81 protein-coding genes and 1 tRNA gene are annotated in these 112,645 nt (G+C 41.0%); 38 read left to right on the top strand and 44 right to left on the bottom strand.

What is annotated here, in order from left to right; genetic code table 11:
- Positions 1-261: 261 nt before the first annotated feature.
- The 3 genes from AAEU28_RS16850 to pyrC form a co-directional block, all read right to left on the bottom strand.
- Positions 262-2,001 (bottom strand): DEAD/DEAH box helicase family protein, encoded by a 1,740-nt coding sequence (locus AAEU28_RS16850; protein ID WP_421965167.1) that lies wholly within the window; start codon positions 1,999-2,001, stop codon positions 262-264.
- A gap of 56 nt (positions 2,002-2,057) precedes the next feature.
- Positions 2,058-2,366 (bottom strand): H-NS family nucleoid-associated regulatory protein, encoded by a 309-nt coding sequence (locus AAEU28_RS16845; protein ID WP_130255726.1) that lies wholly within the window; start codon positions 2,364-2,366, stop codon positions 2,058-2,060.
- Between the two features lie 185 nt (positions 2,367-2,551).
- Positions 2,552-3,592 carry a dihydroorotase gene (gene pyrC / locus AAEU28_RS16840; RefSeq protein WP_421965162.1) on the bottom strand — a complete coding sequence of 347 codons (1,041 nt, stop codon included), beginning with the start codon at positions 3,590-3,592 and terminating at the stop codon, positions 2,552-2,554.
- Between the two features lie 189 nt (positions 3,593-3,781).
- On the opposite strand from pyrC, the gene AAEU28_RS16835 reads away from it, so the two are divergent.
- Positions 3,782-6,160, top strand: coding sequence for a bifunctional diguanylate cyclase/phosphodiesterase (locus AAEU28_RS16835; protein ID WP_421965161.1), 2,379 nt, complete (start codon positions 3,782-3,784; stop codon positions 6,158-6,160).
- A 94-nt stretch (positions 6,161-6,254) separates the two neighbouring features.
- Here the strand turns inward: AAEU28_RS16835 and metE are convergent, their stop codons facing one another.
- Complete coding sequence (gene metE / locus AAEU28_RS16830) at positions 6,255-8,528, bottom strand: 5-methyltetrahydropteroyltriglutamate--homocysteine S-methyltransferase (protein ID WP_421965160.1); 2,274 nt, start codon at positions 8,526-8,528, stop codon at positions 6,255-6,257.
- A gap of 295 nt (positions 8,529-8,823) precedes the next feature.
- Here metE and AAEU28_RS16825 point away from each other — a divergent pair, with 295 nt between their 5' ends.
- The 3 genes from AAEU28_RS16825 to AAEU28_RS16815 all read left to right on the top strand — a co-directional run bounded on the left by AAEU28_RS16825 (position 8,824) and on the right by AAEU28_RS16815 (position 11,078).
- Entirely contained in the window at positions 8,824-9,711 is an 888-nt protein-coding gene (locus tag AAEU28_RS16825) for a LysR substrate-binding domain-containing protein (RefSeq protein ID WP_058029305.1), read from the top strand.
- Positions 9,712-9,780: 69 nt separating this feature from the next.
- Positions 9,781-10,545, top strand: coding sequence for a YdcF family protein (locus tag AAEU28_RS16820; protein WP_421965159.1), 765 nt, complete (start codon positions 9,781-9,783; stop codon positions 10,543-10,545).
- 170 nt (positions 10,546-10,715) lie between these two features.
- On the top strand, positions 10,716-11,078 hold the full coding sequence (locus AAEU28_RS16815) for a hypothetical protein (protein WP_058029303.1): 363 nt from the start codon (positions 10,716-10,718) through the stop codon (positions 11,076-11,078).
- Between the two features lie 118 nt (positions 11,079-11,196).
- Here the strand turns inward: AAEU28_RS16815 and AAEU28_RS16810 are convergent, their stop codons facing one another.
- Positions 11,197-14,370, bottom strand: coding sequence for an amidohydrolase family protein (locus tag AAEU28_RS16810; RefSeq protein ID WP_421965158.1), 3,174 nt, complete (start codon positions 14,368-14,370; stop codon positions 11,197-11,199).
- A gap of 82 nt (positions 14,371-14,452) precedes the next feature.
- A complete protein-coding gene (locus tag AAEU28_RS16805; RefSeq protein WP_421965157.1) occupies positions 14,453-15,283 on the bottom strand; it encodes a M90 family metallopeptidase in 831 nt (276 codons plus the stop codon).
- Between the two features lie 111 nt (positions 15,284-15,394).
- Between AAEU28_RS16805 and AAEU28_RS16800 the strand changes: the two genes are divergently transcribed.
- Positions 15,395-17,722: a helicase-related protein gene (locus AAEU28_RS16800; RefSeq protein ID WP_421965156.1), complete on the top strand. Its 2,328-nt coding sequence runs from the start codon at positions 15,395-15,397 to the stop codon at positions 17,720-17,722.
- A gap of 51 nt (positions 17,723-17,773) precedes the next feature.
- Here the strand turns inward: AAEU28_RS16800 and AAEU28_RS16795 are convergent, their stop codons facing one another.
- The 4 genes from AAEU28_RS16795 to AAEU28_RS16780 form a co-directional block, all read right to left on the bottom strand.
- Positions 17,774-20,665 carry a TonB-dependent receptor domain-containing protein gene (locus AAEU28_RS16795; RefSeq protein ID WP_421965155.1) on the bottom strand — a complete coding sequence of 964 codons (2,892 nt, stop codon included), beginning with the start codon at positions 20,663-20,665 and terminating at the stop codon, positions 17,774-17,776.
- A 348-nt stretch (positions 20,666-21,013) separates the two neighbouring features.
- Entirely contained in the window at positions 21,014-21,898 is an 885-nt protein-coding gene (locus AAEU28_RS16790) for a class I SAM-dependent methyltransferase (RefSeq protein WP_421965154.1), read from the bottom strand.
- Between the two features lie 76 nt (positions 21,899-21,974).
- Positions 21,975-24,623 carry a TonB-dependent receptor domain-containing protein gene (locus AAEU28_RS16785; protein ID WP_421965153.1) on the bottom strand — a complete coding sequence of 883 codons (2,649 nt, stop codon included), beginning with the start codon at positions 24,621-24,623 and terminating at the stop codon, positions 21,975-21,977.
- A 312-nt stretch (positions 24,624-24,935) separates the two neighbouring features.
- The gene (locus tag AAEU28_RS16780; protein WP_421965152.1) at positions 24,936-27,272 is read right to left on the bottom strand and encodes a DNA polymerase II; all 2,337 of its coding nucleotides are present in this window, start codon (positions 27,270-27,272) and stop codon (positions 24,936-24,938) included.
- 67 nt (positions 27,273-27,339) lie between these two features.
- Here AAEU28_RS16780 and dinG point away from each other — a divergent pair, with 67 nt between their 5' ends.
- Genes dinG through rsmS form a run of 6 tightly spaced genes read left to right on the top strand, consistent with a single transcriptional unit; the run spans position 27,340 to position 32,169 of the window.
- Complete coding sequence (gene dinG, locus AAEU28_RS16775; protein ID WP_421965151.1) at positions 27,340-29,412, top strand: ATP-dependent DNA helicase DinG; 2,073 nt, start codon at positions 27,340-27,342, stop codon at positions 29,410-29,412.
- Positions 29,412-30,191, top strand: a complete 780-nt coding sequence (locus tag AAEU28_RS16770; RefSeq protein WP_421965150.1) for a TSUP family transporter — start codon at positions 29,412-29,414, stop codon at positions 30,189-30,191. Before dinG ends, AAEU28_RS16770 begins: the two co-directional genes overlap by 1 nt.
- Positions 30,188-30,787 carry a primosomal replication protein gene (locus AAEU28_RS16765; RefSeq protein WP_421965149.1) on the top strand — a complete coding sequence of 200 codons (600 nt, stop codon included), beginning with the start codon at positions 30,188-30,190 and terminating at the stop codon, positions 30,785-30,787. The genes AAEU28_RS16770 and AAEU28_RS16765 overlap by 4 nt, the downstream gene beginning before the upstream one ends.
- Positions 30,787-31,677, top strand: a complete 891-nt coding sequence (locus AAEU28_RS16760) for a histone deacetylase (protein WP_421965148.1) — start codon at positions 30,787-30,789, stop codon at positions 31,675-31,677. Before AAEU28_RS16765 ends, AAEU28_RS16760 begins: the two co-directional genes overlap by 1 nt.
- A 43-nt stretch (positions 31,678-31,720) precedes the next feature.
- On the top strand, positions 31,721-31,996 hold the full coding sequence (locus tag AAEU28_RS16755; RefSeq protein WP_421965147.1) for a late competence development ComFB family protein: 276 nt from the start codon (positions 31,721-31,723) through the stop codon (positions 31,994-31,996).
- An 8-nt stretch (positions 31,997-32,004) separates the two neighbouring features.
- A complete protein-coding gene (gene rsmS, locus AAEU28_RS16750; RefSeq protein WP_421965146.1) occupies positions 32,005-32,169 on the top strand; it encodes a pleiotropic regulatory protein RsmS in 165 nt (54 codons plus the stop codon).
- A gap of 22 nt (positions 32,170-32,191) precedes the next feature.
- Here rsmS and AAEU28_RS16745 read toward each other — a convergent pair whose 3' ends face one another.
- Complete coding sequence (locus AAEU28_RS16745; RefSeq protein WP_421965145.1) at positions 32,192-32,656, bottom strand: hypothetical protein; 465 nt, start codon at positions 32,654-32,656, stop codon at positions 32,192-32,194.
- A 269-nt stretch (positions 32,657-32,925) separates the two neighbouring features.
- On the opposite strand from AAEU28_RS16745, the gene AAEU28_RS16740 reads away from it, so the two are divergent.
- Both AAEU28_RS16740 and AAEU28_RS16735 read left to right on the top strand, forming a co-directional pair.
- Positions 32,926-36,045, top strand: coding sequence for an efflux RND transporter permease subunit (locus tag AAEU28_RS16740; RefSeq protein WP_421965144.1), 3,120 nt, complete (start codon positions 32,926-32,928; stop codon positions 36,043-36,045).
- Positions 36,046-36,054: 9 nt separating this feature from the next.
- Entirely contained in the window at positions 36,055-37,161 is a 1,107-nt protein-coding gene (locus tag AAEU28_RS16735; RefSeq protein ID WP_421965143.1) for an efflux RND transporter periplasmic adaptor subunit, read from the top strand.
- A gap of 129 nt (positions 37,162-37,290) precedes the next feature.
- Here AAEU28_RS16735 and AAEU28_RS16730 read toward each other — a convergent pair whose 3' ends face one another.
- From AAEU28_RS16730 to AAEU28_RS16655, 16 genes are all read right to left on the bottom strand, one after another.
- Entirely contained in the window at positions 37,291-37,623 is a 333-nt protein-coding gene (locus AAEU28_RS16730; RefSeq protein ID WP_058029289.1) for a Na+/H+ antiporter subunit G, read from the bottom strand.
- Positions 37,624-37,630: 7 nt separating this feature from the next.
- Entirely contained in the window at positions 37,631-37,900 is a 270-nt protein-coding gene (locus tag AAEU28_RS16725) for a K+/H+ antiporter subunit F (protein WP_058029288.1), read from the bottom strand.
- Complete coding sequence (locus AAEU28_RS16720) at positions 37,894-38,430, bottom strand: Na+/H+ antiporter subunit E (protein WP_421965142.1); 537 nt, start codon at positions 38,428-38,430, stop codon at positions 37,894-37,896. The genes AAEU28_RS16725 and AAEU28_RS16720 overlap by 7 nt, the downstream gene beginning before the upstream one ends.
- Positions 38,430-39,947: a monovalent cation/H+ antiporter subunit D gene (locus tag AAEU28_RS16715; protein ID WP_421965141.1), complete on the bottom strand. Its 1,518-nt coding sequence runs from the start codon at positions 39,945-39,947 to the stop codon at positions 38,430-38,432. The genes AAEU28_RS16720 and AAEU28_RS16715 overlap by 1 nt, the downstream gene beginning before the upstream one ends.
- On the bottom strand, positions 39,944-40,291 hold the full coding sequence (locus AAEU28_RS16710) for a Na+/H+ antiporter subunit C (protein WP_058029285.1): 348 nt from the start codon (positions 40,289-40,291) through the stop codon (positions 39,944-39,946). The genes AAEU28_RS16715 and AAEU28_RS16710 overlap by 4 nt, the downstream gene beginning before the upstream one ends.
- Positions 40,291-43,083 (bottom strand): monovalent cation/H+ antiporter subunit A, encoded by a 2,793-nt coding sequence (locus AAEU28_RS16705; RefSeq protein WP_421965140.1) that lies wholly within the window; start codon positions 43,081-43,083, stop codon positions 40,291-40,293. The genes AAEU28_RS16710 and AAEU28_RS16705 overlap by 1 nt, the downstream gene beginning before the upstream one ends.
- 230 nt (positions 43,084-43,313) lie before the next feature.
- Complete coding sequence (locus AAEU28_RS16700) at positions 43,314-44,372, bottom strand: hypothetical protein (protein ID WP_421965139.1); 1,059 nt, start codon at positions 44,370-44,372, stop codon at positions 43,314-43,316.
- A gap of 55 nt (positions 44,373-44,427) precedes the next feature.
- Positions 44,428-45,309, bottom strand: coding sequence for a lipoprotein NlpI (gene nlpI, locus AAEU28_RS16695; RefSeq protein WP_421965138.1), 882 nt, complete (start codon positions 45,307-45,309; stop codon positions 44,428-44,430).
- Between the two features lie 134 nt (positions 45,310-45,443).
- The gene (pnp, locus tag AAEU28_RS16690) at positions 45,444-47,570 is read right to left on the bottom strand and encodes a polyribonucleotide nucleotidyltransferase (RefSeq protein ID WP_421965137.1); all 2,127 of its coding nucleotides are present in this window, start codon (positions 47,568-47,570) and stop codon (positions 45,444-45,446) included.
- Between the two features lie 223 nt (positions 47,571-47,793).
- Positions 47,794-48,063 (bottom strand): 30S ribosomal protein S15, encoded by a 270-nt coding sequence (gene rpsO, locus AAEU28_RS16685; protein ID WP_010385052.1) that lies wholly within the window; start codon positions 48,061-48,063, stop codon positions 47,794-47,796.
- Positions 48,064-48,167: 104 nt separating this feature from the next.
- Positions 48,168-49,106 (bottom strand): tRNA pseudouridine(55) synthase TruB, encoded by a 939-nt coding sequence (gene truB / locus AAEU28_RS16680; protein ID WP_421965136.1) that lies wholly within the window; start codon positions 49,104-49,106, stop codon positions 48,168-48,170.
- Positions 49,107-49,111: 5 nt separating this feature from the next.
- Positions 49,112-49,504 carry a 30S ribosome-binding factor RbfA gene (gene rbfA / locus AAEU28_RS16675; RefSeq protein WP_404390596.1) on the bottom strand — a complete coding sequence of 131 codons (393 nt, stop codon included), beginning with the start codon at positions 49,502-49,504 and terminating at the stop codon, positions 49,112-49,114.
- Positions 49,505-49,619: 115 nt separating this feature from the next.
- Positions 49,620-52,271 (bottom strand): translation initiation factor IF-2, encoded by a 2,652-nt coding sequence (gene infB / locus AAEU28_RS16670; RefSeq protein ID WP_421965135.1) that lies wholly within the window; start codon positions 52,269-52,271, stop codon positions 49,620-49,622.
- Between the two features lie 27 nt (positions 52,272-52,298).
- A complete protein-coding gene (gene nusA / locus AAEU28_RS16665; RefSeq protein ID WP_421965134.1) occupies positions 52,299-53,801 on the bottom strand; it encodes a transcription termination factor NusA in 1,503 nt (500 codons plus the stop codon).
- A gap of 38 nt (positions 53,802-53,839) precedes the next feature.
- Positions 53,840-54,295, bottom strand: coding sequence for a ribosome maturation factor RimP (gene rimP, locus AAEU28_RS16660; protein ID WP_390447777.1), 456 nt, complete (start codon positions 54,293-54,295; stop codon positions 53,840-53,842).
- A 240-nt stretch (positions 54,296-54,535) separates the two neighbouring features.
- Positions 54,536-54,612 (bottom strand) — tRNA-Met (locus AAEU28_RS16655).
- Positions 54,613-54,868: 256 nt separating this feature from the next.
- On the opposite strand from AAEU28_RS16655, the gene AAEU28_RS16650 reads away from it, so the two are divergent.
- Positions 54,869-55,348: a hypothetical protein gene (locus AAEU28_RS16650; RefSeq protein WP_421965133.1), complete on the top strand. Its 480-nt coding sequence runs from the start codon at positions 54,869-54,871 to the stop codon at positions 55,346-55,348.
- 31 nt (positions 55,349-55,379) lie between these two features.
- Positions 55,380-55,886 (top strand): hypothetical protein, encoded by a 507-nt coding sequence (locus AAEU28_RS16645; protein ID WP_421965132.1) that lies wholly within the window; start codon positions 55,380-55,382, stop codon positions 55,884-55,886.
- An 80-nt stretch (positions 55,887-55,966) separates the two neighbouring features.
- Here AAEU28_RS16645 and AAEU28_RS16640 read toward each other — a convergent pair whose 3' ends face one another.
- From AAEU28_RS16640 to dapE, 3 genes are all read right to left on the bottom strand, one after another.
- The gene (locus AAEU28_RS16640) at positions 55,967-56,359 is read right to left on the bottom strand and encodes a DUF3019 domain-containing protein (RefSeq protein WP_421965131.1); all 393 of its coding nucleotides are present in this window, start codon (positions 56,357-56,359) and stop codon (positions 55,967-55,969) included.
- The gene (locus AAEU28_RS16635; RefSeq protein ID WP_421965130.1) at positions 56,349-57,167 is read right to left on the bottom strand and encodes a MipA/OmpV family protein; all 819 of its coding nucleotides are present in this window, start codon (positions 57,165-57,167) and stop codon (positions 56,349-56,351) included. The genes AAEU28_RS16640 and AAEU28_RS16635 overlap by 11 nt, the downstream gene beginning before the upstream one ends.
- Positions 57,168-57,334: 167 nt before the next feature.
- Positions 57,335-58,504 (bottom strand): succinyl-diaminopimelate desuccinylase, encoded by a 1,170-nt coding sequence (gene dapE, locus AAEU28_RS16630; protein ID WP_421965129.1) that lies wholly within the window; start codon positions 58,502-58,504, stop codon positions 57,335-57,337.
- A 263-nt stretch (positions 58,505-58,767) separates the two neighbouring features.
- Between dapE and AAEU28_RS16625 the strand changes: the two genes are divergently transcribed.
- Positions 58,768-59,418: an OmpW/AlkL family protein gene (locus AAEU28_RS16625; protein ID WP_421965128.1), complete on the top strand. Its 651-nt coding sequence runs from the start codon at positions 58,768-58,770 to the stop codon at positions 59,416-59,418.
- A gap of 40 nt (positions 59,419-59,458) precedes the next feature.
- Here AAEU28_RS16625 and AAEU28_RS16620 read toward each other — a convergent pair whose 3' ends face one another.
- Positions 59,459-59,998 carry a thioesterase family protein gene (locus AAEU28_RS16620; RefSeq protein WP_138483235.1) on the bottom strand — a complete coding sequence of 180 codons (540 nt, stop codon included), beginning with the start codon at positions 59,996-59,998 and terminating at the stop codon, positions 59,459-59,461.
- A 125-nt stretch (positions 59,999-60,123) separates the two neighbouring features.
- Here AAEU28_RS16620 and AAEU28_RS16615 point away from each other — a divergent pair, with 125 nt between their 5' ends.
- Positions 60,124-60,609, top strand: a complete 486-nt coding sequence (locus AAEU28_RS16615; RefSeq protein ID WP_421965127.1) for a hypothetical protein — start codon at positions 60,124-60,126, stop codon at positions 60,607-60,609.
- 35 nt (positions 60,610-60,644) lie between these two features.
- Here the strand turns inward: AAEU28_RS16615 and tyrR are convergent, their stop codons facing one another.
- Positions 60,645-62,201 carry a transcriptional regulator TyrR gene (gene tyrR / locus AAEU28_RS16610; RefSeq protein WP_421965126.1) on the bottom strand — a complete coding sequence of 519 codons (1,557 nt, stop codon included), beginning with the start codon at positions 62,199-62,201 and terminating at the stop codon, positions 60,645-60,647.
- Positions 62,202-62,422: 221 nt separating this feature from the next.
- Here tyrR and AAEU28_RS16605 point away from each other — a divergent pair, with 221 nt between their 5' ends.
- From AAEU28_RS16605 to AAEU28_RS16550, 12 genes are all read left to right on the top strand, one after another.
- Positions 62,423-64,657 (top strand): CapA family protein, encoded by a 2,235-nt coding sequence (locus tag AAEU28_RS16605; RefSeq protein ID WP_421965125.1) that lies wholly within the window; start codon positions 62,423-62,425, stop codon positions 64,655-64,657.
- 21 nt (positions 64,658-64,678) lie between these two features.
- On the top strand, positions 64,679-66,649 hold the full coding sequence (locus AAEU28_RS16600; protein ID WP_421965124.1) for a hypothetical protein: 1,971 nt from the start codon (positions 64,679-64,681) through the stop codon (positions 66,647-66,649).
- Positions 66,649-69,759: a poly-gamma-glutamate biosynthesis protein PgsC/CapC gene (locus AAEU28_RS16595; RefSeq protein WP_421965123.1), complete on the top strand. Its 3,111-nt coding sequence runs from the start codon at positions 66,649-66,651 to the stop codon at positions 69,757-69,759. The genes AAEU28_RS16600 and AAEU28_RS16595 overlap by 1 nt, the downstream gene beginning before the upstream one ends.
- Positions 69,746-72,040 carry a hypothetical protein gene (locus tag AAEU28_RS16590; RefSeq protein WP_421965122.1) on the top strand — a complete coding sequence of 765 codons (2,295 nt, stop codon included), beginning with the start codon at positions 69,746-69,748 and terminating at the stop codon, positions 72,038-72,040. Before AAEU28_RS16595 ends, AAEU28_RS16590 begins: the two co-directional genes overlap by 14 nt.
- Complete coding sequence (locus AAEU28_RS16585; RefSeq protein ID WP_421965121.1) at positions 72,027-72,800, top strand: hypothetical protein; 774 nt, start codon at positions 72,027-72,029, stop codon at positions 72,798-72,800. The genes AAEU28_RS16590 and AAEU28_RS16585 overlap by 14 nt, the downstream gene beginning before the upstream one ends.
- On the top strand, positions 72,779-77,032 hold the full coding sequence (locus AAEU28_RS16580; RefSeq protein WP_421965120.1) for a hypothetical protein: 4,254 nt from the start codon (positions 72,779-72,781) through the stop codon (positions 77,030-77,032). The genes AAEU28_RS16585 and AAEU28_RS16580 overlap by 22 nt, the downstream gene beginning before the upstream one ends.
- Positions 77,022-81,107, top strand: coding sequence for a poly-gamma-glutamate synthase PgsB (locus AAEU28_RS16575; protein WP_421965119.1), 4,086 nt, complete (start codon positions 77,022-77,024; stop codon positions 81,105-81,107). Before AAEU28_RS16580 ends, AAEU28_RS16575 begins: the two co-directional genes overlap by 11 nt.
- 293 nt (positions 81,108-81,400) lie before the next feature.
- On the top strand, positions 81,401-82,834 hold the full coding sequence (locus AAEU28_RS16570; RefSeq protein WP_421965118.1) for a peptide MFS transporter: 1,434 nt from the start codon (positions 81,401-81,403) through the stop codon (positions 82,832-82,834).
- Positions 82,835-83,261: 427 nt separating this feature from the next.
- Positions 83,262-84,308, top strand: a complete 1,047-nt coding sequence (gene hppD / locus AAEU28_RS16565) for a 4-hydroxyphenylpyruvate dioxygenase (protein WP_421965117.1) — start codon at positions 83,262-83,264, stop codon at positions 84,306-84,308.
- A 148-nt stretch (positions 84,309-84,456) separates the two neighbouring features.
- Positions 84,457-85,770 carry a fumarylacetoacetase gene (fahA, locus tag AAEU28_RS16560; RefSeq protein ID WP_421965116.1) on the top strand — a complete coding sequence of 438 codons (1,314 nt, stop codon included), beginning with the start codon at positions 84,457-84,459 and terminating at the stop codon, positions 85,768-85,770.
- A 133-nt stretch (positions 85,771-85,903) separates the two neighbouring features.
- Entirely contained in the window at positions 85,904-86,965 is a 1,062-nt protein-coding gene (locus AAEU28_RS16555) for a M23 family metallopeptidase (RefSeq protein WP_421965115.1), read from the top strand.
- Positions 86,955-87,341 carry a bactofilin family protein gene (locus AAEU28_RS16550; RefSeq protein ID WP_138483262.1) on the top strand — a complete coding sequence of 129 codons (387 nt, stop codon included), beginning with the start codon at positions 86,955-86,957 and terminating at the stop codon, positions 87,339-87,341. The genes AAEU28_RS16555 and AAEU28_RS16550 overlap by 11 nt, the downstream gene beginning before the upstream one ends.
- Here AAEU28_RS16550 and AAEU28_RS16545 read toward each other — a convergent pair.
- Positions 87,328-87,792, bottom strand: a complete 465-nt coding sequence (locus tag AAEU28_RS16545) for a hotdog fold domain-containing protein (RefSeq protein ID WP_421965114.1) — start codon at positions 87,790-87,792, stop codon at positions 87,328-87,330. The genes AAEU28_RS16550 and AAEU28_RS16545 overlap by 14 nt on opposite strands.
- Before the next feature lie 189 nt (positions 87,793-87,981).
- Between AAEU28_RS16545 and AAEU28_RS16540 the strand changes: the two genes are divergently transcribed.
- The 4 genes from AAEU28_RS16540 (at position 87,982) to AAEU28_RS16525 (ending at position 92,485) form a co-directional block, all read left to right on the top strand.
- Complete coding sequence (locus AAEU28_RS16540; protein ID WP_421965113.1) at positions 87,982-89,169, top strand: multidrug effflux MFS transporter; 1,188 nt, start codon at positions 87,982-87,984, stop codon at positions 89,167-89,169.
- Positions 89,170-89,415: 246 nt separating this feature from the next.
- The gene (locus AAEU28_RS16535) at positions 89,416-91,263 is read left to right on the top strand and encodes a S8 family serine peptidase (RefSeq protein WP_421965112.1); all 1,848 of its coding nucleotides are present in this window, start codon (positions 89,416-89,418) and stop codon (positions 91,261-91,263) included.
- A gap of 108 nt (positions 91,264-91,371) precedes the next feature.
- Positions 91,372-92,001 (top strand): LysE family translocator, encoded by a 630-nt coding sequence (locus tag AAEU28_RS16530; protein WP_421965111.1) that lies wholly within the window; start codon positions 91,372-91,374, stop codon positions 91,999-92,001.
- A 22-nt stretch (positions 92,002-92,023) separates the two neighbouring features.
- A complete protein-coding gene (locus AAEU28_RS16525) occupies positions 92,024-92,485 on the top strand; it encodes a methylglyoxal synthase (protein WP_421965110.1) in 462 nt (153 codons plus the stop codon).
- A 24-nt stretch (positions 92,486-92,509) separates the two neighbouring features.
- Here AAEU28_RS16525 and yegD read toward each other — a convergent pair whose 3' ends face one another.
- The 6 genes from yegD to sixA all read right to left on the bottom strand — a co-directional run bounded on the left by yegD (position 92,510) and on the right by sixA (position 99,350).
- Entirely contained in the window at positions 92,510-93,871 is a 1,362-nt protein-coding gene (gene yegD, locus AAEU28_RS16520; protein ID WP_421965109.1) for a molecular chaperone, read from the bottom strand.
- 54 nt (positions 93,872-93,925) lie between these two features.
- Entirely contained in the window at positions 93,926-94,762 is an 837-nt protein-coding gene (locus AAEU28_RS16515; protein ID WP_421965108.1) for a DNA ligase, read from the bottom strand.
- Positions 94,763-94,841: 79 nt separating this feature from the next.
- Positions 94,842-95,510 (bottom strand): HAD family hydrolase, encoded by a 669-nt coding sequence (locus tag AAEU28_RS16510; protein WP_421965107.1) that lies wholly within the window; start codon positions 95,508-95,510, stop codon positions 94,842-94,844.
- Positions 95,511-95,540: 30 nt separating this feature from the next.
- Complete coding sequence (locus AAEU28_RS16505; protein WP_058029251.1) at positions 95,541-95,840, bottom strand: hypothetical protein; 300 nt, start codon at positions 95,838-95,840, stop codon at positions 95,541-95,543.
- A 388-nt stretch (positions 95,841-96,228) separates the two neighbouring features.
- A complete protein-coding gene (locus AAEU28_RS16500; protein ID WP_421965106.1) occupies positions 96,229-98,508 on the bottom strand; it encodes a TonB-dependent receptor in 2,280 nt (759 codons plus the stop codon).
- Positions 98,509-98,882: 374 nt separating this feature from the next.
- Positions 98,883-99,350 carry a phosphohistidine phosphatase SixA gene (sixA, locus tag AAEU28_RS16495; protein WP_421965105.1) on the bottom strand — a complete coding sequence of 156 codons (468 nt, stop codon included), beginning with the start codon at positions 99,348-99,350 and terminating at the stop codon, positions 98,883-98,885.
- A gap of 162 nt (positions 99,351-99,512) precedes the next feature.
- Here sixA and AAEU28_RS16490 point away from each other — a divergent pair, with 162 nt between their 5' ends.
- From AAEU28_RS16490 to AAEU28_RS16475, 4 genes are all read left to right on the top strand, one after another.
- The gene (locus tag AAEU28_RS16490; RefSeq protein WP_421965104.1) at positions 99,513-102,185 is read left to right on the top strand and encodes an insulinase family protein; all 2,673 of its coding nucleotides are present in this window, start codon (positions 99,513-99,515) and stop codon (positions 102,183-102,185) included.
- Positions 102,186-102,259: 74 nt separating this feature from the next.
- Positions 102,260-104,521 carry a putative bifunctional diguanylate cyclase/phosphodiesterase gene (locus AAEU28_RS16485; RefSeq protein WP_421965103.1) on the top strand — a complete coding sequence of 754 codons (2,262 nt, stop codon included), beginning with the start codon at positions 102,260-102,262 and terminating at the stop codon, positions 104,519-104,521.
- A 633-nt stretch (positions 104,522-105,154) separates the two neighbouring features.
- On the top strand, positions 105,155-105,541 hold the full coding sequence (locus AAEU28_RS16480) for an MmcQ/YjbR family DNA-binding protein (protein ID WP_421965102.1): 387 nt from the start codon (positions 105,155-105,157) through the stop codon (positions 105,539-105,541).
- An 81-nt stretch (positions 105,542-105,622) separates the two neighbouring features.
- On the top strand, positions 105,623-106,621 hold the full coding sequence (locus AAEU28_RS16475; protein WP_421965101.1) for an ATP-dependent 6-phosphofructokinase: 999 nt from the start codon (positions 105,623-105,625) through the stop codon (positions 106,619-106,621).
- On the opposite strand, the gene nhaD is transcribed toward AAEU28_RS16475, so the two are convergent.
- Both nhaD and AAEU28_RS16465 read right to left on the bottom strand, forming a co-directional pair.
- Entirely contained in the window at positions 106,613-108,049 is a 1,437-nt protein-coding gene (gene nhaD, locus AAEU28_RS16470; RefSeq protein WP_421965100.1) for a sodium:proton antiporter NhaD, read from the bottom strand. The genes AAEU28_RS16475 and nhaD overlap by 9 nt on opposite strands.
- A gap of 96 nt (positions 108,050-108,145) precedes the next feature.
- Entirely contained in the window at positions 108,146-109,081 is a 936-nt protein-coding gene (locus AAEU28_RS16465) for a DUF368 domain-containing protein (protein WP_390447679.1), read from the bottom strand.
- Between the two features lie 152 nt (positions 109,082-109,233).
- On the opposite strand from AAEU28_RS16465, the gene AAEU28_RS16460 reads away from it, so the two are divergent.
- Positions 109,234-110,082: a DUF3530 family protein gene (locus AAEU28_RS16460; RefSeq protein ID WP_421965099.1), complete on the top strand. Its 849-nt coding sequence runs from the start codon at positions 109,234-109,236 to the stop codon at positions 110,080-110,082.
- Positions 110,083-110,085: 3 nt separating this feature from the next.
- On the opposite strand, the gene djlA is transcribed toward AAEU28_RS16460, so the two are convergent.
- From djlA to AAEU28_RS16445, 3 genes are read right to left on the bottom strand one after another with little or no spacing between them, the layout of a single operon-like run.
- The gene (gene djlA, locus AAEU28_RS16455) at positions 110,086-110,940 is read right to left on the bottom strand and encodes a co-chaperone DjlA (RefSeq protein ID WP_421965098.1); all 855 of its coding nucleotides are present in this window, start codon (positions 110,938-110,940) and stop codon (positions 110,086-110,088) included.
- Positions 110,930-111,604 (bottom strand): N-acetylmuramate alpha-1-phosphate uridylyltransferase MurU, encoded by a 675-nt coding sequence (murU, locus tag AAEU28_RS16450; RefSeq protein ID WP_421965097.1) that lies wholly within the window; start codon positions 111,602-111,604, stop codon positions 110,930-110,932. Before murU ends, djlA begins: the two co-directional genes overlap by 11 nt.
- Entirely contained in the window at positions 111,601-112,611 is a 1,011-nt protein-coding gene (locus tag AAEU28_RS16445) for an aminoglycoside phosphotransferase family protein (protein WP_421965096.1), read from the bottom strand. The genes murU and AAEU28_RS16445 overlap by 4 nt, the downstream gene beginning before the upstream one ends.
- Positions 112,612-112,645 lie beyond the last annotated feature (34 nt).

The following is a 112,645-nucleotide window of genomic DNA, read 5'->3' as shown; positions in this document are numbered from 1 at the left end:
TTCACTTTTTATGTCAACACTTAATTTCAAAAAGTTTTTTAAGATTAAGTTTTATTTGACTCGACATCGTTTTGATTTGCTTTTCAGCGTCTCGCCCCGTGTCAGTGGGTGCGCATTATAGGGCGAAATTAAAAGTGCGCAACCCATTTTTAAAATAAAAATATAAAAAATAGTTCGTTCGCGCACTTTTTAAACGAAACGCTTGTTTTCGCATGTTTTTAGATTAAAAAGCATACAACCGCTAACGTTCTGATGCCCAGTTTAAGACTTATCCGCGACTCTATAACTGCCTTCATAATCAAATAGCTTCTCTTTAACTTGCCAACCGTACTTCTTATGTTGGTTTGCAATTACAAAGTCAGGTGCTTTTAATTGGTACGCATATTGTTGAACTACCGATGCCTCCTTAAAGTTAATTGGAGAAGAGACTCCCGATACACGTTTTGCGTATTGATTATTAAAAACGTACACACTTTTACTATTATTAAAATCGTACACCTCACTACAAGATGCGCCGTCTTCATCAAAGTAAGTTACTTTTATCTTTTCATCGGCCAGAGTTGTAATAGACAAACCACTACAACGTAACACCATGGCGTTTTTGAGATTCAGTGCCGCTCTCAATTTATCGTCAGGATCAGCCATAATAGACTGGCATTGATGACATTGCCTTGCGGCTATGTCATTTTCAGCGCCACATTCATCGCATTCTTTAAATTTAAAGCGGTAGTCGCATTGTTGCTCTTCTTCGCCATTATCTAGTAATCCCTGACAACGGCGGCCAAAATGTTCTATGACTTTGCCTTGCTCATCTGTTTTTCCCCAGAATATATTGGCAAAGCCACAACCAGGACAAAGTACTTGAACAGGTTCATTATCTGAATTAGGTTTTTTAGCCCCCACTTCAGGTTGGAACAAATCAAACTGATTACCTGCAAAGTCCATAACGAGACAATCTTTTTTGTCATCTGCAAGCCGTAAACCTCGTCCAACTATTTGCTGATACAAACTGACGGATTCGGTTGGTCTCAATATAGCGATGAAGTCAACATGGGGGGCATCGAAACCCGTCGTAAGAACGGATACATTTATAAGGTACTTTATTTGTTTGTTTTTGAAGTGCTTAATAATGGCATCACGCTCTGCCTGATGGGTATCACCAATCACCAATGCAGCTTCACTTTGCGGCAAGTACGAAAAAATTTCTTTCGCATGCATAACCGTGGCAGCGAAGATCATTACACCTTTTCTTAAAGTGCTTTGCTCTATCACATGGTCAATGATACTTTTTGTCGCTCGGGTTTGGCTATCTAACAAACTATTCATTTCTGTTTCAGAAAACCTGCCAAAATTATCTGTTGTCAAACTCGAGAAATCATAATGTTTTATCGCCGGATCAACTTGTTTAGGCGGCGTAAGGTATTTATTGCTTATCATATACCTTAAAGGTAGCTCGAAAATACACTTCTTAAATGGAGAGTCGCTATTACCTCTGGCAAAACCATGATAATGATGTTGATAAATCCAACCCATGCCTAAACGATATGGTGTCGCGGTTAGACCAAGCACCTTTAAACTCGCGTTATGTTCTTTCAAAGCCGAAATGACTTTGCCGTACTGACTTTTATCATCCCCATTTACGCGGTGGCATTCATCTATAATGACCAAAGAGTATTCTTCATTTAACTGGTCGATATTTCTGGAAAGCGATTGAACACTGGCAAAGGTGACTTGATGAATAAGTGACTTTTGTTTTAAACCTGCAGAGAAAATACTCGCTTGTAGCCCAAAACTTTTATATTTTTCACTGTTTTGCTCTACCAACTCTTTTACATGAGCTAAAACAAGAATTTTTTTTCGGGCAAGTCTAGCCAACTCTGCAATTACAAGACTTTTGCCTGCACCTGTTGGTAAGACGATTACTGCTGGGTCGTTAGTTTTCTTAAAATGAGAAATGGTATTTTGAACAGCTTCTTGCTGATAAGGTCTGAGCGTGTAAATAACTAACCTCTAAAACAAATGAGCAGGCTATAAGCCTGCTCACCTAAAGACTAAACTTAAATTACTGCGTATTGTTGCAGGTCAACATCAACAAATACTTTAGGACGTTTTCCACGACCACTCCATTCAAAGATCTCACCGTCTTTCTCCATGCGATATTTAATGGCTACTTTACTGCGTTTGTCAGTCGGAGCACTTTCAAGCAAATCCTCAACAGTCAGTCCTTTATCTTTAATTAAAGCTAATACTTCTGCTTTTGCAGCTTCCTGCGCTTTTTGTGAGGCAATTGCGTCGTTTATTAATCCAAGCGCTTTTTCTAACTCACTAACACTTGCAGACTTAATAAATGATTTTATTTCTTTCATTGCCTTCTCTCAAATATTTAATTTCTATTTAGCTTAGTTGTGTATTTTAAATCAATTCCACACTCATATTAATAGTATAAATATATTAAAAACTTGCAAATATTATATTTGTTACGAAATATAATTGCACAAAAAAACGCGCTTAATGCGCGTTTTAGAAATTACAAAAAATAGTTAAGTTATATTTAAACTACTTTCCAGTCGATTTCTGCACCCGCTTTAATAGGCACAACATCTGCATCACCTAGTGGGTAACTGTCAGGCACCTGCCAAGGTGACTTCTCTAGCGTGATAGTATCGCTGTTTCTAGGCAAACCATAAAAATCAGCACCAAAGTGGCTAGCAAAGCCTTCTAGCTTATCTAATGCATCTACTTCTTCAAATGCTTCAGCATATAACTCAATTGCAGCATGAGCTGTATAAGCACCCGCACAACCGCATGCTGCTTCTTTCTTATCTTTGGCATGAGGCGCAGAATCAGTACCTAAGAAAAACTTAGGATTACCGCTTGTAGCAGCTTTTATTAGTGCCTGTTGATGTGTATTACGCTTAAGAATTGGTAAGCAATAATAATGAGGGCGAATACCACCAGCTAACATATGATTACGGTTATAAAGTAAGTGGTGGGCAGTAATAGTAGCAGCTACATTGTCAGAGGCTGCTTCAACAAACTCGACCGCATCTTTTGTTGTGATGTGCTCTAGTACAATTTTAAGTCCAGGGAAAGCATCAACAACTTTAGCTAGTTTTGTTTCTAAAAACACTCTTTCTCTGTCGAAGATATCGATTGAAGAGTCAGTTACTTCACCATGTACTAATAGCAACATGCCCACTTCTTGCATTGCTTCTAATGCAGGAAATACATTTTCAATGTCAGTTACGCCTGAGTCTGAGTTGGTCGTTGCACCAGCAGGGTAAAGTTTTGCAGCGAAAATTTTACCTGTAGCTTTTGCTTTTCTGATTTCTTCAGGGGTAGTTTTATCTGTTAGGTATAAAACCATGAGAGGTTCAAAATTGCCTTGCGGCTCTGCAGCCATAATACGATCACGATAAGATAATGCTGTATCTGTACAAGTCGCAGGTGGCACAAGGTTTGGCATGATAATGGCGCGACCCATATAACGGCTCACATCTCGAACCGTATCTTTTAGCTGCACACCATCACGTAAATGAATATGCCAATCATCAGGTCGAGTAATAGTTAAAGTGGTTACTTTACTTGTCATTGCTTATTTCCGCTGCTGAATTTGCTCGATCATAGGCACTTAGCCTTATCTAGTAAAGTTTTTAGGACGAAATACTCCTGATTTCTATACACTCATTTACAATCAAATTTGTTAATAACCCTATTTTATTATGTCGTTTTAACGACAAGTAGGTTAACGTATAGCCATGGACCAGAATGAATATTGTGCATGCTTTCGAATAACAACAAATTAGAATCAAAAACCGAACAGCTCAGCATTATAAATCAATTTTCATCTTCGCTTTTGCAAATCACACAGCTAGATGAACTTTTTGATTATGTAACTTCTCAAGTAGTAAGTCGTTTAGGCTTTGTAGACTGTGTTATTTATCTTGCAGATGAACAGGCTGAATTCTTAGAAGAAGTTGCATCTATGGGTGTCGCGCATCAAAGTATCGATTACCAAGTTGCCCAGACTCGTATACCAATTGGTCAAGGTATTACCGGGCATGTGGCCCGGACGCAAGTCCCTTTTGTGTCTGGGGATGTTAGAAAAGAAGCAATGTATATTGCCGATTCTCGCCCTGCCCTTTCAGAAATTTGTGTGCCTTTAGTTTATGAAAATACCCTACTCGGGGTAATTGATTGTGAACACCCTGAGTTAAATTATTTTACCGATGCGCATCTACAAATACTTTCTACCGTTGCTCATTTATTAAGCGCAAAAATATATCAGGTTCGTACACTTGATAATTTAACAACGACAGTAAAACAATTAAATCAAGCACAACAACTTGAACAATGTTTATTAAAAATTGCCAACATCGCATATAAATCAGCCGATCTAAATGCATTTTATGATGATTTATATCAAATCATTAATACTCAGTTACCCGCGGAAAACTTTTTTATTGCGCTTTATAACCGCAAATCAGATGTCTTAGAAATTAAATACCTTATCGAAAGTGAATTAAAATGTTTAGCAACGCCAAAAATTTCAAAAGACCAATTAAAAGATTCTGCGTCGTATTATTTGCTGAAAAGTAATAAACCTCTGCTATGTGATCAAATACAGTTTAAACAACACATTGAAGACGGGCATTTTAAAATGCTCGGTCGTTCGCCACTTTCATGGTTAGGTGTGCCGTTTACAGTTAATGAACAGTATCAAGGTGTTATTGTGTTACAAAGCTATCAAAAACATAAAAGCTTTGAAGCGCATGATCTTGAGATCCTTACTTATATAAGCCGCCAAGTAAGTATGGCCATAGATCGTCAAATCTCTCGTCAAGCACTAGAGCATAGAGCATTACACGATGAGTTAACCGGATTAGCGAACCGCTACTTATTGTTTGAGCGCGTGAAACACGCGATTTTGGCTTTAGGCCGTGCCAAGCAAAAAAACCTACACTGTTTGCTCTATTTAGATCTGGATAGGTTTAAAAGTATTAATGATTCTCTCGGTCACGATGTAGGTGACCACTTTCTTATTGCAATTGTTAATATGGTAAAAAGCTGTATTCGTAAAACCGATACTTTTGCCCGACTCGGCGGTGATGAGTTTGCGATCTTTATGGAAAATGTTCAGGACAAACATCAAGTAGAATTGGCGCTTGAACGTATCACTAATGCAATCGCAAAGCCATTACACATTGATGGTCATGTTTTACAAGCATCCAGTAGTATCGGTGTAGCCTTTACAGAAAGTGCCAAAGACAATGCGATTTCGTTGCTACAACAGGCAGACGCTGCCATGTATGAAGCCAAGTCTCGTGGTAGAGGCCAAGTGTGTTACTTCAATAATGCCATGCGCCGAAAGCTAAAGCGCCAAGCAGATATTGAAAACGACTTACAACATGGCATCAAAAACAATGAGTTCGAGCTGTTCTTTCAGCCTATTTTTGCATTGCAAGACCCCCATATTGTCAGTTTTGAAGCCTTGGTAAGATGGCATCACCCAAAAACTGGCTTAGTGCCGCCTAATGACTTTATTCCTATTGCTGAGCAAACAGGCCAGATCATCGACCTAGACCTGCACTTATTAGAGCTTGCGGGTGCACAGTTACAAAAATGGCGTCGCGCAGGTATGCCGACAATTCGAGTAACAGTCAATGTCTCGTCTCGTCACTTTGCCAGTCTTGAGTTTGTGGACTTTATGAAAAAGATCTACACCAAGTACCAGTTACCCAATGGGACATTGTGTTTAGAAATAACTGAGTCAGGCTTAATTGAAAACCTCAGCCTTGCAACGCGAATTATTGAAGGATTAGAACCTCTCGGTGTAAAACTTTATCTAGATGATTTTGGTACGGGCTATTCGGCGCTAGGTTATCTTCATCAGTTACCCATTCATGTACTGAAAATAGATAAGAGCTTTGTGGATCAATTAACACAAAAAGAGAACCCCTTGGTAGATGCTATTTTATCTCTAGCCCACTCTTTAAAGTTAACTGTGGTTGCTGAAGGTATTGAAAACCCAAAACAATGGGCGCTACTAAAACGTAAAGGTTGCCAATTTGGTCAAGGCTATATTGTGTCAAAGCCACTGCCAGCAGATAAAGCCATGGAGTTATTACTCAAACATACAGAGATGGTACTACCTATTTAAAAGTGACCTTCTACTTAAATTAATAAAACAAAACCTGCCTTACGCAGGTTTTGTTTTATCTTCTAGCTAAATTTATTTTTAGTTCAAGCTAATTTTATCCTAGTTCCTTTCTGAGCTCTTTGGTCGCTTTCACCATGTTATCAAGCGCAACTCTAGTTTCTTCCCATCCACGAGTTTTTAGACCGCAATCAGGGTTTACCCATAAACGTTCAACTGGGATCTTCTCGGCGGCTTTATGAATAAGCGATTTGATCCAAGCAATATCTGGCACATTCGGACTATGAATATCATACACACCTGGACCAATCTCATTTGGATAAGCAAAATCTTCAAAAGCATTTAGTAGTTCCATGTTCGAGCGAGATGTTTCTATGGTGATCACATCAGCATCCATATCGGCGATTGCACCAATAATGTCGTTGAACTCTGCATAACACATGTGCGTATGAATTTGCGTTTCATCTTTGACCCCCGATGCCGACACTCTAAATGCATATGCCGCCCAATCAAGGTAACTTTGCCATTCACTTGCCTTTAAAGGCATGCCTTCTCGAAATGCTGGTTCGTCAATTTGTATGATATCAATTCCCGCGTTTTGTAAATCGACGACTTCATCTCGAAGTGCTAATGCGATTTGATTTGCAATGCTTGGCTTGTCGAGATCATCTCTAACAAATGACCAAAATAAAATGGTGACAGGCCCTGTGAGCATACCTTTCATTTTCTTAGCGGTTTGCGCTTGCGCATATTGCGTCCAGTTCACAGTCATTGGCTTTTCTCGAGATACATCGCCCCAGATAATAGGCGGTTTAACACAGCGAGAGCCATAGCTTTGCACCCAACCAAATTGCGTAAATGCAAACCCTTCGAGCTGTTCACCAAAATATTCGACCATGTCATTTCGCTCAGCCTCACCATGCACTAGCACATCAATATCTAACGCTTCTTGCTCTTCAACCGCATAACGGATCTCCGCCTGCATTTGGTTTTCATACTCTGCGGCTGAAATAATACCCGCTTTAAACTCTTTTCGTGCTTGGCGAATTGCTTGTGTCTGTGGAAAAGATCCTATGGTTGTGGTCGGTAATAAAGGTAACCCTAATGCGGCTTGCTGCTTTTTAACTCGTTTGGCAAATTCACTTTGTCGCTTTGCGTGCTCGGCAGTAAGTGATGCCACTTTTTCTTGAACCACAATGTTATTTACGCGCTTAGAACTCGCTCTGGCTTTTACGGGCGCAGAATATAAATCTAAAGTTGTTAGTGCTTTATTCTCAATGGCTGTTTTAAGTAGCTTAAGTTCTTGTGCCTTTTGTTTTGCGAACGCCAACCAAGAACGTAATTCAGCATCAAGCTTTTCTTCTTGATCTAAATCTACCGGGGTATGGAGTAATGAACATGACGGTGCTAACCATAAATTATCACCACGACTTTGTGCTATGGGCTCGATTTGAGCATAAATAGAAGACAGATCTGCTCGCCAAATATTACGGCCATTAATAACCCCCAAAGATAAAACTTGGTCATCATTTAAAAGCTGGTTTAACTTTGCAAGATCTTGCTCACCTGCGACACAATCAAAATGCACACCTTCTACTGCATATTGCTGAATATCTTGATAGTAATCTTTTACTGAATCAAAGTAGCTTGCCAGTAAAACCTTCACACCTTGTCCATTTAATGTAGCAAAAGAAGTGCGCAATGCACTGCGATACTCATCTGATAACTCTAAGGCAAGAATTGGCTCATCAATCTGCACCCATTCAACGCCAAGTTCAGCCAACTTTTGTAACACTTGCTGATAAACTGGTAACAATCTCTCCAGAAGCAAAAATTTATTAAACTGCTCATCTACACACTTGGCTAAATGCAAATAAGTGACAGGCCCTACCAAAACAGGTTTAACTTTATAACCCAGACTGTGTGCTTCAGAGACTTCCTCAAACAGTGCTTGCCAGCTAAGTTCAAAGGTTTGCTCTTTAGAAAGCTCGGGTACTATATAGTGGTAGTTGGTATTAAACCACTTAGTCATTTCACTCGCAGCACAGGCACAACCACTTGGCGCTTTACCTCGGCCTATTCTGAATAATGTATCTAGGTCAACAATGCCATCGGTATTTACATGGCGCTTTGGTATAGCGCCTACCAATAAGCTGGTATTGAGTACATGGTCATACCATGCAAAATCGCCAACCGGAAGTAATTCTATGCCAGCTTCAGCCTGTATCGCCCAATTCTCGGCTCTGATCACTCTGCCTTTCTCTAGTAACTCGGCCTGAGTGAGCTCGCCTCGCCAATACGCTTCGACTGCAAATTTGAGTTCACGTTTTTTGCCAACTCGAGGAAAACCTAAATTATGAATATGTGCCATGCTCTTTCCTTAAAATTATACGGATGTTTAGATGGCTAAAAGTATTAACATGAGATAGGATGAAGACAATTGATGGTTTTTCAGTTTTAACATGAACAAAATTAATCAAATAAAATTGTAAAAAATATGATCAAAACATGACAACGCTGTCAAAAATAGTGTTATAGTGATTTTGCTAATTAAACACAGTTTTATGCTGTTTTTATAAACTAGCAAACACGGAAATTTAAGTTATGCAGTTCAGGAATAGGTGAACTCTGAATTTTGCTCACTCTAAGAATGAGATTTATTAAAGATGATAGATATTAAACATTTAAAAACCATTTCAACGCTTAAAGAAACCGGCTCGCTTGTCAATACAGCCCGTGAACTGTTTTTAACTCAATCAGCTTTATCTCATCAAATTAAAGACTTAGAGAACAAATTAGACTGTCAGTTGTTCGAAAGAAAAACACAGCCCGTGCGTTTTACCCCACAGGGGATGCTATTACTAGAATTGGCCAACGAAGTGTTACCGAGAGTAGAAGCTACAAAGTGTCGATTAAAAGAAAGCCTCAATCAGCCAATTTCGCAACTGCGCTTAAGTGTTGAATGCCATGCATGTTTTCATTGGCTATTGCCGACAATCAAAGAGTTTAACAATTTCTGGCCTGACATCCATGTAGATTATGAGCGCGGGTTTAGCTACGACGCCATTCCTGAGCTATTAAACGATGACTTAGATTTAGTATTAACTTCTGACATTCGTGAAGCAGACAAGCTTGAATACGCACACCTTTTTGATTTTAAGTTGAAGCTGATTGTATCACCCGATCATGAACTGGCTAAAAAAGCTTATGTCACGGCCCTCGACTTAAAAGACGAAACCATTATTTCGTACCCTATTCCAAAAGAACGCCAAGATATTTTTAAGCATTTTATTCAAAATGCACGCTTTGACGGTACATTAAAAACGGTGGATCAAGGGTTGCTTATTTTCCAATTAGTCAGTGCCGGTATGGGTGTTGCCGCTCTACCTGATTGGTTAGTAACACCTTATGAAAGCCAAGGGTTAATTAAGTCTATCCCGCTGGGCGCACTGGGTTTAAACCGTCCAATGTATTTAGCCATGAAGAAAAATATGAAAGACAACCCTGTCTATCGTCACTTCTTAAATACGTGTAAGCAAAGTAACGGACGATAACCACTGAAATCATCTGGTTGTCTTACTGATTCTATTTTAAACTAGCCCAAATTCTCTTTGGGCTTTTTTATGTTTGAAATCAAAAAGATCATCGGCGGCCTCTTGATGCCCTTGCCACTCACCTTAATTATCTTGTCACTGTGTTTATTGTTTATCGCAAAGCAAAATAAAAAGTCATACTTAATTGCTTGGCTTTGTGTTCTTGCCACTTGGTTTATAAGCACACCTTACGGCGCAAACTTATTGATTGAACCTGTCGAGAAGACACAAGCGCCTTTTGATATTAAAAAGCACAAAAAGCTCGACTATATTGTTGTACTTGGTTGTGATGTCTATGCCAACAGCCGTTTGCCAGCAAATGGCCAACTTGGTGGCTGTGCGTTATCACGCCTAGTTGAAGGGCTTCGTCTGGCAAACGCATACCCACAAGCCAAACTGATTGTCTCCGGGTATGGTTTTGGCAAAACCACAGGCGCTGATTTAATGGCTGAGACCGCTAAAAGTTTAGGTATTGCAAAACACCGAGTTTCGACAAATCCAACAGCCAAAGACACCGCCGATGAAGCAAAGCTACTTGCACCAAAATTAGTCGATAGGCAAGTTGCATTGGTAACATCAGCAAGTCACATGGCCAGAGCCAGTGATTTATTTTATGTGCAAGGCGTTGATGTGATTAAAGCACCCGTGCAATTTTACACTTATACAAATACCCCTACACATAAGCTTTTTATTCCAGATTCGGGGGTATTAAGAGCGGTTACGAGTCACTGGCATGAAGTTATAGGTAAAACATGGATTGCATTAAGACGATTCATTAACCCTGAAGCTTTATGAATCAGTGCTTAAAAATACGTTAAAATGATTACTTTTACAGCGCTTTATCGCATTTTAGATGGCTAAAAGTAGAGAAATGGCGCAAAAAATTGAAAATTAGCCCAATTTTCGGTATAAATGCGCCTTTAAATTAAACCCGCGTATCCGCGTATTAACGACTAGGATCTACGATGAGTAAACTTGATAAAACTGAAGTATTAAGCGCTTTTGAAGCTGCATATGAAGCTGCCCATGGTAAAAAGCCAGAGATCACAACTAAACCTGGCTGGTACAGCATTGATGGTGGCAAAAACATGCGTCTTGCAGATGTAGCAGCACTAACAGAAGAGCTTACTTCTGGTTCTGCGGCTCCTAGCCAAGAAGCGGCTCCTGCTAAAAAAGAAGCAAAAAAACCAGCAGCGCCTGCGAAAACTAAAAAAGCAGCATTTACTGTTGTTAAAGCTAACGAAGAAGGTTACACACCAGAAGAGTTCTGGATCATCCGTCTTGCTGAAAAAGAGCATGACTGTCGCCTTCCACGTGGTGTGGTTTAATTCCCACTCACAGTTAGACATAAAAAAACCGCGTTTACCGCGGTTTTTTTATGTCTGGATTTTATATTAATTAAAACCAACAGGAGTGAGACCTAAGCCTCACTCACCTGTGAAAAAGTTACTCTTCGAAGAATAACTTCTCACGTTTTTTCGCATCGACTTCTTGCATCGTTGACGCATCAAATAGACGGCCATTGATCATTGTATGACTGATCTTGTCCGTATCTCTGATGTTATCTAGCGGGTTTTTATCAAGCACGATTAAGTCAGCTAATTTGCCCGCCTCAATTGAACCAATATGTTCATCAAGACCGATATGCTTAGCCGGATCAATCGTGGCCGCACGCAATGCTTCATGTGGCGTCATGCCACCTTGTGCAAACATCCAGATTTCCCAGTGTGCCGCTAGGCCTTCACGCTGACCATGTGCACCAAGGTTCACAAGTGCACCTAAATCTTGTAATTCAGCAGACACGCGCGCATTGTTGAAGTGATTATAATGATGATCTGGTGATTTAATACGGCGCATTGAACGGGGTAGTAATTGGTTCTTAGGCACAAACTTACTTAATCTTGGGTGTGCCCACACATCGGTTTTATCGTACCAGTAGTTTTCACCCCAAATACCGCCATAAGCCACACCTAGCGTTGGTGTATAACCTACATCAGTCTGCGACCATAACTGCTTAATGTCATCATAGATATGCGAGACAGGTAACGAGTGCTCAATACCAGTATGTCCATCAACGACCATAGTGAGGTTGTGTTGTAACAATGAACCACCCTCAGGCACAACCATCATGCCTAACTGACGACCCGCTTCAACTACTTGCTGACGCTGTTCACGGCGCGGTTGGTTATAAGACTTCACACTAAAGGCACCGACTTTTTGTAAACGCTCTAAGTGGAACTTAGCATCGTCTAATGAATCTACGTGTGATGTATAACCCGGCATATTCGCACCGTACAAAATTGTGCCGGTTGAGAAAATACGAGGTCCAACAATTTTACCTGCTTTTTGCATTTCGCTGGCTGCAAAGATCTCTGTGGTATCGTTTGATGGATCGTGAATGGTTGTTACACCTAAAGATAAGCCCGCAAAGTTCTTCCAGTTTTGTTCTGGAATGATCTCGTTACTGCCTTGCGCACCGTGCGCGTGTACATCCACCAGCCCAGGTAAAATAGTCTTACCTGTTACATCAATCACTTTTGCGCCTTTTGGAATACGCACATCAGCTTGTGAACCCACGGCTTTGATGTGTTTGCCATCAGTCAGCACCACACCATTTTCGATAACTTGCTCGCCTTTCATGGTAACAATGGTTGCGCCAGTTAACGCTATCATGCCTTTTGGCTCGGCCATTTTCTGTTTAAAACCAATGTTTGTGCCACTTGCCACTTTAAAGTCAGCATCTTCTGCTTTATTGATATCAAACATGCCTGCAAGTGATGCGTGATAAAGCTCAGGTCCTAGACTCCAATATAGTTTATCGCCTTTAGCACTCCATGAAATGCCCTCACCCGCTCTGACAGATAACTGCTCAACAGGGAACTGTTTGTCGCTCGGAGAGATATTAATGGTTTTGCCACTTTCTACAAATGGCGTCACAAATACTTTAAAACGCTCAGCAAATGCGAGGTATTTACCATCCGGAGATACACGGTATTCAGTCGCATGTTTTGATTCGTATAAAACCTGTGTTTTCTTCGTCTCTAAGTTTACTGCGCGCAATTGCGGTTTAGGCCACCCCGCCATTACAAAGATACGGTCGTTTCTGTCAGCAAACTGAGGTTGGAACCCAGACTCTGTGATGAGCTCTGATTCACCGCCTTTACTTGAAACTTTGTAAATCCCCGACTTTAACGACCACTCAGGTGTTAAAATTGAACTGCCTGAAGTTCTACGGTAAACCACAGTATCACCATCAGGGCTAAATGTTGGCTCTACATATTTGCCTGGCTGTTTAGTAACTGCTTTACCTTTGCCTGAACGTGCAGATACAACACGTACCGAGCCCTGCTCTTTGTCATCCCAAGTGACATAAACAATCTTTTTGCCATCACGCGAAAATTGTGGGAAGAATTCAAAATGATCTTTTTGCTTAGTCAAACGCTTAATTTTGCCCGACTCAAGATCTCTTTTATAAATGTGACCCATGGCTTCAAAAATAGCCGTTTCACCGTCAGGAGATACTTGTACGTTACGAAGCATTTTTACATCGAATTCTGGCTCATCGATGTCTTGAGCAAAACGTAATGCTTTTTGCAGCTTTTTGGTGGTTTCAACTTTAAAAGCAATTTCTTCAACTGACTTGTCTTTCACTGCCAGTTTATGAATTTTACCACCCGCCCAGAATACCAAATGTTTTTGATCTGGCGTCCAAGCTATGGTTGGATACACACCGTGAATGGCCCAAGTCTCTTGCATATCGCGCTCAAGTTCACCATAAAGCTTAGTATGCTCACCTGACTCTAAGTCATATAAATAGAGGCTTGATTGAAAATCGTCACGTTTAATATATGCCAGTGTTTTACCATCTGGTGACGGGGTTGGACGAATAGCGCCGCCCATGCCCGATAAGATCACCTCGATCTCACCTGTTTCTCTGTCTAAACGCTTAATTTTATAAATGCCTGCCACTGAATCTTTTGAGTAGTGGAAAGTTTTTCCCGGTGTGGCATCTTGTGAGAAATATACATAACGTCCATCTGGCGAGAACGCAGGTTCGCCTAAATCTTTTTGCTCATTTGGACGCTTAGTGAGTTGAACACCATTACCACCACTTTTGTGGTACATCCAAACTTCACCTGCACCTAAAGAGCGAGTACCCGTAAAGTGCTTACGCGCCACAATAAAGTTACCATCCGGGCTCCATGCAGGACTGTTTAATAAGCGGAAGGTTTCTTTGGTAACGGCCGTTTGCTCTGTTCCATCACTCTTCATCACCCAAATATTGTCGCCACCACCTTGATCTGAAGTAAAGGCAATATACTGACCATCAGGACTAAAACGTGGTTGCATTTGCCAACCAATGTCTGAAGTTAACTGTGTGGCTTTACCGCCTTTCATCGGCATAGTGTAAATGTCGCCAAGCAAATCAAATACGATGGTTTTACCGTCAGGGCTGACATCGACATTCATCCAAGTACCTTGCTCTACCGATACTTTCGCATCAAAGAACTCACCTTGCGGCGCATCTACTTGCCATTTTTCTGATTTTTCTGCGGCCTGTGCACTGCCTAGTGCCAATGACACAGAAAGTGCGAGCGCACTATAGAACTGTTTTTTCATCTTGTTGTCTCTCAGTTATCATTACAATTGATTGCAACAAAATTTCGAATGAGATACCAGAAAAAGCCACCAGTTGCAGATTTTATCGACGGTACCAGTTACGGGGGTCAAACTGGTAATAATCCGTCAGCAAAGTGAATAACTCTGGGTCGTATTGCTTAAGCTCAAACGGTTTTTCTATGAATGTCTCGGTCAGCACCGCAAAAAATTCCGCCTCATTGGTTGCTCCGTAACTATGCATAACATGATGCATGCCGTAAGCCACATGACTTTTGAGGTTTGAAAATGCACGGGTAAACACTTTGCCCCATTGTTTATACATGGCCTGTGAGCGTAACTGGGGTGTGCCATTGGTTTGCCCTGTTTGTTGATCAAGCTGATGGGCAAATTCGTGAAATACCAGATTATGACCATCTTCAGGTAATCTATGCCCTTCAATTACGTTATCCCAACTTAAAACCAAAGTACCACCGGGCCAAGATTCCCCTTGTCTAACTGAAGTATGGTAATTAACCAGCCCCGCCGCATCGCGACTTTGCTGTGGCGCATAGTAACTACTGGGATATAACAGCACTTCTTTGACATTTGGGTATAAGGGCCATTGACTGTTTAGCACCAATAAACAAGCATCGGCGGCAATAAGCAAAGCCATGGCACGATTCACTTTTAAACCATCACGACCTAATACGCGCTTTTCACCTAAAAACCATACAATATGACTTTCAAGCTTTTCGCGATCTTTATCGGTCATATTACGATAGATAGGCATATATTTAAGTAATATTTGCTTATCTTGCTCTGACAGGTTTTGCTCAGCATATTTATGCTGCCAATATTGCCTCATCACATCGTGCCAACGCCAATAAATCACCACAAAGGCCACGAGCGCCAACATCAAGAAAATATTTATCATATGAATACTCTTTACTCTATTAATGACTTAGTTGGTATGAATTGCAGCGATTTCAATATAGCTTTGATAAAATCCAAGAAACTTAAAAATTATAAAATAGAACGCGCTGCCATGACTTTACCTATAGCCCAGATAGAAGCTGATTTTCACGCTCATATTGACTCTTCTCCGCTTGTGATCAGCGCAAGTACTGGTTCAGGTAAATCGACTTGTTTACCCGTTTGGGCAAAAAAAATTGGTCGAGTGTTAGTAGTACAACCAAGACGTATTGCCTGTACGTCACTTGCAGAATATTTAGCAGAGCAAAGCCAGCAACCGCTCGGAAAAGAAATTGGCTACGCCATTCGTTTTGAAAGCCACTTTGATGAAAACACCCAAGTGATTTTTGCCACACCCGGTGTCGCACTGCGGTGGTTTTTTGAGTCTAAATTAAAAGCGTTTGATGTGGTCATGCTCGATGAATTTCACGAGCGTCGCTGGGACATGGATCTGCTGCTTGCTCTTCTCAAAAGTCACCAAGCCCATAAACTCATCGTCACCTCTGCCACACTAGATACACAGCCTTTATGTGATTATTTACAAGCAACACACCTGCATAGCGAGGGAAAGATGTTCCCCGTCGAAGAGACTTTTATTGCGGATGATATGAGGGCGATGCCAAGCAAACATGACTTAGCCCCAAGGGTGTATCAAGCGTGCGCTCAAGCATTGAATGAAAACCAAGGCGATATTTTGGTGTTTTTACCGGGCAAAGGCGAAATTCAAAGTGCCGCAAGTGCGCTCAAGGAGTTAGATGCCATTGTCATTGGTTTGTATAGTGGTTGTCATAAATCTCAGCAAGATTTAGCGCTTAAACAACAATCAAAACAACGTATTATCTTAGCAACCAATGTTGCTGAAACCTCATTGACCATACCCAATATTACTTGTGTGATTGATTCAGGCCTTGAGCGTCGTACACATCTTCGTGGCGGTAAAACGGTACTCGCACTAGAAGCCATAGCTACGGACTCTGCAAAACAACGACTTGGCCGCGCAGGTAGAACGCAAGCAGGTAGCTGCATACGCTTATACGGTCAATATGCGCCACTAATAAAAACCACGCCGCCAGAAATTCACAGTGAAGCCTTGTCTGAACTGGTATTGGCGAGTGCTTGTGCAGGATACAACATACATACGTTACAATTTTTAGAGCCATTGCCAAGTAGCTCGTTAAATACCGCCATTACACAATTACAAAAAGTCGACGCCCTTGATAATGATTTGAACCCCACTGAGCTGGGCAAAGTGTTATATCCGCTGCCCATTGATGCAGAATATGCATACTTAATTACGCAGATGCCAAGCGGAGCACTAAAACAAGCCATGATCGATGCCCTCGCCGTTTTAAGTGTGCCAGCACGGGTTTATCAGCTACCTAATAATTCAGAGCAACTCGAAGAATTAAACAAGGCCCTACCCAATCATTGCGATCTAGAATTAGCTATTAATCTACTTAGAGGTAAAGCCCCTCATGTAAATGTCGAACAAAACGCGTTTGAAGAGGCCAAGCAATTTAGCGAACAACTACGAGAGGCCTTTTCATTACCAGAGCTGAGTAAAGCCGCGAGTTTTGATAGAAATTTACTCTTACAACATATTGCTCAAGCCCGACCTGATTTACTTTATATAAAAAGAAATAATCGACGCGGTGCATTTGGTAATGGCCACAGTGAAGTGATCCCTGCCAAAGAGTCTCGCATTAACGATAAGGCGCAAGCAATGATAGTGTTAGACACGTATGCCATGGCTGGTAAAGGCACAAAACAAGCCATGACGTTGGCAACCTGCGCCGCGCCTATATCGCTTAATCTTATTAGTGAATTTGCGCAGTGCGAAACCACACTCAGCAACGCTGAAATCATTAACGATGACATCATGGTGAATATCAGCCATATTTTTGCCGGGATAGAGCTTTCGTCAAAACTTGAAACTGTTACCTCAGAGACACTCATTCCCGCCTGTGTTGAGCTGATTCTCGATAATCAATTAATGCCAGGCGTTGCTGGCCAAGTGACTGAGGCAATTGATTTTCATACCCTTTATAACCAATCAGAAAATACCACAGAGGCACTGCCAACAGCCGAGCTATATTTGCTAGAAACGTTGACGGATTTAGGCATTCGTGAACAAGATGACTTGGCTTTGATCGAACCTGAAGACTTATTTTATCAAGGTGTGGAATCTTGGTTAATCGAGCCATTTAAAGAAAAATATCCGCTTAAAGTCGATTTACCTGAGTTAAAACTATCTGTTGAGTATTTCTTTAAAGCAAAGCGTTTAACCCTACATTATGAAAGCGGCGCGCGCAAAGATGCACCTAAAAGATGGGAATTGCCAGCATGGCAGGGATTTAAAATTCAGTATAAAAAGGCAAGTAAAGTGGTTGACGTGAGATAAAAAAACCCTCGAACGTATCGAGGGTTTTTAATTTTATCAGGCTAACTTAAATTAGAACTTAAAGTTAACACCTGCAGTGAATGTACGACCATACATATCGTAGTAACCGTTATCTGAATCATATACACCTGGTACACGAGGTGGTGTTACGTCAAATAGGTTATTGATGCCTGCTCTTACTGTTAACTGCTCAGAAATATTGTAGCGAGCATTTAGATCAAACTCAGTATGAGAGCGGATATCGTTGTAGTTGTTGTTTTCAATTGTCCAAACACGGTCACGAACAGTTGAGTGACGGTACTTAGTGAATAGACCAACATATAAGTCATCAAGTGTATAACCGATGCTTAGAGTCGCTTTCCAACGAGGGTAACGCTCTTCACCCACTGTAGGGTTGAACGTATATTGATCATCGTTCACATCGTCAATACGCTCGTTCTCAGCAAGGTAGTTTGCGATAGCGCGGAACTTGAACTCACCGAAAGACGTATCAAGCTTGTAGTTAGCTTCAATGTCAACACCCTTCATCTCGATGTATGCTAGGTTAGCTGAAGCAGCTTTAACTTCGATGATGTCTAAGTTTGCACGACGGTCAAATAACTGACAATACTCGTTTGTTGCAAAGTTAGAAGAGCGGTAACAGTTGTTAACGATTGTTTGAGGGCCAACAAAAGTTAGTGCATCTTCAATCTTATAATTCCAGTAGTCAACAATTACGCCAAGGTTATCAGTCGGAGTATATACGATACCGAATAATGTATCTTCTGAAGTCTCTTCCTGAAGGTTCGGGTTACCACCATTTACACTTTGCGGTGTAACTTCACGCCATGCCTGACTTGGTCTCCACTCATCTGCAACTGGAATTCCATCCGCCGCACAGTTAGCACGAATTGCTGCTTTAAATTGATCTTCAGCGGCTTCAATTTGTACTGCATCACATGGATCACGGTAAGATGCGAATGACTGTGTACCTGTGTTAAACAAATCGTCTAGCTCTGGCGCACGAACTGATTTCGAACGTGTAGCTCTAACACGGATATCGTCAATTGGCTGCCACGCAAAACCAACTTTGTATGCACTGTTACGACCTACTGTAGAGTAATCCATCGCACGGTATGCAATATCTAGCGATAGTTCTTCAGCTAAGAAAGTATCAGCCAATAGTGGGATAGATACTTCTAAACCAAGCTCAGTTACGTCAAACTCTCCGTCCCATGCACGAACAAAGTTGTTGAAAAGTAGGTTGTTCTGCATTGCTGCGCCTGGCGTTCTTTCACCACGCTCTTCACGGTATTCACCGCTTAAAGCAAACGAAATTGCACCTGCTGGTAGTTCAAAAGCAGCACCTGAGATAGACGCACCTAGAACTTTCTGGCTCTTAACACTGTGTTGTGTACCATCAGTATTTACATAGTTCAATGCTTCTTCTGATGCTGCATTTTGGCCAAGTAAATTTAACGGAGCACAACCTGCGATAGCACCAACAACTTCGCCAGCATCATTTCTGTCTGCACAAACAATAGAGCCGTCAAGAAGTGTTGCATCAAGCGCGTTATCTAAGTGTGCTTCTAATAGCTCACCGCCCCAATGCGCGTCTTCTGTATTTCTACCGTAGTTGTAATAAACTTCGTAGTCATACTCATCCATGATAACACCTTTCACAGATAGAGTACCGCTGAAGTATGCTTGGTCATTGTAGAATTGACGCTTACCGCCACCTACACCTAACTTAGTGATCCAAGCAACATCTTCTGGGTTTGCACCTTGCTCATTGAAGATATCTCTTGCATCTTGACCCCAGAAAGGGTTATCAACACGAATAGGCTTTGCAAGGAATACTGGGCTTGAATCAGATACAGATGACGTTTTACCATAAGCCATTTCAAAGCTAACACTATGATCGTCATTAATATCTTTGTTAATTGCTGTGAACGTATTTAGACGCTCAAGAGGTACTGCAATGTATGTATGATCTAGGAATTTATAACCGTCAGCATCTTCACCGTAAAAACGGTTTTGTGCATTTGGAGCTGGACGAGGACCGATACCTGTATTTGCAGGATTCAATTCACCATTAGGACCAAATGTGTAGCTTTGACCACCAAGAGTTACCATACCCTTACGGTCGTAAGCGCCTAATACTTGAGGTAAGCCTTGGAATTTTTGCGGTGCTAAAACGAACTGAGGAATACCATCTTCTTCACCTGTATTCTCAGGGTTACGCATAGTAACGATCGTGTCGCGGATAAAGTCTCTGTCACGACCATCTAATTGGCCAATGTTTGAATATGTCGCATTAAAAATGAAGCTGTTGTCTTCATTTTCGCTACCAAACGTTAGAGAGAATACGTCTTCTTCACCGTTGTCTTGTTGCGGTCTTGAAGTTAGAGCATCAATGCTGAAACCATCATAAGAGTCTTCAAGGATGATGTTAACAACACCAGCCATCGCGTCAGAACCGTATACAGCTGAAGCACCACCGTGAGTAATTTCTACACGCTTGATTACCGCAGTTGGGATCATGTTAAGGTCAACTGCAGAGCTTGTAACACTTGATGATACAAAACGCTTACCATTTACAAGAACTAGTGTACGACCAGTGCCTAAGCCACGTAGGTTAGTAGTACGAATACCAGCACCGAAAATACCTTGGCCAGTAGTTAAAGAAGTACCGATATCAGCAGAAGGTGTTGAATCTAAAAGATCACCAACGTTAGTTATACCTGCATCGCTTAGGTCTGCACCTGAGAAAACTGTTACTGGAGTAGGCGCTACTTCAGAATAACGTTTGATACGAGAACCAGTAACCTGGATGCGCTCTACTTTTTCTTCTTTTGCTTCTGTCTCTTCAGCAGCAAAAGTATTTGCTGAAAACGCAGCTGTTGAAGCCGCACCAAAAGCAATCGCTAGGCGAACTGCTTTTGAAACTTTATTGTTTAACATTTATTTCTCCCTGATCTCACTTCGTAAGATTTTGTTTTTTAATGTTTTTATTGAACTATTGCAAATTTAACAAATGTACCTAATGCAATACTCCGGCAACATACTAATAGCAGGAACAACAAAAGGTCAACCAATTGGAGATAAAAATTTACACTTTCTTCAACAATCGTGTTTGTGAACAACCTAGGTTAACGAAAAATAAATACTTGATAGGTCTAGAGAAAAGTGAAATCACGGCGATATTAGAAAAGAAATTTGATTAACGAAGTAAAAAATTAGAGCATCTAAATAGTAATCATCTCCAAATCAGAAATAACCAAATACTTTGTTGTTCTAAGTTTAATAAATTCAATTAAGAATCCCTGAACACTTCTCTGCAGAAATAACAACCGCGATTAAACCATTAGATGTGTCTCTTAGCTCTCTAACCACTACATCCGAGTAACATTGAGTATTATTAATTTTATGCAACAGTATTTCGGTATTTTCTGCTGCCTGTTTAAGTTCATTCAACCTTAACAATAATAACTCAAGCTCTGATTCGAATAGTTTATATGCTTGTTCAAAGTCAACGCTTTTATTTTCAGTTATAAATTGATAAAACGCCGGAAAATTTGTTGCATCAAGGCTGACTTTTTCTAATGGCTGAAATGAAGATATAAATTGCTCAATTTTTTCTTTATATATGCCACTAGGTTTATTATTAATTAATGCATTCACTAAGCCTTTTAAATCTTTAAGCATATTCTCTTTAATCACTAAACCCGCTTCAAGGATCTGCCGGTTAGGCTTAACTATTATTGAACTTTCATGGTGGCAAACAAGGTGCAATTTACCTTTTGATTTTAATACTCTATGTATTTCACTTAAACTCAAATCGATATCTGAATATTCAAGAGCAAATTGAGATATTACCGTATCGAACTCAGCATCTTTAAAAGGCATTTTCTCAGCTGAAACATGAGAAATGAAATGCCCTTTTATATTTTTTGTTACTTCATCATTTATTTTTGCCAGATCGATCCCAACGCATTCATGCTGAGAAACAGATTGTATTAATTCTATTACCGCACCATTGCCAGTACCAATATCTAGCACTTTTGAATGTTCATCTAAAGTTCTAGAAAAGTTCTGCCATAAGGCTTTTATCTCACCTTGGTAATTCATTTTAAAAGCATCGCCAAATGAAGTTATATGCCCTTGCTCCCAATATTCAGACCAATGCTCGCTCATATTACTTACCCTAAATTTTAAAACTAAAAAAAAGCCCCTCTGTTGAGGGGCTTATATTTATACTAATAAACTAATATTAGAAGCTAATGCTGTAGCCTGCAAATACTTCACGGCCAATGTGACCTGCATAGTATAAAGTATCAGAATTCCAGAAACCTTCGTCATCTTTTACAACGCCTTTGTCAAACAAGTTACGTGCACCTAATGTGAATGTACCGTATGACTCAGTGAAATATTTAACATTAATGTTATGTGTTACGTACGTTGGATCATGGTTCTCACCTTTGTAACGGAAGTTTTCAGGCTTACCATCTCCAAGGTCTAGATACTGATCTTCATATACTGAAGAAATTATATCTGTTGTCCAAGCTACTGATAGGTTGTCTAACGAGTAGTTTACATTGAACTGTGAACGCCAATCAGGTGTACCAGGCATACCGATAAAATCTTGTGACGGACCCGAGAAGTAAACGTCACCAGCTGACTCAAGTAGGTAAGTAGTTGTATTGCTTACTGAGAAATCACCGAAACCAGTTTCGAACTTGTACTCAAGGTTCAAGTCTAGACCTTTTCTTGACATGAATGCACCGTTCTCAGAACGAGTTACAACGTCACCAAGTACTGCACCGCTCGCATCACGTTCAAGCTTAACACCTGGGTACTTCGCCATTAGGTCGTCAAGTTGACCACCTACTTCAGCGTTAATAAGTGATTGAACTGTGATAGAAGAAATTACATTACTAACTTCTAGTGAGAAGTAGTCTAGTTTAACAGCAAAGTTCTCGATACCTGAATATACGATACCAGCATTAATGTACTCAGACTCTTCTGGACCTAATTGATCGTTACTTTGAATAAGGTTATCGAACTGACGTGATTTACAGTCAGAAGCAGAAATGCCCTGCGCTTCACAAGCAACATAGTCAGTTGCGCTTGTTGCACTGAATGATGTTGCAGCTAGTAGCTCATCAAGAGATGGTGCACGGAAACCTTCTGAGTATGACGCACGTAGTAAGATTTCATCTGTTGGACGATATTCTACTTTCACACTTGGGTTAGATACTGTACCGAAATCGCTGTAATCATCACGACGGATTGCAGCACTTACAATTAGATTGTCAGTGAACGGCATTGCGATTTCATAGAAGAAAGCAGTCGTGTCACGCTCACCCATTGAAGAGTTACCTGCTGAACCACCAATTAGACCAGCTTCAGATTGTGCGTCGTACTGAGAGTCAAATGATTGGTCAAAGTACTCACCACCGAAGTAGTGCTGAATCTCGCCACCAGCAAGTTCACCTGCTGCGAAACCAATACCGAAGAAGTAGTGATCCATTTCGTTTTGGTTTTCAGTATAAGTTGTAGAACGAAGGTTATTGATGCCTTCTTCTGAACCTAGGTCAATACCATACTTTTCATTGTAAGCAAGACCTGAGTAACTTAAGTAGTAACGACCAACTGAACGGTAGTCTAGCTTAGCTTTGTGGTAAGCAAATTCCCACTCAATTGAATCACCAGCAATGCCTTTTAGACCAATCATGTAATCTTGTTGATAGTCAGTTACTAAACCATCACGGTTACCGATACCATACCAACGGAAGTAACCTGTTACTTCTTCGTCGTAAGGGTTGTGCTCATTACCTGCAGCCATGTTGTTCCACTTAGCTGCTGGCGGAGCATAACGACCGAAAGAATCATTACGGCTTAACATAGCACGAGCATATAGCTCAATCTCATCGGTGATTTCATAGTTAGAACTAACCATGATTGAATCTTTGTTTGTAGAAGCCATGTTTGCAGAAACGTTAGCATATGCGAAACCACACACTTCACCGCCGCCAACACCACCTAATAGTGAACCTTGGTCAAGTTTACCAACGAAACCTGGTACGTTTGCAGCTAAATCATCACACTTAGCTGAAGCTACAAAACCATCAGGACCAAGTATAGTTGCACCATAGTAACTTACACCTACTGTTTCATCATAGATTGAAACTAGGCCGTCACCATTTGTATCTTCCCAAGAAGCCGCTGTGTATTCACGATCTTTGTCGAAAATAGCGCCTTGCTCTTGGTGGTCATATACGAATGTGATGTTACCTTTATCTGAGCTAACACCGAATGAAAGTGACATTTGCTTTGTATCAGCACCTTCATTTGAAGGACGACCAAATTGAACGTCGAAAGATGCACCTTCAAAATCTTTCTTAAGAATGATGTTGATTACACCCGCGATTGCATCTGAACCATAGATAGCAGAAGCACCGTCTTTTAAGATTTCAATACGCTCAACAGCTGCCATTGGAATAGAGCTTAAATTTGCTGATGAGCCACCTAGTGATGGAGAACCAGCAACACGTTTACCGTCAACTAGTACTAGGGTACGGTCACTACCAGCACCTAAAAGGCTTACTGTAGATTGAGACTGTGCAGACGAACCTGAACTTGGTACGAATGAACCAAAACTGTTTGAAGTAACGCTACGAAGTGCATCAGCAACAGAAATACGACCTTGTTCTTCAAACTGTGCAGTAGTAATTACTTCTACTGGGCTTGCACCTTCTAGGTCAGTACGCTTGATACGAGAACCAGTTACTTCGATACGCTCAACTTTTTCTGCACCGTCTTCGTCTGCAGCAAAAGTATTCGCTGAAAATGCAGCTGTAGAAGCTGCGCCAAAAGCGATCGCTAAGCGAACTGCTTTTGAAACTTTATTATTTAACATGTTATCTCCCTGGGACCACTTGTTAGTAGCTTTTATAATTTTTTGAGGGTTATCCCTCTTATAGGTAATTGCAACATATGCAATAAACTAGTTGCATACTAAACAACAGAGATTATTCATGTCAATTAAAAATATGACCAATTTGCAACACTAAATACACATACATGTACCTTTTTTAAATAAAATGACCATGAAAACACCTTTAGTTGCTAAAATCAGAACAAATAAAGAGAGTTTAAATGCAAAAAAGAAAATAATAGGTACATTTGATTTACATCAAAAAGCATCAAAAAAAATATTTTTAATAATTCGTTAATTGTCAAAAAGGGTATGTTGCTTACTCGTGAAATTGAACGCGTTAAAATGAACTAGAAACATGTTAAGAATGGGCATAATTTGTTTTTGAATGTAATGCTCGTAATCAACTTGCTGAACATCATGATTACTCAATACTGCTTTTGGACCTGATTTAGAAATGTAATATTTAATAACCGTACCTTTATGAAAGGTAATATCAGTTGAGTTTGGAAGAGTTTTTGCAGCTCTGACATGGGGGGGGATATTCTTAACATACTGCTCAAGTGGCTTGCCTAAGCGTTTTTTGTAAATAAGTAAGTGGTCATTTTCACCACTGAGGATCTGTTCGATGTATTTTTGGGCGACTGACTCAAGATCCCCCTTAGAGAATAAAGTTTCTACTAATTCTTTTTGAAATAATTTAGCTATGTCTGTCCAATCACTTCTGACTGTTTCCATACCTTTGAATACCAGTTCAGAGTGACCATTCTTTTCCACTCTACCCACATAACGTTTTTTTGAACCAGTTTCTTGCCCACGGATAGTCGGCATAAAAAATGGGCTGTAATGTGTTTCGAACTCAATTTCTAAATGGCTTTGAATGCCAAAACATTCCTCGCATTCTAAAGACCAAGTTTGGTTGATTTTTCTTTGTAACGCTTTACCTATTTCGTGGCTTTGTTCACCAGTTAGCTCTTCGGGTAAGGCAACAAAAGTAGAATCTGTATCGCCGTAGATAACTTCATATCCCCAACTTTCAAGCCATTTACGCGTTGTTTGCATAATTTGATGACCACGCAAGGTAATGGAACTTGATAGCCTTGGATCATAAAAACGACACCCTTTCGAGCCTAATACACCATATAAACTATTCATAATAATTTTGATAGCTTGCGATAACATGGCATCGCCTTGCTCTTTGGCGTTTTGTCGTTTCTCTGAAAATTGCTCGACCAATTTAGGCAAGTGATGTGCTATTTTGGAAAAGTATCCGCCGTTGAACCCCTCTAATGCACTTTCTTTACTCTCTAAACCTTTCATAAGCCCCAACGGATCTATAAAAAAAGTTCTAATAATAGATGGGTATAGGCTTTTAAAATCAAGCACGAGCACATTTTTATAAAGGCCTGGTTTGGACTCCATAACATAGCCACCAGGGCTCTCAAAAGACACTCCATGTTCGGCTAAATTTGGCGCGATATAGCCACTTCGATGTAATAAAGGTAAGTATAAATTAATAAAAGCAGCCACTGAGCCGCCCATTTTTTCGAGTTCCAAACCTGTCATTTGCGTTCGGACAATAGCAAATTCTAGCAAGTTTAGTTTCTTGAATATCGACATAACAAGCATGCAATCTTGCAAGTTGTAGGCTGCTAAAGCGAGTTTATCTTCATTAAATTGCCTGATAATTTCAGACAAGCGGTTATCTTGTTGGATAAGCTTCTGCTCACCTAAGATTTCACTCGCCACATTAGCAAGGCTAAAACTCGGAAAGTGATACGTGGCATTTTTCATGGTGTCGATACCATCAATGACCACTCGGCCTGAAATCAAAACTCGAACATAGTTACCTTTATAAATATCTATAGAGGCGTTATCACGCCCTAAACAAAGGTCAATACCGAGTGCTTCAGCCCGCTCAGCTAAAACCACACAATCAAACTCAATGACATTCCAACCAATGATTACATCTGGATCTATAGCCTTCACTTGCTGCATTAAAACTTGCAGCAGTTCTATTTCGTCTTCGACCCAAATAATACTTTGCTCTGTTTGCTGAGGCGCTCCAATCATGATGACACTTTTATAGTGCTCGCTGACAAGACCGACTGAAAAAAGTACCCCTTGTCCATCACACTCAATATCAAGTGACAGCATAGAAAGATTTGGCTTGTAGTCTGGGTTTTCTTTTAACTTTGCATCCGTGATCTCGATAAAACCATTACGTTGCTTCACTTTTCCACTTACCCATACACCACCTTTAATGAATCGTTCCATTAAATAACGGTCGCAATGACGAATATCATCCTCATACAAACGTATATGCTGAGAAAAGTGTTGCTTGGCTTGAAATAGATGCTGATTAGAAGAAAAATAACAGGCTGCAACGGGATCACCGTCGAAGTGCTTTAATGAAAGTGGTTTTATGTCACATTGCAACCCTTGCTCTTTGATAAGACTTCTAGCTTGCGCTACATCTGACTGGCGAATGAAAAAAACAGATTGTTGATCGGGTATAATTACCTTTGCCGGACCTTGTGGTGTCATAAGCCAATAACAAAGACACAACTTCCCCTGCTGATTAAATTGCTGGCGTGATAGTATAAAGCCTTCGTATACAGCTTGTGCCAAGATAAAACCCCATCTAAAATATCAAACACTGTAATTATATACATACTGTACTTTTTAGGCGACCTTCATGCTTTCAGATGCATTAAAAAAAACAATTCGAACAACACATACCAGCATTGCTGAAAGCTTAGACGGTTATAGACCCAGAAAAAGCCAAAACTATCTAGTCGCAGAAATCGCCAAAGTCTTAGCGGGCGAATACCATAGATCACAAAAAATCTGTGTAATAGAAGCCGGAACTGGTACAGGTAAGTCTCTCGCCTACTGTTTAGGCGCCCTGCCTTTGGCATTGGCTAAAAAGAAAAAACTCGTCATTTCTACTGCAACCGTCGCCTTACAAGAGCAGCTCATTGAAAAAGAATTACCTTTTTTTAAAGAGCACTCAGGACTCGATTTTAAATTTGATTTGGTCAAAGGCAGGCATAGATATATCTGTGTGCACAAATTAAATTCAGCACTCGACGAAGACATGATGCAAATGTCACTCGTGCCTACATTGAGCTCCCCGCTATCTGAGCAAGAGAAAAACTGCTTAGTTGCACTTCAAAATGCCTATCAGAACAGACAATGGCAAGGTGATAGAGACAGTTGGGCTGACACCATTCCAGATCGAGTATGGAACTTAATTGCCTGCGATAAACACGCATGTCAAAGACAGATGAAATCTCATCATTTATGCCCATTCCATTTAGCACGACAAAAAATGGCGCAAATGGATGTGCTTGTTATTAACCATGCTCTGTTACTTGCTGACTTAGAGCTCGGTGGCGGCAAAATCTTACCTGAGCCCGATGAGACCTTTTATGTTATTGATGAAGCGCACCATTTGCCTCACATCACTCGAGACTTTTCATCCGCAGCGGCAACCATTAAAGGTACATTAGATTGGATTGAAAAACTTTTAAAGTTCAGTCAAAAGATGGCCAACGCCATTGTGTCGCAAAAAGCCATTGGTCAAAACTTTAAGCTTAACGACGCCGCAAATGATGCGGCTAAAGATTTAAGGTCGGTCAGAGACTTGCTAGACCAAGCTGATTTTAATTATAACGACGATGACACTTATCGATTCGAACACGGTATTGTGCCTGAGCAATTAACCATTAAAGCCAAAGACATCAGCGATGCAACACTCGATGCCTTAAGAGCGCTAAATAAAATGCATGATGCACTTACTTTAGATGTCAGTGATGGTGACGTGACTGCATTCTTAGCCGATCCACTTTTAGCCGAAAGTGGGCAGTACATCAACCGTCTTGAGCAATTACAAAAACTGTGGTTCAGCTACGCCAGTAAAGGTGACACTATTCCGCATGCTCGTTGGATAAAGCGACTTGAATATAAAAACCATCACGACCATTTGCTCTGCGACTGCCCAATTGAGGTGGGTTACTACTTAAAAGATAAACTTTGGCGCGAATGTGCAGGCGCCGTATTATGTTCAGCCACGCTCAGTGCACTCGGTACATTTGACCATTTCGCAAAAGAAAGTGGGTTAAAAGGTGAAGAAGGCGTGCAATATATTAAAGCTAATTCACCGTTTGATTATCCCAAACAAGCGACACTACATATACCTACCACAGATAAAGAGCCCACTGATAAAGCATTCAGTGACTTTTTAGCGGATGCTTTGCCTAAATATCTAGACAGAACTAAAGGTAATTTGGTGTTATTTGCCTCCTACTGGCAGATGGAACATGTTGCAAAAAAAATGCGCCTTAAGAACTGGCAAATTCTAGTGCAAGGCGAATTTTCACGTGATGCCCTACTGAAAAAACACAAATCTCGCATTGACTCTGGCCATGGCAGTATTTTATTTGGAACGCAAAGTTTGTCTGAAGGACTCGACTTACCCGGTGCTTATTTAGAAAATTTAGTCATAACTAAGATCCCTTTTGCTGTACCTACCTCCCCAATAGAAGAGGCACAAGCTGAGTTTGTTACAAGTAAAGGTGGTAATCCATTTTTATCAATCACTGTACCCGATGCCGCAAAGAAATTAGTACAAAGCTGTGGTAGACTGCTGAGAAAAGAAACCGATCAAGGAAAAATCACGCTCCTTGATAGGCGTTTGGTCAGTAAACGGTATGGTAAAGCCATGCTAGATACCCTCCCGCCATTTAAAAGACAAATAGATTATTAATGTTTGAATTTGCGCTCGACCCTATGACTTGGGGCTTATTGTGTTTGGTTGCTCTTATAGCAGGTTTTATTGATGCGGTAGCTGGCGGCGGCGGCATGTTAACTGTGCCAGCTCTTCTTACTGCAGGCTTACCTCCGCACATGACATTAGGGACCAATAAGCTTGCTGCAAGCTTTGGCTCAATTACTGCCAGTGTCACCTATTATAAAAAGAACTTATTTAATCCCAAGTTTTGGGCAGGATCTATACTGGCAACCGCAATAGGTGCATTACTCGGTACTCTATTGGTAGATCATCTTAGTATTGAGTTTTTAAACAAATTACTCCCAGTGATCATCATTGCTGTAGCCTGCTACAGTTTATTTGGTAAATTTAGTACTGAAACCAGTCATCATTTACCGACCAAAACATTGCAACTAAAAATAAAACAGTGGTTACAAGGGTTAAGTTTAGGCTTTTTTGATGGTTTAGCTGGCCCTGGTACGGGCACTTTTTGGACAGCATCAAATAGCCTACTTTATAAGATGAGTTTATTGTTGAATTGCGGACTCGCGCGTTCAATGAACTTTGTGTCAAATTTTATTTCGCTGATCACCTTTGTTGCATTAGGTCATGTTAACTTTTTACTTGGCATGACCATGGGGCTATTTTTAATGGTAGGCGCGTGGATAGGTGCGCACTCAGCAATTAAGTTCGGCAATAAGCTGATAAAACCCCTGTTTAATAGTGTCGTTATCGTACTTGCCGGTAAACTTATTTATGAGGCTTATTTTATATGAGTCAAGCCATTGTCAAATTACAGCAGCAAATTGAGCAACTTGCTCAGCATGCTCACCAGTTTGATAAAGCGAAGTGGTTTGATAAAAACCGCTACATTCAAGCACAGCCAAGTTTATTTGCACACAGCGTGTTTGCAACAAAAAGCTTAAAATTGTGCGAATATGTAGACGAGATCAAAGAAGCATTTGCAAGATTGCCAAGCCCAGAAAAACGTCACGCCTATGCGTTTGCCCTTGAAAAATTAAGCACACAAATAGAAGCCGTTATAAAGGTATTAAAATCGACGCCTGTTTGGGCCAAAGAAAATAAGTTTACCCAGCCTAAAAAAGCGAAAGTATACAAGCAAGCGGTTAAGAAAATCATGCAAAGCTCTCATGAGCTGTATCAAGAGCTATCACAAAACCACGAATTTGAGCGTCGTTTACAAGAGATGATCGATATTCGTAAACAACAGTTATCATCGGCAAGTACTGCTGAAGCAAGTACAATCAATCAAGAAATATTGGCACTGCATGCCCGACTTGGCCGATGTAGAAAAGCCATTACCGCCACTGAAGACAAAATTCAACAAGTTGAAAAACAACAAAACCGCTAATGATTTTCTATCACCCTCTATACAGTGCCCTACAACTGCCTGAGAGGCACCGCTTTCCAATAAAGAAATACCAAAAACTTGAAAGTACAATTCACGCTATGGGTTTTTCCAACCGAGTAATTAAACCAAAGCCAGCTAGCTTAGCGCAGATAAAGCTTTGTCATGATGCTGATTATGTCGACGCATTTGTAAACGGCTTTTTATCTGAGAAAGCAATCAAAAAAATGGGCTTTCCATGGTCAACAACATTAGTTGAAAGAACCTTACTTTCTGTTGGTGCGAGTATCGAGGCAGCTGAACACGCATTAGAACATGGACTCGGTTTGAATCTAGGTGGAGGCTATCACCACGCCCAGTTTGACCATGGTGCAGGGTTTTGTATTTTTAACGACCACGCCATAACTGCACAGCATCTGATCCAGCAAAACCTTGTTGAGCGCGTTGTGATCCTCGATTGCGATGTTCATCAAGGAGATGGTACTGCAGACATTTTATATGGCAACGACAACATCATTACTTGCTCTTTGCACTGCGCTCAGAATTTCCCCCGAGCAAAAGCGCGCTCAGATCTTGATTTCGAACTCGAAAAAGGGTGTACAGACGCACAATACTTGCAAACGCTAGAGCAAGCTTTAGATTTAATTAAGCGTCTCTATCGACCCGATATTATCATCTATAACGCTGGTGCTGATATTTATCATAAAGATGAACTCGGTTTACTAGAAATCAGTCTAGCAGGTGTATTAGAGCGTGATAAGACTGTAATTTCATTTTGTAAAAACAACGATATCCCTTTATCGATTGGGCTTGGCGGTGGCTATCAACGCAATGAAGAGCAACTGATTGAAGTGCATAAACAACTTTTACTCGCTGTGTTCGAAAACTATTGATTTTTGGTATAAACTCAAAAAATAAAAACATTAGGAAGATGACATGAAACTACATGATGATGTGCACAATTATTACGAAAAAGTCATGCTAGACCGCATCGTTGAGCGTAACCTGCAAGACAAATACGATGATGATATTATGGCTGATTTTTGCTGCACGGTACTTAATCAACTGCCTGCAAGATATATTCGCTATGATGTAGACATGGCCTTTTATTTACCACAACACGAGCGTATTCAAATGGAGCAAAGAGTCGATATTGCAATTGATGTTGCCATGACACAAGTGGCTAAAAGGGGTTCAACGGTCAGTGAGTAACTTTTAGAATGAGCAATAGTTTAGAAAATGCACCAACCCATGTGAAATTAGCGGTCGACTTAATTCTGCTGCTTGAACAACATGAGCTGCCAGCCGAAGACGTACTTGCTGCACTTGAGATTGTAAAATCAGACTTTCAAAATAAATTAAACAATGAAGCTAGCACAAACTAGCTTCATGTCACTTTGCAACCTGTTAGGCTGTTTTTAAATTTTCTGAGTTAAAATCTAACAGGCCGAGTTTATATTGTGCATAAAACTGGCTATCGGCTTCTGATTGCTTTGGGCACATAAAATAACCAATGTCGTCTCTAAAAGGCTTAAGTTGCTGGTGTTTGCCATCTTCCCAATATAATACTGCATGTTTCACCAAGTCACCCATATAAGTGTGATCCCACTCGTAATGACAAAAGCCATGGTGCGAAGACAAATAAGGGTCATACTTGTCTGCTAAAGTGATATCAAGCAAACCATTTTTATAGGCCGCAAATACCTTTGCATCATATTCCGCTGTTTTTTCGTCTACAAAATAGGCAATGTCTCTGCGAGGAGGTAATGCTTGAGGTAAACCAAACTTTTCACTCACACCCGAACACTCGACGACAATCCAAGAAACAAAATGTGCACCTATTTGATGGTCCCATTTCAATGCAACAAACATAATCTTTCCTTATACAAATTTTGCCGTGATTGTATTTCTATCGAAGAAATTTAAAAGTCTGAAAAGCCGCATGCTTGTTTCAAATCAAAAATTCTTAAGCAAATTTCATGAATAAATTTTTTCAAAACGTTACAAGATATTACCAAACCTACGGTTTAACTGACTTCTATGGAGGTTCAACGAAATCAGGATTTTTTGTCTTTGCTAATTTATCCACATCTGCGCCACAATGTTATAGCTGATTACTTTTGGTGCCTTTGGACATTACCATGAACTTAACCCGTTCCTCTTTAAAGAACCCTGCAGCGGTTCTTGTCATTCTTACTTTAATCATTTTATTTGGCATCATCAGTATTTTTAAGTTACCTATTCAGCTTACTCCTGAAATTGAACAACCTCAGATCACCATTTTTTCTGGTTGGCGACAAGCTGCCCCTGAAGAAATTGAATCTATGATCATCGAGCCTTTAGAAAATGCCGTAAAACATACACCTGGTGCACTCGAGGTAAATACCAATATTAACCAAGGTGGCGGTGCTATAAATCTGACTTTTGCGGTTGGCGCTGATATGCAACAAGCCATGCTTGATGTGCTGACTAGTTTAAACCAAGCTCCCCCTCTTCCTTTAGATGCGATGGACCCTGTGGTTACTGCTGGAGGAAACGGTGGTCCGGGCTCAGGTGGTCCAACAGCAGCGAGTTTATTAGTTGTGCCTTTAAGCTTTGACTCTGAACAACTTGATATGGCGCAATACCAAAAGCAAATTGAAGACATTATTGAACCTAGGCTTGCGCGGATCCCTGGAATTTCTCGTGTCAATATGAACAGTGAACGTCCTCGAGAGCTGCGTGTAACATTCGACCCGCAAAAAGCAGCGGCATTTGGCATCAGTCTTGCGCAAATTCGCCGCACTTTATCGACTGCCAATGATAGCTCTGGAGGCTTAGCTGATGTCGGACGTCGACAATACACAGTGCGATTCACCGGAAAATACAATGTCGACAACTTAGCTGAACTACGAGTCGGCTATGTAGGTGAACGACCCATTTATTTAGGCGATATCGCCAGTGTCGAAGATACAGTCACTGATCGCCGCTCTATGACATTAAGAAATGGTAAACCAGCTTATTACATCACGATTTCAAGAGCAAATGACGCCAATACTGTTGCTGTATTAGACGAAATAAATCACGCCATTAAAGAATTAAATGAAGGCGCTTTAAAAGAAGCTGGCCTTGCCATTGAACTAAGCTTCGATTCATCGGTGCATATCAGAAATGCATTACAGCTGGTAAAAGGTAATTTAGGCTTAGGGGTATTACTGGCTTGCGGTATTCTCTGGCTGTTTTTTAGAGGACTAAAACCCACTTTGATCATCGCAGCAACCATCCCTGTTTCACTGATGGTTGCATTTTTAGCGCTTAACCTATTTGAGCGAAGTTTAAATGTTGTGTCATTAGCAGGGCTGGCATTTGCCGTGGGTTTAGTGCTTGATGCCGCAATTATCGTGCAAGAAAACATAGCTCGACTCACTGCCACGGGCATGGCTGCAAGCAAAGCAACTTTGAAAGGGGCCACACAAGTTGGGGGGGCTTTATTTGCTTCCACTGCAACCAGTGTCGCTATATTTTTACCCATCATGTTTATGGCGGGTATTGAAGGTCAGCTATTTTCAGATCTCGCTTTAACCTTATCTATCGCTGTTATCTCGTCACTTATCTGTGCCATGACGCTTATTCCAGTCGCGAATAAGCTTTGGCCTGATACAAAAATTAAGCCAGATCCATATCAGGCCTATTGGCATAAAGTCACTCATTTTGTGGTTAAGTTAACCAATAGTAGGGTTAAACAACTTAGTTGGATAATTTCTTTATTAGGTGGCTCTATATTTATAACCTATGCTTTATTGCCTCAAACAGATTTTATGCCTCGTGCCCCTACCGACGGTTTCTTTTATACCTTGCTGACACCTCCGGGTGGAAATATCCAATTTATGGAAGCCGAAATTGCTTCACGAGTCAAAAAACGTGTAATGCCATATTACGAAGGAGAAAAGTCGCCAAAAATTAAAGACTTTAACTTCTATGTCTTCGGTTCGAATGCCGGTGGGTTTATTTACTCGGACGATCCAACCCGAGTTGAAGAGTTAATGAAAGTCGCACGTGAAGAGATATTCCACGATTTGCCCGATACTCGTGTTTTTCTAACACGAGGCTCGATGATCCGAGTTAACAATGGTGGAGATGGTCGCGCAATAAATATCGATTTATCTGGCCCAAATATTGATGATTTGATCGCAGGTGCAAGAGTCGCTTTGCAAGCAACACGAGAAGCCATACCTAACGCTTCAGCGCAGCCTATGCCGCGTTTAGATATGGCTGAACCAGAATTAAGGCTTCACCCTGATGATAGGCGGATCACTCAAGCGGGTCTAACACGCAGTGATGTCGCACAAGCTGTACAAGCATTCACTGGGGGATTATTTATTAATGAGTACTTCGATGGTAACGAACGAATGAACGTCATCTTGCGTGCAAAACCCTGGCAATCCCCAGAAGAACTTAAAGAGATGCCTATCATTACACCTCTGGCTGGCACACAAACACTCGGTGAACTTGCCCGTGTTGAACGAACCGTAGGACCAACACAATTAAGACGTGTAAATGGCAAGCGCACAGTCACTGTCATGGTTACCCCACCGCCCCAGATGAGTTTACAGGAGGCGCAAACACGCCTTAATTCACAAGTGCTACCAAAAGTACAAGCTGCGGTTTCTGCTTCAACGAGTGTAATCTTGGCTGGTAATGCGCAGAAGATGAATTCAGCAATTGAGGAAATGACCATCAATTTTGCCTTAGCCTTATTCATCTTATTTTTATTAATGACTGCATTATTTAAATCAGCCAAAGATAGCTTCCTTGTTCTTTTGATCATGCCATTGGCGTTAGCAGGCGGAGTTATTGCTCTGTATGTACTAAACCTATTTACTTTTCAATCACTCGACCTCTTAACCATGATTGGCTTTATTATTTTGCTTGGATTAGTCGTTAATAATGCCATCTTATTAGTTGACCAAACTCGTAGCTCTGAACGAGACGGAATGCAAAGAGAAGATGCAGTAAAACAAGCCGTATTATTACGTGCTCGCCCAGTTTATTTAAGTACGCTAACCAGTTTATTCGGCATGCTGCCACTGATGCTAGTGCCAGGTGTCGGCTCAGAGATATACCGCGGTTTAGCAACCGTAATTGTGGGAGGGATGGCTATCAGCGCTATTTTTACACTGGTATTAATGCCTAGCTTATTACTGTTAGGTAAAAGCAAATATAAAACGCCGAAACCCATAAACAAAGAAAAACCGCAACTCAATTTAGTTGCGAATCAATAAAGGAAACCGATGATGATTTTTAACCCCTCTAAGATTCGCACGAGCATACTTTCAAGCAGTTTAGCCATAGGAATAGTGTCTAGTATCGGCCTATTTTCTGCATCGAGTTTTGCGGTTTCGCCTGTTGCAGTTGAAACCATAGAGCAGGCAAAACTACACAGTAATTTGTCAGTACACGGTACTCTTTATGGAAAACAAGATGTCACATTAACGGCTGGTGTAGCTGGCAGATTAACCTTTGTAGCCACACCAGGACAGTTGGTCAACAAAAATGGCATGCTCGCTAAGATTGACTTGTTGCCACTACAACTCGCTAAGGCAAAACAAGAGGTCATGTTAGAGAGAGCCAAAATTAATCTTACCTTTCAAAAGCAGGAACTTGCTCGCTTAAAACGATTGGCGAAAAGTAACAGCGCCGCAGCGACACAAGTCGATCAAGCGCAGAATCAACATGACTTAACCCTCACTGATATTAAATTGGCTGAGATTGAACTGAAAGTCATTGAAGACCAATTAAACCGAGCAGTACTGAAAGCGCCATTTAGTGGTGTAGTGAGCGAAAGATATGAACTTGCTGGTAGCGAAATAAACCGTGCTCAGCCGCTTGTCAGTTTAATTGACATAAACAACCTTGAAGTGCGTTTGTATGTACCAGTTAAATATTTAAAATACTTAAGTTTAGGCAATGAATTACAGTTAAACGCGGGTCAACTAGATGACCCACAACAGGCACTTGCAACTGTAACCGCTGTGATCCCAGCAACTGATCCAAGAGCGCAATCCTTTGAAGTTCGTGCAGACCTTTTAACAAATGACGCACAAAGCTGGGCTTCCGGGCAATTAGTCGATGTCGTGGTACCTTTAAGCTCAAATACTGAGGAACTAATCGTTAATAGAGACGCTCTAATACTTAGGCAACAAGGTGTGCATATCGTGAAAATTAAAGAGGATAATACCGCAGAGCATGTAGCAGTGATTGTTGGTAAAGGCCAAGGCGAGCAAGTTGCAATTAAAGCAAAAGACAAAGGCGCCTTAAAAGTAGGTGACAGAATTGCGATAAGGGGTGCTGAAACCCTTGCTCAAGGTCAAGAAGTAGAGATCCAACCTGCATTATAGAAACGTTTACTAGCCCAATGAGCAAGCCGCTAAGTCTTTTCTTAGCGCGCTTGTCTCATTTTTTAAACTTTATCCACCTGAAAGAGCCATGTAAATTAGCTCGTTCAAAAGGTTAAACAGTCAGCTAAATCAAACATCGTCCTCAATGTTATCTTTACCTTTTGTGCGCTCGATACTATCAAGCTTGTGGTGTATTGCCGACTTAATGAGCATATAACCACTAATTGGTGCTGTTAATAGTAAGAAAATCGAAATCAAGATCTCTTTAACGCTGATCCCCGCTTCAGATTGACTAAAGAACACCATTGCCGCAGTTAGCAAACAAGCCATACCCAGTGTTGTTGCTTTTGTCGGACCATGTAGACGCATGAAGAAGTCTGGCATTTTCACAAGGCCAATTGACCCCACCAATACGAATGAGCCGCCAATCAAAAGTAATATAGAAATAATCCACTCAGCCATCGTTCACCTACTCTATTATATCGCCACGTAGTAAATACTTACATACAGCAACAGTACTTACAAAACCTAACATTGCAATTAACAGCGCTGCCTCAAAGTAAAGCTCAGTGCCCATGCTCAGCCCATATAAAATAATCAGAGCAATACTATTAATGTACATGGTATCTAAAGCCAAGATTCTATCTGGCACTGACGGGCCTTTCACTAATCGCCACAGATTTAATAGTAACGAAACGCCAATCATTGCAAATACAATCAGGATAACTGTCTCTAACATTCAAAGATCTCCTTTAAAGGTGCTTCGTAACGTTGTTTTATGGTGTTAATCAACTCTTGCTCATCTTTTAGGTTAAGCACATGAATGAGTAAATAACGCTGCTCAGGCTCTTCACCTTCTTGTAATGTCTCTTTCCAAGGGTAAACCTCAGCACTAACCGTACCTGGCGTCAGCGATACTGTGCTGGCTAGAATCGTAATCGGCATGGCCTGGTCAAGATCTAGCGGCACCTTAACAAAGCCCGGATTAAGCTTCTTTGTCGGCCCGAGTATCAAAAGCGCAACTTGAATATTTGCGGTAATGATATCGTACAACACTAACAATAGGTGTTTTAATGCCAGTCCGGGATGTAAGATCAGTGGCTGTTTCGTCCTAAATGGATTAGTCGCCAATGGGATCACTACAGCTAGAATTGCACCTAAGATCAGATGCCCAGGCGAAACACTGTTATTGAGTAACAACCAAACACTAAATAGTAATAAACTTCTAAATGGCGTTGGTAGCCACTTAAATCTTGCTTCTGTACGCATTATTTCGCCTCCCCAAGTACCACAGAGATATTCGCTGAGAAGTCATGTAGTTGTTTTGCCGCTTCAATGGCATACTCAGACATATTACCAGCAAAGATAACCATTAATGGTGAGCCCAGTAATACAATTAACAGCGCAGATATCTGATATTTATGTGCCTTGACTGGCTCTGCATTGTCTTGCGCTTTGTTTTGGTGATGCCAAAACACTGTACTGCCTGCCTTTGAAATACCAACTAATAAAGCCAAGCTAGCCAATAAATAAAGCCCCCAGAATATAGCACCATATTCACTCTCGAACGTCGCTCTGAGTAGCCAAACTTTGCCAATAAAACCTGAGAGCGGCGGCATTCCAATGACCGTAATAGCAGCGATAGCAAACGCCCCGCCAAGTAAAATAGGCTGGGTGACAGGTCGGCCTATTGTGATGCGATCAGCGACTTTACCACGTTGAATGCCTATCATATCGGTAAGTAAGAATAATGCAGCCGTAACAAGTGTCGAATGAACTAGATAGAAAATAGCTGCAGCACTGGCTTCTTCTGTTTGCACAGCAACGAGCGCAACCAGCGTACCCACAGATACTATCACTAAATTAGCCACAAGTTTGCGCATGTCTTTACTCGCCAGAACACCAATTGCGCCCATTACAATAGTTGCTAAGGCTAACCACCACAGCCAACTCTGGGCCATATGGCTTAACTCACCGGCTTCATCACCAAAAATCAGCGTGTACACTCGCATCATCGAGTAAACACCCACCTTGGTCATAATTGCAAACAGTGCTGCAACGACCGGTATGGCCGTCGCATATGTGTTAGGCAACCATAAATGAAGCGGTAAAAGCGCGCCTTTTAGTGCAAATACAACAAGTAATAACAAGCCACCAATCTTTGCAAGGTAAACATCATCACCCTGTAAGTCTGTGATCTTGCTTGCCATATCAGCCATGTTTAATGTGCCAAGTACACCATATAAAATGCCTAGCGCAATTAAGAAAATGGCTGAGCCCACCAAGTTCATTATCACGTATTGTAACGCTGCTCGAGTGTTATGCTTATCGCCGCCATGCATTAACAATGAATAAGATGCAATCAATAACACTTCAAAGAAAACAAATAGGTTAAATGCATCGCCCGTTAAGAATGCGCCATTTACACCCAACACTAAGAAATGCAATAAAGGATGATAAAAGCTGCCCTTCTCGTCATCGCCTGCACACGCATACAATGCACAAGTTAGTCCAAGCAAAGAAGTGAGAGAAACCAGTAAAGTCGAGAGCGGATCAGCAAACAACACAATACCGAACGGTGCCTGCCAATCACCTATCGCATAGGTTGTGCTACCCATTTCTTTTACTTGTAACAACAGCAGCACCGATGCTAGCAAGGTGATAAAACTGAGTGCCACTGAAGAAAAGCGACGGATCTGCTTATTCTTACCACAAGGTGGCATTAATAAAATAACCCCTGCCAACATAGGAAGTAATACAGGCAGAGAAGTTAAATGTTGGATCATGCTTTGCCCTTGTTATTATTAGTCGGAACTTGACCATTAACATGGTCATTACCTAAATCTGCACGGCCTCGGATTGCTAAAATCACCACAAATGCGGTCATCGCGAAGCCAATTACAATCGCAGTTAACACTAAAGCTTGTGGTAAAGGATCTGCGTAATCTGAACTATATCCAAGTACAGCGGCTTTATTTAAAGTTAAACGACCTGATGCGAATAAAAATAAATTCACCGCGTAAGACAACATAGTTAGGCCTAATACCACAGGAAAAGTTCTTGAGCGCAAAATCAAGAACACGCCACACGCGACCAAAAGGCCCACACAAGATGCATATAATATTTCCATTAGATGTTTACCTCTTCTTTCGGTGCATTGGCAGTTAATTTACCTAGACTTGCTAAAATCATCAGCGTTGCACCAACAACAGTGATATATACCCCTAAATCGAATATGAGGGCACTGGCAAGCTCAATCTGGCCAATTACAGGTAAGTCAAAGTAATCAAACCATGTTTTCAAGAACGGACGGCCAAATAACCAACTGCCTACACCTGTTGCTAGGGCAATTGCGATACCCGATGCAATAATTTTACGGTAGTTGATGGTTAAACGCTCTGCTATCCAGTTCGAACCATGCGCAATGTACTGCAGAATAAAGGCTATCGCAGTGATAAGACCTGCAATGAAGCCGCCACCAGGTAAGTTATGGCCGCGAAGGAAAATATAGAAAGACACTAACAACGCGAGTGGTAGTAGACTCTGTGAGATACTTGCAAGCAACAACGGATAGCGCTCTTTCGCCCAAGGGCGCCCTTCACTATCAGAACCCGGCATAAACAGCGGTAAGTTTACCAATAGCTTGTAGATACCCAACGCAGCAATACCGAGTACACAGATCTCACCAAGCGTGTCAAAACCACGAAAATCAACCAAGATCACGTTTACCACGTTAGTACCGCCACCGCCTGTTTTCGCATTTGCTAAGAAGAAATCAGAAATACTGGTCAGTGGACGAGTAATTAACGCATAACAAATACTACCAATTACGATACCGATTGTTGAAGCGATCCCAAGGTCACGCAATACACGTACTGAGCTTGAAGCTTTAGGTGACTTCTGCGGTAAGAAAAATAATGCCAACATAAGTAAAATAATGGTGACAACTTCTACCGTTAATTGGGTTAATGCTAAATCAGGGGCTGAGAAGCGTGTAAAGGCAATTGACACCATTAAGCCTACAACAGACACCATTAACAAAGAAATCATGCGCTGGCGATGCCAAATAACGGTTGCGATTGCAGCTATCATTAATAAGCCTGCGCCAATACCATTGTGCACATCTACTGGTGTCAGAGGGTTGTCACCCGCTAACTGTGCCATTTCAAATAGCGGCCAACCAGCAGCCAGTAAAACAATCACAAACATCAGCATTAAATAACGTTGCAGAGAACCATTTTCAACTGCGGCAATTTTGTTTTGGCTCCATTTCACTAATTTGGACACTGAGCCATCAAACATCTTTTTACCCGTCATTGGCGGCAGTGATGCTTGGAATTGGAATAAATACTTGCGCTGAGTATAAATTAAAATACCACCGGCAACGGCCAGCGCACTCATAAGCAATGGTAAATTAAAGCCATGCCATAAAGAGATCTTATACTCTGGTACCTGCCCTGCAAGCACCGCATCTGCAGCAGTATAAATAATGTCATGAACGATAAAGTTCGGGAACATCCCCACAATTAAACACAAGGCAACAAGTATTTCGATTGGAACACGCATGTATCTTGGTGCTTCATGTGGCTCTTTTGGTAAATCAATTGGATCACCGTTAAAGAAAACATCATGAATAAATCGCGCAGAATAAGCGACTGAGAAAGCAGCAGCGATGGTTGCAAGCACTGGTACTAACCAAGACATTGAGCCTAATAATTGTTGGTGCAGGGTCTCTGCAAAGAACATCTCTTTTGATAAGAAACCGTTGAGTAGCGGCACACCCGCCATAGACGCGGCGGCAACCATAGCAAGCGTTGCGGTATAAGGCATGAATCGCCACATACCATTGAGCTTACGCATATCTCGTGTCCCCGACTCATGATCAATAATACCTGCAGCCATGAATAATGACGCTTTAAAAGTCGCATGGTTAATAATGTGGAAAATTGCCGCGACGGTTGCAAGCTCAGTATCCAAACCAAACAATAAAGTAATCAAACCTAAGTGACTGATTGTAGAGTAAGCTAGCAACCCTTTTAGGTCGTGCTTGAACAGCGCAACATAAGCTGCAAACAATAAAGTCGCTAAACCAGTAAGGCCAACTAAAATAAACCAAAGCTCAGTTCCCGCCAGCGCTGGGTAAAAACGTGCCAGTAGGAAAATACCCGCTTTTACCATAGTCGCACTATGTAAATAAGCACTTACAGGTGTTGGTGCTGCCATCGCATGTGGCAACCAGAAGTGGAATGGAAACTGTGCAGACTTGGTAAATGCGCCTAATAATACCAATACTAACGTAGCTTCATATAAGTCATGTGCTTGAATAAGCTCGCGGCTTGCTAGTATGACATCGATATCATAGCTACCGACAATATGACCCAACATTAACAGACCGGCAAGCAAGGCAAGACCACCACCGCCTGTGATAGTTAGCGCCATACGTGCACCTTTACGTGCTTCTGACTTATCCCACCAATAGCTAATTAATAAGAATGAGCTAATGCTGGTAAGCTCCCAGAATAGCCATAGTTGAAGCACATTATTCGCCGTTACAATACCTAACATCGCCGTCATGAACAGCATTAGATAAGCAAATAATTTCGGCATAGAGTCTTTTTCACTCAGGTAATAACGGGCATAGAAGATAACCAACATGCCAATACCTAAGATCATAAAAATAAATAACAGTGAGAGCCCGTCAAGTCGGAATGATAACTCTAGGCCAAGTGCAGGCACCCAATTGATGCTTTCACGCAGTACTTCACCCGCAAAGACATCTGCAGCAGAGTTAATGACCAGTATTAAGGCAATAGCAGGCATTACGAGTGTTAAAGCGGTAGTTTGGTTACGCGTTAACTTGCCTGTTAAAGATGAAATAATACTGCCAAAGAAGGATAGCAAAGGTATCCAAAGCAAAGTCATATAATTAACCTTTTTTATTGTGCTGTCACAGAGATAAACAGTGCAACTAAACACTGATAGTCATGGATAGTTATGCATCTAATTGCGCATTTTCTCCATGCAAAACTGTTACAATTTATACTTTATTAGTGTTTGAGTTGTCTATAGTTTTAGGTTCTAGCTGGTTAAATACTAGACGAAATTAACAAACAATTCAGATTAAATTATAAAATTAGATATAAGCAGACAGCTTAATTAATAATAGTTTGAGCGTTGTTTGCCAGCTTTTGCTGCTCAATCAACCAATCTTGTTGTACTTTTTTTTGCCAAAGCTGTCTATATTGTTCCGAAAGTGGCAGTTCTTGAAATTGCATTTTGCTCCATTTGAGCGCAGGTTTAAAAGCGTCAAGCTTACCATTTTGACAGGTCTTTGATTTTACCCAGCCCTGAGGCGCATTTTCAGGTGAACCAACAAATAGGTTTGGTGCTTTAAACCCTTGTGAATTACACAACCAGTGCGCTTTTTGGCCATAAATGGCATATTCATCCTCAAAGCCACTGAAGTGCATTAATTCATGAACCAGAACGTCGTAATCACTTGTCAGAGTGAGCGTCATTTGTGTCCCTCTTACATTCGCAAGCCCACTTGTTGTCATGACAATTAAGAAGTCTGATTTAGGCAAATCTCGCATAACGTCACAAGTTGCAAACCCCTTAAAGCCCTCTTCGCACATAAGTGCATTGCCGACATAATAAACCTCACTCAAACAAAAGCTATTCTGCTCTGGCTCTGGCTTTTGCAAATATTTGTCTCGTAAAGCATTTAAATGCTGATATACAGAAAAACGATCGGCTAATAACAATACATTATTTTTGCACTCTGTATTAAAAGCGATTTGTTCAGGTAACAATGCGATAGATAGCCCGTCTAATTGGCTCTCATTCAATTTATCAGGTGCGATGCCTTGCTGAACACCTAATACTGTCTCTAATCGCTCTGTTGGCTTAAGGTGCTTTGACAACGTCGTTAATTCTTCCCAGCGCTGCTTTAAAACGAGTAGCTCAACCAATTCATTCAATCTTGTTTCGGGAATGTTGGTTGGCAAAGCCTGCCAGAGAAATCTTGTTTTATGAAACTCGCCCTCCCGAACCAAATGGAATAGCCAAGCTAAATTCACTTCAGGCTCATCTAAGCGCCGAAGTTTTTCTAGGGTAGTGGCGGGTAAGTAGAATGGGTTTATATCGACAAAATAATACGCTTGAGGAAAGCGCTCTAAAAAATCAGATTGTGAAAGTTTATCCGCAAGCATTGGGTGATCAACACTGCTGTTGATCACCACAAGAAAGAAGCAAAAGCAAAAATACTTAGCCAGCTTTAACACCGGCAAAAAGCTCTAGTTCCAATCGAGCATATTTATGCTCGACAAATTCGAATACATTTGTAGCCAGTGCAAGTTTAAAGAAGTCGACCGCGACAGCCTCTTTACCTCTTGCTTGATATAGCTTTGCTAAATAAAAATATGCTTCACAGAGTCGCTCTGCATATTGCTGCTGCCCTGCTACACCCTCTGTGATCTGGGCTAAAAACTGAGTTTCGGTTAGCTGACCTAAGTAAAGTTGTACAAGCTGGGTAGACCATTCATCTGGGTTAAGTGCTTGGCTATTGGCTTTCAACTGCTCGTAAGCGACATTGGCATCAACTTTTGCTTGCGCTAAATATACCCACATAACACGATAAGCATCAGCGGGAGAGCGTGCTAAAAATGCCTCTAAATCTTGGCTAGAAAGCTCTGGTCTGCCACCATAATAAAGCGCTATGCCACGATTAAGATAAGCATATTGATGGTCTTCGTCCAATTCTAAAACCGCATCAAACATTTCGTACGCCTTACCGAAATCCTGTGCAAGTGTATGGTGAATGCCTAGAAAATTATACACAGAGGCAAGATCTGGTTTTAGCTGCACTGCACGATTAAAGTCAATACGCGCCAATGTTGATAAACCAACGCTGTCATAGAGTCGACCTCTTCTCAGAAACAACTCTGCTTTTTGGTCATTATTAATTTCAGGAGAGAGCAACAGTTCCGAATAACGAGCAATTTCAATTTCATTTCTATAATTTGGTGCGAGTGGGACACCTAAAGGTACATTAGCCACCGACTTAGCCGTTTGTTTCTCTGAGGTTGTTTGACAACCCGCTAAGGTCATCGCAACCACTGATGCGAGTAGAAATGATTTAAACTTCATTGGCTTCCTTTATGTGATATCAGCAAACTTGAATCGTCTTTATATGCTGACACTCGTAATAGCGATAAGTGCCATTAAAACATAAAAAAAGGGGCCTAACAGCCCCTTTTCATTGTTACATGAGAGAAAACAGATTATTCAGCTGGCTTTTCTTGCTCAGCGTCTGCTTTTTTCTCAACAGCTTCTTTGATGCTCAGACGAACACGGCCCTGACGGTCAACTTCAAGTACTTTAACTTTAACTTCTTGACCTACAGATAGGTGATCAGACACGTTGTTTACACGCTCTTCACTGATCTGAGAAATGTGTACAAGACCATCTTTACCAGGAAGTACGTTAACGAATGCACCAAAGTCAACGATACGTACAACTTTACCATTGTAAAGCGTACCAACTTCAAGTTCTGCAGTAAGCGCTTCGATACGTGCGATAGCATCTTTTGCACTTAGACCATCTGTTGCAGCAATCTTAACTGTACCGTCATCTTCGATTTCGATTGTTGTACCAGTCTCTTCAGTAAGCTGACGAATTGTTGCACCACCTTTACCGATCACATCTGCAATCTTCTTCGGTGGAATGTTCATTGTGTAGATACGCGGTGCAAATTCAGAAAGCTCTTCTGAAGGTGCCGCAATAGCTTGGTCCATCACACCTAAGATGTGTAAACGCGCCGCTTTTGCTTGCTTAAGTGCGATCTGCATGATTTCTTTAGTGATACCTTCAATCTTGATATCCATTTGAAGAGCAGTAACACCCGCGTTAGTACCAGCTACTTTAAAGTCCATGTCGCCTAAGTGATCTTCATCACCTAAGATGTCAGAAAGAACAACAAAATCTTCGCCTTCTTTAACTAGACCCATTGCGATACCCGCAACAGAAGCTTTAACTGGTACACCCGCGTTCATAAGCGCTAGTGACGTACCACATACAGAAGCCATTGAAGATGAACCATTTGATTCAGTGATTTCTGATACTACACGGATTGAGTATGGGAATTCTTCAAGTGTAGGAAGAACTGCAGCTACACCACGCTTAGCTAGGTTACCATGACCGATTTCACGACGCTTAGGAGAACCTACAAAACCAGTTTCACCTACACAGAATGGAGGGAAGTTGTAGTGCAACATGAAGTGGTTCTTTTGAGTACCAGTTAGGTCGTCAATTAGCTGTGAATCACGCTCAGTACCTAATGTTGCAGTAACCAACGCCTGAGTTTCACCACGTGTGAAGATAGCAGAACCGTGCGTACGAGGTAGAACACCCGTCATTACGTCTAGTGCACGAACCATGTCTGGTTCACGACCATCGATACGCTTTTCACCCGCGATGATACGACCACGTACTGTCTTCTTCTCTAAAGAACCAAACAACTTACCAACTTCTTGCTCATCTAAAGACTCATCTTCAGCAAGCTCTGCAGTTAGCTTTTCAACAACTTCTGCTTTAGCAGCAGAAAGCGCTTCTTTACGTGCCACTTTGTCAGTGATCAGGTAAGCAGCGCCAATTTTCTCTTCTGCGATTGCAGCGATTTTATCAGCAAGTGTTACGTTCTTTTCAGGCGCAGTCCAATCCCAAACTGGTTTGCCAGCTTCTGCCTTGAACTCTTCAACAGCTTTGATAATAGCTTGTGCTTGTTCATGACCATAAACAACTGCACCTAGCATTTCTTCTTCTGTCAGTACTTCAGCTTCTGATTCAACCATTAATACTGCGTTTTCAGTACCGGCTACAACTAGGTCTAGCTTGCTTGACTCAAGCTCAGTCAGTGTTGGGTTAAGTACGTATTGACCGTCAGTGAAACCTACACGAACTGCACCTAGTGGACCGTTGAATGGGATACCAGAAATAGCAAGTGCTGCTGATGTACCAATCATCGCAACCATATCAGGCTGGATGTCAGGGTTTACAGATACAACTGTTGCAATAACTTGTACTTCATTTACGAAACCGTCTGGGAAAAGTGGACGAATTGGACGGTCAATTAGACGAGCGATCAATGTTTCACCGTCGTTTGGACGACCTTCACGCTTTAAGAAACCACCAGGGATACGACCAGCAGCGTACATACGCTCTTGGTAGTTTACTGTTAGTGGGAAGAAGTCTTGACCTGGTGCCGCATCACGCTTACCAACAACCGTTACTAAAACTGAAGTGTCGCCAATGCTTGCTAGTACCGCACCGTCAGCTTGACGTGCAATTGCACCTGTTTCTAGGGTCACTGTATGTTGACCTAGTTGAAATTCTTTAATAATTGCTTGCACAATATTTTCCTTATTTAAAACAAAATAAAACGCCAACAATCACCAATTACAGTCTTAAATAGACTCAATAAATCTGCTTAAGTACTACAATTGGCTAACGCGTCGGCGTTCACTCGGCAAAATTGCCAAGTGCGAGTAAGTATACTTGTAGAATACCCACAAAAAAAGGGGCGATTAGGCCCCTTTTTTATCATTGACTAAAAAGCCAACATAAACAAAAAGATTAGCGACGTAGGCCAAGCTCTTTGATTAGTGCAGAATAACGCTCAACACTTTTACCTTTTAGGTAGTCTAGAAGGTTACGACGTTGGCTAACTTTACGTAGAAGACCACGACGTGAGTGGAAATCATGCTTGTGGTTAGCGAAGTGACCTTGTAGCTTGTTGATGTCAGCAGTTAGAAGTGCAACTTGTACTTCTGGTGAACCAGTGTCGCCTTCTGCACGTGCGAATTTTGCTACGATTTCTGCTTTTTCTTGGTTGCTTAGTGACATAATAACTCCAAAATAAATTTAAATTGTGCTTTAGCCGATCACTAATTCAGCCAAAGCGGGAAGCGGCGCGTAGTTTATCAACATTCACACCTAAACTCTAGTATTTAATCTTGTTGACTTGAAAGTGCGCGTTTTGCTTTTAGTAAGCCTTGATCATTACGTTCACCTACACCAGCAAATTGACCATTGGCAACGACTTTAATCGGACCCTCTGGCAACTCACCACAACTTACTGTTTGACCGTGGCCAAATGCAATGCCTTGCGTTTCATCAATTTCAACACAAGGTAAATCAACGAGTGCGGTATCCATGGGTAACAGCAATTCGTCAAGATACGTACTTGCTGGTAAATCTTCTGCTTTCGCCTGATTTAGTCTTTCTTCAAGTTGCTCGAGTGTCAGCATTTTATCACTTGGATAATGCCCCACTTTCGAACGATGAAGCATAATCACATGTGCGCCACAGCCAAGCTTTTCGCCTAAGTCGTCAACAATTGTGCGAATATAAGTGCCTTTAGACACATGCGCCGTCATTTGAATTTCTTCATTTTCTGCGTCATATTCGTCAAGTGTTAAACTGAACACATTGATCTTGCGACATTTGCGTGGCACTTCGATACCTTGCCTTGCATAAAAATACAAAGGCTTGCCTTCGTATTTCAACGCTGAGTACATCGAAGGGTATTGATCTGATTCACCTAAAAAGCTAGCAACTTGCTCTTCAAGCATTTCTTGCGTCACTGCAACTGGACGAGTTTCGACTACTTCACCGTCAGAGTCTGAGGTGGTGGTACGTTCGCCTAATTTTGCTCTTACGACATAGGTTTTATCGGTATCAAGTAAAAACTGGCTGAACTTAGTCGCTTCACCAAAACAAATTGGCAGCATACCTGTCGCAAGTGGGTCTAGTGCCCCAGTGTGACCAGCTTTTTGCGCGTAATAAATACCTTTAGCGCGCTGTAATGCTTTATTTGAAGAAATGCCTTCTGGCTTATGAAGAAGTAAAATGCCATCAACCGGGCGACCTTTAGATCGTCTCGCCATGCTAATTACTCTTCGTTTTCTTCCTCTGGGCCGCGCTTTGCATTGTCTTCACGGATCACAGAGTCAACTAAGTTAGAAATACGCATACCTTCAAGAAGAGATGTATCAACAACAAATCTCAACTCAGGCATAATGCGAGCGCGAATACGTTTACCTAAAATAGAACGAATATAGCCCGTTGCATCATTCAGTATTTGTACGCTCTGTTTGGTTTTATCTTCATCACTGGTATTTAACACAGTCACAAAAATTTTCGCGTATGAAAGGTCTCTTGAAACTTCAACGGCAGAAACCGTAACAAAACCTAAACGCGGATCTTTAATTTCTCTTTGTAAGATCACAGCGATTTCTTTTTGAATTTGCTGTGCAACTCTGTCAGTACGAGAAAATTCTCTCATTATCACCTACTTGTAATTTAAACCATTGATTTTAGTAATAGTTTTATTCATATCTCTAATAGACGAATGGGGGCATATAAATGCCCCCATTTTTGTAATTCAGTATAGCAGTTGATTACAGGCTACGCTGGATCTCTACAACCTCGAATACTTCAATTTGGTCGCCTACGCGTACATCGTTGTAATTCTTAACACCGATACCACATTCCATACCGTTACGAACTTCATTTACGTCATCTTTGAAGCGACGTAGTGATTCAAGCTCACCTTCGTAAATAACAACGTTATCACGAAGTACGCGGATTGGATTGTTACGTTTAACAACACCTTCAGTAACCATACAACCGGCAATTGCGCCAATTTTAGGTGACTTAAACACATCACGAACTTCAGCAAGACCAATGATTTCTTGCTTGAATTCAGGTGCAAGCATACCAGACATTGCCTGCTTAACTTCGTCGATTAAGTGGTAGATTACACTGTAATAACGTAAGTCTAAGCTTTCAGCTTCAATCACTTTACGAGCCGATGCATCAGCACGTACGTTAAAGCCTACGACAATCGCGTTTGACGCTGCAGCAAGTGTTGCATCAGTTTCAGTGATACCACCTACACCTGTACCAACAATCTTCACTTTAACTTCATCTGTTGATAGCTTCACTAACGCATCAGAAATCGCTTCTACTGAGCCTTGAACGTCCGCTTTAAGTACAACATTAACTTCAGACACATCGCCTTCTGTCATGTTAGAGAACATATTCTCAAGCTTCGCTTTCTGCTGACGGGCAAGTTTAACATCGCGGAATTTACCTTGACGATAAAGTGCTACCTCACGCGCTTTACGCTCATCTTTAACAACAGTCGCTTCATCACCAGCAGCAGGCACACCAGAAAGACCTAAGATCTCAACAGGAATTGAAGGACCCGCTTCTTTGATGTCTTTACCATCTTCGTCTTTCATTGCACGAACACGGCCGTACTCAAGACCACAAAGTACGATATCACCTTGCTTAAGTGTACCTGACTGAACTAGTACAGAAGCAACAGGACCACGGCCTTTATCTAAGCGAGATTCAATGACAACACCTGAAGCCATACCATCATGAACAGCTGTAAGCTCAAGGATTTCAGCTTGCATTAGAACCGCTTCAAGTAGCTCATCAACACCTTGACCTGTCTTCGCTGAGATGTGAACGAACTGTACGTCACCGCCCCAATCTTCAGGAATTACATCATGCTGAGAAAGTTCATTCTTAACGCGATCTGGATCTGCTGTTTCTTTATCGATTTTGTTTACAGCAACAATCAGTGGTACTTCAGCCGCTTTAGCGTGCTGTACCGCTTCGATTGTCTGAGGCATTACGCCATCATCTGCAGCAACAACTAGGATTACAATATCAGTTGCTTTCGCACCACGCGCACGCATTGAAGTAAACGCTGCGTGACCCGGGGTATCTAGGAAAGTTACCATGCCGTTTTCAGTTTCAACGTGGTAAGCACCGATGTGCTGAGTAATACCACCCGCTTCACCTGATACCACGTTCTTAGAACGGATGTAGTCAAGTGTTGACGTTTTACCGTGGTCAACGTGACCCATAACCGTTACAACTGGAGCTCGAGATTTCAGCTCAGCCGAACCTTCACAACGGTCATTTAGTACTTTTTCTTCTAGCTCATTCTCTTTAACAAGAACAACTTTGTGGCCCATTTCTTCAGCAACAACTTGTGCTGTTTCTTGGTCAAGTACTTGGTTAATTGTAACCATTTCACCCATCTTCATCATGGTTTTAACGACTTCAACGCCCTTAACCGCCATGCGAGATGCAAGCTCTGCAACTGTGATTGTTTCACTGATACGAACTTCTTGTTTTACGTCAGCAACTGGCTTTTGGAAACCATGTTGTAAAGAAGTAGGTGCCTTCAGCTTACCTTTGCGGCCTCTCACTGGTGCTTCAGCTTTTGCTGGACCTTTCTTCTTTTTCTTACGACGTGCACTCTTTTCTTCACGCGCATCTGACTCATCTTCTGCTTCACGAGCATATGTTGATGTAGTCATGTGGTGATCTGCTGTTTCTTCGCGCTTCTTGCGCTCTTCTTCTTCCTTTTTCCAGCGCGCTTCGTTTTCTTCAGCTAGACGACGAGCTTCTTCAGCTTGACGTTTTGCTTCTTCTTCAGCTTTTTTCAAAGCTGCTTCTTCTGCTTCTTTCTGCAATCTTTCAGCCTCTAGACGATCTTTCTCTTGCTGTTCTGTATCCACTTGCTTGCTCTGCTGTTCTTTGGCTTTACGTTCAGCATCAGCTTTACGCTTTGCCTCTTCTTTAGCTTTGCGCTCCGCTTCCTCTTTTGCTTTACGCTCTGCTTCTTCTTTCGCCTTTTGTTCAGCTTCTTGCTGAGCTTTCAACTCAGCTTCTTTACGAGCAGCTTCCTCTTGCGCTAAACGCTCTTGCTCTTTTTGCTGTTCAACGGCGCTCTTCTTGACATAAGTGCGCTTTTTACGAACTTCAACTTGTACAGATTTCTCTTTACCTGTCGAACCTTTCACGCTTAAAGTGCTTTTGCTTTTACGCTGTAATGTCATACGCTCTGGGCCTTCAGCACCTTTACCACCGTGCTGCTTGCTCAAATAATCAAGTAATTGTGCTTTTTCAGCTTCAGTGACCATATCACCATTGCTTTTGCTGATCCCAGCATCACTTAATTGCTGCAACAGTTTATCAACAGATGTATCAATAGTTTCGGCCAGTTTTTCAATACTTACTTCTGCCATAGTGTGTGTTACCTCCGTTAATAAATTTTATGCGTCTTCACCAAACCAACAGATATTACGTGCAGCCATGATAAGCTCACCCGCTTGTTCTTCTGAAAGTTCAGTAATCTCTACTAATTCGTCAATACCTTGCTCTGCTAAATCCTCAAGTGTTACAACGCCTTTACTTGCCATTACAAATGCAAGGTGACGCTCTAATCCTTCTAGAGCAAGTAAGTCTTCAGCAGGCTCTGCGCCTTCAAGACTTTCTTCAGTTTTCAGAGCACTTGTTGTTAATGCATCTTTTGCTCGATTGCGTAGCTCTTCAACTGTATCTTCATCAAGACCATCGATTTCTAAGAACTCAGCCGCAGGCACGTAAGCTACTTCTTCAAGTGAAGAGAAACCTTCATTGATAAGCAAAGTTGCAAAGTCATCATCGATGTCTAGGTTTTCCGTAAATAAGTTGATCAGTTTATCAGATTCAGCCGCGTTCTTCGCTTCCATATCTTCTACTGTCATCACGTTTAGTTCCCAGCCTGTTAACTGACTAGCTAAACGGATGTTCTGACCGTTACGACCAATTGCTTGCGCAAGGTTATCAGCTTCTACTGCGATATCCATTGAACGTGAATCTTCATCCATTACAATTGATGCAACTTCTGCTGGCGCCATTGCATTGATAACAAACTGCGCTGGGTTATCATCGTAAAGCACGATATCAACACGCTCGCCACCAAGTTCTGTCGAAACAGCTTGTACACGCGCACCACGCATACCCACACATGCACCCACAGGGTCAATGCGCTTATCATTTGACTTAACCGCAATTTTAGCACGTGAACCAGGATCACGAGCTGCACCGCGAAGTTCAATCATTTCTTCACCAATTTCAGGTACTTCGATGCGGAATAATTCCATCAGCATCTCAGGCTTAGAACGCGTTACAAATAATTGCGCGCCACGTGCTTCTGGCTTAACTTCGTATAATAAACCACGAACACGGTCACCCGGACGGAAACTTTCGCGTGGTAGCATATCTTCACGGTAAATCACAGCTTCTGCGTTGTTACCTAAATCAATGACAATTGCATCGCGCGTTGCTTTTTTAACTACACCAGTAACAAGCTCACCTTGCTGGTCTTTATAAGCTTCAACAACCAGCGCACGCTCTGCTTCACGTACTTTTTGTACGATTACTTGCTTGGCCATTTGCGTAGTAATACGGTCAAATTTAATTGACTCAATTTGTTCTTCAATAAAATCACCCAGTTCAATGCTGTCGTCATCAAAACGCGCTGCTTCTAAAGTGATTTCAGAAAATGGGTTTTCTAATGACCCATCTTCTTGTGGGTTTACTACCATCCAACGACGGAAAGTATCGTATTCACCCGTTTTACGGTCAATTGAAACGCGTACGTCAATTTCACCTTCATGCTTTTTCTTTGTTGCCGTTGCTAATGCAAATTCTAACGCCTCAAAGATTTTTTCTCTAGGAACCGCTTTTTCATTCGAAACGGCTTCTGCTACTAAAAGTATTTCTTTTGCCATAATAATGCCTCGCTTGCCCTTGTCCTTCGCTCTAATTATTAAAATTTTGCGATGATGTTGGCACGTTCAATATTGCTAAGCATGATCATATGATCTTGCCCATCGATTTGGAGAGTGATCATGTCACCAGATACAGCAACTAAATCACCTTTAAAATTTCTTCTTCCATCTTGAGGAAGCTTGGTACGAACTCTTAATTCTTCACCTTGTGCTTGCTCATAATGTGCAGGCTTGAATAAGGGTCTATCAACACCTGGTGAAGACACTTCAAGGTCGTATTCATTTGTAATCGGATCTTCAACGTCTAAAATCGCGCTCACTTGACGACTCACATCAGCACAGTTATCAACCGTGATGCCATTCTCATGTTCGATGTAAACACGTAGAGTTGAGTGTCTACCGGCTTGCACAAACTCTAGACCCAAAAGTTCGAATCCCAATGCTTCAACAGCAGGCTCTAGCATAGCTGTTAATTCTAGCTCGATTTTTGACACAAATATCCTCCATACAAACAAAAAAAGGGCAAAATGCCCAAAGTAATCATGTATCTTTAGCAAGCTTTAGATACAACAACGCCCCGGACCAAGCGGGGCGTCACACTAAATACAAAACTGTGCGGCCTGAGGCCTAGCTTGGTCACGCCAGCGCTAAATACGAACGCTATAAACGCAAAACGCGCATTACAATGAATGCGCGCTACCAGAGTAAGAAAACATAAAAATGTTATCTAAAATTGGTTGCGGGAGCCGGATTTGAACCGACGACCTTCGGGTTATGAGCCCGACGAGCTACCAGGCTGCTCCATCCCGCGCCAACGTGCAGCACTACTACTGCAAAAACAGGCTGTATTATAGGGAGTGTTCCATAAATAAGCAACCATAAAGCAGATAAATACGTCCTGATTTCTTTATTTATGAGTAAAAAGCAGAAACTCCTGAATTTTTAGCTCAAAAATTTTAAAGCCCTCTATACTTTTTATTAAGCGCTTTGACGAGGCGATATCATCAAGTTAGATGGTATAAAGATTAATGCAAATGGACGTGCCTAATATTTATGAGGCACTCAATATGAGTTTATCCCCTTACCAATTTCAGTTGTTAACCTCTTCGAGTAAAGATATTTGTGATGACTTTCAGCATTTCTTCACTTACTTTAATTTATTAGTCAAAAAGAAACTGCCCACTTTTATTTCTTGCTCTAATCTTTTTGATCATAAGCAATACATTTGCTCTCTAACTGAACACTTAACTTCTCAACAGAGCATTTGGCTGTATATAGAGAAAAATCGAGCTTATTTGAGCCGGCTTTTTCAAGATAAGTACCAAGTAAATGTCTTCCGAGAAGCTTTCCTAATGGCATTAAGCACCACATTAAAATCTAAGTTTACACTCGCAGTGCGCAAAGCTTGGCAAAGTATATTGTTTGTCTTCACGAATATGGTACAAACGCAAATCCATGGTGTTAGTAATGTGATATCTATGCTGCAATATCGAAATAAGCGTAGTATGACGACTCAATTGAATGGAAAATTGCGTTCAGATCCGTAAACTGTAAGAAATTCGCTTATTAGGAACATAAATGAAAAAAGCATTATTTTTTGCAGGTATTTTTACCGTGTCTTTGACTGGTTGTGATGTTTTCGAAAGTTCAAAAGCACAGATTGAACAGCAATACTTATCTGAAAATCAAGAATTAAAAGCTGCAATTGAAGCTATTCGTGAGCAAGGCTTACAAGCTGTTGCAGCATCAGCTGAAAAAGGCAGTGTCGCAGCCTGTGTTGCTACTAGCTTAGATGCTGATCCTATGGGTGCTTTGGTAGAAGTTGAGGGCGCATTACAAGATAGTGCTGATTTGGCTGGTTTAGTTGATACAATCAATAACTTAACCGAACAAGAGCTTAGCTTAGAAACAATCGGTCAGCTTCTTCAGCATGGAGCTGAAACCGTTGATTACCTCAAAACTTTACTCGGTGAATATGAGCTATCAGAATTACAAACTCAATTAACAAATTTACTTGAACAGGGCCAAAATAAAACCCAGGATGTCGGTCAGCATTTACGTGAACTGATTGAACAGTGCCAATAGTTACAATCTTAAAGCTTTTTTCAATGCTTTAGCTCCCTTCTATTGGACACCCAAATTTTAAGGAAGACTGCTTGTCTTCCTTAAAATATTCTCCAGCGACGCTTTTTAGACTTAATCTTATGTACCCAGTTCACTTCTATTGTAGTGACAGCCAAGGTATCTCTCTTTTGCTTAGAAATTAACTCATAGCTAATACTTTCTGTTGAGCCAAAATTCAGCGTATACATAAATGTCTTAGTATTTGCCCAACACTGAAGGATCTTCTTCGTGCCACTCTCTCTTAAACAGTAGTCACCAACATCTGGCGCTGTGACAGCAAACTTCACATCAGTATAACAGGTTCGCCCTTCATTCAACGCCACGCACTTGCTCGGCATGACGTTTAAGATCTCGGTTGGTCCTTCATCTTTTGTTTGTGCATAACTCGTAGAAGTCACAAGCAACGAACAAAATGAGATCATTTTAAAATACATACTTCACTCCTGCAAAAAAGACACGAGCGTGCCTGGAGTGAACAATTGGGCTTTCTACAATGTGCGACGAATAAATAAAACCAGACGCACCAGCACTGAATACCCAATTTTGAGCTATTGGGTAATCTGCTTGTAGCTGTAGGTAAAATGATGAAGTATTACTTACTACGTATTCAGGCCTAAATGCAGTCGCTTCATCAGCATCAATGCCATAATAATAATCAATAAAGGCAGATGAATAATAGTTTGCGCCTATATTTAACCAAACATCCCAGTTACGTAGTTCGAAGTTACGAGTTGTATCAAAATGAAATAACCAGCCATCACTGTCTCCAAACACATCAAATACAAGCTCTGTGACGGTTTGAAATTCTCCGTGATTAAAGTAATAAGCAAAACCAAGAGATAGATCATGCTCTCTTTCTTTGATACCAGCAAGCTCAGGCACTTGGTCTTCATTTTCATAATAGCCACTTTCATTAAACGGTTGCTGGTAGCTGCCTAAAATGGCATCGATGCCCCAGCCATCTTCAATGACTAATTGGTAGCCTAAGTCTGAACCACCGTAGAAATCGCCTGAATGGGTGTTCAAGTAAAAGTTTTTATATTCGATTTTTGCATCAATCAATAAGCCTGGTGCACTAAAATGAGAGTTGGCGCCCACGAGCTGAGTCATGGTTGAATCGACCCAAAACGTGCCTAAGCTGAATTGCCATAGCAATTCGTCTTTTTCAAGATGTTCATCTGCGTGGCTTAAAGTAGAAAAGAAGCAAAAACAACATAGCAACAGAGTTGTTATTTTTTTCATTGTTTTTATTAAAGCTGTGTTTATTGTCATTCTTCCTTGCATGATAACGTAAGCTTGTGGTGTCCAACAATATGAAAATGATGTTCTTACAATTTTACTCACTTTCCCAAATCATGAACAGCACTCAGCCAAAAAGAGTTGTAAACAAATGCAACAAGGCACAACGACTATTTGCAGTTAAAGTAATCTTTTAAAATAGCATAGTAAATTTGCTTCACCTGAATTAAATCAGGTATTGCGATACGCTCATTGACTTGATGTATAGTTGCGTTGGCTACCCCACACTCGATGACTTGAGTATGACTATTTGAAAAAAAACGCCCATCCGATGTACCTCCTGCAGTGGTCAGTTTGGGGTATTGACCACAGGTGTCATAAATAGCCCGCTCGACTAAGCCTAAGAAGCAATTATTTTGTTTATGCCCAGTGTAATAAGACTCACAGGGCCTTTCCCACTCACACTGTATGTATGCTTGGTTTTCAACTAATGCCTGCTCAACCAGCTTTATAATTGCTTTGCTATCATAGTTATGACTATAACGGATATTAAAAGTAATCTCACAGTTGTCAGGAATAATATTGTCTACACTATTATTCACCTGTAACCCTGTTATCTGCAGCCCCGTCTTAGAGCCATATTCATCCAACTCCCAAACAATGTTGGTCAGACTATTGATTATGTTGCCACTAATATGCGCTGCATTTACACTGTTTTCAGGGTAAGCAACATGCCCAGCTTTTCCTTTTATATGAATACGACCTGATAGCGCGCCTCTACGCCCATTTTTTATGGTATCTCCAGCAATTTTATCTGCGGTAGGCTCACCGACAAGACATGCATCAAGTACTATGTCGTTCTTAGCCAAATATGCAGCGATTTCCTTACTGCCATATTCTGCTTCTCCTTCCTCGTCAGAGGTAATTAACCAATATAAGCTACCTATTTGAGGTGATGTTTGATTAAGCATTTTTTTGGTTGCGGATAGCATAGCTGCGATACCGCCTTTCATATCTGCAACACCTCTTCCATAAATACAACCTTCAAATATTTCGCCTGAAAATGGACAGACCTTCCACCCATCCGAATTTGCAGGCACTACATCGACATGACCAATGAAGCCTAAACTCGGCCCAGGACCGAACTTTCTTGCGGCAATTAAATTTTTAACGCCATTGACTTCCAAAATCTTTATGTCAAACCCAAGTAGACTCAGTTGCTCAGACAGCCAACTTAAAGTACCTGCATCATCGGGGGTAATTGACTTGGCCCTGACCAAGGTTTGGACAAAATCTATGACTTCAAGGTCTGTTTTTTTTTCTATAACTGCACTAATCATAACGTTCGTTTATACATAAAAGATTGAATGTTATTTAAACGTTGCAGTATTGCATTCGTGTGTCACTTTACTTGCAATTTTAAGTCTTTGCCGCATGTAAAAATTGATTTTGATACCCAAAAATTAATCTAAATCAAAGTTTCAAAAATTTCTGAAATAACCTGAAATAAAAATTGATCTAGAACAGTTTTCGTTTTCTGGACTGGCCTATAGTGGCTTCAAGAAAAAAATTACATACCTTGCAAAGGCATCAGGAGATGAAAATGAAAAAACTTGGCGCAGCTCTACTTACTACACTTCTAGTAGCCGCTCCTTTAGCACAAGCTAAATTAAGCGTTAATGTTGGTCTTATTAATGTTAACCCTAGCGACACAGCTTCAGCTATTGATCAAAATAAAGCACTTGGATTAGTAGCAGATTCAAATACACAGCTGGGTATTACTTTTGATTATAAATACACTGATAACATTGTATTTGAATTAGTTGCAGCGACCCCATTTTCTCATACAGTAAATGGTGCAGGTGGTCTTGCTGGTGCTGAAATCGCTAAGGTTAAACACCTACCGCCTACATTTTTAGCTCAGTATCACTTTTTTGATTCAACAGCAAAATTTCGCCCATTTGTTGGTGCAGGCCTAAACTATACAGTTTTCTTCAGTGAAGACCCAAGCGCAGCACTTAAAGCAACACTGAAAACGGATGATGTAAAAGTTGAGCTTGATAGCTCTTTCGGCATCGCTCTTCAAGCTGGATTCAATTATGACATTGATGAAAAATGGGGTATCCATGGTATGGTATCAAAAATTGATATCAACACTGACGCAACAGTATATGCAAACGGTGCAAAGGCACTAACATCTGATGTTGAACTTGACCCTGTTGTTGCGATGCTAGGTGTTAAGTACAAGTTCTAAGTAAAAAATACAGTTACTTTCTCGATCCCTAAGGCCACAATCAGTGGCCTTTTTTATTATTGCTTTTTTTCGCCTCTAACATCGCTTTCCAATGTTCTATTTCTTCCGACAATACAGGGGCTGGACCCGAGTAATTTGCTGCTGCAAGCATATCTTCAACAGAGACAATACCTTGTTTGCTTTTAAACACCCCTCTTACATAGGCTATCGCATGAAGGCCTCTCGCCGTTGTAAACTTTTGCTCAATGTAAAAATATTTATGGTCCCACCCCACTAACTGAGTACTGACTTTAAATGATTCAAGCGGTTTAATATCTCGGATATAAGTAATGGCCGTTGCATTAACAATTGGAAACCAGCGACGCTTCATCACTACCTTAAATAGGCCAATCTCTTCTGTCATCCAAGTTCGAGCTAAGTCCATAAAGGCAAGATATCGCGAATTGGTCAAGTGCATATTAATATCGCAATCACTAGGCATTACTTTAAAATCTATTTTGCTAACATCCAGTAAGCCTTTGTATTCATTGTTTCTTTTAATCTTTAAAAGTAGCAGTATCAGCCTAAAATACAGGTTCATTTATGGTCCAACCAGTAAGTAAAAAATAAAGTTTAACATAAGCTTAGTTACTCACAATAAATTGTTGCTAAGCCGTATTTGCTCCACTAGTCTTAAAAGATAACTATTCTCACACGAAACTTAATATGAAATTGTATACTTTTGTGCTTACCAGCTTGCTCTTTTCTTCCTGTGTTTTTGCCAACTTTGATTTTGAGGGAAAAGGAAAAGTCACTTACCCAACAGGCGTAGACAAAACTTTTGCATTTGGCTTTGCTTGGGATGAACAAAAACAAGCATTTAGAATAGGTAAAAAGACCTATAACATGTCTAGTTTGCCAGAGTCATATTCTATTGCCCTTACACTCAGTAAAGACGATGATAAAGTATGGGTGCAAGAGTTCAATGCCGGGTTTATTGACAGCTTTGAATGGCAACTCGGGGAGCAAACAATTACTTTAAAGAAGAAAGAGTTTAAGGTGCCAGTAAAAGGAAACTATGTGCTTTCTCTTAATAAGATTGATTACTTTTTGGTGAAAAATAACATCAGTATTCAGATTAAGTTTAATGAAAAAGGAATTGATAACATCAAGATAGATGGTGTGACAAAAGATATGGGCGCTAAAAAGTAGTCCCATATCTTGGTAAGCGACTTAGCCAGATAAAGCTAAACTTTTACGGTCTTTCTATTTATACCGTATTCTCTTAATTTATTTGCCACTGCGGTATGGCTCAGCCCTAATCTCTTAGCAAGCTGCCTAGAGCTAGGGTACGCCGGATAAAGCTTTCTCAATAAAGTAGCTTCGAAGCGTTTAACTGCGTGTTCTAAGGTACCTTCAAAATCAGATTCCAAATACCCTAGTTCATGGGTGAATGTTGGCAATTGCATATGCTCTACACGAAGCTCTTTGTCATCCAGTAAAGAAACTGCGCGATACACTGCATTTTCAAGTTGTCTCACATTACCAGGCCAAGGGTATTGCTCTAAAAAAACTAAGCAATCTGGCGCGAGTGTTGGTGCTGGCTGACCATTTTGCTGTGCATACTTTTGAATAAAGTGCTCTGTGAGTGGCCCAATATCAGCTTTTCTATCACGAAGCGGTGCGATATCCAAAGTCAGTACATTAATACGATAGTATAAGTCCTCTCTGAAAGTACCTTCTTGAACCATCGCAGGTAGATCTTTCTGTGTCGCCGCAATGATCCTAACATTAACTTTGACTTCATTTTCATCGCCGACTTTTCTAAACGTGCCATCTTGCAAGAAGCGAAGCAGCTTTGTCTGTAACTGGGTCGACATTTCACCCACTTCATCTAAAAAGACAGTGCCGCCATCGGCTTGCTCTAATACGCCGCGTTTCGGTGCTGCATTCTCTTCAAAGCCTGCGTATCCAAATAACTCTGACTCCGCAACATCATCTGGTAAAGAAGCACATGACAAAGCGATGAAGGGTTTAATTGAACGATTTGACGCGTAGTGACATGCTCTAGCCAACAACTCTTTACCTGTGCCTGTCTCACCTGTAATTAGGATCGGTGCATCTAATTGGGACATCTTGCGCGCTTCTCGCACAACACGGCGCATTGCCGTACTATTGCTATGAATAGTTGCAAAGCTTTCTTGCCCGTAACGTCTGAAGGCACTGACTTGCTGGCCTAAACGGCTTTGCGATTTAATATTAATTACCGCGCCGGCAAGAATATCGCCATCTGGTTTTTGCGGCACAGTGATCGGTAAGATGTCAGCAATATAATCTTCACCACCCACTTCAACACGCGTGGTTTGTCCTAATACTTCTTTACCTTCTAGCCAACGTGTGAAGTTAAACCCTTTTAGAAGATTATTAATATTCTCACCCAGCACATCGTCTAGGCTCAAACTGAGATCTTTACAAGCTGCGTCATTACAATGACGAACCCACCCCTTTGCATCGATGGATATCACACCATCTGGAAGCGCGCTAAGCAGAGTATTGAGCTCATTATGTTCTCGCTCAGAAGGCAAGAAAGCAGTAGTACGCACATCTTCAACACCATCAATTAAGCGAATCTCAGGCATTATTTTCTGAAATTGTTCAAACTCGATAGGTGGAAAGCTGACATACATTTTGCAATTGACCGAATCGACCTCAATACCCTTAAGGTCAACCTGATAATTTACCAATATATTCAAAACTTCTTGTGCAATTCCTATCCGATCGGCACACAGGATTTCAAGACGCATTTGTTCCTCAAACAGGGCTATATATGACACGGCGAAATGATACTCTAAGAATAGTCGTCAGACTAGAAAAATGTAAACATTATTGAACGTTTCACTGTACTTATTCTTTGAATAAGCTATTTTATGAATTGAAAAGTCCACATATTGGATACAAATTTAACAATTGCATAAAGCTGAACAAATATTTTATAATACTAACGACTGATATATGTGAGTTTTAAATGTCATTAACTAGCTACCCCAAAAAATTTGTTAACCATGTTACAGCTTATTTGCTTCTCATATTCATATCAGCGTGTTCAGTTGAAGACCCATATGAAACAGGGCCTTCTGAGCAGCAGCAAGAAGAAAAAGATGAACGTGACAAGGTTGTTGAAGCCATTATTCCTTTCTCTTTCAAAGTGAAAGATTCAACAGGCACCCCTGTCGCTAACTTAGATGTGAAAATAGCAGGACACTTATACCAAACGAATGCTCAAGGCATAGTGCATCTAGATACGTTAACTTTAGGTAATTACCCCGTTGAGATTATCCATCCCGATTATCATATTCTCTCTTCAACCATCAACATTTCTCCGGCAAATGACAGCGAAGTCATAGTTCTATCTAAAAAAGTAGAGAATGAAATCAGTTTGGTTTTCGCCGGTGACACTATGTTTGGCCGCCGCTTTATGGACCCAAGCATCACGACCATGAATAACTCGGTGCCCGATTTACCTGATGCCCTCATCAATAAATCAAACGCAGCAACCGCTGCAATTGAAATCACTCAACATGTAAAGCCACTCTTTCTAAATCAAGATTTTGCTTCTGTAAATTTAGAATCCCCAGTGCTCAATCAGCCAGTAAGTGTTCATCCAACAAAAGAGTTTTCTTTTTTCTCTCTACCTGAAACGCTAGAGGGTTTAAAGTCAATTGGCATCGACTATGTCGCGCTGGGTAACAACCACGTTTACGATTACCAATTAGATGGGCTAAATGACTCTCTAAAATTTGTATCAGAGGCTGGGCTTCTTCACAGTGGTGCGGGTCTAAATAAAGTTGCCGCTTATGCCCCGGTATTTGAAAAAGTTAAGGGAACGACCCTAGGTTTAGTGTCTGCCACTTCAATTCGTGGTGGCGATCATGCCGTGACCTATGTCGCAGACGAAGAAAAAGGTGGCGCAGCTGATTTATCTGATTCAAAGTCCTTAGCTGAAGCATTGCAGTTAAGCAAAGAGAATAGTGATTTCACCGTCATACAATTACACGGTGGCGATGAATATTCTTATGCCCAAACAGACTATATTGAGAATCGCTACAACCTGATTTCTAAGCTCGAAGAAAAACCTGACTTAATGGTGACCCACCACCCTCACGTTGCGCAAGGCTTTGACGTCTATGATGGCGTACCAACTGTATTAGGACTTGGTAATTTTGTGTTTGATCAAAACCGATTAGAAACAGTTTTAGGCCTTGCTGTTGAAGTCCGAGTTAACAAAAACACCACCCCTAAAGTGAGCTCAGCAAGAGCCTACCCTATTTATATCGAAGAATATAAACCTCGCCTCATTTCTGGTGATTTAAGTAACTACTTAATAAAACGGGTTGCTGAATTCTCAAATAATGTCTCAGTGATCCCCAGGCAAGGATATGCTGACATTTTATTCTCTCAACAAGTTGCTGCGACGCAATTAAAGCAAGAAGTTATCGAACTTCAACCTGGTGAACATATTATAGATTTGCGCATGCTGGCACCTAGCCATAGCTTTTTGAGCCAAATAACAACTGATGTTGAGGTCACTTCACTGATCTTGGGCAGAGATTTATTAGTATTTGGTGATTTCGAAGATTGGGATAATGATGATACTCAGTTTGAAATAAATCACTGGGATCATTCTGATGAAGATACAGTGCCATGTCTGACAGGTGCATACCGAGGTAATCAAGGATTATGCTTAACGAGAGACCAATTTGATAACCTTGCCCAAAGGGTACCGTTTAAGCAAACGGTACGAGCTTTTCCACTCACCCCTGCCGATGACGTTAGCAAAGTCTTTCATAAACATACACTTTACGGGTATGCTAAAGGTATCAATGCTGGTCAATTAGAATTAGATTTAAGTATCTTAACTTCTGAGGATTCACTTATTTTCTCAGAGCAAACTTTACCAGTATTAGAAGGTGGGGAGTTTGATTGGCAGCCATTTAACATCGACTTCGAGCTGCCAGATGACAGAAATGTATTGGGCCCAGAGAATTTACCGCCCAGAGGGATCCGTTTCGCGTTTATTCATTCGCCTCCACAAAATGGCAACGCTGAACTACAATTAGATGATATTGCTCTAATTTCTTGGCAGGATTCTATTGAATTAACGGATCGAACGTGGCGTACTACTCATTTACATGGAAAATCATTTTTAAAAGTATCAACTGACAAGGCTGTTCGATTAAATTTAACCTTTAGTCAATTCTGATTGACCTTTTAGGAACGCTTGGTGTCGGTAAAACAACAATTTTTCTTTGTAAAAAGGCATAAAACATTTTGGCTGATCATTAGTTTGATTTGCTTTATTCTGTTGGCTGAACTAACTGGTGCACTGCAGCGCTTTAATGCGCCTATTTTTAAATACTTTAGCCAAATTCAATCAGAAAAACACAGTGATGTTGTTGTCATTGAAGCTGATGCGCTTATTTTTGAACATGACCAACTCGTCTATTCTTTACTTGCGCACAATCCAAAAGCAATTATTGTTGTTTCAGACTCGAAATTAACACATATACAAGATGAAAGGGTCTTTTACCCTCGTCCAGATAATAACTTGTGCCTTGCAGACCTAAAAGCATGGCTTGGTTATACGATTCAAATCAATCACCAAACACATAACCAATGTACCAGCCTATGGGCTGAGCTATTTCCAGAGCGTCGCCTAGATCACTCACCATTACTCAGCTTTGCATTAGATTTACATGCTCTGCCAAAATTTAATAGCAAACGAGTGCAAAGTGAAGACTTACTAGCTGGGCAAATCACCGATAAATTAGTCTTAATATCACAAACGAATCACAGTTTTGGTTTACCAATTCGGGCACCAAAACTCTCCGCTGAAGTAAACCCAATTTACCTTCATGCTTTTGTTGCTCATAACCTCATTGAAGGGTCGTTAATTTCACTTATCAGTGGCAAGCTATCCCTGACTATTCAGTTAGTCAGCATCATTTTACTGCTCGTTCTTTATCAAAAAATTGCCTTTAATATAGGTATTGCCGTCGCATCTATCCTTTCCATAACCTGGCTAACGCTTTGTTTTTTTGTTATGACAGGTATGCATATGTTTTTACCTGCAGCCGAAGGCGTGATACTTAACTTTGTTACCTTATTTTGGGTCTTTTTATCGGCAAAATGGGTTGAAGAGGACGATCTAAAACGACTGATGAATAATATCAGACAAAAGATGTCTGGTCGTTATCTACCTAAATCGTTCACAGATCAAAGCACACCTTGGGACTCTATTATTCAATTAATTAATCAACAGTTGGCTTTAGATAAAAGTATTCTGCTTGCTCGCCTTGAGGGAGATCATCGTTTATACGAAATAAGAGCCATTAATTGCCAACTTTCAGATATTCACGAGATGCGCAGAGACTACGAACGTGCGCCCTATTCAGATGCAATCAAGGCATTTGGTACAGTCAAAATTACGCGCCCTTTCTTCAAAGCACTTGAAGAAAACGAATCCCAGTACATAGTCCCGCTTATGTATGCTGGTGATATTCGTGGGTTCTGGGCGATGACCATTACTCCAGATGAACGATTTAACGAAGCTGCGTTTATTAAAAATGTAAATCGATTTGCTAATCAGGTGGGGGAGCTTTTATTCCATTATCGTGTTTTCGAAACGCAAGGCAAAGCCGAAAGCAACGCAATTGCTCGTTTACTCACCTTGAATTTAGCCAAACCATTGAGTCAGCAAATAAAGCACTCGATTAACGAAATGGAACAAAAGCTGACAACCTTAGAGCATGTTTTCAATCAGATCCGTTCAGCGTCGGTGCTATTCAATTTATTCGGTCAGGTAGTACAAACTAATCATGCGCTTGAACAGCTAGCGAAACAGCATCACCTACCAATTTTCGAGATGACAGCGCTCGATTTGCTATGTCAGGTCAGTGAGTTAGATCATGAAAATGCCAAAGGAAAACTGCGCTATTTGACTTTGCACAAAGGCGAAATTTATCTCCCCGTCAAATTGGCTGAACAGCAGTTTGTATTAAACGTACGTACCATTGAATCATCGGATGAAAAAAGTAGTGCAGGAGAGCCCTTTGAAGTGGGGGGGATTTTATTTGAGTTCATTAACCTCTCTGAGCTGATGAGTCAAATACACCAAGACAAAGATCATGCAGGTTTGTTGTCAGAAAACAGTGAAAAGCAAAAAAATAACACCGAGTCTGAGGCATCTAATTAATGGATTGGATGCTGAGTATTTTTCCGACAGGTAGCGGCTTAGGCCAATCCGTTATCACCACGGTTTGGGTAGGCATAGCTGTTGTGTGCTTCTTAAACCTTCGCTTTGGTTTCCCTTTAACAGGTCTGGTTGTACCTGGTTACCTTGTGCCATTACTCATTGTTAGTCCGACTTCTGCCGCTGTTATCATAATTGAAGCGTTCGTCGTGTACTTCGTCATGCGGATTACTGCCAAGACTGTAATGGAGCGCTTAGGCTATGCTGAGATGTTTGGTCGAGACAGGTTCTTTGCCATTATCTTGATCAGTATTTTAGTGCGTGTGGTTATGGACACGCTATTTTGGCCTAGTGTCGCCGATGTACTAGGCAGTTGGGACATCACGTTTGACTACTCGACACAACTGTATAGCTTAGGGTTAGTCATCATTGCCCTCACAGCGAACGTTATGTGGAACGGCGGTTTTCGATATGGCACTAAAGTCACACTAATACAGCTTATCTTTACTTATGTTTTAGTACGATATGTATTAATGCCGATGACCAACTTCAGCATTGCCAATCTAGCCATTATGTATGAAGACGTGGCAGCTTCGATAATTGCAGCACCAAAGGCCTATATTATTTTAGTGATCACCGCATTTATCGCCTCTCGTGCCAACTTAAAATACGGCTGGGAGTTTAACGGTATCATGCTACCTGCATTACTGGCATTGCAACTCATGCAGCCGAGTAAACTGCTGACCTCTTTTATTGAAACAGCCGTGATCTTGATCATCGGGACTTTACTTCTTCAATATACACGCCTTAAAAACGCCAACTTTGAAGGCGCGCGCTTACTACTCTTTTTCTTCAATATAGGCTTTGCCTACAAGCTCGCGCTTAACTATTGTATTGTCAATTATTACCCAGCATTAAAAGTGACAGATACATTTGCTTTCGGATACATGCTATCCACTCTATTGGCGTTAAAAATCTATCAAAAAAATGCCCTTGGATTAATCATTAGGGCAACGTTTCAAACCTCTGTTGTCGGTGGGTTTGTCGCTATTTTCATTGGCTTTGTGATCATGTTTGTCCCCTCACTATTCATTGGCAACCAAATAAAGTCTTTACAGAGTTATACTGAAATACAAGATCTCAGCCAACAGCTCAGTGAGTACAAAAGTTACTTGTATACCGACCAAAAAAATAAAGTAGAGATCAGCCAGTATCAGCAGACCCAAAACTTGCAAACCTTTAGAGCTGCTATCAGCATTTTAAACCGTGACAGGCGTAATTTAGACAATATTAACAAAGCCACAGAGCTGTTACTAAAGTTAGACTTTTCACTGCGCCTAGATGGAGAGTATATTTATATTCAAGATGCCAGAAAATATGCCATTAGAGGACTGTTTGTCTTATCCAAACAAACGAAGACAGGTTTATTGCTATCGGTCCCTCACCCTTCCACAGAACGCGTTGCTACAGACTCTTCAGCACTGCTTATGACACTCCTAAAAGCAGATGCATTGGCTTTAGGCACTCAAGCTACACCGGCTTTTAGCGCCGATAATACCAGCCAGCAAAGTAATTATTATTGGGCCTTTATGAGTGCGCTTGAAAGCGAAGACATAGTGCAATTACGCTCAGTTAACGCACGTACTGCAGCCTTGCTTGAAACTGGCCCGTATGGTGCAACAGGACAATTTTGGATCTTCAATCGCATTCCAGCTGCAGTAAACCAATCTCTTCTCACCGAGCTATTAGGGTTTACGCAAAGTAATTTTGGCTTATTAAACAATCAAAGCCTGCCAAGCCCAAACTTTGAAGGAAGATTGATTGAAACCTTTATTGATACTTCTGCTTACACCTCTCTGTTGTCTAAGGTTGCTTTAAGTGACCAACTATATCAGTCTCCAGTTGCGCAAATTGAAACCAGCTTAGAAGAGGAAATAAACGCATTTATACCAAAGATAACAGCCAAAGGTAGCCAACTATTTCAAAGCTTATCTGATAATGAAGCGGCTCTCTGGGAGTATGAGATCCTTCGTCCGCTATACAGTTTATCTGATCAACTTGCAGGGCAAGAAATAACAACGGATGTACTTAACCAACTAAATAAGATAAACAATATTGCCCGTATGGTCGGGTACCAATTAAGTTTACTCAATACTGCAAACGGTCGATATATCAAGGTTTCTCCTTTAGATGACTTACAGTATTACCAATTAGGTCAAGGCCTCTATTTCATTCATTTAGACCCGACTAATGCACTCAATATCCAAGTACCTCGTCCGTTGTATGAAAGTAATACCATACAGTTTGCCAGTCAGCTGTATCAAAAGAGTAACGCGAAGCTGTTGTTAATCGCAGGGGCGCACCCATTTGCCAGTGAACAGGCCAATGTTATGGCCGCTGCCAATGTAAAAACCTTATTTAATATTGTCCATCAAAGTGCATTACGTCACTACCCACAATCCGGTGTTTTAAACTTGCAAATACGTAGCCACAGTGCGCCATCACACATTCGCCCAAGTGCTTTAGCTTTTCAGTTCACAGAACCTCACCCGAGTCATAAGTTAAGTCTGAGTAAAGTCCGTGAATCGCTTAAAGAGCTAGGAGTTGAGCACCAAATTGTTTTAGGCCAAGCCGCAACAAGAGGACTCGAATTAGGTACTTCTCCTCAAACCGGATACCAGATATTTTCGCCTGCGAGTGAGCTCGCCACACTATGGCTTGCTTCCGACTTTAAGCAACACTTTTCAATATCGAACGAAGCACTGTTGCAACGACTATTAGCGGTATCGCAGCACCCTAATTTGAAGCACACTAATATCGCAGCCCTGTCTCCTAGTGACTGGCAAGCAATTGAGACAACTCAATTAAAAGCCTTTAAGGATATTACCGAGCATTATGCGCTCTCTCAGCATTTGCCTTTTATTAAATCTCTATGTGAGCAACAAAATGCGTGTACCCTGCAGGCCACACAACTTTCTATGCCAAACGAACTCGCCTTATTGATCAAGCAAAATAATAAGATTGCACTTATTTACTTGCCTAAGAGGAATAAAGTCGTCGATTTGCAAAGGTTTACTCAAATGATGACAGGAGGACTTAATGTATTTAATTAAGTACCTGCTGACTTTACTTTTTAGGCTCAGTCTAATCTTATTGCTACTTTGGCTCGTGGTCCGAGGTTATTTTTGGATAGTGTCTGCAGAGCCAGTTGCGCTGCGCTCCGAAGATGAAACGCGCTCAACGGTGCATTGGTTACAACAAGATAAGGCGCTCACTTTTAACTTTTCCGCTGATAGAACGTATTCTATTCGAGTGCTTTCAAATGCAATTTTCTCTGAGCAACAGCAATTTGAAGAACCCGTAAACTATGCCATTGAGTACACACTTTTAGACAGTAAAGCAAACCCTCTCAGTACACACGTTTATCATCATGCTTCTAAATTGGCTTTAGATAATGAACAAAAGCAAGTAAAACAAATTATTGAAAATCGCGACACCTTGGCCGTCTCTTCAGGGCAGTCGTTTTTTATCAGCAACGAGCAACTCACTAATGCATCTGCAATCGCATTAAAGCTGATCCCTGAAAATAATCAGCTTAGAGGGGTTGTTATTCGTTTGCACGCGAAAACCCCTGTAAGCCTCAATGACATCAATAGAGCTTGGCTAAGGCAATCTACCGATTGGCGTGAACGTATGACTAATTACCACACCATTGGCAACAACGCTTTATCGAGCCAAGAAATATTAAATGCCGTCACATTTGAGTGGCAAAAATTAGCGCCACAAGGGATCCCCGGCATCGACTTTACCGGCGATACCCTATACGAAACACTGCCCTATTACGTGTTAAGTTATGACTTTAGTGCAGAGCAATTAAACCTAGATAGCTTCTATACCGATAGCCAACTGAGTGCCTCATTCAGAAACTATCAAACTCAAGACTTATTTGTCTTTAAAGAGCAAAGCGACGCGACATTATTCGCAACTTGGTATGACATTAAACAACTCAAGGCGCCTATACAGTTAAGTATCACCGCCACTGACACACCCAATACTTATCGTATTTCAAGTGTTGAACCCGGCCTGATTGTGGTTCAATCTGCCAAGCCTGTGCTAACTAGATGGTTTGCTGAAAACGATGCTCAATTTAATGCCTTGCATAGCTACTTTTATAACATTGACGAGCACTTTAGTGCTGAATATCAAGTTGCTAAAGGTAGTGATATCAACTTTGAATTTAGAGGTCCTAAAGGCACGCCTGTTGATATCACACTTTATGATAACGATATTGAGACAGAACAATACCGAATATTTCTGCAAGGCGAAAAAAGCAACTTTGACAGGATCATAGACGAAGCAACAATCCGACAGCCTGTTTTCAGTTCTGAGCAATACTATGCTCGCTTACCTAACACAGTGGATCGTATCAAAATTTCATCACCACAGACTGTGCTCGCGAAATTACAAGCCAGACAGTCGTCTTTTCATTATCAAACCGAACTATGCGAGCAACTCTGTAAACCTGAGCTAGATGACTTTACCGCTATAGGTGCTTGGTTTTCACAAAAAGCGCAGAATGATTTTACTTTTACCGAACAAAAGCGCATTACCAATGTGCGTTTGTTTGAAATGCCGCCTCCATTACCTAGCAATGAAGACATGGCAACCACCTATATGAGTCGGGACTTAATTCAAGCCTTACCTCTATCAAATACATTTTTGGTCAATAGCCCAGATAAGTATTTTGCAGATTTATTTCCTAAAGCAGAGCCAACCGAGCATCAATTCAGTCAAGTGTTTACTTTTGAACAGTTATTACAGGCTAAAAGAAATAACCAACTAAGAGACAAACGTCTTATTGAAACAAATAAAAAAGCCCCGTTTTACAAAGAGCGTGCACTCACACATTTAACTGAAACTCAATTACTGTCTTTTAAAGTCCCTGAGCATACTTTATTTGTTAACGAAGGCAGTGAACGTCCTTGGCAAAAACAGCGTGGCTACTTTTTAAAAGCCGGACAGCCTTTAACTTTAAATTATTCAAATAAACCCGAGTCGGTTGTCATCAAAGTGATTAAAACCAAAGGGTTCAAAAATTTCGTGGTACTAAACACCCGTATTAGAGGTCGATTCAAAGCTGGTTTAAGTCCAGAATACACAATTAAGAATAAACGGTTTGCATTGATGCAGGCAGAGTTAACAAAAGCTTTTGCACTGCATCCTGCAATTGCAGAAGTGCTACCATATAACAGTGTCTCACTTGCGATAAACGATGATGTACAGACACTGGAAAGTATCACCATCACTTCCAAACAAGATATTTGGATCAGTGTACTTGATGAACTAGTGCAAGCCCCCTCTGAAGCGCAATGGAGGCAATATGAAAATGATTAAGCTGATTGTTGCCATCATAGTGAGTTGTAGTGTGACCGTCGCTTGTGCAGAGCCAAAATCACCACTAGAAAAACTGACGAAAGATGTATCGAACTGGTTTCAGTCTGCGAGTAAGGCCAACTTATATTCTTGGCAATATGCGTTTAAGAATAACAGGCATCATTTGCAAGCTATCTCAAAAGTAAATGGCGGCGGAGCGCTCATTTATCGATTAAATGCCAAAGCATGTATTATTTCTATTCCGCATCGTTTCTTTGATACACACACCTACACAATAGGTGAGCAAATATATAATACGCACTGCCAACTCATGTTAGCGAATACGCATCACAGATACAGTGAAAGTTTGGATAAGCAGTCAATGGATTACTCTAAACGTCGCGATAATTTACATAACAGTGCCATTTTAGCCTTTCAGTCGCTTCACCCTAGAGCCAAAATCATACAGTTACATGGCTTTAATCAAAGCAAACGTAAAAGCGATAAGGGAAGACAGGCTGATTTTATTATCAGTCAAGGTAGAAAAGGCAATGTCATTAAGCAGCAATTAACTCTATGCTTAAGTAAAATATCAAGAAATAGTTATTTCTATCCAGAATTGATACAAGAACTTGGCGGAACGAAGAACATACTACATAAACTTAACTTAACACCGTTTTCGTTTATTCACATAGAGATAAGCAAGCCTATGAGAGAACGTCTAGTGAAAGAACAACATACAATGAGTCAATTTTCTGAATGCATAAACCAAGTTATTTAATTTTAATCGGTCTTATATTTACCTGTCAGTTGTTTGCAGCGCCCGCACCACTGCAGACTGCACCTGCCTGGGTAAATTCAGATTTATCACTTGGTCAGCCTAAAAGTCTTATTAGTATTGATAAAAGTCAATCGAAATGCCTGTATTTACCTGCAGCTCGCTGGCTCACTTTACCAGACGATATATTCAACAAAACCATAGTTTGGGTAGGCCAAACACAGTATGCCATGCGTAAGCTCCACCCCAGTGAACTGATGTGTAAAGCGCATCGCTGCCAGTTACCTGCATCGCAATACAACCAACTTGTCCAGTTTGAAAATATCACTCAAGATTGGATAAATTTAGATATCGAACAAGGCCAGTTTCATTTTCATCGAGACCCTTTTCGTCGCGCTATAAAACTGCCTCTCAAAGCCACAAAATTAAGTCTTGCTCAAGATCACGAGTTTTACTACACATTAGAACCGAAACAGAGCATGCGTTTATATTTCACTGAGGCTAAAAAGCTTAAGCTCTCAGTTCGAAAGTGGATGTCAAACCTAAAGCAGGATAATAAAGTCTTTGTTGAAGTGAACGATCAACCTGTCAGTTTAGTGAATGTATCAAACACTCATGCACCTGAATATCAAGATAATAAAGTCAGCACTGTAAATACTGATTACTTTGCTGTGCCCAAAGGCAGTTACTTAAAAATCACAGCTCAAGATCAAGCACTTATAAAACTCGAACAAATGCATCGCGGCATTTACGACCTTGATGCACTAGACAAACAACCAGAGGCGCTTCTTAACCCTTATTGGACAGCTAAACTAGATGATGCCTTTGTAAAAATCTACTCACAACAAGACTTATCTTCAATTAGTCACTTCTCAATTGCTGATGCTTCAGTGCTTGAACAGCGACGTTACCAAGATCTGGTGAGCACCATTTCAACACGAAGAAATGCGCAAGTCAGTAATCGTGGGTTACCTATAGAAAGCAACAATAGCAAACAAAGGGTCGTGTCTGGTTTACGCGCTGCAAGCGAGCAACTCTATTCAGTGTCACAACACAAGGTACTTACCAGCCATCAACTAAAAGACACGTTAAGTTTTGATATCAGCCAATTTCAGCGGATCAGAGAATCGTTATTTCTTTATGTTCAAGCTGAGCATAGCGGCCACTTAGTCGCTGAATACGACAATCAAAGACATATTATTCAATTTTCACCAAGCCAAGCATTCAGCCGAATTGTGCTGCCTGTAAGCTTGCAATCACACTCTTTAAAACTATTCAGTGCCGATGAACAAGTGGTAAATATTGCCATTGAAGTAGATGACTTATTGACCTTGCCAAACAACCCATTACTTTATTTAATGCAAGAAAAAATAGCGACCAAAAGCCCAGCGCTCGCAACATTACTTGACCAACAAAACAATCTGCTGGCGCAGGCTTTCATCAATAGTCTGCCTCTCCCACTCGAGACATCTGTTAACAAAAGACCGTATGAAAACGACTACCAGTTAATCTCAAAAGCGATGAACTTAGCCTTGTCAGAGCCGAGTAAAGCTTTGCCCTTGTTGAAAGATTTAGTCAATAGCGAGATTGCCAGCATTGCACTCGATGCTTGGCGAATGCGCATTGATTTATTGACTAAGCTCGATAGAGTCTCGACAGCCAACGCCTACTTAGAAAGCTTGCTGCAATCCGAGCGTCCACTACTCAGTAATTATGCTGCACAGGCACTCTTTAGCCGCTACTTAGACACTAAACAGGTATATAAACTTCAAGGTTTATGTGCATACAAGTTTGATGTTTTAACTGGCTGCGACAGCTTGATGAGAGAGTTCTTGTTAGCACAACAAAAAAACTTACAAGCACTGTGGACACAGCATGATAATCATAATTTTACAGACACAGCTTTACATAGCTGGATGCAAAGCCGTATTGCACAATTAACCCCTTTAAGAGAACCAACAACCTCTTCATTTGATATCAAACATTTTGGTGCCGTGAACTTGCAAGGTGATACATCTGATTACAATGCTTATACTTTGCAAACAGGTTCGCCAATACAGCTTTATGCTAAGCAAGATTTAACATTACAGTTAAGAGTAAGAACGCCTTACATCCACGATGGTACACAACAACAACACTGGCTGCATTTAGATACAAACTCAACACAGTCTATTTTGCCTGTCTTTGCGGATGTCGCTTCTACTACGCAAGTTCAACACAATGAGCTTAAACTGTCCGTGGCCAGTGAGGCACTTATCACGCTAAATAAAGGTGAGCAACTGACTTTAAGTAGTGAGCAACACCAGTACTTAAGTTTAAGGGTATTACCTGAACCACTTGCATATAAAGCGCACTTAAACTCCGACGCTGTAGCATTTTCTCTTAAGCAGCCATTTATTAACCTGCTCCACCAGCCTGATATCGATATTAAAACGTTACTCACAAATGCGTTATATCGATTAAGCCATGAGACTCTAAACAACTATGAGTTCAACCTGCTATTTGCCAAACTTGAATACGTAAATCTATCCGACAGTTTGAACTCACTTAAGAACCGTATTGAGCATTATGGGTCATGGCAACCAATTGAGCAGTACTTAAATTATTCTGGTACTCAACTCATTGACATGAATGCCATAACGCAACGCAGTTTAGCTGAGCAAATAAGCCGTCATACAAGCAAAAATTCAAACTTAGACGGGCTATTAATTCGTCCAAATCACACTCTAAACTTAGACCTGAGAGAATTAGCGGGTCATAAAGTGAAACTCATTTTTGATTTCGCCGCTGCAGAGTTAGTTAAGACCAACTACGCCAATATTCTCGTATCTACCAGCACAAACAGTGTACTTTGGACCATAGAGAATAACCACAATAGTGAGTTAGCATTAACTGATACCGAGCTTGCAAGTGGTCAAATCGCACTACGTTGGATGAACCCGTTTATTTCTCAACTGGTCAGTGTAAAAATTCAAACCTATCAACAAGGCCGCTGGCAAGATGCGAAGTTAGATACACGCCAACTATTTTATTTTGCAGAAGTTGATAAGCAAATAAGCGCAAAACTAAATTCAGATAGTTTAATAAAAATTGAGCGCCTCTCAGGCCAAGTCAGAGAAGAGCAAATCGGTTTTTATCCTGCAGGGAAAATCAATATTCAAGCAAAGACTTCACAGTTAGCACGCGTTTTTAAATGGCAACTCGACCCCAATCGAGCTAAAACCAGTTTTGCGCCATCAATCGAGCCCTTAATCGTTGAAAGACCCATTTATTTTCATGAACCATCGAAAAAGCCATTTTATGAGGATATTTTATCTACTGATGAAAATCTCACCCATGTTGAAGGACTCGTTAGATACAACCGAGCAGGCATCTTCGAAAGTGAACAAAGCCCGTCTGCTCGTCACTATACCGATTTTGGTCTCAGGCTTAGAAATAAGGATAAGCAACATTGGTATTTACTAGAATCATTATTCACACTCGATAATCAAAATTACGAAACGTTTTCTATCAACGCACAACACAATTGGTTATCGAAAGAAAGTCATTGGTTTAGTGAAGCTAGAATAAATAACCGTTGGCAAAACGATACGCCTATTAGCGAGAGCCATCTCAGTTCTAATATTAGTTTTAAAATTGGCGAAACTTGGCGAGACGACAACATTCATCGTCATCAATGGTGGTGGCAGCCATTTTATTACTACACTAGCATCACCGCAGATGAATATATTGCTGACAGACTGATGAGTCCGTCGATGTTTAGTTTTTATCGTGAAGATCATATGCATGGTTGGCGGGCGGCTTATCAATATCGCTATCAACCTTGGGTAGATAATCAGCTATCCGCTAGCTTTTCTACAACTTCAAATAAAGACTGGACGTCTTTTGACAGCCTAGGTTTTGATATTGAGCTACAGCAATTTTACCAAGGGCATATTTTTACGCTCGCAGGCGCATCACAATATAAATTTGCCGATCAACACAGGCCTAACAATACGTGGCAATATTTAACCCAAGTAAGTTGGCAAACCTTGTTTGATTTTTCAGATAATACAGCAGGATGGATAGAACTGAGCTGGACACAGGATTGGTTTAGAAAAGACCACTCACTACGTTTAGAAATTAACCTAGGGAACTTACAAAATACCGGGTTTGGGCCGTTTGCTCACGATGAAATTCTCTTTGAATCACTCCAATTGACGCATTTTTTAGAACAAGATATTTATGACCAATAATGAATTAAAGCAGCAACTTGAGTTAATTTTATTTGCCAATATCGAAGAGTTTTGGCTCAAGCTCTACCGTCATAAATATCAGAATCTGATCAATGAGCTATTACAATGGCCGTTAATTAGAAATATTCCTGAAAATGAATCGCTACAAGCTTGGTTGCAACTGCAATCCATCGCCTTTTTAAGGCACAAAATTGAAAAGCTTAATGCGCATACTCAAAAGCTAGACGCATCTTATCAGTTATTTGTACAGCGCTTAGCAAAAGCAGAGATCAGCGCAGAAAAAGAACTTCATATTCTGAGTTATGCGCGAGAGCTCGGCGCCACTGAAGCCCAGTTAAAAGAGGATAAACAGGCCTTGTCACGCTGGTTTGATGATGGCGCCGTGATAGACCGTTATCAACGACAAGTTGCCGATACTGAACAAACTCTTAAGTTCCTGATCAGCAAACTTGGCGCTCTAACTACATCTCATTTACGCGTTAATGAAGCTGAAATCTTAGACAACTGGAAAAAGCTCGATCTTGAACCCTTTTTTATGCAGATGCTGCAAAATAATCACAGTGTTCATATCAAGCATAGTCTTATTCGTGCTTTAGTGAATCAGGTAGCGGTCATCCATCAATGCCACGCCGACCCAGAACTCAACGAGGAGCTGGCTGCAGAGTTAATTGAATTACTCGAAGAACCCAGTACCCCTTACCAAGCAGTGATTGATATTCTTGAGATTTTATATGTTCAGCGCCCTACTTTTATCAGAGCGCATATTTGGGCTCTCATACAAGAAACCGTCATCGACTTTGCTGACAGGCCTAAAAGTAATGACAGCTTATTTGTGCTTGCTGCGCTGCCACGGATCATTGCCAAGCAACCTAAGCTTACCAGCAAAGAAATGGACTTATTAAATAGCCTAAGTGAACACCCCTACCCACGTGTAAGGCAAGCGTTAATTGAGCAATTAAGTGTCATTGACTTCGAACAAGCAAAAACGCTGCTAGTCAGAAGGCTCGAAGAAGAGACCTGTGGCGCGGTGTTATTTACCTTAGTGAAACAATTCACACAACCACAATATGCCGAAGATGCCTTTATCTTAAAACTTTGGCAACAAGTACTTCAAAAGCCGCTGCCTTTTGAAGTAAAACGACTCAATATCGAGAACAGTGCCCGCGTGATGCTCAATTTGCAGCTGCAATCTGATAAACCTGAACAGATTTTTCAGAAATTTATTCAAACGCTTAATATGGCGCTCGACAAAGAATCACATATTGCATTAAAAAGACATATTACAAGAGCAAGAGAGCAATTAGTCAGCTTTAGTCAACAAACTTTACTGGCAAATATCGAAGAGCAGCTTTCACAAACACAAAGTATTACGCTCTCACGGGGCGTTGATCGTCATACCCTAGGCCGAGCCTTGAGCTTTAAAGCACAACATGCAGAAGCATTTAGTGGTAGAGCCACAAAGCAGCACTGGCATATTATACCAGGCTATCGACGAGGTCGACGCTTTTGGCGGATATGGCATGAGTTCTTTAATCCCAGTACCGATAAACGCCAGAGTTTTAACCACACGCTGACAAAAAAACCCTCAGCTGAGTTGCATGTTGCTAGTTGTAGTGTCGCTGAAATTAGTGAAACCAACGTTCCTGGTGAGGCGCTGTTTAACCTAACTGAGCACTCAGCAAGACCACATTTACCGCTATTGGATTACCTATTGTCGGTGCTCAGCCAAGATAGAAGCAAAGAGCCCGCTTTTAGCTATACCCCAGATGGTATTTTAGAAATACATCGCCCTGCCACACTCATAAAACGAATTAAAGCATATTGGCACATCTCTGTTCATTTTGAGCAACTCGATAGCTTAAGAAAAGGCAGTGAACTTGAGCAAAAGAAGTTCATTTCAACCTTGAGAGAACTCGGTTTCGAAATAAAATTTAATGCGTACGGAGACGTACTTGGTGCATCATTTCCTGTCGAGCAAAGTATCGCTAAACTCTATAGTAAAACCGCATTAACCCCTGTGCTCCTTAATATCTGGTTTAGCTTCAAAGAGTACCTGTATTCCATTTATCAAAACTCAATTTCACAATTGGTCTTTTTCGTTACCGGCTTTATGGCTTATTTTTGGGGTCGACACATCCATGTCAGCAAAAAAATAAAACGTAACCGCAATGCAATCCCTGTCAGTATCGGTGGTTGGGGAACGCGAGGAAAGTCAGGCACTGAACGATTAAAAGCCGCACTGTTCAGCAGTTTAGATTTACGTGTTATCGCCAAAACCACAGGGTGCGAAGCCATGATGATTTACGGTAAGAGCAGCGGAGAGCAGTACGAAGTGCCACTATTCAGACCTTTCGATAAGGCCAGCATATGGGAGCAAAGTGATGTACTCGATTTTGCCAGAAAAACCAAAGCCGATGTCTTTCTCTGGGAGTGTATGGGCCTAACCCCAAGATATGTAAGGATTTTACGTCGCTGGATGCAAGATAATTTTGCTACTATTACTAACGCTTATCCAGATCATGAAGATATATTGGGCCCAACAGGCATTGATGTTGCCAAAGAGATGTCTGCGTTTATAGGGAGTAATACACAAGTATTCACAGCGGAACAATCAATGATGCCGATTTTAAGTGATGCCGCAGATGCCAAACACACGACTCTAATTCAAACGCATTGGGGAGATGGCTATCAAATCACGCCAGATATTCGTGCTTTATACCCTTATGAAGAGCATCCTGATAACATCGCACTTGTGTGTAAAATGGCTCAGTATATTGGCATAGAAAAAGACTATGTATATAAAGAAACGGCTGAGCGCATCGTGCCAGACATTGGTGTGTTACAACATTTTCAGTCGGCCCCTATTGGCACTATCTCTCAATCTTTTGTGAATAGTATGTCGGCCAATGAGCGGCTTGCGACCATAGAAAACTGGAAGCGTTTGGAGCTATTTGATTTAAACGACCAGCCCCATATTCAAACCATTGCATTAATCAATAATCGCAATGACCGTATTGCTCGTTCCAAAGTATTCGCGCAAATCTTGGCAGAAGATTTACGCTTCGACTTCCTAGTCGTCATAGGCACCAACGTTGACGGCTTCAATTCATATTTACAGCGTGGCATTGACGAACGTCTCGACACCTTGTTGAAAAATAACGATGTAAACGACCTCAAGGCCTTTCTTAACCAGTTGAACGTACTTTATAGTCCTCAGACTTGGCTTGAGAAAATTAATCACACCTTAGACATACCGCTACAAACAACGGATATTACTTCTTTAGAAACTTTAACAGCCGTGTTAAATGTTAGGTTGTTAAACGATACTGACCATATACAAAAAATTGTCACTCAATATGAAAACTGGCAAATGGCTGGTTCACTGCTTGAAATAGATGATTTATCAAATCATTCAGAATTATTAAAGGAAACAGTGCAAAGCATTGTTGCAAGCAAAATCGTTTTAGTTGAGAACGCCTATGTAAAACCTGATCAGCTAACAAGCCACATCGCCAACCTAGCGATGAAAAATCAGCATCAACTCATTGTAGGTATGCAAAATATTAAAGGTGCGGGCCTCAACTACGTTTACATGTGGCAGCAGTGGCAAAAAATATACCATATCTGCGAAACCCTTAAGTCTTCGAGCACCAAACAATCTGAATTTAGAAAGCTACTTTTAAAACTTGCTCAACAACCTAAGTTCAGTGCTATTGAGATTGATTACTTAAAGTTAGCAATTGAAGATATTTCTCACTCAGAACATGCGCAAAATGAATTTAGCCAAGCTGAAATAAAGTATATTCAAGAAAAACTCACCACAGCTAAAACTGAGAGTAATATAGATGACGATCAACAGCCGAAAAGCAAGTTTAGAGGATTTTTTAATCAGGTTGTCGAGTCATTTTTAGATGCTGGCGCTGCCGTTAAACGTAAAAAAACAGCACAACAGGTTTATCAAGATATTGCTGAACAACGCATCACCATAGAAAAGGCAATCTCAGTACTCGCGACTCTGAATCGAAGTCAAAAGCCGGGCTGGTTAACGTCAAAGAATGAGCAACAAGATTTGTAATCTTCTTAATCTGCACCAGCAGATTTTATCTTATACAATACTCGGTTTGTCTTGTCAGACTTCCCCTAATGCCTAGCGCTGGGTATACTGCATCGCTACAGTGCATATTTACGCAAATATAATGCGAATGTACCTGTTTCAAGGTTTTACCAATTTCATTAAAGTAATGCGCTTATTAACAATACATCGCTTTAATGAAATTGTTATTAGACGTTTGGCCAAACGTCACCCAAGCACACAGTGCATAATTATAACTAGGCCACACAACACATTTTGATAATTTAGGAAGAAATATGAGCACATTACCTAAAGCAGGTGAGTTTTTAGGGCACCCTAAGGGGCTTTTCCTGCTATTCGGCACAGAAATGTGGGAACGATTCGGTTACTACGGCATGCGTGCCATCTTGGTATTATATCTTGTTGCTATGGCACAAGACGGCGGCTTCGGCTGGAGCAACGCCGATGCATTAAGTCTATACGGTACATTTACTATGGCGGTATACCTAACACCACTATTCGGTGGCTGGTTAGCCGACAACGTATTAGGTCAACGTAAAGCCATCATTATTGGTGGTATTTTAATGGCTGCAGGTCACTTTACTATGGGTATTCCTCACTCACTTGTAAGTGGCATGGAAGAAAGTGTTTTCTATGTAGGTTTAACTTTACTGTGTATTGGTAATGGTTTATTTAAGCCAAATATCTCTACGATGGTTGGTGATTTATACCAAGAAGGTGACAAACGTCGTGACGGTGCTTTCACTATCTTCTATATGGGTATTAACTTAGGTGGTGCACTAGGTCCACTTGTTGCAGGTTATGTGGCTGCAGTTGTTAACTGGCAAGCAGGTTTTATTGCCGCTGGTGTTGGCATGGTTATTTCAGTTGTTATGCAATTGATTCTAAGCAACAAGTATCTTGGTGACATTGGTGTTGTACCTTCAGCAAAACTGTCTCAGCAACAGTCTGAATCAGGTCAGAAAGAGCCGCTAACTAAAGTTGAAAAAGACCGAATCAAAGTAATCTTCACAATGAGTGTATTCAGTATCATTTTCTGGATGGGTTTCGAGCAAGCAGGTGGTTTAATGAACCTATTTGCTAACGATTACACTGACCGCATGCTAATGGGCTTTGAAATTCCAGCCTCTTGGTTCCAATCTCTTAACTCAATCTTCATCATTATCTTTGCACCTATCGTGGCAATGATTTGGCTAAAACTAGATCAGAAAGAACCAAACTCACCGGTCAAATTTGCCATTGGTTTAGTGTTCTTAGCGCTTGGTTTCTTTACTATGATGTTGGCACTAGCGACTGAAGGTGGCAATGGTGATGCACTACAAATCAGCATGATTTGGTTAGTACTTTTCTATTTATTCCACACACTGGGTGAGCTTTGTTTATCACCTATCGGTCTTTCAATGGTAAGTAAGCTTGCGCCACTACGTCTTGCTTCATTACTAATGGGTATCTGGTTCTTATGTACTGCTATTGCAAATAAGATTGCAGGCTTCGTAGGCTCTTTCTTAGGCGAAGGTGAAGCGGCTATGGAAAATGCCATGGGTATCTTCATCGGTCTAGGTGCAACAGCAATGATTTCAGCAGCGCTTATGTACTTTTTAAGCGACCGTTTAGTTGACTGGATGCATGGCGCAGAAGGCAACAACGAACCACACACACAAGAGCATTATTTAAGTGAAGAGTTAGAAGTGTCTGCTTCTAAGCAATAATTCTCCTTGCGACAAAAAGCCGCTTATGCGGCTTTTTTTGTGTCTCCTTCCCAACTGTATTGCATTCTTTACACCCACTCCTTTTAGATGCAACTTCAAGGGTATTCTTTGAACTTATAGCCCCATTTCCTTTTAAAAAAAAACAACAAAAATAACCCTTTAATATCAGAACTTTAAGTGTTTTCGATTGCAAAATTTAAAACATCAATTGGCCTGCTATTTTTATTATTGCCCGCCTGCGGGAATTCCATCACCTGTCCAAGTCGAAATGCAGCAAAGTCGTTATTAATGTGTGTTTTTAAATTTACAAATGCCCCCCTGACAATATCACTGCCCTATCTTCCCCTATTGCGATTTTTGATTAATGATTCGTTTCAACAACAAATCTAACAAGCAACCCAATTGTGCTTAATTGCGGAGTATGACAATGAGTGAAGTAAAAAACCCACTAGGTTTGGTTGGTATCGAATTTACTGAATACGCAACCCCAGATGCAGATTACATGGACAAAATCTTTGCTGATTTTGGTTTCTCTAAACTTAAAAAGTTTAAAGGTAAAGACATCGTTCATTACAACCAGAACGAGATCCATTTCTTACTAAACAACGAGCGTGGCGGTTTCTCTGCTGAGTTCGCAAAATCTCATGGTCCTGCGATTTGTTCAATGGGCTGGCGTGTAGAAGACGCTCAAAAAGCGTTTGATATTGCTGTAGAGCGTGGTGCTAAACCTGCAACAGATTCAGCAAACAAAGATCTACCGTACCCAGCAATTTACGGTATTGGCGACAGCTTAATTTACTTCATCGACGTATTCGGTGATAAAGGTTCAATCTTTGAAAATGATTTTGAAGACCTAGCTGAGCAAAACATTGTTGAAGATAAAGGCTTCATCCGTATCGACCACCTAACAAACAATGTTTACAAAGGTACGATGGAAACTTGGGCTAACTTCTATAAAGGTGTATTCGGCTTTGAAGAAGTACGTTACTTCGACATCAAAGGTCAAAAGACGGCACTACTGTCTTACGCGCTTAAGTCGCCTTGTGGTACTTTCTCTATTCCAATCAACGAAGGTAAAGATGACAACAACAACCAGATCGACGAGTACTTAGACGAGTACAATGGTCCAGGTGTACAGCATCTTGCATTCTTAACAAATGACCTTGTTGGTTCACTAGATAAGTTAGACAAAACAAACATTGCAACACTAGATATCGTTGAACACTACTACGACACTATCTTCGACCGTGTTCCTTGGGTTAAAGAAGATAAAGAGAAAATCAAAGAGCACCAAATCTTAGTAGATAGCCAAAGCGAAGACTGTTACTTACTACAGATCTTCACTAAGAACCTATTCGGCCCTATCTTCATTGAGATGATCCAACGTGTCGATGACGGTGGTTTCGGTGAAGGTAACTTCCAAGCGCTATTCGAATCAATCGAGCGCGACCAAGAGCGTCGTGGTGTTATCTAATTTTAGATAACCTGAGTAAATTAAAAGCAGCTGACGTTAAAAACGTAGCTGCTTTTGTAGTTTTTAAAGCTAAGTCGTTTTCCAAGCTTGATTTACTTTATTGAATCTCCATATTTAGACTTAGCCAACTAATGCAAAAGGAAAGACCATGTCTTTTATTAATGAAACGCACGATATTAATTTAAAAAGCTGGGTAAGCAGCGCAAACGTTGCGGGTAATGACTTCCCAATCCAAAACCTACCATTCGCCTCTTTCCGTCGTAAAGGCTCATCTGAAGAGTTCCGCGGTGGTGTTGCTATCGGCGACCAAGTTTTAGATTTAGCGGTAGTTGCAGCTGCAGGTATTTTCTCTGGCGAAGCACAAGAAGCGGTAGAAGCAGCTAACGCACCTGCGCTTAACGAGTTTATGGGCATGGGCAAAGCACATTGGTCAGCACTTCGTTTAGCGCTTTCAAAAGCACTACGTGAAGGTTCTGAGCACCAAGGTGCACTTGAGTCTGCTTTAGTTTCACAAGATGACGTTGAATATGCATTGCCTTGCCACATTGGTGATTACACAGATTTCTACACGTCAATATATCACGCAACTGCGGTAGGTAGCTTATTCCGCCCTGATAACCCGCTTCTACCTAACTACAAATGGGTACCAATTGGTTATCACGGCCGTGCATCTTCTATTGATGTATCTGGTCAAAGCTTCCCACGTCCTAAAGGTCAAACTAAAGCACCTGACGCAGATACACCATCATTTGGCCCAGCAAAACGTATGGACTACGAATTAGAGCTAGGTATATACCTTGGTAAAGGTAATGAACTTGGTGATGCAATTAGCATTGAAGATGCTGAAGATCACGTATTTGGTTTCTGTCTATTTAACGACTGGTCGGCACGTGACTTACAAGCATGGGAATACCAACCATTAGGTCCATTCCTTGCGAAAAACTTTGCATCAACGGTTTCACCTTGGATTGTAACAACAGAAGCATTAGCACCATACCGTACACAATGGCACCGTGATGAAAACGATCCTCAGCCACTAGAGTACCTTGAGTCTTCTCATAACCGTGAAGCCGGTGCTTTCGACATTCAAATGGATGTACTACTAGAATCTGAGAAAATGCGTGCTGAAGGTGCAGCGCCGAGCAAGCTTTCTGAGTCTAGCTTTAAGCACAGCTACTGGACGGTTGCACAAATGGTGACACACCACACGGTAAACGGCTGTAACTTTATTCCTGGTGATATGCTAGGTTCTGGTACACAGTCAGGTCCTGAGCACGAAGAAGCTGGCTCTATGCTAGAGCTGTCTCGTGGCGGTAAAGAAACCATCACACTGAACAATGGTGAAGAGCGTAAGTTCTTAGAAGATGGTGACAAGGTTATCATGCGCGGTTGGTGTGAAGCAGACGGCTTTAACCGCATTGGTTTTGGTTCAGTTGAAGGCACGGTTTTACCTGCAAAATAAACTGTCAAAACTTAATAAAAAACACTATTCAAATCAAAGGCGTGCATAGAACACGCCTTTTTTTGTGTTTTTAAGCTGGATTTTTGCATAAATATTGTTAAGGTAGAGCGTTGTTAACAGGTTATTAAGAATTATGTTGAACAAGATCAGTTACCTAGCCAAAAGCGCATTTAAGCCAAAACAATTATTACTTCGTCAAAATGGTGACGTGAGTATGTTTACCCTACCTAGCAGCCTGCAAGTAAGCTTGCTATGTGCCGCTGTAGGTGCGGTTTGCTGGGTCAGTGTGAGCTCTTATGGTTATGTACAACAACAAGAGCAAATACAAACGTTAGAAAAACAACGTTTGACGGCTGAGTCAAATTGGCAGCTAGAAAAACAACAATTAGAGCAAAAATTAGCCGAGCAAACAAAAACACTTCAAGATCTTTCGCAACAACAGAACTTATTAGAGGGCTTAGTTGAGGCTTTACCAGAAAGTGTCGCTACGCCAGCAACATCAGAACAGCAAGTCACTGAAAAAGATGAGTTTGAAGATCAGTCAAAAAACTTAGCCGATAAGCAAACATCATTACTCAACCACATCGAAAATAGCATCACCGCAAGAGCAAGCGAATTGCATACCCACTTAGATGAAATTGGTTTAGATAAGCAATTGGCACCGTCACCAATCGCACAGGGGGGTCCTTACCACCAGTTAGACACTCAACATATTTCTGCCGATTACTTAAGCGTGATTGATAAGCTGGTTGAACTTAATGAACTTGAACAGATGATCACTTTACTGCCTGATAGCATGCCGGTAAAACAAGAAAAGTTTTATGTATCAAGTCAATTTGGTTATCGCAAAGATCCCATTACAGGTCGCAGAGCCATGCATAAAGGCGTTGATCTCGCAGGTTGGCATAAAACTGATATCCATGCCCCTGCAGCTGGCACTGTGACAAAAGCAGGTAAAAATGGCGGCTATGGTAAGTTTGTTGAAATTGAGCATGCCAATGGGCTAGTTACGCGTTTTGGTCATCTTCACACCATTAAAGTTAAAAAAGGCCAAAAAGTAGAAAAGTCGGATGTGATTGCTTTGATGGGAAGTACTGGCAGAAGTACCAGCACTCATTTACACTATGAAGTCTTACAAAATGGTAAGCATATCAATCCGATAAAACTGGCTAAGGTACTTTCTCGTGTTCAATAAATTTAAAAATAACAGCAGCGCAAGTTTACCCGCATTAATTTCACCTAACACCCATGTGACTGGGCAGATTGACTGTGATGGGGAATTACAAGTAGATGGAAAAGTAACTGGCGATTTAAAAGTATCGACACTGATCGTGGGTCAAAATGGTGAAGTTAACGGAAATATTATCGCTGAAAAAGTACAAGTTAAAGGGACGATCAACGGCAACATTGACGCGCAATCAGTTCACCTAGAAGTAACCGCCAAAGTACATGGTGACGTTGCTCATGACACACTGACTATCGATGCAGGTGCGCATTTAGAAGGCAAGCTTACTCATAAGCAAGCCCCCGACAATATCACTCCCATCAAAGAGCAAGCTAACGCTCAGTAATATACATAGTGATGTCAGCATGAAATACTTTGGTTTTGTGCTGATCAAATACTTCTACAGGTACAACTAAGTCTTCTTTATCTTGCCACACTCTCGGTAAGTCAATTTTAGCCTCAGCGGTTAGAACACCATCTGCCTTTTTTAGATATTGCACTGTCATTCCCTTTGGGATCCAGCGGTGGGTTTTAACTGGGACGGTAGCATCAGTCATGACACCTGCCACCAGCTCAGCTAAATTACACTGTGCAATGGCATGGATAGTACCAATATGATTTTGAATCGAGCGGCGTTTCTTTATTACTGCAACGCATTTTCCCACTTCTAAATGTGTAATAGTCGGTTTGATAGAACCAAAGTAAGGTGCCTTAATACATACAGCTTTGCTAAATAGCCAATTACCAAAGGGTAACCAACGCACACTTTTATAAATCCCCATTAATGATGCAGCCATGTTTTGCTCCAATAATTGTTCTTATTTAATTAGCAAACATAACTCATCAGACCAGTTTTCAGCAAGTCTAAATTGAATATAACCCCAAGTAAAAAGCCATAAATGAAAATATATTATCGTTTCTCGGTATTAAGTCCTGTCGTTTTTATTTTAGAACGTTAAAATACGCGGCCTCAATAAGGAGTGCGCATGTCTGATCCCCAAATAAACTCAAAACTCAGCGTTTTTATTCTCATTTTACTCGTTATTTTCTGTCCGCTTGGCATCGATTTATATCTACCAGCATTTCCTGCAATGCAACAAGGTTTAAGTGTTAGCAATGAACAAGTGCAACAAACTGTTGGTATTTATATGCTGACTGTAGGGCTTGGACAACTTATTGCAGGGCCGCTTGCCGATAGATATGGTAGAAGACCCATTGCTTTGGTTGGTATTTCATTATTTGCACTCGGTGGCTTGCTCGCAGCAAACACCAATGACTGGTGCGTGATCATGACCGCCCGAGCATTGCAGGGGTTTGGCGCATGTGCAACTTTTGTTACTGCTTTTGCCATTGTCAGAGATCAGTTCGGTCATAAAGGCAGCGGTAAAATGATCACCTACCTCAATGGTATCGTGTGCTTTATACCTGCATTGGCGCCTATTTTCGGTGCTTGGTTAACCGTACAATTTGGCTGGCAAAGTAACTTTATCTTTTTAGTTATCTTTGCCGTACTTGGTTTTATATTGCTATTTTTGCTGTGCCCTGAAACGCGTCCAAAAGATACCATTTATTCTGGTCATATTTTAGATTTAAGACGCTTTCAGCCTATGCTATCAAGCAGTGAATTTATGTTTAATGCCTGTATCACCATGGTGGCAATGTCAGCTATGTTGGTATTTGTCACTACAGCACCTGAGTGGGTAATGACTCAGCTAAATAAAGGTATTTCTGAGTTTACAATTTGGTTTACTGTGAATGCCATAATCAGTATTGCAGCCAGCTTTATCGCCCCTAAATACATTCAAAGCGCACCTAAACAGAGCCTAATTTTTGGATTAGCGCTGCTAACTCTTGGTGGCCTATTCATGATGGTGCTTAGTAGTGTCGCTGAACCAGTTGTATTTATGCTGCCAATGTATATTGCCTCTATCGGCTTTGCATTTACATTGGGCTCTGCAGCTGGAAAAGCACTTGGCGGCTTTGCACAACAAGCGGGCACCGCATCTGCGCTCATTGGTGTGATGCAAATGTCAGGCGCTGCAGTACTTGCTGTATTAACACAGCAATTTGGTTTGAGTGCACCGGTTCAAGTTGGTATTCATTTAACAACCTGCCTGTTATTTTTAATTGCACTCAAATCAACAAAGAGCAACGTACTTTATTCAAACTCATGATAAAAAGGTAAGACCTGTTTTTACTAATAGGTCTTACTCTCACCTGCGTTCCCACTATGGTAAACCATGTAAATATCTGGACTTCCGTTAATATTTTTTACTTCTACGCCTAGATTTTTTTATTCTAAAAAACTCGATAAAATGTAATTTTGTACCCTTTACAACCAAAAAATTTCGCGTAATCTCGATCTTGTTAAAAAGATGTTTACAAAATATCAGATAAAAATTACAAAAGAGATAACAAGTATGAAGTTTAATAAATTCACCTCAGCACTACTTCTTGCAGGCGTTTGTTCAGCCGCTTCTGTTAACGCAGCGGACGACCGCTACATCATTCAGGTTGATAACGATAAAAAAGGCGTCGTTAAAGCATTAGCTAAAAAATTAGGCGCTGAATTACATGTTGATGGCAATGGGTTCTTCGCAGCAAGTTTCTCAGGTAAAGACCTATCGACTGTAAAAGGCTTACTAAACAACCCACATATTAAACTTATTGAAGAAGACCAAAAGCGTAAAGCACTGGGCATCTATAACGATGATCTAGGTAATGCAATGCAGCAACAGATCACCCCTTATGCTGTATATCAATCTCAAGCAGATCAGTTAACTTTTGATCCTAATGCTGGCATGAAAGTCTGTGTTATTGATTCAGGTCTAGATATGTCAAACCCAGATTTTATATGGGGTAACATTACAGGTGATAACGACTCAGGTACAGGTAATTGGTACGAGCATGGTGGCCCACACGGCACACACGTAGCAGGTACCATTGGTGCGGCTGACAACAATGTGGGTGTTGTTGGTATGGCACCAGGTGTAGACATGCACATTATCAAAGTATTTAACGCTGAAGGTTGGGGTTACTCTTCTGATCTTGCACATGCTGCAAACCTTTGTTCGCAGGCAGGTGCAAACATCATCAACATGAGTCTAGGTGGCGGTGGTTCAAACAGCACTGAATCAAATGCATTTGCAAGCTTCTCTCAAGCTGGCGGCCTAGTGGTTGCTGCTGCGGGTAATGATGGCAACTCAGTTCGTTCTTACCCAGCAGGTTACCCGTCAGTGATGATGATTGGTGCAAATGATGCAAACAACCAGATTGCAGATTTCTCTCAGTACCCAAGCTGTACATCAGGCAAAGGCCGTCGAGTTACCACTGACGAAACAATTTGTGTAGAAGTCACTGCTGGCGGTGTTGATACGCTATCTACTTACCCTGCTGGTATGGCAACATCAGCAAGCCTATCTATGGACGGCACACCATTTGAAACCTCTTCAATGGAAAACTCAGGCTCAGTAACCGCAGATGTTTACTTCATGGGCACAGCTGAAGCAACTGATGCACAAGCCGCAGGTAAAGTATGTCTAATCGACCGTGGTAATATTTCATTCCATGACAAAGTGGCTAACTGTGAAGCTTCAGGCGGTGTGGGCGCTATCATTGTAAACAATGAAGCGGGTATGCTTTACGCAACATTGGGTGACACGAATACAACCTCAATCCCAGCAGTAGGCGCAGCTTTTGAAGACCGTTCAGCATTAATGGCGGCGGCGACGGCATCTATCAGTATTGGCACAAGTGATTATGGTCTAATGAGCGGTACTTCTATGGCAACACCTGCAGTTGCTGGTCTTGCTGCACTCATTTGGTCAAATCACCCAGAATGTACTGGTGAAGAAATTCGTTCAGCGCTTAAAGCCACTGCAGAAGACCAAGGTGCGGCAGGTAATGACGTCTACTTCGGTTATGGTATTGTAAAAGCGAAAGCCGCTGACGATTATCTAACACAAAATGGTTGTGCTGGCGGTAATAATGGCGGTGGTGACAACGGTGGCGGCGATACAGGTGGTTCATTCAGCCTAACTGCTTCAGGTTATAAATCTAAAGGTTCAAAGTATGTTGACCTAAACTGGCAAGGTGCAACCACATCAAATGTTGATATTTACCGTAACGGTAGCAAAATTGTCACAACCAGCAACGATAATAGCTACACTGACAGCATCGGTGGTAAAGGCGGCGGTAGCTACAGCTACCAAGTTTGTGAACAAGGTAGTACTTCAGCCTGTTCAAGCACTCAGACTGTAGTATTCTAACCAACCATTTTTAAGCGGGCTTCATGCCCGCTTTTGTTTACCCCTGTATATTTTATTCAAACCCGCTTATACTCTGCCCCATTCAATAACAACAATAATTTAAGTGCGATGCTCAATCCCGAATCTGTCGTTTCTTTTTTAATTGCTAGTGCGGTTATTGCAGTGGCTCCAGGCCCTTCAAATGCATTCTTAATGGCACAAACATTTACCCATGGCCGAAAAGCAGGTATGCAAAGTGCGTTAGGATTTGCCGCAGGTGGCGTTATTCATACTATTTTTGCTGTAGTAGGACTGTCGGCAATTTTAAAAGCCTCTGAAACTGCCTATGCGACGGTGCAATATCTAGGCGCAGCCTATTTATGTTATTTGGGTTTTGTAACTCTTAAAGACACATTTAAAAAGCAAGTTGATTCTGAAGATAAACCCCATGTAAGCACTAAAAAACAGGGGAATGTATTTGTTCAAGCCATGATGACCGAAGTACTTAATCCTAAAGTGGCACTATTCTTTATTGCTTTTATTCCGCAGTTTGTTGACCCAACACTCTCTTCAACCACTTTACAACTGGCAATGTTTGGTTTGCTTTACCCTATTTTGGCTTTCCCAATAGATTGCGCCTACATTTACAGCGGTGACAAAATCGCTGGCTACTTTAGGCAGCACCCAAGCGCGCCAATCTGGATAGACCGCTTTTCGGGCTTTATTTTTATCGCCCTTGCGATTAACTTGTTACTCTAATAAATAAAAAAGAGAAATGAGTATGGAAACCAAGGTTGAGAAAATCCCAGCAAATAAGCACATTGCACTGGTTGCCCATGATGGTAAGAAAGACGCGTTAAAAGCCTGGTGTTTAGCTCATAGGAATACCCTTGAACGTCACACGCTCTCTGCCACAGGCACAACAGGTAATGTCATTGAGCAAGCAACTGGTCTTAGCGTCAATAAACTACTTAGCGGTCCTATGGGTGGCGACCAACAGCTTGGGGCGAAAATAGCAGAGCATCAAATACATATGTTGGTATTTTTCTGGGATCCCCTAGCTTCACAGCCGCACGACCCAGATGTTAAAGCACTGTTGCGCTTGGCTGCTGTGTGGAATATTCCAGTGGCCTGTAATGAAGCAACCGCCGATATGCTATTGCATTCATCTTTGATGAGTACTGAGTTTAGCCGCGCTTTACCTGATTACGACAAATACTTGGCAACGCGACTAAATACCTAACAAACTATATAAATTCAAAAGTGTTTATCTAAACAACTTTTCAGCCCACTTGGTTAAACCGGCGGTGACACTTCCAAAGTTATCGCCGCTTAACATCTCAATATCACCCAGTCGTTGTTTTAGCGCCGCCTTTAATAGTGGCGATTGCGCACTGCCGCCCGTTAAATAAATCACATCAGGTTGTGTTCCTGCATCTTGAATAGCTTGTTCGGCCAAGGTGCAGATCTGCTCTAAACTGTTTTCTAAAGCATCGGCTAATTGTGCATCGGTGATCAATTTAGCTAAGTCTTTAGCAATAAAGCTCATATCACAGTGACTCTGCGAGTCAGCACTTAACGCGATTTTCATTAATTCAGCTTGTCTTACTAAACGGTGAGAAAGCTTGTTTTCTTGCACTGTGATTAAACGCTGTAATCGCTCAGGTTGCTCTATCTCGCGAAGCATCGTGGTTAAGTCACGATGGTTTTTATCTGAGTAAAAGTCGCTTTGCATTTGCAGGTCGTTAATTTTACATGCTTGCCAAAACAACTGGTTAGGCATAGGAAGGCCTGACTTAAACTTATCGTCACGACCTAATAAATCTGTTAGTTCATAAAACGCCAATGCTATGTCTAAATCGTTACCGCCAATACGCTTACCGGTATGCGATAAAAAGTCAGCATTACGACAAGCATTGTCTCTAAAACTTGGTCCCATTTGCACAAACGAGCAGTCAGAAGTACCCCCACCGATATCGACCACCAGCACTTTTTTGTCAGTCGTGAGTCCAGATTCAAAATCAACCCCCGCAGCCAAAGGCTCAAATAAGAATTCCACTTCTTTAAAGCCTGCGCGTTTTGCTGCTGTGGTTAAGATACTCACCGCTTGTTGGTTGCTTTCTTCACCACCAATAGCCTGAAAGTTTACCGGACGGCCAATAACAGTGTGTGTCAGTTCATATCCCAGTTGTTGCTCTGCACGGTGTTTGATTTGCATGATCATGGTGCTGGCAATGTCTTCAAAAAATGCGATTTGTTGTGGCTTTAAGCCTACTGCACCGAAGAACGATTTTGGAGATTTAACGAAATAGCCATCTTCTGGAAAATCGATATACTCTTCTATGGCTGCCTGACCAATAGAAATACCGGTATCACAAGGCTCTAAATCTAGGTCACGTTTAATAGCCGGTACAGCATTTAAAAGGTGCGCCCTAGATAGTCTAAAACCCTCTACATCACCCTGATGTAAATTATGTGCGACATAATCTGAGATCAATGCGTTATGCTGTGCATATAAAGTCGAAGGTAAATAATGTTTGTTGTTTTCTAATTTAACGAGCGTCACCTGAGAGTCACGCATCACCCCCATCGCACAATTTGAACTACCGTAATCAAATCCAACTATCATCTCTAACCTCCGACACAAAAAAGGTCGCGCAGAGTAACACAGATAAAACTGAGTTTAAAATATTTCTCTCACCCTTAAAAACCGTGCAAAACGCGGCTTGTTATATTTTGTTTTATCTTGATAACGATAGGTGATCACTGTGCCTATTTTGGGCGGTTTCGCTCTGAGTGCATCAGTTAACCCCGAGCCTACTTTGAACTCAATACCATCATCTAAATTACGCACGATCAAAGCGCCTGTTTTGCCTTGGTACTTACCCTTACCCTCGCTATAACCAATTACAACTGCTTCGGCATCTGAGTAAGGTTTGTACTTTAACAATTGTGCTGAACGGCCTGCGAAATGTGAAGCAGTGGCTAAATGTAACATTACCCCCTCTCCGCCTTTTGCCACCACTTCATCAAAGTAATCATCTAATTGAGCTCTACTCGCAAAGCTTTGCTGCTTAATGGCTTGAATATGAGACTGCCTGATTACAGTGACCAATTGCAGATACTTTCTATAGCGTTCAGCAAAACTCCCTGACGCTTTTGGCATATCAAAGATCATATATTTTACTTTACGCCAGTCCTCATCATTGCCGTTCAGCTGTCTGGCAAGACCACTGACAAACTCAAATTGCCCGTAGTCGACCCAAAGTTCTCCATCTAGGTAGGTGTTTGGCAACTTCTCTGTAAACCAAACTGGTGCATGAATTGAGTTACCGCGTCGAGTTTTAAGTTGTGTGCCATCCCAAATGGCACGCACACCATCATATTTTTCACTCACTAAATAGTGTTCGACTTGGTGTGTATCGTGGAATACAGAAGCTAATTGCGCGGGTGAGGTATTTGCCCAAGAAGGTGAGCTTAGCAATAAAAAAGCTAAAAAATAAAAATAATACATACGCATGGCTCCTTATGCGCTGAAGTAAGGTTAATAATGAGTTTAGACTTCCTAGCTGCACTCACTAACTGAAGTATTGTGACCCTTATATCGTCTCAATATACGAGTTTTTTTGGATATACCCCCAAGCCCCAATAATATCATTGGCAATAAAACAGGCTTTGCTGTGATCTTGAGATTTTGAATATTCATGAGGGATAACAACTGTCAGTACGCCCGCAGCTGTCGCACTTTGTAGGCCCGTTGAACTGTCTTCTAAGGCAAATGCTTCCTGGGGCTCTATAGACAAAAGTTCAAGTGCTTTTAAATATGGCTCAGGATCGGGTTTTGGGTTGATTACATCGTCTTTGCATATCGTCGCACTGAACAAGTCTAATAATTCGTAGTGCGCTAATACAGGGATCGCTTCGTTGCGTGTGCTGCCCGTTACTAACACCAAGGTAAACTGCTGTTTAGCTGCATTGAGGAAAGCTTTAACGCCTGCTAATAACCTTGGTTTTACCTGTTCAGATGTTAAAACAAACTGCTGATTCTTTTGCTCACATAGCCACTGAGCTGAGACATCTAAATTATGCCGTGCCTTTATTACTGTTGCGGCTTGTAAGGTAGGGACACCCGCAAACTCTAAGCAAAAAGCTTGCTCTGTATAATGAATGTCAAAAGGAGATAAAACATGTTGCCAGCTGTCATAATGAACGACTTCAGAATCAACCAAGGTGCCGTCAAAATCTATCAGTAATGCTCGCTTTTCCATGTTTCTCTCCTTGAATTGATTGCTTTTAGATTATTGCTTTAAGCTCTCAGGTACTTCAGCTGTTGCTTCTTCGCCTGACTCAACCTCAACAAGCGTATAGCCTCGAGGTTGGCGTACTACTTTTAAGATTGGCTTTTCAAACGCAGACTTTAAACGGTCTGTATCAGCTTGAAGCTCTTCAACTGTGCGGCCAAAAGGTGCAGCACCTGTTTCAGACCAATTTGTTACTTTACCATTTAAGTTATATTCAACTTCGTGAATTTGATAAAGCGCCGCTTCATCTTTAGTTGCTTCACAAAAAATAACACGGTAATTCCAAAATCCAGACATAATTTTTCTCTTACTTTCAATTTAGGGCAACTTTACCAGCTCATTTTATTAATACCAATCCTCAATGTGACTTATTTGAGGCTAATACCAATCCGCAATAACACTTAATCATTTTGAGGGACTAAACCTGATGATAGCTGCGTTAAAGATTTCTCATTTAGAACAACTAAATAACGAAATATTTGCCTTGCCTACATGGATGTAGGTACCTCAGCGATAGCAGGACGCGTGAGCGGTGCTACCACGAGGTTTTCTTGCCTCAAAATAGACCTCTTAGTTAAGCGGATTGGTATAATCGGCATAAGGCTAAATACTATGTTTTCGAAATATAAAAAAACCCGCAAAAATGCGGGTTTTTACTAAAACGAATTTCTATTTCGAAATAAGATTAGAAAAAGCGTACTTTAAATTCAGCACCAATGTAACGCTCTTCATTTAACATACCAGTGTTGTTATTGAAGTCTACGCCACCAATAACCACTTGCTCGTCAAATAAGTTACGTACAAATACAGATGCTTCATATTCGTTGTCGCCAGCTAACCATTGGTAACCTGCACGTACACCGGCTTCAAATAACGCTTCACCTTTGAACTCAACCGCTTCATATAAGAAGAAGTCAATTTCGCTACGGTAAGATACATCTGAGTAGACGAAGAAATCACCGCCCTCAAGTTCTTTGGTGTAACGAAGAGTCGCGTTCGCAATCCACTCTGGCGCGTGTGGTAAGCTGTTACCATCTAAAACCGCTAAACCGTTCTCTACTTTGTTTGTTACTGTACACTGAGCACACACTTGAACAGCTAGGTCTTTATCGCTCAGCTCAGTTTTGTTGTAGCTCAGGTTAAATGTTGCGTTTAACTCGTCAGTTAAAACCCACTCTGAGTCAAGCTCGATACCGTAACCTGTTGTCTTATCAGCATTGATCAGACGGTTAAAGTTAGCGTCGCCACCTACAGCTGTTAACTGTTGGTCATTCATCTGGTAATAGAATACTGTCGCGTTAACACGGCCTTGACCATCTAAAACATCAGACTTGATACCCGCTTCAATTGAATTAGTCGTTTCAGACTTGGCAACTGTTACTTCATCACCGAATAAGATACGGCCCTGAACACTCGGCGCACGGAAACCGTTAGCGATACGTGCGAATAAGTTAATGTCATCAGTGTACTTATAAGTTGCACTTAAGTCCCAAGATACATGGCTGTCATCTGGATTTGCTGAGCCTTCTTTAAAGTCTGTCGCGCCTGTAAATGGCACCGGTGTTTTCGTGCGCTTCGCGTAGAACTCTTTTTCATCGTTTGAGTAACGAATACCAGCTGTTACTTTTAGTTCATCAGATACAGTGTAATCAAATGAACCAAATAGTGCCCACGCCGACGTACTTTGGTCTTGGATTGCATAACCGTTTTGTAAGCCATAATTGTTTGCTGCTGCGTCCCAAGCAAACGTGTCAAAACTGAAGCTTTCGATTACTAAATCTTCTTCGTATAAGAACACACCTACTTGGTAGTTCATATCGCCAGAGAAGTTACTTGAAAGACGAAGCTCTTGCGTATATTGGTCATGCTCAGGGATTGCATCAGCAGTTTCAGATGCAAACGGGATAAAGCCTGGGCCCATTGCAGGTAAGAATGATGCACCGTAACCACCATCTACGTCAGCGCGAGAATAGATTTCAGCACTTTCCCAACCAGTGATCGACGTTACTGTGTGCTCTTTTAAGTCCCATTCAAGTTTAAGGCTCAAACCTTGCGTATTTACCTGTTGAGTTGAACGTGAAGCGGCATCATGGTAAACAACATCATTGTCATACAGTGGGTTGATGTTATTTGTGCCCTTTTCAATTAGGTTTGCACGGAATGCAATTGGACGACCATCTAGGTCACGCTTGTGATAGTTTAAAAGACCAGTGAAGTCATCACCTTCATATAAAAACTGAACACGTGCTGCTTTTTCATTGTAACCACCAAGAGAGTCTTCTTTTTCGAAGCCAGGTGCTTTTACGTCGATGTAATCTGGACGATCTTGAATAAGTAGAGAAACACGCGTTGAAAGTTTGTCAGTTAGACCAGTACCTACAGCACCTTCAAAGTCTACTGAGCCTTTGCTGCCGTAAGACACAGCACTGTATGCATCGAACTCTTGGCTTGGCTTAACTGAGTCAAACTTTACAAGACCTGCTGGCGTGTTACGACCAAACAGTGTGCCTTGTGGGCCTCTTAGTACTTCGATACGCTCGATATCAAATACAGGGAAACCTTTAAGAATAGGGTTTTCTTGAACAATTTCGTCAACAACTAATGAAACAGGTTGTGACGCGTTCAAGTCAAAATCGGTATTACCCAAGCCACGAACATAAAAGCGCGGGAAAGTACGGCCGAATGATGATTCAACAGATAAACTTGGGATTTTTGCGTTCATGAAGCGAATATCCATACCCGCTGAGCTATATGCGTCTAATCCATCGCCTTGAAGGGCTGACACAGACACAGGTACTTCTTGCGCATTTTCAACACGTTTACGTGCTGTTACTTGAATAACTTCTAGCTGATTGCTCTTAGCTTCTTGCTCTTCAGCATGCGAGATGAACGAAGTACTTGCTACAGTAGAGAACAACGCTGCATTGACTAAAACTGCTAACGTAGATCTTTTGATTGCTTTCATGTTTGGGGTAAACCTTTTATAAGCACTCTATTGTTCAACGGTAAAATATGGGCGCCGTATCACATTGGCGTGATTAGTTCAATTTTTCGCCTATACTGAATGTACAATGCGGACCTTAGAGTCGAGAGTGCAAAACGAATTCTAAGGCTGAATCTAACGGCATAATTATAACAGCAAATTTCAAATTTGCTTCAAATAACCCCAAAAAAGCCAAAAATAATAAATTTTATCTACAAGATTACCGATTTTAACAACTTTTATTTTCTCATTAAAAAACAGAAACAAGGACATTTGTCCTGTACCAGCATAGGCAGACGTTAATTTGAAGCTTTATTTAAGCAAGGGAGAGATTTTAAGTTTGTACAATAAACAAACTAAAGTGAAGGAGAGACTATTTTTAAAAAATCCGCTTTTCTGTTTTTTTCATCATAACGAATAACCGCAATGCCAGCTGTAGAAAATATTGGCATATCACCTGGGCTCAATTGGTCGACCAAATAACTCACAATTGGCATGTGCGCTACCAGAAGCCAAATCTCAATCTCTGGGTTCAAACTCATTAAAGTTTCGAGATAATCAATCGCAAATCGCGCATCACCGCTGGGGACGATATCTTTACACACTTCAAAATAATCTGCAGGGTTGTGCTTAACAACTTGCTCGGCTGTTTGCTGCGCTCTAATAAAAGGGCTCACGAGTACTGCCTTTGGCTGATAATGCGCTTTAATCCATAGCGCCATTTCACTCGCTTGGCTTACTCCACGTGGGGTCAGCGCTCTTGCGGCATCATCAGCTTGCATAGGTTCGGCTTCACCATGGCGCATAATTAAGATTGTTTTCATAAAACCTCAAACACTTAGAGTAATAATTTTCAGTAAAGCGGTAGCAACTTAGCCACTTTGTTCGCTATATTAAAACAAAACACATGACAATCCAAAGAACCTAAGCAGCGGTAAGTTAGTTCAAATTGGCCTCATCTCTTACTTTATATCGGCGGCAGACTCTTGAAAATTAGCAATAATGATAAACGCAGCTATCAAACTCTTACACTCGACAATGGTCTGAAAGTACTGCTTGTACAAGACTTAGATTCAAAAAAATCTGCAGCGTCACTGACCGTCAATGCTGGACACTTTGATGATCCTAGCGATCGCCAAGGTATGGCACATTTTATTGAACATATGTTATTTCTCGGTACTGAAGCCTACCCTGACCCCGGCTATTTTTCTCAATTCATTAATCAAGCTGGCGGGCATTGTAATGCATGGACTGGCACAGAACACAGTAGCTATTTTTTCGATTGTGATCATCAACAATTACATGCCGCATTAGACATTTTCAGCCAGTTTTTTATTGCTCCCTTGTTCGACAAGCTTCAAGCTGTGAGTGAGCGAAATGCGATAGATGCCGAATACAAAATGAAAACTAAAGATGATGGTCGACGCATTTATCAAGTACATAAAGAAACGGCAAATCCTGCTCATCCATTTGCAAAGTTTGCCGTTGGCAACCACCAAACATTAGAAGACAGAGACACCTGCATCTCAGACGAGTTGCGTCAATTTTTCAACACCCATTACCTTGCCCAATGGATGACATTAGCCATTGCCGGACCGCAATCGTTGAATGAGTTAGCCGATATGGCTAGACAATATTTTTCTAAGGTGCCTTCAAGTCAAAGTATTAAACCCGCTATCAATGTACCTCTCTACCGTAGCAATGATCTGGGTAAACTCATTCACATTACGCCTAAAAAGCAAATGCAGAAACTGATTGTTAGCTTTGCTATGCCTAATGTACATAACCTTTATAAATCTAAGAGTTTGAGCTTTTTAGCTCACTTGATAGGCTTTGAAGGCGAAGGCTCACTGTACTCAATATTAAAAGCCCAAGGTTGGATCAATGCGCTTTCAGCCGGTGGCGGCGTGAGTGGCAGTAATTATAAAGACTTTAATGTCAGCTTTGCACTCACGGAGCAAGGGATCGAATTTTACGAAGACATCATTGAAATGTTATTCGAATATATCGCACTAATCGAGCATAAGTTTGCCGACTTACCTGCTCTCTATGCCGACAAACAAGCTTTATTAGAAATCGCCTTTGACAATCAAGAACCAAGCAAATTAGTAGAGTGGGTAAATGCCTTGAGCGTGAATATGCACCACTTCGATGAAGCGGATTATTTATGCGGTGATTATGTCATGACTGGGTTCGAGCCTCAGTTACACAAAAAGCTTTGCCAATACTTATCGGCTAAGAACATGCGAGTCGTTTTAATTCATCAAGGTGTTGCAACTAATAAAAGAGCCCAGTGGTATAACACAGCTTATCTGGTAGAAGATTTACCTACGCAATGGCTTGAGACACTTGATAAAATAAAACACCCTCTTCCTGAAATGAAGATGCCTAGCGTCAATCCTTATTTAAAAACAAAACAAGTGTTACACACCAGCGCGCCGTCTTTCTCTGTGCCAAAAAAGCTCGCTTTCAAAGAAGGATTAAATTTCTGGTTTAAACAAGACACAGAATTCAAAGTCACAAAAGGTCACCTATATATCGAGATAGATTCAAAAGTCGCGGTTAATTGTGTTAAGAACATGGCACTCACACGGTTATTAGCCGATTTATTAATGGATAGTCTCGCAGAGCCTTTCTATTCAGCAGAACTTGCGGGGCTTAACTACCATATCACCTCTCATCAAGGTGGTTTGACGCTCAATACAGCTGGTCTCTCGGCAAACCAGCCTGAATTTGCAATAGAGTTGCTCAGCTATATTTTATCTCAAGATATTAACCCTATTCGATTTGCTGAATATAAAAAACAACTATCAAGACATTGGCTTCAACATAACCATAATAAACCTGTGTCTGAGCTATTTAGCATATTAGGGGCACATCTAATGCCTTGGAATCCAGCTCCTGAAGACTTAGCGCAAAGTCTAAAAGGCATTACATTTAATGAGTTCAATGAATTTAGACGTGCATTTTTTAAAGCCATACACATTAAAGCATTTATGTATGGTAATTGGCGTGAAAGTGATGCTGAAGATATGCTAAACAGCATCAAAGAAACCTTCAAAGAAAGCGAAATCTTAGAAGATTTAAAACGCCCCCTTATTAAACTCAAACAACACATGACGCATGCTTCTTTCAAAGAACAGGCTGAACATGGATTACTATATTATATCCAAGCAAAAACTTCAGATGTTGATGAAAAAGTACAACTCATGCTTATTAATCAACTTGTACAGCATCTGTATTTTGATGAACTCAGAACAAAACAACAATTAGGATATCTTGTTGGTGCGGGCTATGCGCCATTTAATACTCGTGCAGGGCTAGCGTTTTATGTGCAATCTCCAAATAACTCTAGCCTACTACTGCTGCAAAGCCATGAAGAATTTATCAAAATGTTCTTAGATAATTTGTCTGAATTAAGTTCTGAGGCATTTTTAGAGGCTAAGCAAGCTTTAAAGCTACAAATTGCAGAAAACGATAAAAACTTGAGACTAAGAGCTCAACGACTTTGGGTCGCGATCACCAATGAAGATCACCACTTTTCAATGCAATCTAGATTACTGACAGCCCTTCAAACACTGACAAAAGATGTATTTATCAATAATGCTATCTCTTTGATAAGTAATAAAGACTCTCATGCAACGCTAACTTTCAACTGATAAGGCTCTGTTATCTACTTTACTCTCAGTTCAGCATAGATTAGATTAGGCGTTGTTCTGAGAAATAAACATCTATGATTAAAAATATAACAATAATGATGTTCATAGCGTTATTAAGCTCATTATTTAGCATGCCATTGATGGCATTGGAGTTTAATCAACAGAGCCTGGGAGCTAATATTTATTGGCTTGCTCCTGTGGGCTTAATGACATTATTCACCACCTATTTGCTATTTATAAACCGTAGGCTAAAGCGTTCACAGCAAGACCTAGCTATGTCTGAATTACGCTTAAAACGCACTGTTGAAGGCAGTGGTGATACGCTATGGGACTGGGACATCAGCTCAGGGGAAATCATACGTATAAACGATAAATACATGGTATGCCAAGACCAACCTGAAAAAAGTGCACGCTTTTTACCAAACGCTCACCGTATACACCCTCAAGATCTCCCCCTAGTAGACAAATTACTTAAGCAGCACTTTGCTGAGCAAACGGCTTTTTTTGAAGCCAGTTACCGCCTAAGAGATACCTTAGATCAATACCACTGGGTGTTAGATCGCGGAAAAATCATTGAAAAAGACGCCAATTTAAACCCTATAAGAATGACAGGCACGGTACGTGATATTAGCCACCTAAAAAGTACCGAAGAGCGACTCAACTTATTTGCTAAATGTGTCGAATCCCTGACTGACGCCATTGCCATTTATGACAAAAATTACCAGCTTGTAGACGTCAACCCCAGCTATTTAAAACTCTTTGGGGGGTTAAGAGCTCACTACCTCGGAAAGCAATTTACTCTTCCTGGATATGATGAAGGCTATATCCGTGAAGTAAAAACAAACCTAAAAGAGTCTGAGCACTGGCAGGAAGAATTAAAGCTCAGGAACTTTAAGAATATCTTGTTACCAATCGAAGTCAGCATCGACGAAATAAAAAACAGTCATGGGCAGGTAACAAACTATGTTGTGATTTTCTCCGATTTAACCGAGCGTAAAAAAGCAGAGTCGCAGCTACATAATCTCTCTAACAGAGATAGAACAACAGGTCTGCCGAATAGGAACCTATTTTTCACTAACTTAAAAAAATTAGCGCAGCAAGATGTTCATCATGCTCTGCTGGTCTTTGATTTAGACAACTTTAAAAAGATTAATGACTCACTGGGTCATCAACTCGGAGATAGTTTGCTTGCAAAACTGGCAATGCGCCTCAACAAGCTAGCTCGACAACAAGACACCTTTTACCGTTTAGGCGGCGATGAATTCGCATTAGTGATGACCGGCACGAATGATATTCACACCATTACCAAAACTGCTAAGCAGTTTTTGGCAGCCATTGCAACGCCATTTAAAATGGCCAACCATGAACTCGTGATCACCTCTTCCGTTGGCATTGTGCTATTTCCTGAAGATGGAGCAACGCCAGAAATCTTACTTAAGAATGCAGATACAGCCATGTATCATGCAAAACAAAAAGGTAACCACTACTTATTCTTTAACGACTCTATGAACGAACAAGCCGTTAAACGGTTACAAATCGAAAACCTGATGCGTTTTGGTTTAAAAGAAGATCATTTTGTCGTTTATTACCAGCCTAAAATGGACATCAAATCAGGCCTGCTTGTCGGCATGGAAGCGCTAGTCCGTTTTATAACCCCTAAAAAAGGCATTATAAGCCCAGGTGTGTTTATTCCTATCGCGGAAGAAACAGGACAAATCATTGATATTGGTGAGGTCGTGCTCGACAAAGCCTGTAAAGATGTAAAGCGCTGGATAGATCAAGATTTATTTGACGGCCGCGTTGCCGTTAATTTATCTGCAAAGCAATTTAGTTTGCCCGACCTTACCACGCGTATCGATATCATCTTGCAGAAAAACCATTTGCCCTCTTACTTTCTTGAGCTTGAAATCACTGAAGGTACAGTCATGGACGACCCACAAGAAGCCATTAATATTATGCGCTCGCTCAGTGCCAGAGGCATACACCTGGCGATTGATGACTTTGGTACAGGTTATTCATCACTGGCTTATCTAAAGCAGTTTCCTCTGAATACGTTAAAAGTCGATAAAGCTTTTGTCGACGACATGCACAATGAGCGTGGTCGAAATATGGTAGACTCGATTGTAACAATAGCTCAAAACCTAGAGTTACACGTTGTCGCAGAAGGTGTTGAAAAGGCAGAGCAACTGGCAATATTAGAAGAGTTAAATTGCCAAACTGTACAAGGGTACTATTATTCTAAGCCCCTTTCAGCTGAGGAGTTTACTGAGTTTTTGAAACAACAAAGAGCTGTCAAAAATAAGCAAGCTAAACCAGATTTAAAAGTAGTTAGCTAACTGTTCAGCTTACCTTAAAACACTTTAGTTTTCCCATTTGCATGTTTCTTAAAATAGCCATTCTGTAATGTACTCTCAAAAACACCCAACAAATAGGACCAACAGCCAAACTAAATACAACCCAACGCTTTGTCGGCATGCCTAGGCGAATAGTTTCGCAATAAATGGCCATTGCACTTAAAATCAAACAAAACATCACTAACATTAGCACCCCCTTCAAATTGGCGAATTATACAGCAACCAGCATAAAAGAAGCACAAAAAAACGTTTAATTGTTGCAAAATATTGCATTATTTCATTTAATACCAAGCCATAATTTCACTTTTAAAATGGTATTTTATTCATTTTTTCATAACTAACTGATTTATAGTTAGGTTAAGTGAAATTTAAACTGGTCGTCATGGCGAGGTTTTAGCACAGTTTTTACGCACAGATTTTGTGAATGTAAAGAAAGGCGTTTATTGACTATTGCTCATCACTTTCGAGCAAACTGAGTTCCCAGTTTACCCAATTGTGTAAGCAAACTCAGTAAACAGACTAAAATGTTTTTTCCTGAGATTATTGTCTTTACGAATTAAGTGCTAAACTCAAACCATGTGGTTTTAATTAATAGTTACTTCAAGGATAAGAGCTATGAATAAACAAAGCGTACATGATTATTTGCAAAGTAAACCAGGCACGTTTATTACGCAGCCTTTTTCGCAGGATAGCGATGTTTACAAAGTGCAACATAAGATGTTTGCCACCCTTTACGAAGGTAAAGAAGGTCAACTAGACGAAAACAATGAGCCTGTTTTTTGGTTAAATGTGAAGTGTGATCCTGACGAGGCATTAATACTTAGAGATAAGTACGAATCAATTTTGCCGGGTTATCACATGAACAAACGTCTTTGGAACACGATTGTCCTTGATGGCACGGTACCTGAAGACGAAATCAAAAAGTTTATCGATGACTCTTATCAGATAGTTGTTGATAACCTGCCTACAGCTCAGAAAGAAGCGTTAGCGAATCTTTCATAACCTGAGTACACGTGTAATGGCCTCCCTCGTTATCTGACGAGGGCCATTCCACCTCCCCCCCTTCGTATGAAAACTATCAATATGAAAAAAGTCGCTTTACTCACCAGTGGTGGTGATGCCCCAGGCATGAACGCTGCTATTCGCGCAATTGTGCTTAATTGTGAATATAACAATTTATCTTGTTTTGGTTTTTATCATGGTTATAACGGCCTAATAGAAGACCATCTGCTCCCTTTATCTAGCCAATTAGTTAATGCCGAAATAAAGAATGGTGGCACCCTATTAAAAAGTGCGCGTTGTCCTGCCATGATGACTGACACGGGTGTAAAGCAAGCATGTAACACGCTATTAAAGCACGAAATTGACGCCCTAATCGTCATTGGGGGAGATGGCTCATTTCATGGCTTATTAGCAATTAAGGCCCTTTGGCATGGCCAAGTTATTGGCTTACCTGGCACCATAGATAATGACCTTTATGGCTGTGATAAAACCATAGGTTTTGCGACTGCGGTTAATACCGCAACGCAAGCAATTGATAAAATCAGAGATACCGCTAACGCATTTGATAGAGTGTTTATTGTAGAGGTAATGGGTAGACACAGTGGCCATATCGCCTTTCAAGTTGGCTTATCTTGTGGTGCTGAGAGCATTTTTTCATTCGAGAATTACAGCAATGAAAAACACGACATCATACTCGAAGACCTAATTGAGAAAATACAGAAACAACAACTAAATCGCCATGCAAGTTACTTAATTGTACTAGCAGAGAACTTATGGCCTGGTGGTGCTAATGCCCTTCAAGAGCAATTAAAGTCCCAGGGTAAGATTGAAAGTGCAATTTGCATTTTGGGTCATACGCAAAGAGGAGGAGATCCAGTCCCTGAAGATAGAGTGCTTGCCACTCAACTTGGACTACAAGCTGTTGATGCCTTAATCAAGGGTGAAGATAAGGTTATGATTGGCTTAAGTGCAGCGCAACTGACCAAAACTGACCTAAACAAAGCTGTTTCAATAAATAAACCTGTGAGCGATGAACTAGTCAACGCCCACAAAGGTCCACTCACCCACTATTTAAAATAGGTCAGCATTTAGCCATAAGTGTAAAACAATACTTACTGCATACCCCAGCGCAATCACAGGGGTCCATTTAAGATGACCAAAGAAAGTATAATAGCCTCGAGCTTGTCCCATCAGTGCCACACCCGCCGCTGAACCAATTGATAACAAGCTACCACCAACACCTGCAGTCAAAGTAATTAATAACCATTGACCATGTGACATTTCAGGCTGCATTGTGAGTACAGCAAACATCACCGGAATATTATCAATAACAGCCGAGATGACACCAAGAAACACATTCGCAGCGGTTGTTGACCAACCTCCGTAGAGCACTTCAGACATCAAGCTCAAATAGCCCAAGAATCCTAGCCCACCAACACACATAACAATGCCGTAGAAAAACAATAATGTATCCCACTCCGCACGCGACACTTTGCTAAATACATCAAACGGTACAACACTGCCTAATCTCGCTAAACGCTCCTTGTCACCCTGTTGCTCTGCAAGTGCTTTTTTGCGAGCCAAAGACCCCGGTAATGTTACTCTTAGGAAATAACCAAAAAACTGAAGATAACCTAGCCCCATCATCATGCCTAATACCGGTGGAAGGTGTAAGAAACTATGGCACGCAACAGCTGTTGCCACGGTAAATAAAAATAATGACAAGATACGTAAGGCACCACGTTTTAATTCAACTTCTTCATAAGCCGCAGTGGGTTGTTTATTCTCAACATAAAAACTCATAATAGCCGCAGGGACTAAGAAGTTTGCTAAAGAAGGTATAAATAAGACTAAGAACTCACCAAAGGTCACCATACCTGCTTGCCAAACCATCAAGGTCGTAATATCTCCAAACGGGCTGAATGCCCCACCAGCATTAGCTGCAATGACAATATTGATACAAGATATATTGATAAAGGGTTTATCACCTTCAGCCACTTTCATCACCACGGCACACATTAATAGTGCGGTAGTTAAGTTATCCGCAATGGGTGAAATAAAGAATGATAAAAAGCCCGTGATCCAAAATAGATTTTTATAGTTGAAGCCTTTGCGGATCATCCAAGCTCTTAAAGCATCAAAAACTCGGCGTTCTTCAAGGGCGTTGATATAGGTCATTGCTACCAATAAGAACAACATCAACTCTGCGAATTCGAGTAAATTATGTCTGAATGCCTCTTCAGTAACATGGGGGATATTTTCACTGACGTAAAAACTGCCAATAAGAATCCAGATTAAACCTGCGCCCACCAGCACAGGCTTTGACTTTCTCAAATGTAATTTTTCTTCCAACATAACTAAGGTATAAGCCAGAATAAAAATAGCGATGGCAGCAAAACCTACCGCAGAATTTGTTAAGTCTAAATGAGCACCTGCTGCCCAAACTGAAGGAGTAAAGCTAGCTATCAAAGCTAATAGAAGTAGAAGTGTATAGCGCCGAAAGGACATGTTATTGCCTACTATGATAGTCAAAAGAGAGTATTTAAGTAGGCAATAAAATAGCACAACGGCAGTGATTACCAATTGTACAGAAGTCTATATTTACTATTTTTCCGCGGTTAGTTTTTCAATCGCTAAAATTAATACCAACCCAGTAATGGCAAGCGCAATACATAGCAATGTCATTGGGTCTTGCCCATTTAATGTTGCAAATTCTGCAGGCGAAATATTTTGCTGCATGAGCGGCTTTTCAATGCCCTTTGAATTAGTGTAAGTCGTCAGCACTTGTTTCCACGGCCAAAGTAGATTCAAAGAGCCAACTAAAAAGCCTGCCAATAATGCAAAAGTTAACTGCTCAAAGCGATTCAATAACCAAGCCAGAAAACGAGAAAAGACCATCAGGCCAACAACACAGCCCATCAAGAATAAGGCAATTAACGCAAATTGTTTTTCTGTCACGGCTGTCAGAACATGGCCGTACATTCCCAATAGCAATAATATAAAACTGCCCGATATACCAGGTAAGATCATCGCACAAATGGCAATCGAGCCGGCAACAAAATAAAACCACCAACTCGGATTCGCTTCAGCAGGTGACATTGAGGTAATAGCGTATGCGATTAACGCGCCTAAAAGACAACTTGTCACTGTCTTTAGGTTCCAAGCTTTAACTTGCTTTGCAACATAGATAAAAGAGGCAATGATCAAGCCGAAGAAAAATGCCCACACAAGTAGTTTATGATGTTCCAGTAAGTAGGTGATCAGCTTTGCTAAGGAAGCGGCACTTGTTAATAGTCCAGCGAAAAGTGTCACTAAGAAGGTCCCGTCTATATAGCGCCAAGTGGCTTTAATACCTTCTTTTTTAAGTAATAAAAGTGCATCTAAATTAACACTTTTTATGGCATTTAATAATCTGGTATAGATGCCAGTAATAAATGCTATCGTACCACCCGATACGCCTGGCACAACATCAGCGGCCCCCATGCCAGCACCTTTCAAAAATAAAAATAAAAAGTCACGTTTACTTTGCAACTGCGACATAGTGTCCTTTTCTCCTAATCAAAACAGCGAGTCATATTATCCTAAATTGGTTTAGACAAGAACCACTCTCAGCTTCGATAACGAAAATTATGTTTCTAAAGTTATGCTTACATTGCCCGATAATGTAATTATGTAAACCAATTAAAATCACTATGCCCTATTTTATTGCATTTATGATGTTGCTATTTGCCACCCCTGCGCTCAACGCAGCACCGAGTGAGTATGTAATGCCTGCGGAACCCAAAGTGTGGCACCAACAAGATCTGAAAAATTATATAGATGCCAGCAATATCATCAATATAACGGTTAACGAGCAACCCTTAGATGTGCTATTTCAAACCTATATGAATGCAACCAAACGTGGCATAGCGATTATCTTACCTGATATTGGCCACTCACTGCTGTCTTCAAATGGAAGCCAATTTTTACAACAGGCCCTCGCTGATGATGGCTACGATACGTATGTTTTGCCTTCACCAGCAGTGCTATTTGAATCTTTAGAAATACCTGACTTTACACAAGAGCAACAACCTAATCCATTTGCTAAAGCGGTGTTTTTTCAATCTGAAAGCATGCTTAACGAATACAAGAATGAGCTGGCAGCACGTTTTCAAGCATTGACACAGGAGCTGAGCAAAATGCCTGATGAACATATTGTGGTTATAGCCCTCGGTACCAGTGCTGGCGTATTTGCAGAGCTGATATCAGAACAACCACAGCTCCCCGTTGATGCATTAGTCACTATCAGCGCGCATCTCCCCCATCCAAAACGTAATAAAGATTTAGCCGCAACATTTTCCCTTGTTAGCCCCCCTCTGCTAGATATTTTTTACAGCAATGATGGACCTGCGGTCACGCAAAGTATTTCGAACAGAAAACGCTGGGCAAAGAGAAACAGCAAGTACGATTACAGACAAAGGGAGCTGTTTGGGCTAAGTCACGAGCTGAGGCAACACCAAAGACTGAGAAAAGAAGTGAACGGCTTTCTCAGTCATCTATAAATGTTACTTAGCCTTAAGAAATTCATACGCAGACTGAATATCCTGGCTTTTTTGTTTTGCAATTTCCATCATATGAGGCGGTAAGCCTTGTGAAACAAGCTTATCTGGATGATGTTGTGACATGAGTTTTCGATAAGCACGTTTGATATCTTTTTCACTGGCATTTTTAGTTAGACCCAACACAGCAAGCGCGTTGTCACGATTTAAAGACGGTGGTGTCGCTTTATGTCTATAATCAGATTGCTGTTCAGACTGATAGCTTGATTGATGGCTATGTTGCTGACTTCGTTGTTTTCTAAATTGAAATTCTGCTTGATATCGGTTTAGTAAGAATTGAAAGTGTCTGCTTGATAAACCAAGCAAGCGGCTTACTTGCTGTAAAAGTTGCTTTTCTTGCTCTGCTAAGTGACCGTCCGAAAACGCCATTTGAATTTGAATTTCTAAAAACAGCTGAAGTAAGTCATAACGACGGCCAAATACTTCTTTTACATCTCGAATTGACTCTTTTAATGAAAACTCGCTCGATTTTCCTGAACGAAAAGCATTCTGTGCCTCTTTCCTCTCTTCACCGTGTAAACCCATTTCATCCATAAATGCAGTGGCAGCTTGAATATGAATTTCACTGACACGTCCGTTCGACTTTGCAATATGACCCATGACCGCAAAGCAGCTAGAGAAGAATAATGCTTGACGCTGATCTAACTCGCCTTTATCAAAAAAGCCCTGAAAGCCACCGGCTTTGTCAAAGTCCTGCTTTAAACTTTTATCAAATAAGTGGCCAAGCCAAAAACCAAGCGCCGCGCCAAGCCAACGACCAAACATAAAGCCAAAACACGTACCTAGTAGCTTACCCCACATATGCAGTTCCTAATTGCTTGTTGATTTCCTCTAATCTTTCTGGCGTGCCAATATCCGACCATACATGCAAATATAACTCACGTGATACTCGCCCTTCTTCGATACCTTGTCTCAGCAGAGGTCCTAAAGCTAGAAATTGATTGTCGTAAGTATCGAAAAAAGATTGGTGGTAAAGGCCTATACCTGAAAAGGTATACTTCTGTGCTTGGTTCGCTAACCCCAAAGTAAAGTCACCATCTGGATGATGCGCAGGGTTTTCCACTAAAACAATGTGTGCTTCGCCTTCTTGCAACACCAGCTGCGTTAGAGCGTGTACATCGTAGTCAGTAAAAATATCCCCGTTGATGACGATAAACTTATCACATGCTTTACATAAAATTGGTAACGCATTGATGATACCACCGGCCGTTTCTAAACCCCCTTCAGGCTCATAGCTGTACTCAATCTTGACGCCTAATTGCAAGCCATCACCAAAATACTGCTCTATTTTGTCCCCTTGCCAGGCAAGATTAATGACTATCTCTGTGATCCCCGCCGCTTTTAAGCGTTCGATATGGTATTCAATTAACGGTTTCCCATTTACTTCAAGCATGGGTTTAGGTAATTCAGCAGTCAAAGGCATCATACGTTTGCCTCTACCTGCTGCAAGGATCATTGCTTTCATGTCTGCGGCTCTAACTTACGCTTAACTGCTGGAATTATCTCATTGTCGAGCCAAGTTGCAAGCCATTGAAATTGTTCATACTGTTTACTTGTTTCAAGAATATAATCTAATGTTGGTAAAATATTTTGTAGATACCCTGATTTACCATCCCTCAGTAGCAAGCGGCAAAATATCCCTGCGGCTTTTAGATGCCGTTGTAAACCAGTCAGGTGGAAGTAGTCGCAATATTGTCCAAATGATAAATCAGCCATCAAACCTTGTTTATAAAACAGCTCGTAGTTGTATGTAAGCAATTGTTCAAACTCATGCTCCGGTAAAGTGAAATAACAGTCTTTAAGCAAAGAGACCGCATCATAACTGATTGGACCTTGAACAGCGTCTTGAAAGTCAATTAACGCCCACCCACCTGACGTTTTCATGATATTTCTAGAATGAAAATCCCGATGCATCGTCACTTGGGGTTGCTGTAGCATAACCTCAATTAAACTCGTTTCCAGTTCATACCAAAGTCTTTGATGCTCACCCGATACATTTAAACCTAGCCATTTCTCGAGCAACCACTCTTTGAAAATATTGATTTCTAAACGTATAAAATCGTCGTCGTACGGTTTCATCCACTGACTGGGTGATATAGAGGCAATTTGTGGTAACAAAGATAAAACTACCTTGTAGTCTGTCATTCGGCTATCCAAACTTAAACGATCTGCCAGGTGCTCTGTTCCCAAATCGTTTAGTAAAATAAAACCAGACTCGAAATCTGAAGCGAGTACTTGCGGCACAATGAGTCCCACCTTAGCAAAATCTTGTTGTAACCCGACAAACGGTCGGTTATCAATTAAATCTGCAGGGGAATCCATTAAAATCAAATTTTCAGAATCGGTTACGACTCGGTAATACTGCCTAAAACTCGCGTCTGAAGTAATTGCATGAAAAGAAAAAGGTTGGCGGCCTAAGTATTTTATTAGAAAGGCTTCTAATTGTGTTTTTCTGTTATCGTTCTTTATCACAATTTTACATTCTTAATTACTGAATTTAACTCTG

It is taken from the genome of Pseudoalteromonas sp. SS15 (assembly GCF_049257195.1).
In the GTDB taxonomy this organism is placed as follows: Bacteria; Pseudomonadota; Gammaproteobacteria; order Enterobacterales; family Alteromonadaceae; genus Pseudoalteromonas.
The sequence above is the reverse complement of the archived record's forward strand: the minus strand, read 5'-3'. Positions and strand labels throughout refer to the sequence as shown.

Bases quoted from the DNA above. Each gene is read 5' to 3' on its own strand.
- AAEU28_RS16845 (WP_130255726.1), bottom strand. From the start codon at position 2,366: ATGAAAGAAATAAAATCATTTATTAAGTCTGCAAGTGTTAGTGAGTTA.
- pyrC (WP_421965162.1), bottom strand. From the start codon at position 3,592: ATGACAAGTAAAGTAACCACTTTAACTATTACTCGACCTGATGATTGG.
- AAEU28_RS16835 (WP_421965161.1), top strand. From the start codon at position 3,782: ATGCTTTCGAATAACAACAAATTAGAATCAAAAACCGAACAGCTCAGC.
- metE (WP_421965160.1), bottom strand. From the start codon at position 8,528: ATGGCACATATTCATAATTTAGGTTTTCCTCGAGTTGGCAAAAAACGT.
- AAEU28_RS16825 (WP_058029305.1), top strand. From the start codon at position 8,824: ATGATAGATATTAAACATTTAAAAACCATTTCAACGCTTAAAGAAACC.
- AAEU28_RS16820 (WP_421965159.1), top strand. From the start codon at position 9,781: ATGTTTGAAATCAAAAAGATCATCGGCGGCCTCTTGATGCCCTTGCCA.
- AAEU28_RS16815 (WP_058029303.1), top strand. From the start codon at position 10,716: ATGAGTAAACTTGATAAAACTGAAGTATTAAGCGCTTTTGAAGCTGCA.
- AAEU28_RS16810 (WP_421965158.1), bottom strand. From the start codon at position 14,370: ATGAAAAAACAGTTCTATAGTGCGCTCGCACTTTCTGTGTCATTGGCA.
- AAEU28_RS16805 (WP_421965157.1), bottom strand. From the start codon at position 15,283: ATGATAAATATTTTCTTGATGTTGGCGCTCGTGGCCTTTGTGGTGATT.
- AAEU28_RS16800 (WP_421965156.1), top strand. From the start codon at position 15,395: ATGACTTTACCTATAGCCCAGATAGAAGCTGATTTTCACGCTCATATT.
- AAEU28_RS16795 (WP_421965155.1), bottom strand. From the start codon at position 20,665: ATGTTAAACAATAAAGTTTCAAAAGCAGTTCGCCTAGCGATTGCTTTT.
- AAEU28_RS16790 (WP_421965154.1), bottom strand. From the start codon at position 21,898: ATGAGCGAGCATTGGTCTGAATATTGGGAGCAAGGGCATATAACTTCA.
- AAEU28_RS16785 (WP_421965153.1), bottom strand. From the start codon at position 24,623: ATGTTAAATAATAAAGTTTCAAAAGCAGTTCGCTTAGCGATCGCTTTT.
- dinG (WP_421965151.1), top strand. From the start codon at position 27,340: ATGCTTTCAGATGCATTAAAAAAAACAATTCGAACAACACATACCAGC.
- AAEU28_RS16770 (WP_421965150.1), top strand. From the start codon at position 29,412: ATGTTTGAATTTGCGCTCGACCCTATGACTTGGGGCTTATTGTGTTTG.
- AAEU28_RS16765 (WP_421965149.1), top strand. From the start codon at position 30,188: ATGAGTCAAGCCATTGTCAAATTACAGCAGCAAATTGAGCAACTTGCT.
- AAEU28_RS16760 (WP_421965148.1), top strand. From the start codon at position 30,787: ATGATTTTCTATCACCCTCTATACAGTGCCCTACAACTGCCTGAGAGG.
- AAEU28_RS16755 (WP_421965147.1), top strand. From the start codon at position 31,721: ATGAAACTACATGATGATGTGCACAATTATTACGAAAAAGTCATGCTA.
- rsmS (WP_421965146.1), top strand. From the start codon at position 32,005: ATGAGCAATAGTTTAGAAAATGCACCAACCCATGTGAAATTAGCGGTC.
- AAEU28_RS16745 (WP_421965145.1), bottom strand. From the start codon at position 32,656: ATGTTTGTTGCATTGAAATGGGACCATCAAATAGGTGCACATTTTGTT.
- AAEU28_RS16740 (WP_421965144.1), top strand. From the start codon at position 32,926: ATGAACTTAACCCGTTCCTCTTTAAAGAACCCTGCAGCGGTTCTTGTC.
- AAEU28_RS16735 (WP_421965143.1), top strand. From the start codon at position 36,055: ATGATGATTTTTAACCCCTCTAAGATTCGCACGAGCATACTTTCAAGC.
- AAEU28_RS16730 (WP_058029289.1), bottom strand. From the start codon at position 37,623: ATGGCTGAGTGGATTATTTCTATATTACTTTTGATTGGCGGCTCATTC.
- AAEU28_RS16725 (WP_058029288.1), bottom strand. From the start codon at position 37,900: ATGTTAGAGACAGTTATCCTGATTGTATTTGCAATGATTGGCGTTTCG.
- AAEU28_RS16720 (WP_421965142.1), bottom strand. From the start codon at position 38,430: ATGCGTACAGAAGCAAGATTTAAGTGGCTACCAACGCCATTTAGAAGT.
- AAEU28_RS16715 (WP_421965141.1), bottom strand. From the start codon at position 39,947: ATGATCCAACATTTAACTTCTCTGCCTGTATTACTTCCTATGTTGGCA.
- AAEU28_RS16710 (WP_058029285.1), bottom strand. From the start codon at position 40,291: ATGGAAATATTATATGCATCTTGTGTGGGCCTTTTGGTCGCGTGTGGC.
- AAEU28_RS16705 (WP_421965140.1), bottom strand. From the start codon at position 43,083: ATGACTTTGCTTTGGATACCTTTGCTATCCTTCTTTGGCAGTATTATT.
- AAEU28_RS16700 (WP_421965139.1), bottom strand. From the start codon at position 44,372: ATGCTTGCGGATAAACTTTCACAATCTGATTTTTTAGAGCGCTTTCCT.
- nlpI (WP_421965138.1), bottom strand. From the start codon at position 45,309: ATGAAGTTTAAATCATTTCTACTCGCATCAGTGGTTGCGATGACCTTA.
- rpsO (WP_010385052.1), bottom strand. From the start codon at position 48,063: ATGTCACTAAGCAACCAAGAAAAAGCAGAAATCGTAGCAAAATTCGCA.
- truB (WP_421965136.1), bottom strand. From the start codon at position 49,106: ATGGCGAGACGATCTAAAGGTCGCCCGGTTGATGGCATTTTACTTCTT.
- rbfA (WP_404390596.1), bottom strand. From the start codon at position 49,504: ATGAGAGAATTTTCTCGTACTGACAGAGTTGCACAGCAAATTCAAAAA.
- infB (WP_421965135.1), bottom strand. From the start codon at position 52,271: ATGGCAGAAGTAAGTATTGAAAAACTGGCCGAAACTATTGATACATCT.
- nusA (WP_421965134.1), bottom strand. From the start codon at position 53,801: ATGGCAAAAGAAATACTTTTAGTAGCAGAAGCCGTTTCGAATGAAAAA.
- AAEU28_RS16650 (WP_421965133.1), top strand. From the start codon at position 54,869: ATGAGTTTATCCCCTTACCAATTTCAGTTGTTAACCTCTTCGAGTAAA.
- AAEU28_RS16645 (WP_421965132.1), top strand. From the start codon at position 55,380: ATGAAAAAAGCATTATTTTTTGCAGGTATTTTTACCGTGTCTTTGACT.
- AAEU28_RS16640 (WP_421965131.1), bottom strand. From the start codon at position 56,359: ATGTATTTTAAAATGATCTCATTTTGTTCGTTGCTTGTGACTTCTACG.
- AAEU28_RS16635 (WP_421965130.1), bottom strand. From the start codon at position 57,167: ATGAAAAAAATAACAACTCTGTTGCTATGTTGTTTTTGCTTCTTTTCT.
- dapE (WP_421965129.1), bottom strand. From the start codon at position 58,504: ATGATTAGTGCAGTTATAGAAAAAAAAACAGACCTTGAAGTCATAGAT.
- AAEU28_RS16625 (WP_421965128.1), top strand. From the start codon at position 58,768: ATGAAAAAACTTGGCGCAGCTCTACTTACTACACTTCTAGTAGCCGCT.
- AAEU28_RS16620 (WP_138483235.1), bottom strand. From the start codon at position 59,998: ATGAACCTGTATTTTAGGCTGATACTGCTACTTTTAAAGATTAAAAGA.
- AAEU28_RS16615 (WP_421965127.1), top strand. From the start codon at position 60,124: ATGAAATTGTATACTTTTGTGCTTACCAGCTTGCTCTTTTCTTCCTGT.
- tyrR (WP_421965126.1), bottom strand. From the start codon at position 62,201: ATGCGTCTTGAAATCCTGTGTGCCGATCGGATAGGAATTGCACAAGAA.
- AAEU28_RS16605 (WP_421965125.1), top strand. From the start codon at position 62,423: ATGTCATTAACTAGCTACCCCAAAAAATTTGTTAACCATGTTACAGCT.
- AAEU28_RS16595 (WP_421965123.1), top strand. From the start codon at position 66,649: ATGGATTGGATGCTGAGTATTTTTCCGACAGGTAGCGGCTTAGGCCAA.
- AAEU28_RS16590 (WP_421965122.1), top strand. From the start codon at position 69,746: ATGTATTTAATTAAGTACCTGCTGACTTTACTTTTTAGGCTCAGTCTA.
- AAEU28_RS16585 (WP_421965121.1), top strand. From the start codon at position 72,027: ATGAAAATGATTAAGCTGATTGTTGCCATCATAGTGAGTTGTAGTGTG.
- AAEU28_RS16580 (WP_421965120.1), top strand. From the start codon at position 72,779: ATGCATAAACCAAGTTATTTAATTTTAATCGGTCTTATATTTACCTGT.
- AAEU28_RS16575 (WP_421965119.1), top strand. From the start codon at position 77,022: ATGACCAATAATGAATTAAAGCAGCAACTTGAGTTAATTTTATTTGCC.
- AAEU28_RS16570 (WP_421965118.1), top strand. From the start codon at position 81,401: ATGAGCACATTACCTAAAGCAGGTGAGTTTTTAGGGCACCCTAAGGGG.
- hppD (WP_421965117.1), top strand. From the start codon at position 83,262: ATGAGTGAAGTAAAAAACCCACTAGGTTTGGTTGGTATCGAATTTACT.
- fahA (WP_421965116.1), top strand. From the start codon at position 84,457: ATGTCTTTTATTAATGAAACGCACGATATTAATTTAAAAAGCTGGGTA.
- AAEU28_RS16555 (WP_421965115.1), top strand. From the start codon at position 85,904: ATGTTGAACAAGATCAGTTACCTAGCCAAAAGCGCATTTAAGCCAAAA.
- AAEU28_RS16545 (WP_421965114.1), bottom strand. From the start codon at position 87,792: ATGGCTGCATCATTAATGGGGATTTATAAAAGTGTGCGTTGGTTACCC.
- AAEU28_RS16540 (WP_421965113.1), top strand. From the start codon at position 87,982: ATGTCTGATCCCCAAATAAACTCAAAACTCAGCGTTTTTATTCTCATT.
- AAEU28_RS16535 (WP_421965112.1), top strand. From the start codon at position 89,416: ATGAAGTTTAATAAATTCACCTCAGCACTACTTCTTGCAGGCGTTTGT.
- AAEU28_RS16530 (WP_421965111.1), top strand. From the start codon at position 91,372: ATGCTCAATCCCGAATCTGTCGTTTCTTTTTTAATTGCTAGTGCGGTT.
- AAEU28_RS16525 (WP_421965110.1), top strand. From the start codon at position 92,024: ATGGAAACCAAGGTTGAGAAAATCCCAGCAAATAAGCACATTGCACTG.
- yegD (WP_421965109.1), bottom strand. From the start codon at position 93,871: ATGATAGTTGGATTTGATTACGGTAGTTCAAATTGTGCGATGGGGGTG.
- AAEU28_RS16515 (WP_421965108.1), bottom strand. From the start codon at position 94,762: ATGCGTATGTATTATTTTTATTTTTTAGCTTTTTTATTGCTAAGCTCA.
- AAEU28_RS16510 (WP_421965107.1), bottom strand. From the start codon at position 95,510: ATGGAAAAGCGAGCATTACTGATAGATTTTGACGGCACCTTGGTTGAT.
- AAEU28_RS16505 (WP_058029251.1), bottom strand. From the start codon at position 95,840: ATGTCTGGATTTTGGAATTACCGTGTTATTTTTTGTGAAGCAACTAAA.
- AAEU28_RS16500 (WP_421965106.1), bottom strand. From the start codon at position 98,508: ATGAAAGCAATCAAAAGATCTACGTTAGCAGTTTTAGTCAATGCAGCG.
- sixA (WP_421965105.1), bottom strand. From the start codon at position 99,350: ATGAAAACAATCTTAATTATGCGCCATGGTGAAGCCGAACCTATGCAA.
- AAEU28_RS16485 (WP_421965103.1), top strand. From the start codon at position 102,260: ATGATTAAAAATATAACAATAATGATGTTCATAGCGTTATTAAGCTCA.
- AAEU28_RS16480 (WP_421965102.1), top strand. From the start codon at position 105,155: ATGAATAAACAAAGCGTACATGATTATTTGCAAAGTAAACCAGGCACG.
- AAEU28_RS16475 (WP_421965101.1), top strand. From the start codon at position 105,623: ATGAAAAAAGTCGCTTTACTCACCAGTGGTGGTGATGCCCCAGGCATG.
- nhaD (WP_421965100.1), bottom strand. From the start codon at position 108,049: ATGTCCTTTCGGCGCTATACACTTCTACTTCTATTAGCTTTGATAGCT.
- AAEU28_RS16465 (WP_390447679.1), bottom strand. From the start codon at position 109,081: ATGTCGCAGTTGCAAAGTAAACGTGACTTTTTATTTTTATTTTTGAAA.
- AAEU28_RS16460 (WP_421965099.1), top strand. From the start codon at position 109,234: ATGCCCTATTTTATTGCATTTATGATGTTGCTATTTGCCACCCCTGCG.
- djlA (WP_421965098.1), bottom strand. From the start codon at position 110,940: ATGTGGGGTAAGCTACTAGGTACGTGTTTTGGCTTTATGTTTGGTCGT.
- murU (WP_421965097.1), bottom strand. From the start codon at position 111,604: ATGAAAGCAATGATCCTTGCAGCAGGTAGAGGCAAACGTATGATGCCT.